General features: G+C 75.9%; 100 protein-coding genes and 3 riboswitches (2 of these 103 running past the window's edge). Of the genes, 36 read left to right on the top strand and 64 right to left on the bottom strand.

Annotation, left to right across the window (positions count from 1 at the left end):
- The 7 genes from mraY to mraZ all read right to left on the bottom strand — a co-directional run.
- On the bottom strand, window positions 1-541 hold the 5' portion of the coding sequence (gene mraY, locus D459_RS0101370; protein WP_051065295.1) for a phospho-N-acetylmuramoyl-pentapeptide-transferase. The gene continues 464 nt to the left of window position 1, outside the view; 541 of the gene's 1,005 nt are visible here — the first part of the coding sequence; its start codon is at window positions 539-541; its stop codon lies beyond the left edge, outside the window.
- Window positions 542-591: 50 nt separating this feature from the next.
- On the bottom strand, window positions 592-2,028 hold the full coding sequence (locus tag D459_RS0101365; protein ID WP_026119957.1) for a UDP-N-acetylmuramoyl-tripeptide--D-alanyl-D-alanine ligase: 1,437 nt from the start codon (window positions 2,026-2,028) through the stop codon (window positions 592-594).
- A gap of 816 nt (window positions 2,029-2,844) precedes the next feature.
- Entirely contained in the window at window positions 2,845-4,515 is a 1,671-nt protein-coding gene (locus D459_RS0101360) for a UDP-N-acetylmuramoyl-L-alanyl-D-glutamate--2,6-diaminopimelate ligase (RefSeq protein WP_017591190.1), read from the bottom strand.
- A 102-nt stretch (window positions 4,516-4,617) separates the two neighbouring features.
- Window positions 4,618-6,549 carry a peptidoglycan D,D-transpeptidase FtsI family protein gene (locus tag D459_RS0101355; RefSeq protein WP_017591189.1) on the bottom strand — a complete coding sequence of 644 codons (1,932 nt, stop codon included), beginning with the start codon at window positions 6,547-6,549 and terminating at the stop codon, window positions 4,618-4,620.
- Between the two features lie 82 nt (window positions 6,550-6,631).
- Window positions 6,632-7,066 carry a hypothetical protein gene (locus D459_RS0101350; protein ID WP_017591188.1) on the bottom strand — a complete coding sequence of 145 codons (435 nt, stop codon included), beginning with the start codon at window positions 7,064-7,066 and terminating at the stop codon, window positions 6,632-6,634.
- Window positions 7,067-7,101: 35 nt separating this feature from the next.
- Complete coding sequence (gene rsmH, locus D459_RS0101345; RefSeq protein ID WP_020380014.1) at window positions 7,102-8,088, bottom strand: 16S rRNA (cytosine(1402)-N(4))-methyltransferase RsmH; 987 nt, start codon at window positions 8,086-8,088, stop codon at window positions 7,102-7,104.
- A gap of 216 nt (window positions 8,089-8,304) precedes the next feature.
- The gene (gene mraZ, locus D459_RS0101340) at window positions 8,305-8,736 is read right to left on the bottom strand and encodes a division/cell wall cluster transcriptional repressor MraZ (RefSeq protein ID WP_017591186.1); all 432 of its coding nucleotides are present in this window, start codon (window positions 8,734-8,736) and stop codon (window positions 8,305-8,307) included.
- Between the two features lie 373 nt (window positions 8,737-9,109).
- On the opposite strand from mraZ, the gene D459_RS0101335 reads away from it, so the two are divergent.
- The 3 genes from D459_RS0101335 to D459_RS0101325 all read left to right on the top strand — a co-directional run bounded on the left by D459_RS0101335 (window position 9,110) and on the right by D459_RS0101325 (window position 13,702).
- The gene (locus D459_RS0101335) at window positions 9,110-10,102 is read left to right on the top strand and encodes an AAA family ATPase (RefSeq protein ID WP_017591185.1); all 993 of its coding nucleotides are present in this window, start codon (window positions 9,110-9,112) and stop codon (window positions 10,100-10,102) included.
- Window positions 10,103-10,178: 76 nt separating this feature from the next.
- Window positions 10,179-11,366 (top strand): DUF58 domain-containing protein, encoded by a 1,188-nt coding sequence (locus tag D459_RS0101330; protein ID WP_017591184.1) that lies wholly within the window; start codon window positions 10,179-10,181, stop codon window positions 11,364-11,366.
- Window positions 11,363-13,702, top strand: coding sequence for a transglutaminase family protein (locus D459_RS0101325; protein ID WP_017591183.1), 2,340 nt, complete (start codon window positions 11,363-11,365; stop codon window positions 13,700-13,702). The genes D459_RS0101330 and D459_RS0101325 overlap by 4 nt, the downstream gene beginning before the upstream one ends.
- A 217-nt stretch (window positions 13,703-13,919) precedes the next feature.
- Here the strand turns inward: D459_RS0101325 and D459_RS0101320 are convergent, their stop codons facing one another.
- The 10 genes from D459_RS0101320 to D459_RS0101275 all read right to left on the bottom strand — a co-directional run bounded on the left by D459_RS0101320 (window position 13,920) and on the right by D459_RS0101275 (window position 22,778).
- On the bottom strand, window positions 13,920-14,300 hold the full coding sequence (locus tag D459_RS0101320) for a DUF3040 domain-containing protein (protein WP_040708763.1): 381 nt from the start codon (window positions 14,298-14,300) through the stop codon (window positions 13,920-13,922).
- A 335-nt stretch (window positions 14,301-14,635) separates the two neighbouring features.
- Complete coding sequence (locus tag D459_RS0101315; protein WP_017591181.1) at window positions 14,636-15,961, bottom strand: DNA polymerase IV; 1,326 nt, start codon at window positions 15,959-15,961, stop codon at window positions 14,636-14,638.
- A gap of 80 nt (window positions 15,962-16,041) precedes the next feature.
- On the bottom strand, window positions 16,042-16,833 hold the full coding sequence (locus tag D459_RS0101310; protein WP_017591180.1) for a methyltransferase domain-containing protein: 792 nt from the start codon (window positions 16,831-16,833) through the stop codon (window positions 16,042-16,044).
- 209 nt (window positions 16,834-17,042) lie between these two features.
- On the bottom strand, window positions 17,043-17,456 hold the full coding sequence (nusB, locus tag D459_RS0101305; protein WP_020380012.1) for a transcription antitermination factor NusB: 414 nt from the start codon (window positions 17,454-17,456) through the stop codon (window positions 17,043-17,045).
- 40 nt (window positions 17,457-17,496) lie between these two features.
- A complete protein-coding gene (efp, locus tag D459_RS0101300; protein ID WP_017591178.1) occupies window positions 17,497-18,060 on the bottom strand; it encodes an elongation factor P in 564 nt (187 codons plus the stop codon).
- A 188-nt stretch (window positions 18,061-18,248) separates the two neighbouring features.
- The gene (aroB, locus tag D459_RS0101295) at window positions 18,249-19,334 is read right to left on the bottom strand and encodes a 3-dehydroquinate synthase (protein WP_017591177.1); all 1,086 of its coding nucleotides are present in this window, start codon (window positions 19,332-19,334) and stop codon (window positions 18,249-18,251) included.
- On the bottom strand, window positions 19,331-19,855 hold the full coding sequence (locus D459_RS0101290; protein WP_017591176.1) for a shikimate kinase: 525 nt from the start codon (window positions 19,853-19,855) through the stop codon (window positions 19,331-19,333). Before D459_RS0101290 ends, aroB begins: the two co-directional genes overlap by 4 nt.
- A 47-nt stretch (window positions 19,856-19,902) precedes the next feature.
- Window positions 19,903-21,081 (bottom strand): chorismate synthase, encoded by a 1,179-nt coding sequence (gene aroC, locus D459_RS0101285; RefSeq protein ID WP_017591175.1) that lies wholly within the window; start codon window positions 21,079-21,081, stop codon window positions 19,903-19,905.
- A 62-nt stretch (window positions 21,082-21,143) separates the two neighbouring features.
- Window positions 21,144-21,971 (bottom strand): prepilin peptidase, encoded by an 828-nt coding sequence (locus D459_RS0101280; protein WP_017591174.1) that lies wholly within the window; start codon window positions 21,969-21,971, stop codon window positions 21,144-21,146.
- Between the two features lie 102 nt (window positions 21,972-22,073).
- Entirely contained in the window at window positions 22,074-22,778 is a 705-nt protein-coding gene (locus D459_RS0101275; RefSeq protein WP_017591173.1) for an SseB family protein, read from the bottom strand.
- Window positions 22,779-23,127: 349 nt separating this feature from the next.
- Here D459_RS0101275 and D459_RS0101270 point away from each other — a divergent pair, with 349 nt between their 5' ends.
- From D459_RS0101270 to D459_RS0101260, 3 genes are all read left to right on the top strand, one after another.
- Window positions 23,128-23,682, top strand: a complete 555-nt coding sequence (locus D459_RS0101270; protein ID WP_017591172.1) for a YceI family protein — start codon at window positions 23,128-23,130, stop codon at window positions 23,680-23,682.
- Window positions 23,683-23,995: 313 nt separating this feature from the next.
- Window positions 23,996-24,265, top strand: coding sequence for a DUF2470 domain-containing protein (locus D459_RS0101265; RefSeq protein ID WP_051065294.1), 270 nt, complete (start codon window positions 23,996-23,998; stop codon window positions 24,263-24,265).
- Window positions 24,266-24,460: 195 nt separating this feature from the next.
- A complete protein-coding gene (locus D459_RS0101260) occupies window positions 24,461-27,118 on the top strand; it encodes a protein kinase domain-containing protein (RefSeq protein ID WP_026119954.1) in 2,658 nt (885 codons plus the stop codon).
- 820 nt (window positions 27,119-27,938) lie between these two features.
- On the opposite strand, the gene D459_RS30355 is transcribed toward D459_RS0101260, so the two are convergent.
- The 14 genes from D459_RS30355 to fmt all read right to left on the bottom strand — a co-directional run bounded on the left by D459_RS30355 (window position 27,939) and on the right by fmt (window position 42,196).
- Entirely contained in the window at window positions 27,939-28,577 is a 639-nt protein-coding gene (locus D459_RS30355; RefSeq protein WP_017591170.1) for a nucleotidyltransferase family protein, read from the bottom strand.
- A 167-nt stretch (window positions 28,578-28,744) separates the two neighbouring features.
- Window positions 28,745-29,887 (bottom strand): XdhC family protein, encoded by a 1,143-nt coding sequence (locus tag D459_RS0101250; RefSeq protein ID WP_017591169.1) that lies wholly within the window; start codon window positions 29,885-29,887, stop codon window positions 28,745-28,747.
- Entirely contained in the window at window positions 29,880-31,031 is a 1,152-nt protein-coding gene (locus D459_RS0101245) for a vWA domain-containing protein (protein ID WP_017591168.1), read from the bottom strand. The genes D459_RS0101250 and D459_RS0101245 overlap by 8 nt, the downstream gene beginning before the upstream one ends.
- A 61-nt stretch (window positions 31,032-31,092) precedes the next feature.
- Entirely contained in the window at window positions 31,093-32,139 is a 1,047-nt protein-coding gene (locus D459_RS30350; RefSeq protein ID WP_017591167.1) for an AAA family ATPase, read from the bottom strand.
- Window positions 32,140-32,587: 448 nt separating this feature from the next.
- Complete coding sequence (locus D459_RS37285; protein WP_017591166.1) at window positions 32,588-32,710, bottom strand: hypothetical protein; 123 nt, start codon at window positions 32,708-32,710, stop codon at window positions 32,588-32,590.
- A gap of 76 nt (window positions 32,711-32,786) precedes the next feature.
- A complete protein-coding gene (locus D459_RS0101230; protein WP_081620394.1) occupies window positions 32,787-33,281 on the bottom strand; it encodes a PH domain-containing protein in 495 nt (164 codons plus the stop codon).
- 42 nt (window positions 33,282-33,323) lie between these two features.
- Window positions 33,324-33,824, bottom strand: coding sequence for a 6,7-dimethyl-8-ribityllumazine synthase (ribH, locus tag D459_RS0101225; protein WP_017591164.1), 501 nt, complete (start codon window positions 33,822-33,824; stop codon window positions 33,324-33,326).
- A gap of 61 nt (window positions 33,825-33,885) precedes the next feature.
- Window positions 33,886-35,184: a bifunctional 3,4-dihydroxy-2-butanone-4-phosphate synthase/GTP cyclohydrolase II gene (locus D459_RS0101220; RefSeq protein WP_017591163.1), complete on the bottom strand. Its 1,299-nt coding sequence runs from the start codon at window positions 35,182-35,184 to the stop codon at window positions 33,886-33,888.
- A gap of 62 nt (window positions 35,185-35,246) precedes the next feature.
- The gene (pnuC, locus tag D459_RS0101215) at window positions 35,247-35,912 is read right to left on the bottom strand and encodes a nicotinamide riboside transporter PnuC (protein WP_017591162.1); all 666 of its coding nucleotides are present in this window, start codon (window positions 35,910-35,912) and stop codon (window positions 35,247-35,249) included.
- Window positions 35,912-36,553, bottom strand: a complete 642-nt coding sequence (locus tag D459_RS0101210) for a riboflavin synthase (protein ID WP_017591161.1) — start codon at window positions 36,551-36,553, stop codon at window positions 35,912-35,914. Before D459_RS0101210 ends, pnuC begins: the two co-directional genes overlap by 1 nt.
- A gap of 123 nt (window positions 36,554-36,676) precedes the next feature.
- A riboswitch (FMN riboswitch) is annotated at window positions 36,677-36,807 on the bottom strand.
- A gap of 177 nt (window positions 36,808-36,984) precedes the next feature.
- Window positions 36,985-37,974 carry a phosphatase PAP2 family protein gene (locus D459_RS0101205; RefSeq protein ID WP_017591160.1) on the bottom strand — a complete coding sequence of 330 codons (990 nt, stop codon included), beginning with the start codon at window positions 37,972-37,974 and terminating at the stop codon, window positions 36,985-36,987.
- Window positions 37,975-38,366: 392 nt separating this feature from the next.
- Complete coding sequence (gene rpe / locus D459_RS0101200) at window positions 38,367-39,035, bottom strand: ribulose-phosphate 3-epimerase (protein ID WP_017591159.1); 669 nt, start codon at window positions 39,033-39,035, stop codon at window positions 38,367-38,369.
- A gap of 136 nt (window positions 39,036-39,171) precedes the next feature.
- On the bottom strand, window positions 39,172-40,629 hold the full coding sequence (locus tag D459_RS0101195) for an RsmB/NOP family class I SAM-dependent RNA methyltransferase (protein WP_017591158.1): 1,458 nt from the start codon (window positions 40,627-40,629) through the stop codon (window positions 39,172-39,174).
- A 628-nt stretch (window positions 40,630-41,257) separates the two neighbouring features.
- Complete coding sequence (gene fmt / locus D459_RS0101190) at window positions 41,258-42,196, bottom strand: methionyl-tRNA formyltransferase (protein WP_017591157.1); 939 nt, start codon at window positions 42,194-42,196, stop codon at window positions 41,258-41,260.
- Window positions 42,197-42,423: 227 nt separating this feature from the next.
- Between fmt and D459_RS0101185 the strand changes: the two genes are divergently transcribed.
- Together D459_RS0101185 and D459_RS0101180 are read left to right on the top strand one after the other, a co-directional pair.
- A complete protein-coding gene (locus D459_RS0101185) occupies window positions 42,424-45,075 on the top strand; it encodes a primosomal protein N' family DNA-binding protein (RefSeq protein ID WP_017591156.1) in 2,652 nt (883 codons plus the stop codon).
- Window positions 45,076-45,250: 175 nt separating this feature from the next.
- Entirely contained in the window at window positions 45,251-46,039 is a 789-nt protein-coding gene (locus D459_RS0101180; protein WP_017591155.1) for a nucleotidyltransferase domain-containing protein, read from the top strand.
- Window positions 46,040-46,292: 253 nt separating this feature from the next.
- Here the strand turns inward: D459_RS0101180 and D459_RS0101175 are convergent, their stop codons facing one another.
- The 3 genes from D459_RS0101175 to D459_RS0101165 form a co-directional block, all read right to left on the bottom strand.
- Entirely contained in the window at window positions 46,293-46,544 is a 252-nt protein-coding gene (locus tag D459_RS0101175; protein WP_040708825.1) for a FitA-like ribbon-helix-helix domain-containing protein, read from the bottom strand.
- A gap of 81 nt (window positions 46,545-46,625) precedes the next feature.
- Window positions 46,626-47,369 (bottom strand): SAM-dependent methyltransferase, encoded by a 744-nt coding sequence (locus D459_RS0101170; protein ID WP_026119951.1) that lies wholly within the window; start codon window positions 47,367-47,369, stop codon window positions 46,626-46,628.
- 529 nt (window positions 47,370-47,898) lie between these two features.
- The gene (locus tag D459_RS0101165; RefSeq protein WP_017591152.1) at window positions 47,899-49,215 is read right to left on the bottom strand and encodes an aminotransferase class V-fold PLP-dependent enzyme; all 1,317 of its coding nucleotides are present in this window, start codon (window positions 49,213-49,215) and stop codon (window positions 47,899-47,901) included.
- Between the two features lie 91 nt (window positions 49,216-49,306).
- A riboswitch (SAM riboswitch) is annotated at window positions 49,307-49,435 on the bottom strand.
- Between the two features lie 381 nt (window positions 49,436-49,816).
- On the opposite strand from D459_RS0101165, the gene D459_RS0101160 reads away from it, so the two are divergent.
- From D459_RS0101160 to D459_RS0101140, 5 genes are all read left to right on the top strand, one after another.
- Window positions 49,817-50,197, top strand: a complete 381-nt coding sequence (locus D459_RS0101160) for a DUF3870 domain-containing protein (protein WP_017591151.1) — start codon at window positions 49,817-49,819, stop codon at window positions 50,195-50,197.
- A 17-nt stretch (window positions 50,198-50,214) separates the two neighbouring features.
- The gene (locus D459_RS0101155; protein WP_020380010.1) at window positions 50,215-51,510 is read left to right on the top strand and encodes a CaiB/BaiF CoA transferase family protein; all 1,296 of its coding nucleotides are present in this window, start codon (window positions 50,215-50,217) and stop codon (window positions 51,508-51,510) included.
- Between the two features lie 88 nt (window positions 51,511-51,598).
- A complete protein-coding gene (locus tag D459_RS0101150) occupies window positions 51,599-52,789 on the top strand; it encodes an acyl-CoA dehydrogenase family protein (protein WP_017591149.1) in 1,191 nt (396 codons plus the stop codon).
- A gap of 66 nt (window positions 52,790-52,855) precedes the next feature.
- Complete coding sequence (locus tag D459_RS0101145; protein WP_017591148.1) at window positions 52,856-53,320, top strand: nitroreductase/quinone reductase family protein; 465 nt, start codon at window positions 52,856-52,858, stop codon at window positions 53,318-53,320.
- A gap of 237 nt (window positions 53,321-53,557) precedes the next feature.
- Complete coding sequence (locus tag D459_RS0101140; protein ID WP_017591147.1) at window positions 53,558-54,820, top strand: DUF418 domain-containing protein; 1,263 nt, start codon at window positions 53,558-53,560, stop codon at window positions 54,818-54,820.
- Window positions 54,821-55,037: 217 nt separating this feature from the next.
- On the opposite strand, the gene metK is transcribed toward D459_RS0101140, so the two are convergent.
- The 13 genes from metK to pyrR all read right to left on the bottom strand — a co-directional run bounded on the left by metK (window position 55,038) and on the right by pyrR (window position 70,467).
- The gene (metK, locus tag D459_RS0101135; protein ID WP_017591146.1) at window positions 55,038-56,231 is read right to left on the bottom strand and encodes a methionine adenosyltransferase; all 1,194 of its coding nucleotides are present in this window, start codon (window positions 56,229-56,231) and stop codon (window positions 55,038-55,040) included.
- A gap of 363 nt (window positions 56,232-56,594) precedes the next feature.
- Window positions 56,595-57,785: a bifunctional phosphopantothenoylcysteine decarboxylase/phosphopantothenate--cysteine ligase CoaBC gene (gene coaBC / locus D459_RS0101130; RefSeq protein ID WP_017591145.1), complete on the bottom strand. Its 1,191-nt coding sequence runs from the start codon at window positions 57,783-57,785 to the stop codon at window positions 56,595-56,597.
- A 122-nt stretch (window positions 57,786-57,907) separates the two neighbouring features.
- Complete coding sequence (rpoZ, locus tag D459_RS0101125; RefSeq protein ID WP_017591144.1) at window positions 57,908-58,174, bottom strand: DNA-directed RNA polymerase subunit omega; 267 nt, start codon at window positions 58,172-58,174, stop codon at window positions 57,908-57,910.
- Window positions 58,175-58,337: 163 nt separating this feature from the next.
- Entirely contained in the window at window positions 58,338-58,943 is a 606-nt protein-coding gene (gmk, locus tag D459_RS0101120) for a guanylate kinase (protein WP_026119949.1), read from the bottom strand.
- Window positions 58,944-59,257: 314 nt separating this feature from the next.
- On the bottom strand, window positions 59,258-59,578 hold the full coding sequence (mihF, locus tag D459_RS0101115) for an integration host factor, actinobacterial type (RefSeq protein WP_017591142.1): 321 nt from the start codon (window positions 59,576-59,578) through the stop codon (window positions 59,258-59,260).
- Window positions 59,579-59,989: 411 nt separating this feature from the next.
- On the bottom strand, window positions 59,990-60,694 hold the full coding sequence (gene pyrF / locus D459_RS0101110; protein WP_017591141.1) for an orotidine-5'-phosphate decarboxylase: 705 nt from the start codon (window positions 60,692-60,694) through the stop codon (window positions 59,990-59,992).
- A 301-nt stretch (window positions 60,695-60,995) separates the two neighbouring features.
- Complete coding sequence (locus D459_RS0101105) at window positions 60,996-61,961, bottom strand: dihydroorotate dehydrogenase (RefSeq protein WP_017591140.1); 966 nt, start codon at window positions 61,959-61,961, stop codon at window positions 60,996-60,998.
- A 41-nt stretch (window positions 61,962-62,002) separates the two neighbouring features.
- Window positions 62,003-62,905, bottom strand: a complete 903-nt coding sequence (locus D459_RS0101100) for a dihydroorotate dehydrogenase electron transfer subunit (protein ID WP_026119948.1) — start codon at window positions 62,903-62,905, stop codon at window positions 62,003-62,005.
- A 96-nt stretch (window positions 62,906-63,001) separates the two neighbouring features.
- On the bottom strand, window positions 63,002-66,304 hold the full coding sequence (gene carB, locus D459_RS0101095) for a carbamoyl-phosphate synthase large subunit (protein WP_026119947.1): 3,303 nt from the start codon (window positions 66,302-66,304) through the stop codon (window positions 63,002-63,004).
- An 8-nt stretch (window positions 66,305-66,312) separates the two neighbouring features.
- The gene (gene carA / locus D459_RS0101090) at window positions 66,313-67,494 is read right to left on the bottom strand and encodes a glutamine-hydrolyzing carbamoyl-phosphate synthase small subunit (RefSeq protein WP_017591137.1); all 1,182 of its coding nucleotides are present in this window, start codon (window positions 67,492-67,494) and stop codon (window positions 66,313-66,315) included.
- Window positions 67,491-68,810: a dihydroorotase gene (locus D459_RS0101085; protein ID WP_017591136.1), complete on the bottom strand. Its 1,320-nt coding sequence runs from the start codon at window positions 68,808-68,810 to the stop codon at window positions 67,491-67,493. The genes carA and D459_RS0101085 overlap by 4 nt, the downstream gene beginning before the upstream one ends.
- Window positions 68,811-68,920: 110 nt before the next feature.
- On the bottom strand, window positions 68,921-69,850 hold the full coding sequence (locus D459_RS0101080; RefSeq protein ID WP_017591135.1) for an aspartate carbamoyltransferase catalytic subunit: 930 nt from the start codon (window positions 69,848-69,850) through the stop codon (window positions 68,921-68,923).
- Window positions 69,847-70,467 (bottom strand): bifunctional pyr operon transcriptional regulator/uracil phosphoribosyltransferase PyrR, encoded by a 621-nt coding sequence (pyrR, locus tag D459_RS30345; RefSeq protein ID WP_081620399.1) that lies wholly within the window; start codon window positions 70,465-70,467, stop codon window positions 69,847-69,849. The genes D459_RS0101080 and pyrR overlap by 4 nt, the downstream gene beginning before the upstream one ends.
- A gap of 574 nt (window positions 70,468-71,041) precedes the next feature.
- On the opposite strand from pyrR, the gene bldD reads away from it, so the two are divergent.
- Both bldD and D459_RS0101065 read left to right on the top strand, forming a co-directional pair.
- Window positions 71,042-71,536, top strand: a complete 495-nt coding sequence (bldD, locus tag D459_RS0101070) for a transcriptional regulator BldD (RefSeq protein ID WP_017591133.1) — start codon at window positions 71,042-71,044, stop codon at window positions 71,534-71,536.
- 526 nt (window positions 71,537-72,062) lie between these two features.
- Window positions 72,063-72,668, top strand: coding sequence for a GNAT family N-acetyltransferase (locus D459_RS0101065; RefSeq protein ID WP_017591132.1), 606 nt, complete (start codon window positions 72,063-72,065; stop codon window positions 72,666-72,668).
- Here the strand turns inward: D459_RS0101065 and metF are convergent.
- A complete protein-coding gene (metF, locus tag D459_RS0101060; RefSeq protein ID WP_017591131.1) occupies window positions 72,589-73,539 on the bottom strand; it encodes a methylenetetrahydrofolate reductase [NAD(P)H] in 951 nt (316 codons plus the stop codon). The genes D459_RS0101065 and metF overlap by 80 nt on opposite strands.
- A 99-nt stretch (window positions 73,540-73,638) precedes the next feature.
- On the opposite strand from metF, the gene D459_RS0101055 reads away from it, so the two are divergent.
- From D459_RS0101055 to D459_RS0101045, 3 genes are all read left to right on the top strand, one after another.
- Window positions 73,639-74,709 carry a polyprenyl synthetase family protein gene (locus D459_RS0101055; protein WP_026119946.1) on the top strand — a complete coding sequence of 357 codons (1,071 nt, stop codon included), beginning with the start codon at window positions 73,639-73,641 and terminating at the stop codon, window positions 74,707-74,709.
- A 262-nt stretch (window positions 74,710-74,971) separates the two neighbouring features.
- Window positions 74,972-76,234 carry a DUF418 domain-containing protein gene (locus D459_RS0101050; protein WP_026119945.1) on the top strand — a complete coding sequence of 421 codons (1,263 nt, stop codon included), beginning with the start codon at window positions 74,972-74,974 and terminating at the stop codon, window positions 76,232-76,234.
- Window positions 76,235-76,281: 47 nt separating this feature from the next.
- On the top strand, window positions 76,282-77,166 hold the full coding sequence (locus D459_RS0101045) for an SDR family oxidoreductase (protein WP_026119944.1): 885 nt from the start codon (window positions 76,282-76,284) through the stop codon (window positions 77,164-77,166).
- Window positions 77,167-77,208: 42 nt separating this feature from the next.
- Here D459_RS0101045 and D459_RS0101040 read toward each other — a convergent pair whose 3' ends face one another.
- The 3 genes from D459_RS0101040 to D459_RS0101030 all read right to left on the bottom strand — a co-directional run bounded on the left by D459_RS0101040 (window position 77,209) and on the right by D459_RS0101030 (window position 80,088).
- Window positions 77,209-78,834 carry a long-chain fatty acid--CoA ligase gene (locus D459_RS0101040; RefSeq protein WP_017591127.1) on the bottom strand — a complete coding sequence of 542 codons (1,626 nt, stop codon included), beginning with the start codon at window positions 78,832-78,834 and terminating at the stop codon, window positions 77,209-77,211.
- Between the two features lie 202 nt (window positions 78,835-79,036).
- Window positions 79,037-79,699, bottom strand: a complete 663-nt coding sequence (gene thiE / locus D459_RS0101035) for a thiamine phosphate synthase (protein WP_017591126.1) — start codon at window positions 79,697-79,699, stop codon at window positions 79,037-79,039.
- The gene (locus D459_RS0101030) at window positions 79,696-80,088 is read right to left on the bottom strand and encodes an ArsR/SmtB family transcription factor (protein WP_017591125.1); all 393 of its coding nucleotides are present in this window, start codon (window positions 80,086-80,088) and stop codon (window positions 79,696-79,698) included. Before D459_RS0101030 ends, thiE begins: the two co-directional genes overlap by 4 nt.
- A 100-nt stretch (window positions 80,089-80,188) precedes the next feature.
- Here D459_RS0101030 and D459_RS30340 point away from each other — a divergent pair, with 100 nt between their 5' ends.
- Window positions 80,189-81,391, top strand: a complete 1,203-nt coding sequence (locus D459_RS30340; protein ID WP_017591124.1) for an MFS transporter — start codon at window positions 80,189-80,191, stop codon at window positions 81,389-81,391.
- 90 nt (window positions 81,392-81,481) lie between these two features.
- Here D459_RS30340 and D459_RS0101020 read toward each other — a convergent pair whose 3' ends face one another.
- A complete protein-coding gene (locus D459_RS0101020) occupies window positions 81,482-81,841 on the bottom strand; it encodes an Rv2175c family DNA-binding protein (protein WP_017591123.1) in 360 nt (119 codons plus the stop codon).
- Window positions 81,842-81,987: 146 nt separating this feature from the next.
- Window positions 81,988-82,099, top strand: a riboswitch (TPP riboswitch).
- Between D459_RS0101020 and thiO the strand changes: the two genes are divergently transcribed.
- The 6 genes from thiO to D459_RS0100990 all read left to right on the top strand — a co-directional run bounded on the left by thiO (window position 82,097) and on the right by D459_RS0100990 (window position 87,774).
- Entirely contained in the window at window positions 82,097-83,281 is a 1,185-nt protein-coding gene (thiO, locus tag D459_RS0101015; protein WP_017591122.1) for a glycine oxidase ThiO, read from the top strand. (Overlaps the previous riboswitch by 3 nt.)
- 23 nt (window positions 83,282-83,304) lie before the next feature.
- Complete coding sequence (thiS, locus tag D459_RS0101010; RefSeq protein ID WP_017591121.1) at window positions 83,305-83,505, top strand: sulfur carrier protein ThiS; 201 nt, start codon at window positions 83,305-83,307, stop codon at window positions 83,503-83,505.
- Window positions 83,506-83,509: 4 nt separating this feature from the next.
- Complete coding sequence (locus D459_RS0101005; RefSeq protein ID WP_017591120.1) at window positions 83,510-84,334, top strand: thiazole synthase; 825 nt, start codon at window positions 83,510-83,512, stop codon at window positions 84,332-84,334.
- An 11-nt stretch (window positions 84,335-84,345) separates the two neighbouring features.
- Window positions 84,346-86,352, top strand: coding sequence for a Stk1 family PASTA domain-containing Ser/Thr kinase (gene pknB, locus D459_RS0101000; RefSeq protein WP_026119942.1), 2,007 nt, complete (start codon window positions 84,346-84,348; stop codon window positions 86,350-86,352).
- Between the two features lie 144 nt (window positions 86,353-86,496).
- Entirely contained in the window at window positions 86,497-87,135 is a 639-nt protein-coding gene (locus D459_RS0100995) for a response regulator (protein WP_026119941.1), read from the top strand.
- 57 nt (window positions 87,136-87,192) lie between these two features.
- A complete protein-coding gene (locus tag D459_RS0100990) occupies window positions 87,193-87,774 on the top strand; it encodes a Uma2 family endonuclease (protein ID WP_241484938.1) in 582 nt (193 codons plus the stop codon).
- Window positions 87,775-87,827: 53 nt separating this feature from the next.
- Here D459_RS0100990 and glpK read toward each other — a convergent pair whose 3' ends face one another.
- Window positions 87,828-89,306: a glycerol kinase GlpK gene (gene glpK, locus D459_RS0100985; RefSeq protein WP_017591116.1), complete on the bottom strand. Its 1,479-nt coding sequence runs from the start codon at window positions 89,304-89,306 to the stop codon at window positions 87,828-87,830.
- 297 nt (window positions 89,307-89,603) lie between these two features.
- Here glpK and D459_RS0100980 point away from each other — a divergent pair, with 297 nt between their 5' ends.
- Together D459_RS0100980 and thiI are read left to right on the top strand one after the other, a co-directional pair.
- Window positions 89,604-90,629, top strand: coding sequence for a 6-phosphofructokinase (locus tag D459_RS0100980; protein ID WP_017591115.1), 1,026 nt, complete (start codon window positions 89,604-89,606; stop codon window positions 90,627-90,629).
- 279 nt (window positions 90,630-90,908) lie between these two features.
- Entirely contained in the window at window positions 90,909-92,189 is a 1,281-nt protein-coding gene (thiI, locus tag D459_RS0100975; RefSeq protein ID WP_017591114.1) for a tRNA uracil 4-sulfurtransferase ThiI, read from the top strand.
- Between the two features lie 75 nt (window positions 92,190-92,264).
- Here the strand turns inward: thiI and aroF are convergent, their stop codons facing one another.
- On the bottom strand, window positions 92,265-93,305 hold the full coding sequence (gene aroF / locus D459_RS0100970; RefSeq protein WP_017591113.1) for a 3-deoxy-7-phosphoheptulonate synthase: 1,041 nt from the start codon (window positions 93,303-93,305) through the stop codon (window positions 92,265-92,267).
- Window positions 93,306-93,613: 308 nt separating this feature from the next.
- On the opposite strand from aroF, the gene D459_RS0100965 reads away from it, so the two are divergent.
- The 7 genes from D459_RS0100965 to D459_RS0100935 all read left to right on the top strand — a co-directional run bounded on the left by D459_RS0100965 (window position 93,614) and on the right by D459_RS0100935 (window position 99,940).
- Window positions 93,614-94,216 carry a molybdopterin-dependent oxidoreductase gene (locus D459_RS0100965; RefSeq protein WP_017591112.1) on the top strand — a complete coding sequence of 201 codons (603 nt, stop codon included), beginning with the start codon at window positions 93,614-93,616 and terminating at the stop codon, window positions 94,214-94,216.
- A 139-nt stretch (window positions 94,217-94,355) separates the two neighbouring features.
- Entirely contained in the window at window positions 94,356-94,904 is a 549-nt protein-coding gene (locus D459_RS0100960) for an RNA polymerase sigma factor (protein ID WP_040708810.1), read from the top strand.
- On the top strand, window positions 94,905-95,825 hold the full coding sequence (locus tag D459_RS0100955) for a cupin domain-containing protein (protein ID WP_017591110.1): 921 nt from the start codon (window positions 94,905-94,907) through the stop codon (window positions 95,823-95,825).
- Between the two features lie 166 nt (window positions 95,826-95,991).
- Window positions 95,992-96,822: an ATP-binding cassette domain-containing protein gene (locus D459_RS0100950; RefSeq protein ID WP_017591109.1), complete on the top strand. Its 831-nt coding sequence runs from the start codon at window positions 95,992-95,994 to the stop codon at window positions 96,820-96,822.
- 748 nt (window positions 96,823-97,570) lie between these two features.
- A complete protein-coding gene (locus D459_RS33425) occupies window positions 97,571-98,374 on the top strand; it encodes an ABC-2 family transporter permease (RefSeq protein WP_017591108.1) in 804 nt (267 codons plus the stop codon).
- The gene (locus tag D459_RS0100940; protein WP_017591107.1) at window positions 98,371-99,222 is read left to right on the top strand and encodes an ABC-2 family transporter permease; all 852 of its coding nucleotides are present in this window, start codon (window positions 98,371-98,373) and stop codon (window positions 99,220-99,222) included. The genes D459_RS33425 and D459_RS0100940 overlap by 4 nt, the downstream gene beginning before the upstream one ends.
- A gap of 1 nt (window position 99,223) precedes the next feature.
- Window positions 99,224-99,940, top strand: coding sequence for an ABC transporter ATP-binding protein (locus tag D459_RS0100935; RefSeq protein WP_017591106.1), 717 nt, complete (start codon window positions 99,224-99,226; stop codon window positions 99,938-99,940).
- Between the two features lie 262 nt (window positions 99,941-100,202).
- On the opposite strand, the gene D459_RS0100930 is transcribed toward D459_RS0100935, so the two are convergent.
- From D459_RS0100930 to D459_RS0100905, 6 genes are all read right to left on the bottom strand, one after another.
- Complete coding sequence (locus tag D459_RS0100930; protein WP_017591105.1) at window positions 100,203-101,069, bottom strand: ATP-binding cassette domain-containing protein; 867 nt, start codon at window positions 101,067-101,069, stop codon at window positions 100,203-100,205.
- Between the two features lie 31 nt (window positions 101,070-101,100).
- Entirely contained in the window at window positions 101,101-101,889 is a 789-nt protein-coding gene (locus tag D459_RS0100925) for a hypothetical protein (protein ID WP_017591104.1), read from the bottom strand.
- The gene (locus D459_RS0100920) at window positions 101,886-102,500 is read right to left on the bottom strand and encodes a hypothetical protein (protein ID WP_152522865.1); all 615 of its coding nucleotides are present in this window, start codon (window positions 102,498-102,500) and stop codon (window positions 101,886-101,888) included. Before D459_RS0100920 ends, D459_RS0100925 begins: the two co-directional genes overlap by 4 nt.
- 76 nt (window positions 102,501-102,576) lie before the next feature.
- A complete protein-coding gene (gene macS, locus D459_RS30330; protein WP_017591102.1) occupies window positions 102,577-103,782 on the bottom strand; it encodes a MacS family sensor histidine kinase in 1,206 nt (401 codons plus the stop codon).
- Window positions 103,783-103,892: 110 nt separating this feature from the next.
- Window positions 103,893-104,699, bottom strand: a complete 807-nt coding sequence (locus tag D459_RS0100910; RefSeq protein WP_017591101.1) for a hypothetical protein — start codon at window positions 104,697-104,699, stop codon at window positions 103,893-103,895.
- Window positions 104,696-105,463: an alpha/beta hydrolase gene (locus D459_RS0100905; RefSeq protein ID WP_017591100.1), complete on the bottom strand. Its 768-nt coding sequence runs from the start codon at window positions 105,461-105,463 to the stop codon at window positions 104,696-104,698. Before D459_RS0100905 ends, D459_RS0100910 begins: the two co-directional genes overlap by 4 nt.
- Window positions 105,464-105,711: 248 nt before the next feature.
- Between D459_RS0100905 and D459_RS0100900 the strand changes: the two genes are divergently transcribed.
- On the top strand, window positions 105,712-106,533 hold the full coding sequence (locus D459_RS0100900) for a lysophospholipid acyltransferase family protein (RefSeq protein WP_020380005.1): 822 nt from the start codon (window positions 105,712-105,714) through the stop codon (window positions 106,531-106,533).
- A 1,339-nt stretch (window positions 106,534-107,872) separates the two neighbouring features.
- Here the strand turns inward: D459_RS0100900 and D459_RS0100895 are convergent.
- The 3 genes from D459_RS0100895 to D459_RS0100885 all read right to left on the bottom strand — a co-directional run bounded on the left by D459_RS0100895 (window position 107,873) and on the right by D459_RS0100885 (window position 110,961).
- Window positions 107,873-108,577 carry an endonuclease/exonuclease/phosphatase family protein gene (locus D459_RS0100895; protein WP_017591098.1) on the bottom strand — a complete coding sequence of 235 codons (705 nt, stop codon included), beginning with the start codon at window positions 108,575-108,577 and terminating at the stop codon, window positions 107,873-107,875.
- A gap of 564 nt (window positions 108,578-109,141) precedes the next feature.
- The gene (locus D459_RS0100890) at window positions 109,142-110,092 is read right to left on the bottom strand and encodes an ROK family glucokinase (protein WP_017591097.1); all 951 of its coding nucleotides are present in this window, start codon (window positions 110,090-110,092) and stop codon (window positions 109,142-109,144) included.
- A 392-nt stretch (window positions 110,093-110,484) separates the two neighbouring features.
- Window positions 110,485-110,961 (bottom strand): hypothetical protein, encoded by a 477-nt coding sequence (locus D459_RS0100885; protein WP_017591096.1) that lies wholly within the window; start codon window positions 110,959-110,961, stop codon window positions 110,485-110,487.
- A gap of 311 nt (window positions 110,962-111,272) precedes the next feature.
- Here D459_RS0100885 and D459_RS0100880 point away from each other — a divergent pair, with 311 nt between their 5' ends.
- Window positions 111,273-113,075 carry an AMP-dependent synthetase/ligase gene (locus D459_RS0100880; protein WP_017591095.1) on the top strand — a complete coding sequence of 601 codons (1,803 nt, stop codon included), beginning with the start codon at window positions 111,273-111,275 and terminating at the stop codon, window positions 113,073-113,075.
- A gap of 93 nt (window positions 113,076-113,168) precedes the next feature.
- Here the strand turns inward: D459_RS0100880 and D459_RS0100875 are convergent, their stop codons facing one another.
- Window positions 113,169-113,212, bottom strand: partial view of a glycosyltransferase family 4 protein gene (locus D459_RS0100875; protein ID WP_017591094.1) — the 3' end only. The gene runs 1,105 nt beyond the window's last position; only the last 44 of its 1,149 coding nucleotides appear in the window; its start codon lies off the right edge, out of view — the gene reads right to left on this strand; it ends in the stop codon at window positions 113,169-113,171.

Genomic DNA, 113,212 nt, shown 5'->3' with positions numbered 1-113,212 from the left:
TGACGTAGGAGACCAGGGTCAGGATGGTCGCGCCGGTGGCCAGGCCGTCCAGGCCGTCGGTGAGGTTCACCGCGTTGGAGAACCCGACGATCAGGAAGAGCGCCCAGAGCACGAAGACGCCCAGCATCAGCGGGGGGCCGAAGTCGCGCAGGAAGGACAGCTGGGGGGAGGCGGGCGTGTAGCCGTAGCCGTTGGGGAACATCGTCACGCCGACGGCGAAGCCGACGCCCACGATGGTCTGGCCGAGCATCTTGGCGCCGGAGCGCAGGCCCAGGCTGCGGCGCTTGTAGATCTTGATGAAGTCGTCCAGGAAGCCGACGCAGCCCATCCCGACGAACAGGAAGATCACCAGCAGGCCGGAGACGGTCGGCTTGGACATCATCGCCAGGTGCGAGCCGAAGTAGCCGAGCACCGCGCCCAGGATGATGACGATGCCGCCCATGGTGGGCGTGCCCTGCTTGGTCTTGTGGCCCTCGGGGCCGTCGTCCCGGATCTCCTGGCCGAATTTGAACCTGTAGAGGATCCGGATCAGGCTCGGCATGATGAGCAGCGAGACGATGAGGGAGATGCCCGCCGCGATGAGGATGTTGCTCACTGGGCCTCCCCCTGCTCCGCCCGCGGCTCGGCTGCGGAGAGCCCTTCGGCGACCTGCTCCAGCCCGGCCACGCGCGATCCCTTCAGCAAGACGACGTCCTTGGGCCGCAGGCGCTCGGTGAGCGCGGCCACGGCCGCGGCGGCGTCGGGGACCGCAGTGGTGTCCCCGCGCCGGCCTTCGGCGGCCGCCGCCCCTTCGGCGATGGGGGCGGCCTCCGCTCCGACCACGATCAGCCCGTCGACGCCGGCCTCGGCGGCCAGCCGGCCGATCCGCTCGTGCTCCTCGCGCGAGCGCTCGCCCAGCTCCGCCATGTGCCCGAGCACCGCGAAGGACCGCCGGCCCTCGGCGATCGCGCCGAGGGTGCGCAGCGCCGCCGCCATGGACTCGGGGTTGGCGTTGTAGGCGTCGTTGATCAGGGTGGTCCCGTCGGCCAGCTCGGTGACCTCCATCCGCCACCGGCTCACCGGGCCGGCCTCGGCCAGCGCGGCGGCGATGTCCCGGGCGCCCATGCCGAACTCGGCGGCGACCGCGGCGACCGCGAGCGCGTTGTGCACCTGGTGCTCGCCGACCACGGCGAGGCGGACCGAGGCGGTCTCCCCGCCGACGGCGAGGGTGAACTCGGCCCGGCCGGCGGCGTCCAGCCGGACGCCCGCGGCGCGCACGTCGGCGCCGGGGCCGGTGCCGAAGGTGACCACCCGGGCGCGGGTCCGGCCGGCCATCGCGGCCACCGCGGGGTCGTCGGCGTTGAGCACCGCGACGCCGCCCCGCTCCGCGTCGGGCAGCGCCTCGACCAGCTCGCCCTTGGCCTGGGCGATGGCCTCCCTGCCGCCGAACTCGCCCATGTGCGCGCTGCCCACGTTGAGCACCGCGCCGATCCGCGGGGGCGCGATCCGGCACAGGTGGGCGATGTGGCCGATGCCGCGCGCGGCGGTCTCCAGCACCACGAAGCGGGTCCGCTCGTCGGCGCGGAGCACGGTCAGCGGGTGGCCGATCTCGTTGTTGAACGAGCCGGCCGGGGCGACCGTGGGGCCGAGCCGGTCCAGCACCTGGGCGAGCATGTCCTTGGTGGTGGTCTTGCCGGACGAGCCGGTGATGCCGACGATGTCGGCGCCGGCGGCCGAGATGCGCTCGGCGACCTCGCGCGCGAGGCGGCCGAGGGCGGCCACGACCTCATCGTCGCCGCCGTCGACCAGCAGCGCGGGCGCGTCGACCGGGCGCGACCCCAGGACGGCTGCGGCCCCCGCCTCGACGGCGGCGGCGGCGAAGTCATGGCCGTCGGCCCGCTCGCCGCTCAGCGCGACGAAGAGGGAGCCGGGACCGGCGCCCCGGGAGTCGACGACGACCGGCCCGGCCACGACGTCGGTCGGGCGCGCGGATCCGCTCATCCGTGTTCGGGTGATCTCAGCGATCCGATCGAGCGTCAGCGCGATCAAATCCACTCCTCATGTCGGGCCCGGTCCTGGGCGCTTCCGGCGCCTCGATCGGGGTTTCGGACGGGCGCGGCCCATGCCTCCGGTGACGACTCCGCGTCCGATGGCGCCACGGCGTCCGGGGGACGCCGCCGCATCGGCGCACCTCGGCGTCGGGGACGTCTCAACGTCCGGATACGGGGATCACGCCGGGCTCGTCGACCGCGAGGCGGCATCGGCACGCCACGGGACCGGGCAGCGATTGCCGGACCTACCTTAGAACATGTTGGGGCACCGCGGACGCGTCCCGGTCGGCGTGGACCGCTGCGGCCGCCGGCCGCCGCGCCCGCTTTCCGGGCCCGTTCCGGCCTGCTCCGATCCCGCGGTGCCGCGGCCGCGCCCGCGGCGGGCGGCCCGGCCGGGCCGCTCCGGCCCCTCCCGCCTGTGCCCATCGCTCCCCCGCCCTGCGCACGCGCCTCCGACACGACCAGGACACACCCGGTCGGGCCGAGGTGCGGCGCAACACGCCGCACGGGCCCCTTCCCGGCGGCCGGCTCCGCCGGCCGGGCCCGGGCCGCGGCGCCCGCCGCCCGGGTCAGCGCTCCCCGGCCCCCGCCCGCCGGGCCGCCCCACCCGCGCCTTCTGCCCATTTCGTAATGGATTAGATGCAAAAGGTGGCCGCCCGCCCGGCCCCTCCCCGGGGGTTCCGGTCGGCAAAGGGCGGCGGGACTTCAGGAGCCGGGACCGGAGCGTTCTCCTCTCCGCCGCCTCCGCGCCACCGGACGGCCGCCGGGGCCCGCGGGGCCGGGCCCCGGGAGCCGGGGGCGGTGTCAGGCGGCGTCAGGCGCCGTCTTCGGCGGGGTCGGCTGCGGGCCCGTCCTCGGGCTCGGCGGCGGGCCGGGCCGCGGGGTCGGGGACGCCCAGGCGGCGGCGGATCGACTCGGCGAGCACCTCGCGGTCGTCGAACGGCAGCACCTCGCCGAGGACGTACTGGCCGCGCTCGTGCCCCTTGCCCGCGACGACCAGGACGTCGTCCGGGCCGGCCCGGCGGACCGCCAGGTCGATCGCCTCGGCCCGGTCCGGCTCCACGGTGATCCGGGCGCGCTCCTCCCGGGGCACCTTGGCGACGCCCTCCAGCATGCTGCCGAGGATGGCGACCGGGTCCTCGCTGCGCGGGTTGTCGTCGGTGAGGACGACCGCGTCGGCGAGGCGCGCGGCGGCCTCGCCCATCAGCGGGCGCTTGCCCCGGTCCCGGTCGCCGCCGCAGCCCACCACGATGGTGAGCCGGCCGCGGGCGACCTCGCGCAGCGAGGCGAGCACCGCCTCGATCGCGCCGGGCTTGTGCGAGTAGTCGACCAGCGCGGTGAACTCCTGGCCGGCCTCCACCCGCTCCATCCGGCCCGGCACGCCGGGGGCGGCGGCCACGCCCTCGATCGCGGTGTGCAGGTGCACGCCGGCCTCGATCAGGCCGACGATCGCCGCCATCGCGTTGGAGACGTTGAACGGGCCGGGCAGCCCCACCGAGGCGTCCGCCTCGACGCCGCCCGGGCCGACCACCCGGAACGTGCTGCCCCGGGGGCCCAGCACGATGTCCTCCGCGCGCCACTCGGCCTCCGGGTCGCCCTCCGCCGAGAAGGTGGTGACCGGGACCTCGCCGCGGTCCTCGATCATGTCGACGAGCGCCCGGCCGAACCGGTCGTCCCGGTTGACCACGGCGACCTTGGCGTACTCCGGGGTGAACAGCCGGGCCTTGGTCTCGAAGTAGTCCCGCAGGTCGGAGTGGAAGTCCAGGTGGTCCTGGGAGAGGTTGGTGAAGATCGCCACGTCGTAGGTGGTCCCGCCGACCCGGCCCAGGGCCAGGGCGTGGCTGGAGACCTCCATCGCGGCCGAGGTCACGCCCTGCTCGCCCATCGCCGCGAACAGGCCGTGCAGGTCGGTGGCCTCGGGCGTGGTGAGGGAGGAGTCGACGCGCTCGTCGCCGACCCGCATCTCCACGGTGCCGATCAGCCCGGTCTTCTCGCCCGCGGCGCGCAGGCCCGACTCGACCAGGTAGCTCACCGTGGTCTTGCCGCTGGTGCCGGTGGTGCCGATGAGCAGCAGCCGGTCGGCGGGGTGCCCGTACACCCAGGCCGCGACCTCGCCCAGGCGGGCGCGCGGGTCGGCGAGGGTGACGACCGGCAGCCGGGTCGCGGCGGCGCGGTCGTAGCCGGTGGGGTCGGTGAGGATCGCGGCGGCCCCGGCCTCGGCGGCCTGGGCGGCGAAGTCGGCCCCGTGCACGCGGGTGCCGGGCAGGGCGGCGTAGAGGTCGCCCGGCCGGATCGCGCGGGAGTCGTGGGTGACCCCGGTGATCACCGCGGCCTCGGGGTCGGCGGGCGCCTCGGGCTCGGCCCCGCGCCCGCCGGGCAGCGGGTCAGCGCCGGGGCCGTCGTCGACGCACGTGACGAGCGCCTCCGGGCCGAGGAACCGGGCCAGCTCGCCGAGCTGGCGGAGAAGTCTGTGGTCAGGTCGCATCACGGGTGGCACGTCGAGAGGCTATCGGCTGAGCGGAGCCCGAGGTTAATCCGCGGACCGGGGCGTGTCCCACATTCTCCGGGACCCGCCCCGGCGGTCCGCTCAGTCGTCCTCGAACAGCCGGATCTTGGGCGCCTCGGTCTCCGTCGGCGGGATCTTCAGCGTCTTCAGGCCGAACGACATCACGTCGGTGAAGAGCGGGCCCGCCGCCTGGCCGCCGTAGTACTCCTTCTTCGGGTCGTGCAGCACGACCTGGACGATCAGCTCGGGGTCGTCGGCCGGGGCGAACCCGACGAAGGTGGAGATGTAGCCGCCGGTCTTGTAGCTCCCGGTCTCCGGGTCGACCCGGTTGGCGGTGCCGGTCTTGCCCGCCACCCGGTACCCATCGATCCGGGCCTGCTGCGCGGTGCCCTGGTCGCCGGTGACGGCCTCCAGCATCAGCGCCACCTCCTCGGCGGTCTTCTCGCTGACCACCCGGCGCTCCTTGGGCGCGTCGGAGGGGTCCAGCTCCCCGTCGCCGTCGACCGTCCCGGCGACCAGCGTCGGCTCGACCCGGACCCCGCCGTTGGCGATGGTGGCGTAGACGCTGGCCATCTGCATGGCGGTGACCGACAGGCCCTGGCCGAAGGAGATCGAGGCGAGCTGGGTGCCCCACCAGTCGTCGGGGTGGCGGAGCACGCCGGACTCCTCCCCCGGCAGGGCCAGCCCGGTGGGCTTGCCGAAGCCGAAGGCGGAGAGGTAGTCGTAGAGGCCCTGCGCGCCGAGCTGCTGTCCGACCTTGATGGTGCCCACGTTGCTGGACTGGGCCATGATGCCGTTGAGCGTCATCCGCTCGGTGTCGTGCACGTGGGAGTCCTTGAAGGTGCGGTCCTGCACCTGCATCGAGTAGGGCACGGTGTAGACCGTCTCCGGGGTGGTGACGCCCTCCTCCAGGGCCCCGGCGGCGGTGATCACCTTGTTGGTGCTGCCGGGTTCGAACACGTCCGCCACCGCGCCGTTCTTCCGCTGCTCGCCGCTGGTGGACTCGATGTCGTCGGGGTCGTAGGTGGGGTAGTCGGCCATCGCCACGATCTCCCCGTTCGGGCGCATCGCGATGACGCTGCCGCCTTCGGCCTCCAGCTCCTCCGCGCGCTCGGCGAGGGCCTGCTGGGCGTACCACTGGACGTCGGCGTCCAGGGTCAGCCGCACGTCCTGGCCGGGCACCGGCTCCCGGGAGTAGCCGCCGGCCATCGGGATCTGCTGGCCGTTGGCGCCGGTCTCCACCTGCTGCTTGCCGGGCTTGCCCGCCAGGGTGTCGTCCATGACGGCCTCCAGCCCCTCCAGGCCGGCGCCGTCGGCGCCGACGAAGCCGACCAGGTCGGCGGCGCCGGTCTCGTCCGGGTAGACGCGCTTGTAGCCCTTCTCCGCGCCGACGCCCTGCAGCCCGAGCTCGGCCAGGTCGTCCCACTCCTCCGGGGAGACGTTCCGCTTCACCACCTGGTAGCGGGACGGCTCGGCCTGGACCTTGGCCCGCACGTCCTTGGGGTCGAGGGTGAACCGGGAGGCCAGCTCTGCGACGACCTTCTCGCTCTCCTCGTCGTCGATCTCGACCGGGTCGACGAAGACGGTGCGCACCTCCACCGACATCGCGAAGGCCCGCCCGGAGGCGTCGGTGATGGAGCCCCGGGTGGTGGGGATGTCGATGGTGGCCATCCGCAGGTCCGCCGCCTCCTCGGCGTAGGTCGCGGCGTTGAACCCCTGGATGTGCACGAGCCGGCCGGCGAACAGCACCAGCACCGCCGACATCAGCGCCAGGGCGATCTTGATCCTGCGCTGCGGGTCGACCCGGCGGAAGCGCCGGCGGAGCAGCGGGGACGGCGGGGGCGGTGCGGGGCGGCGGGGCCTGGCGCCGCCGCTCCCGGCCGGCGGCCGGGGGCGCGGGGTCCGGTCCCCGTCCCGGGCGGGGCGGCGGGGGCGGTCCGGGCGGCCGCCGCGGGCGGGCCCCCGCGCCGGGCGCCGCGGCTCCTTGGAACGCCCGTCACGCGACGCGCTCAACCGCGGACCTCCGTTCCGCCCCCTCCGCCTGCGGGGCCGCCTTCCTCACCTCTGCCACGTCCCTTCCGTCCGGTGCCGCGCCTCACTCGCCGCCCCCGCCGCTGACCCGGCCCTCATCCATGTGCAGGAACTCCGGGGCCTCCCCGGGCTCCATGCCCATCTCCTCGGCCTCGCGCGCGATGCGCTCCGGCGCCTCCAGCCGGACCACCTCCTCCTCGAGCCGCTCCTGCTCGTGGCCGAGCTCGGTGTTCTCCGACTGCAGCCGGGAGATGGCGAAGGAGTCCTCCAGCAGCACGGTGCGCAGCGCCAGCAGGCTGATCAGGGCGCCCGCCAGCAGCCCGAGCACCAGCAGCACGAACGGCATCCGCGGCGGCCGGGACGCGGGGGCCGCGGGGCGCCGCGCCCGCGCGGTGCGGGGAGCCGTCCTCGGCGGGGCGGCGGGCCGGGTCCGGGGGGCCGTCCTGCGGCCGGTGCGGGTGCCGCCTCCGCGGGAGGAGCCCTCGGTCTCGGTGGTCATTTCCTGCCCTCCCTACTCCCTCGGTCGGCCCCGCCTCAGTGCCGGCGGATCCGCTCCGCGGCCCTCAGCCGGGCCGATGCGGCCCGCGGGTTCCGCTCGTTCTCCTCTTCGGTGGGCGCCTCCGCGCCGCGGGTCAGCAGCCGCAGCTCTGGCTCGCTGCCCGGCAGCGGGACCGGCAGCCCCGGCGGGGTGCGGTCGGCGGCCAGCTCCGCGAGGGCCCGCTTGGTCATCCGGTCCTCGAGGGAGTGGTAGGAGAGCACCGCGATGCGGCCGCCGACGGCGAGCCGGTCGATCGCGGCCGGCAGGGTGCGCTCCAGGATGCCGAGTTCGGCGTTGACCTCGATGCGCAGCGCCTGGAAGGTGCGCTTGGCCGGGTTGCCCCCGGTGCGCCGGGTGGCCGCCGGGATCGCCTCGCGGACCAGTTCGGCCAGGCGCCGGGTGGAGTCGATCCGGCCGGCCGCGCGCTCGCGGACCAGGGCCTGGGCGATGCGCGAGGCGAACCGCTCCTCGCCGTACACGCGCAGGATCCGGGTGAGCTCCCCGGCGGAGTAGTCGTTGACGACGTCGGCCGCGGTCAGCTCCTGGGTGCGGTCCATCCGCATGTCCAGCGGCGCGTCGTAGGAGTAGGCGAAGCCGCGTTCGGCCTCGTCCAGCTGCGGCGAGGAGACCCCCAGGTCCAGCAGGACCCCGCGGACCTCGCCGATGCCGAGCCCGTCCAGCACCCGCGGGAGCGCGTCGTACTCGGCGTGCGCGAACTCGGTGCGGTCGGCGAACGGCGCCAGCCGGGCCCGGCTGCGCCGCAGCGCGCTGGTGTCCCGGTCGATGCCGACCAGTCTCAGCCCGGGGAGCGCGGTGAGCATCGCCTCCGCGTGCCCGCCCAGGCCCAGCGTGCCGTCCACGAGAACGGCGCCCGGCTCCTGCAGCGCGGGCGCGAGCAGCTCGACGATCCGGTCGAGCATCACCGGAACGTGCTCGGCGCGGTCGTCCGCCCCCGGGTCCGCGCCGATCCCGGTGTCCCCCATCAGCACACTGCCCTCTCTCTCCTGTTTATCCCCTCCGGGACGGCGCCCCCTGCGCCGGTCCCGCTCTCCCCGGGCCCAGGGCCCGGAGAGGCCTCCAGACGCGGTGCCGCCCGGCGCCGGGGAAGTCGCGCCGGCCGGTGTCCCCATCCGCGTCTGAAGGCCGTGTCCCGTGCCGTCCCCGTCGGCGGCCCCGGGCCTTCCCGGGGGCGCGCCCCGTCAGGACGCCCCCGGCAGCACCTCCTCGGACAGCTCCGCGAACACCTGCTCCTGCTCGGACTCGTACTGCGCCCAGGCCGCGGCGTCCCAGATCTCCAGGCGGGTGTCGGCGCCGATCACCACGCAGTCCCGCTCCAGCCCGGCGTAGGAGCGCAGCGCCGGGGGGAGGGTGATGCGACCCTGCTTGTCGGGGACCTCGTCGGAGGCCCCGGCGAACAGTACCCGGCTGTAGTCGCGCACGGCCTTCGCGGTGACCGGGGCCGAGCGGAGGTTCTCGGTGACGCGCCGGAACTCCTCCAGCGGGAAGACGTAGAGGCAGCGCTCCTGCCCCTTGGTGACCACCAGTCCCCCGGAGAGCTCGTCGCGGTACTTGGCGGGCAGGAAGAGCCGCCCCTTGGCGTCGAGCCGCGGCGAATGGGTGCCGAGGAACATCGGCCCCACCTCCCCCGGTCTCGCCGCCGCGACCTCTTCCTCCACAATGCCCCACTGTACTCCACTCTCCCCCACCGTCAACAGAATCGCGTGTTCCACGAAACCGCCACGGCAGGCGAATTCGCAGGTCAGAAGGGGTGATGTGGAGCGGGCCGGGGTGGCGGCGCGTCCCGGGCGCGGCGCCGCCGGGCGCGGCGGAGGGCCCGGGGCCCGGCGCGGGGAGGCCGACGGGGCCGGCGCCCGCCCGGCATGGATTGCGCCGTTTAGGTTTGCTTTCCCTCCTTTTCCTTCTAGCCTCGGTTCCGCGGAGGCCGCCCGGCCCCGCGGAGCACCGGCCGCGGACCTTCGGGAGACCACGGGAATGAGGGGACACGTGTCACTCGGCACCCATCACGACGGCGCCCCCCGGCCGGGGGGTGAGAGCGCCGACCCGGTCCTCGGCCACGCCTTCCGGATCCGCAAGGCGATCGAGACGGTCATCGAGGGCAAGCCCGAGATCGTGCGGATGGCGCTGACCGTCCTGCTCGCCGAGGGCCACCTGCTGATCGAGGACGTCCCCGGCGTCGGCAAGACCATGCTGGCCAAGGCGCTGGGCCGGGCCGTGGACGGCACGGTGCAGCGCATCCAGTTCACCCCGGACCTGCTGCCCGGCGACATCACCGGGGTCAGCGTCTACCACCAGGAGCGGCACGCCTTCGAGTTCAGCCCCGGCCCGGTGTTCGCCAACATCGTGCTGGGCGACGAGATCAACCGCGCCTCGCCCAAGACCCAGTCGGCCCTCCTGGAGTGCATGGAGGAGATGCAGGTCAGCGTGGACGGCACCGCCCGCCCGCTGGCGCCGCCGTTCATGGTGGTCGCCACCCAGAACCCGGGCGACATGGAGGGCACCTACCCGCTGCCCGAGGCCCAGCGGGACCGCTTCATGGCGCGGATCTCGGTCGGCTACCCCGCCCCGCAGGCCGAGCTGGACATGATCGACATGCACAGCGCCGCCTCCCCGCTGGACCGGCTGGCCCCGGTCGCCGGGGTGGCCGACGTTCGGGCGATGGCCGAGTACGTGCGCACCGTGCACGTGGCGCCGGGCGTCCGCCGCTACGTGGTGGACCTGGTCACCGCCACCCGCACCTCGCCCCTGCTCCGCCTGGGCGCCTCCCCCCGCGCCACCCTGCACCTGGTCCGCGCCGCGCGCGCCTACGCCGCCCTGGAGGGGCGCGGCTACGTCGTCCCCGACGACGTGCAGGCGCTCGCCGTCCCGGTGCTCGCGCACCGGCTGCTGCTCGCCCCCGAGGCCCGGATGGAGCAGCACACCGCCGAGCAGGTCGTCGCCGACCTGGTGGCCCGGCTGCCGATCCCGGCCCCGCGGTGACCCCGGCCCCGGGCGGGCGCCGGCGGCACCGCCCCGAAACGAGGTGAGACCGCTGAGAGCATTCACCCCCCGGGGCGTGGGCCTGCTGTTCGCCGGGGCGACCGTGCTGGCCGGCGGGCTGTTCGTCGGCGAGCGCGACCTGGTCGCGCTGGGCGTGCTGCTGCTCGCGCTCCCGCTGCTGTCCGGGCTGACCCTGCTCGGCGCCTTCCGCGGCATCGGGCACGGCCGCGCGCTCCGCCCCGCCCGCGCCCCGGTCGGCTCCGAGGCCGAGGTGGCGGTGCGGATCGCCAACACCGGCGCGCTCCGCCCGCTGGGCGGGGTGCTCGCCGAGGACCTGCTGCCGCCGGCGCTGGGCGAGCCGCCCCGGTTCCGGATCGGGCTGCTCGCCCCCGGCCGCGACCGCGACCTGGCCTACCGGGTCCGCGTCTCGGCGCGCGGCCTGTACCAGGTCGGACCGGTCCGGGTCACCCTGGGCGACCCGCTCGGCTGCTTCCGGGCGGTCCGCGACCTCGGCGCGCCCGCCGTGCTGATGGCGACGCCGGAGGTGCTGCCGCTGGGCGGCGGCGGATCCCCCGCGGGCGCCGCCGAGCCGGGCGGCAGCCCCGCCCGGGCGATGGCCGCCTCCGGGGAGGACGACCCGGTGCCCCGGCCCTACCGCTCCGGCGACGAGCTGCGCCGGGTGCACTGGCGCAGCACCGCCCGCCACGGCGAGCTGATGGTCCGCCGCGAGGAGGCCCGGCACGACGGCGGCGCGGCGGTCCTGGTGGACCTGCGCGCCGCCGCGCACACCGGGTCCGGCCCGGAGTCCACCCTGGAGACCGCGGTCAGCGCGGCCGCCTCGGTCGCGGTGCACCTGTCCGGCCAGGGCCGCCGGGTGCGGCTGCTCACCGACGGCGGGGAGCCGGGCGTCCCCGCCGCCGGCCCCGCCGGGGTGGTGGAGGCGCTGGCGCTGGCGCCCGCCTCGGCCCGCTCCGGGCTGGCCGCGGGCGCCGAACCGCTGCGCACCGCCGGCTCCGGGCCGGTGGTCGCGGTCCTGGGCGCCCTCGGCCCCGCCGACCTGGAGGCGCTCTCCTCCGCGGCGCGCGGCGCCGCCGGGCCGCGCACCGCGGTGCTCTGCACCGACCGGCCGGCCGGCGCCGAGGGCGCGGCGGCCGCGCTCACCGCGGCCGGCTGGCACGTGCTGGTGATCGGCCGCCCCTCCGACCTGCCCGCCGCCTGGGGGACACCGGCGCGCGGCGCACCGGCCCCGGGAGGCCCGCGATGACGTCCCGACTCCGCTCCGCGGTACTGGCCCTGGCCTCGGCCGGGGCGGTGCTGTGCGGGCTGCCCCTGCTGGCCCCGCTGGTGTCCGGGGGCGACTGGTGGGCCGCCTCGGCCGCCGTGCTGGCCGGGATGGCTCTGGTCGGCGCCGGGCTGCGGCTCCTGCCCCGGGGCGCGGCGCTGCTCGTCCCGCCGGCGCAGCTGCTCACCGCGCTGGTGCTGGCCACCGCCGTGTTCGCGCCGCAGACCGCGGCGGCGGGGCTGCTGCCCACCCCGGCGTCCCTGGACGAGCTGGGCCGGCTCCTTTCGGAAGGGCGCCGGGAGATCGCCGCGAACCCGCCCCCGGTGGCCGACGGCGCGGCGATCGCCCTGGTCATCGCGGCGGGCGCGGCCGCCGCCGGGCTGGTCGGCGACGTGCTGTCGGTGACCGCCCGCACCCCGGCGCTGACCGGCGTCCCGCTCTTCGCGATGCTGCTGATCCCGCTGGCCGTGGACGACCAGGGGGTCGGGACCGGGGCGTTCGCCCTGGCCGCCTGCGGCTACCTGGCGCTGCTCGCGGTGGACGGCTGGGTGCGCGGTTCGGGGTGGGCGCCGCACGCCGGCGCGGCGGCCTCCCGCGCGCTCGGCGCACTGCGGCACGGGCTGCTCTCCGCCGGGGTCGCCGCCGCCGCGCTCGCCCTGGCCCTGCTGGTGCCGGTGGCCCTGCCCAACCTGGCGTCCGGCTCGGTCTACCAGATGGCCGGGCCGCCGGGACTGGACCGGACGGTGACCACCTCGCACCCGCTGGTCTCGCTCCGCCACGACCTCGGCTCCCGCTCCGACGCCGTCGTCCTGGAGTACACCACCGACGCCTCCTCCCCCGCCTACCTGCGCACCTTCGTGCTGGACGCGTTCGACGGCACCGACTGGACCATGTCGCCGGTCCGGCTGGACGACGGCGACGTGCTGGACGGGGAGGCGCTCCCGCCGGTGCCCGGGCTGATCGGCGGCGACCACGAGCGGGTCGGCTACGACATCACCCTCATGCGGGACCTCCAGGAGACCGCGTTCCTCCCGCTGCCCTACCCGACCCGGGAGCTCGACCTCGACGGGGAGTGGTACGCCGACCCCGACAGCCTGATGGTCTTCGGCACCTCGGTGCAGGATCCCACCCCCGAGTACCGGGTGACCGGCCTGGACCTGCGGCCGGATCCGGCCCGGCTCACCGGTTCCGGGGCGGGCTCGCCGGACGAGCGGTTCCTGGTGGTGCCCTCCGGGGTGGACGACCGGGTGGCGCGGCTGGCCCGGTCGATCACCGAGGACGCCGACGACCGGCTGGCCCGGGCGGTGGCCCTGCAGGACTGGTTCACCGGCGAGGGCGGCTTCCGGTACGACCTGAGCCCGCCGGCCCTCCCGGAGGGCGCCGACCCGCTGGCGCACTTCCTCTTCGACTCCCGGGTGGGCTACTGCGAGCAGTTCGCCGCGTCGATGGCGCTGATGGCGCGCCAGCTCGGCATCCCCGCCCGGGTGGCGGTGGGCTACACCTCCGGCACCCGGACCGCCGACGGGCGCTGGCAGGTCCGCGAGTCCGACGCGCACGCCTGGCCGGAGCTGTACTTCCCGGGCCAGGGCTGGCTGCGCTTCGAACCCACCCCGGGCGACGGGCAGGGCACCGCGTCCGTTCCGGAGTACGCCTCCGGCGCCCCCTCCGCCCCGTCGGAGCCGGAGGCCGAGGAGTCCCCCTCCGCCGCCCCCGAGGAGAGCGAGGCCGCCGAGGAGGAGGACGGGGCCGCCTCGCCGGACCGGGAGGACACCGCCGCCCCCGGCCGGGAGGCGCCCGACTCCGGCGGGGCCGCTCCAGGGGACGGCGGCGGGCCGTGGGTCGCGGTGGCTCTGGCCGCGGCGGCGGCCGCGGTGCTGGTGCTGCTGCCCGCGCTGCTGCGCGCGGTGCGGCGCCGGGCCCGGGCGGTTCGGGCCGGAGCCGCCGCTCCGGCCGCCGCCGCGGAGGCCGCCTGGGCCGAGGTCCGCGACCTCTGCCTCGACCTGGGCCTGGGCTGGAGCGAGGCGGAGAGCCCGCGCGCCGCGGCGCTGCGCGTCGCCGCGGCCGCCGCACTGGACGAGGGCTCCGCGGAGGCGCTGGACCGGCTCGCCCGCGCCGAGGAGACGGCCCGCTATGCGCCGGAGCCGGCCGTCGGGCCGTCCCTCCCCGCGGACCTGCGCGCCCTCTCGGTGGCCCTGCGCCGCTCGGTGCCCCCGGCGGCCCGGGCCCGCGCCGCCCTGCTGCCCCGATCCCTGCTGCGCCTCCCGGCCCGGCCGGCCGCGTCCCCCGGCTCTCCCCGCCTCTCCCCGGAGGGCGGCTAGCTCTCCGATGATCTTGACGTTGCGGGGGTATCGGAGCGCTCCGATACCCCCGCAACGTCAAGATCATCGCCCTGGGGCCGGGGCCGCGGTATCGGGGAGGCAATGGGAAAGGCAGCGCGCCCGCCGTCGCTGCGGCGGGCGCGCTGCCTCGTCGTCCGTGTAACCGCCTCCGGTGCCGCTCGGCCCGGCCGGGCCGGGTGCTCGGCGGCGCCGGATGTCAGCCGTCGCCCTCCTGGCGGCGGCGCCAGCGCTCCTCGAAGCGGTGCATCATGCCGGGCTTCTCCTTGCGTGCGGGCTTGGCGCCCTTGGCGGGGGCGGCCTGGCCGCCGGCGCCCTTGCGCCATCCGGAGAGTCCGAGCAGGGCGCAGGCGAGCATGATGATGAATCCGAGTGCGCCGACCACCGGCTGCTGGAGGATCATTCCGCCCATGAGGACGCAGATGCCCACCACGAAACCGATGGACGCCTTGATGATCCACCGCTTGTAGTGGACCGTCGGGTTCGTCTGGCGAACGGTGTTCGCGAACTTCGGATCCTCGGCATACAGCGCCTGCTCGATCTGGTCGAGCATGCGCTGCTCGTGTTCAGAGAGCGGCACGGCGCCTCCCAATGACAGTCCCCGATTGGGGTGACGGGTACTGAACGACGGTCTGTTGGTCAGTGATATGCCCAGAATACGGCGACTTAGCGCCTACTGGAAAGTAGAGATACGCCCGCGACCGTCCCACACCGGCCACATTACCCTCACCGGCTAACCTCAACACCGCTACGCGAACCCCGCTTCCACCCTTGCGACCAACGGTTTCTCCACCGCCCCGTCCTCCGGGGTGCGTCCATTCTTACCCCGGTCCCCGGGGGCGGTCGCCCGCCCCCCGGGCAGCGGTGCGCACACCGCCGCATACACCCGCTCCAACGCCCGGGGGAAGGTAAAAGTTACCGCCGGCGGCCGTCATTCCGGTCACCTTCCGGTCGCTCCCCTGCGCTCCGGCCGGAATCGGCCGCGGGGCCGGCGAGGCTGGCCGGCCTGATGGCGCCCGCGCCGAACCGCCGGGCCACCGCGTCCATCGCCAGCTCGGCCTCGCGCCAGCCGCTCTCCGGCTCGTCCAGGGTCGGCTGCCGGTGCACCTGGTCGGCGCCGGCCAGGCCCTCCACCCGCACCCCCACCAGGCGCAGCGGCTCGCCCTCCAGGCCGGAGGCGGCGTACAGGGCGCGGGCCGCCGAGCCGATCTCCCGGGCCAGGTCGGTGGGGTCGGACAGGGTGCGCGAGCGGGTGACGGTGGAGAAGTCGGCCCGGCGCAGCTTGACCACCACGGTCCGGCCGGCCTGCCCGGAGGCGCGCAGCCGGCGGGCGGTCTGCGCGGCCAGCCGGAGCAGCTCCCGGCGGATCTCCCCCGGGTCGGCGACGTCGGCCGGGAAGGTCTCCTCCGCGCCGATGCTCTTGTCCGGGGAGCCGGGCACCACCGGGCGCGGGTCGCGGCCCCGGGACAGCTCGGCGAGCCGGTCGCCGAGGGCCCGGCCCAGCTCGGAGCGGAGCGCCTCGCGCGGGGCGCGGGCCACGTCGCCCACGGTGCGCAGGCCCAGCCGGGCCAGGGCGCCCTCGGTCTTCTCGCCCACGCCCCACAGGGCGCCCACCGGCATCGGGTCGAGGAAGGGGCGCACCCGGGCGGTCGGCACCAGCAGCAGCCCGTCGGGCTTGCACCGGGTGGAGGCGAGCTTGGCGGTGAACTTGGTCGCGGCCACCCCCACCGAGCAGGTGAGGCGCTGCTCGGTGCGGACCCGCTCGCGGATCAGCTCGGCTATGCGGACCGGGCCGCCCAGCCGCCGCCGGGCCCCCGAGACGTCCAGGAACGCCTCGTCCAGGGAGACCGGCTCCACCTCGGGGGTGATCGACCGGAAGATGTCCATCACCGCCTCGGAGGCGCGCCGGTAGGCGGGGCCGTCGGGCGGGAGGACCACGGCGTCCGGGCAGAGCCGCAGCGCCCGCGCCATCGGCATGGCCGAGTGCACCCCGTAGGAGCGGGCCAGGTAGTCGGCGGAGGAGACCACGCCGCGCGGCCCGGTGCCGCCGACGATGACCGGCCGGCCCCGCGCCTCCGGCCGGGCCAGCAGCTCCACGCTGGCGAAGAAGGCGTCCATGTCGATGTGGAGGACGGTGCAGTCGGCCTCGTCCTGCGGCCCCGCATCGCTCAGCGGCCGGATGCCGTCGGCACCGACCATCCCGCGCAGCGCCTCACCGCGTTCCAGCTGGCGTCGGCTCATGGCTCCCCGTCCGGGTCATCGATGGGGGCGTCCCCGCCCCAAGGCGTTGCTCACGGGGAAGAGCGGTCCGGCGCGGGCGGTCAGCCCTCCGGGCGGAAGGCGACCACGTGCAGCTGGGTGGCGATCCCGGCGAGCTCCGGCCGGCGGGCCGCCTCGCGCTCCAGCGCGGCCAGGGCCCCCTCGTCCTCATGGCCCGCATCGTAGCGGCCGGGGAGCAGGTCGGCGAAGACGCTGACGCCGCGCACCCGCGGGGCGACCAGGCCCGCACGGGCGGCGAGGCCGGTGAGGCCCTCGGCGGTGAACCGGCGCGGCATCGGGTCGCCCTCGCCCCACCGGCCGTCCGGGTCGTCCAGGATCCGGTGGGCCTCGGCGACGCCGCCCGCCAGCACCCGGTGCAGGGCGGCGGCGAAGGCGTTGGCGGCCAGCACGCTCACCGCTCCGCCGGGGCGCAGCACGCCCGCCACGTCGGCGAGGGCGGAGACCGGGTCGTCCACGTACTCCAGCACGTTGTGCAGCAGGACCAGGTGGGCCTCGGCCTCGGGGAGCAGGGCGCGCAGGTCGAGGGTGTCGCCCTGGTAGGCGCGGACCCGCACGCCCGCCTCGGCGGCGCGGCGCTCCAGCGCGGCCAGCGAGTCGGGGCTGGGCTCGACGACGGTGACCTCGTGGCCGAGGGCGGCCAGCGGGACCGCGGCGCCGCCGGTGCCGCCGCCGGCGTCGACGATGCGCAGCGGGCCCTCGCCCGCGCCGGACAGGGAGGCCAGTAGCCCGCGGAGCTCCTCCCAGACCGCGGCGCTGCGCGCCGCCCGGGGCCCGGGGTCCGCTGCGGTGCCGGCCGGGGCTCCCCCGGCGGTGCCGACGCCCTTGTCGCTCACGAAGTTCCCTTCCTAGCGCCCGCGGGCGCCCCGGTGCGGCGGGCCGCTCGGCCCGGGGCCGGTGCGCGGCGCCTGCGCGAGCGCGTTTCCGCCTGTCCGGGGCGGTCTCCGGCGGCGCCAACATATCAGAGGCCGGTCCGCGGGCGGGGGCGGTTCGGCGCCCCGCCCGGCCCCGGGGGCCGCGCGCGGTGCGCGGGCCCCGGGCCGGGTCAGAGGGACAGCTCCGCCTTGTTCTCCATCAGCCGGGAGAGCAGCCCGTTGATGAAGGTCGGCGACTCCTCGGTGGAGAGCTCCTTGGCCACGGCCACCGCCTCGGCGATGGCCACGCCGTCCGGGATCTCCTCGTCCCACAGCAGCTCGTAGGCGCCCATCCGGAGGATGTTGCGGTCCACGACCGGCATCCGCTCCAGGGTCCACCCGATCGCGTAGGTGTTGAGCAGGTCGTCGATCCGCTCCTGGTGCTCGTCCACGGAGGCGGCCAGGTGCTCGGTGAACTCGTTGATCGGCGGCTCGGCCTGGGCGCGGCGCCGCTCGATCACCGAGCCCACCGGGGCCCCGCGCAGCTCCGCCTCGTAGAGCACCTCGATGGCGCGTCTGCGCGCCTTGCGTCGTGCCCCGCTCACCGCTGCGCTCCTCGCTCGCCCCGCCGGAGATCGTCCGCCATCAGTTGACGCGGCCGAGGTAGTCGCCGGTGCGGGTGTCGACCTTGACCCGCTCGCCGGTGGTGATGAACAGCGGGACCTGGATGACCGCGCCGGTCTCCAGGGTGGCGGGCTTGGTGCCGCCGGTGGAGCGGTCGCCCTGGACGCCCGGGTCGGTCTGGGAGATCTCCAGCTCGACCGCGGCGGGCAGCTCGATGTAGAGCGGGTTGCCGTCGTGCACCGCGACCGTGACCATCGCGCTCTCCAGCAGGTAGTCGGAGTTGCCTCCGACGACCTCGGCCGGGACGTTGAGCTGGTCGTAGGTGTCGGTGTCCATGAAGACGAAGGAGTCGCCGTCGTGGTACAGGTACTGCATCTCGCGGCGGTCGACGTTGGCCACCTCGACCTTGACGCCGGCGTTGAAGGTCTTGTCGACGACCTTGCCGGAGGTGACGTTCTTCAGCTTGGTGCGGACGAACGCGCCGCCCTTGCCGGGCTTGACGTGCTGGAACTCGAGGACGCTCCAGAGCGCGCCGCCGTCGAGCTTCAGGGTCATGCCGTTCTTCAGGTCGTTCGTCGTGGCCACGTCGGTCGTCTCTCCATGGGTCGAGAAAAGGTCTGCGGGGACCGGCGCACCGGCGGAGGACCACCGGTGCGGGCGGCCCGTTCCGCGGCGGGTGCCGGCGTGCGCGCGGCATCGGCACCGGTCCGCACACCGAAGTCTAGTGGCTCCGCCGGGTGCCGATGTTCACCCCCGGGTCGCGGAGCGCCCGGTCAGTCGGCGGCCACCGCCCGGTAGGCCGCGTCGAGGAGCTCCGCGGAGGGGCCGGAGAGGACCGAGGGGCGGGCTGTGCCGTCGAGGACGATGAAGCGCAGCACCGACCCGCGGGCCTTCTTGTCCACCCGCATCGCGTCGCGCAGGCCGGGCCAGGCCCCGGCGGCGTAGCCGGTGGGCAGGCCGACCGAGGAGAGGATCTCCCGGTGCCGCCGCACCAGGGCGGCGTCGATCCGGCCGTCCAGGCGGGCCAGCTCCGCGGCGAAGACCATCCCGATGGAGACGGCGTAGCCGTGCCGGAACCGGTAGTTCTCCGCGCGCTCGATGGCGTGGCCCAGGGTGTGCCCGTAGTTGAGGATCTCCCGGCGGCCGCTCTCCTTGAGGTCGGAGGAGACCACCTCGGCCTTGACCGCCACGGCCCGCTCGATCAGCTCGCGGGTGTGCTTCCCCTCGGGGCGGACCGCCCCCTCCGGGTCGGCCTCGACCAGGTCCAGGATGGCCGGGTCGGCGATGAACCCGGCCTTGATCACCTCGGCGAGCCCGCCGATGTAGTCGGCGGCGGGCACCCCGGGCAGGGTCGCCAGGTCGCACAGCACCCCGGCCGGCGGGTGGAAGGCGCCGACCAGGTTCTTGCCCTCCGCGGTGTTGATGCCGGTCTTGCCGCCGACCGCGGCGTCCACCATCGCCAGCAGCGTGGTGGGCACCAGCACCGCGCGCACCCCGCGCAGCCAGGTGGCGGCGACGAACCCGGCCAGGTCGGTGGCGGCGCCGCCGCCCACGCCGACCACCGCGTCGCTGCGGGTGAAGGAGGCCTGCCCGAGCCGCGCCCACAGCCCGGCGGCGACCGCGGCGTCCTTGGCCGCCTCGCCGTCGGGCACCGGCAGCGGCAGCACCCGCTTGCCCGCCGCCTCCAGCGCGCCGATCACCGGCCGGGCCAGCTCGCCCAGGGGCTCCGGGTGGATCACCGCGACCCGCTCGGCGCCCTCGCCCACCAGGGCGGGCAGCTCGCCGAAGATCCCGCTGCCGACGACCACGTCGTAGCGGGGCTCGGCGCCGCCGCCCACCCCGATCCTGGTGGTGCTCACGCGCGTCCCCCGTCCCGTTCGGGGAGGAGGGCGACGATCGCGTCGACGACCTCCTCCGGGTGCCGCCCGCTGGTGGGCACCGTGGCGGTGGCCAGCTCCTCGTAGACCGGGAGCCGCTCCTCCAGCAGGCTCTTGAGCCGGGCCCGCGGGTTGCCGGCCAGCAGCGGGCGGGCCTGGTTGAGGCCGACCCGCCGGGCCGCGTCGTCGAAGTCGACCTGGAGGTAGACCACGTGGTGGCGGGCGAGGTCGGCGCGGGTCTCCCGGTTCACGACCGCGCCGCCGCCGACCGCGACCACGCCCGGCCAGCCGGCCAGGGCCTCGGCGACCACCGCGCGCTCCAGGGCGCGGAACGCCTCCTCGCCGTCCTCGACGAAGATGTCGGAGACCGGCTTGCCGGCCCGCGCCTCGATCTCGTCGTCGGTGTCCATCAGCGCGACGCCCAGCCGCTCGGCCAGCGCCCGCCCCACGGTGGACTTGCCCGCGCCGGGCGAGCCGATCAGGACCGTGATCGGTGTGCTCATCGGGTTTCTCCTCCGGCGGCCGCGCCGGGGCGCGGCCGCCGCGCGTCTCAGGTGATGGCCAGCGAGTCCAGGTAGGAGCGGAGGTTGCGGGCGGTCTCGGCCACCGAGTCGCCGCCGAACTTCTCCACCGCGGCCTCGGCGAGCACGAGGGCGACCATCGCCTCGGCGACCACGCCCGCGGCGGGCACCGCGGTGACGTCGCTGCGCTGGTGGTGCGCCTGCGCGGGCTCGCCGGTGGCCACGTCGACGGTGTCCAGCGCGCGCGGCACGGTGGCGATGGGCTTCATCGCGGCGCGCACCCGCAGCGGCTCGCCGGTGGTCATGCCGCCCTCGACGCCGCCGGCGCGGTTGGTGCGCCGCCGGACCCCGTCCGGGCCGGGCTCGATCTCATCGTGCGCCTCCGAGCCGCGGCGGGCCGCGGTGCGGAAGCCGTCGCCGACCTCGACGCCCTTGATCGCCTGGATGCCCATCAGCGCGCCGGCCAGGCGCGCGTCCAGGCGCCGGTCCCAGTGCACGTGGCTGCCGAGGCCGGGCGGCAGGCCGTAGGCGAGGACCTCGACGACGCCGCCCAGGGTGTCGCCGGACTTCTTGGTGTCGTCGACCTCGGCGACCATCCGGGCACTGGCCTCGGGGTCGAGCACGCGCAGCGGGTCGGCGTCGATCCGCTCCAGGTCGTCCGGGCCGGGGAGGGTGCCCTCCGGGACGGAGACGGTGCCCATGGAGACCACGTGGCTGAGGATGCGCACGCCCAGCACCTGCTCGCAGAAGCGGCGGGCGACCTCGCCCACGGCGACCCGGGCGGCGGTCTCCCGGGCGCTGGCGCGCTCCAGGATCGGCCGGGCCTCGGAGTGGCCGTACTTCTGCATGCCGACCAGGTCGGCGTGGCCGGGCCGGGGCCGGGTGAGCGGGGCGTTCCGCGCCGCCTGGGCCAGCTCCTCCTCGGGCACCGGGTCGGGCGACATCACCCGCTCCCACTTGGGCCACTCGGAGTTGCCCACCTCGATGGCGATCGGACCGCCCTGGGTCCGGCCGTGCCGGACGCCGCCGATGACGGTGACGGCGTCCTGTTCGAATTTCATCCGGGCGCCCCGGCCGTACCCGGCGCGTCGGCGGCGCAGCGCGGCGGCGATGTCGTCCGTGGTGACGGACACGCCGGCCGGAAGGCCCTCCAGGATCGCGACCAGGGCCGGGCCGTGGGACTCCCCTGCGGTCAGCCAGCGCAACATGACCATGATCCTCCCATGCCCCGGGGGCGCGGGATACACCGGACCCGGCGCCGGGGCCCGGTTCAGGCCGCCATGAGCAGCGGCAGCGGGTCGCCGAGGACCAGGACCGCCAGGGCCCCGCCGATCATGAACGGGCCCAGCGGGATCTCGGTCTTCCGGTTCGCGCGGCGGAGCAGGATCAGGCCCAGGCCCAGCAGCGCGGAGACGGTGAAGGCCAGCACGGTGGCCGAGACCACACTCCCGATCCCCTGCCAGCCCAGGTAGAGGCCGAGCAGGCCGGAGAGCTTCACGTCGCCCCAGCCCATCCCGGCCGGATGGATGAACCAGAGCGCGAAGTAGAAGGCGTACAGCGCGGCGCCGCCGATCAGCGCGCCGGCCAGCCCGTCCCAGTCCGGCCCGGAGGTCAGCCCGGCCGCGGCGATCAGCGCCGCGGCGGGGAGGTAGGAGCGGAGCACCAGCGGGTTGGGCAGCCGCTTCACCCGGGCGTCGATGACCGCCAGCGGGACCCCGACCGCGGCGAGCAGGAGCAGCGCCGCCAGTGCGACCGGGGAGCCGCCGCCCAGGCCGCCGCCGAAGGCGTGGCCGAGCGCGGCGAACGCCGCCGCGGTCAGCACGGCGGTGGCGGCGGAGGCGGGCACGGTCCGGCCGCAGGACGGGCAGGCGCCGCGGAGCGCGAACCCGCGCACCGCGGGCAGCGGCAGCCCGCGCAGGAACGGGATCTCCGCCGCGCAGTGCGGGCAGGAGGGCGGCGGCGGGCCGGAGTCGTCGTCCGGCTCCGGGTCGTGCGGGCCGAACAGCGCCACGGTGCGGCCGAGCGCCGCCCCTACGGCGGCGCCGAGAGGGGCCAGCGCCAGCGCGAGGACGACGTCGGAGTAGGGGAAGGGGGACATGTCCGGCAACCTACCGGACCGGTCCGCGGCCGATCTCCGCGTTCCGGGCCCTGTGCCCGGCCCGGCGCGGGCCGGGCGGGTGCCGCCCGGCCCGGGGCGGGGTCAGTCCGCGCGGCGGGCGCGGACCACGGCGCTGAGCTCCACGCCGCCGGGGAGGATCGGGGCGAGCTCGGCGGCGAGCCGGTCGGCGACCCGGCGCATGGAGGAGTCGTCGCGCTTGTCCAGCTCCAGGCGGACGCCGATGTCGGCGCGCTCGGAGTCGTGGATGCGGACCCGCTCGATGCCGAACTCGGTGTGGGTGACCCGGTAGATCTTGGCCAGGACCTGGGGGTCGTCCTTGGGGTCGGGGACGCTGCCCTCCTCGGCCAGCACGGTGAGGAAGCGCCCCTGGATCGCGAAGTTGACCGGCCCGGCGACGTCGACGACCACGGCGTCGGCGCCCTCGTCCAGGGCGGCCTGGCAGGCCTCGGCGGCCGGGACCGGCACCGGCCGGGCGTCGGCGCGCCACCGCTTCACCGCCTCCACCGAGGTGAAGGCGAGGACGCCGCGGCGGCCGTCCTTGCCGACCATGACCGGGGTGGCGACCTCGCTCTTCTTGTCGCGCTTGAGGCCGCCGGCGCCCTCCTCCACCTCGGTGGGGACGGCGACCACGGGAATGAGCAGGCGGGACGGGGCGAGGGCGGTGAGGACCTGGCGGTCCCCGACCTCGCCGCGGGCGTACTTCTCCAGGCGGGCGGTGAGTTCGGGGTCGGCCGAGCCGTCGTCGTCGAGGAAGCGCTGAGCACCGGTGATGGTCGGTCTGGTCACGCTTGGCGACTCTACCCACCGGGGCGGGCGGGCAGTGACCGGAACGGGCTTTGCCCCCTTCGGGCGAGTCGGATGTCACCCCGGCGGCAGGGCCCATGGCCGGTGCGTGGCCCTCCCGTTGCCGAGCCCTTGCCCGCCGTTGGGAGCCGCTCCAGCAGAATCGGTACCGACCGGTCACGGCCGCTCCCCGCCCGCTCACGGCCCGGAGCCGTCCCCGGGCGCCGGGGCGCGGCGCGCCGCAGCGGTCCGGCCGGTCCCGGCGCGCGCTCCGCCGCCCTCCGCGCCGCGCGGACGCCCCGGGGAGGGGAATCGGCCGCGCGGAGGATCGCCCGAAACAGGGGGTTGGGAAATGACCGAGACGTCCGGGGCCGGGCTCGCCCAGGGGACCTGGCGGATCGACCCGGCGCACTCGCAGGTCGGCTTCAACGTGCGGCACATGATGATCAGCAGGGTGCGCGGCCGCTTCGACGTGTTCGACGCCGTACTGACCGTCCCGGAGGACCCGATGGCCGCGCAGGTGCGGGCCACCATCGACGCCTCCTCGATCGACACGCACAACCGGCAGCGCGACGACCACATGCGCTCGGCGGACTTCTTCGAGGTGGCCCGGTACCCGGAGTGGACCTTCGCCTCCACCGGGGTGCGGGCCGCCGGGGACGCCTTCCTGCTCGCCGGCGACCTGACCATCAAGGGCACGACCCGGCCGGTCGAGCTGGAGCTGGAGTTCAACGGGACCCGGCGGGACCCCGGCGGGCCGCTGCGGGCCGGGTTCCGCGCCGAGGGGCGGATCGACCGGAAGGACTTCGGGGTCGACATCGAGATGCCGATGGACGGCGGCGGCGTGGTGGTGGGCGACCGGATCAACATCGAGATCGACGCGGAGTTCATCCTCGACCAGGGCTAGACCGCCGACCGGGAAGGGGCGGCCGGCGCCGGAGAGCGCCCGGCCGGCCGCTCCTCCCCGATGATCTCGACGTTGCGGGCCTGTCAACGCGGTCCGATGGACGTCAAGGTCATCGCCGGGGGCGGGCCTCTCCGGGCAGCGGTCGGGGCGGGGCCGCCCCGACCGCTTTCACGACGCGCCGTCATATAGCCTCGGAGGGGCCGCGCCCGCGGCCCCTCCGCGCGTCCACGCCCCGACCGGAAGGCAGGAGCCCGCCGTGCCCAGCGCCCCGAACCCCTTCGGCCCCGACGTCGTGCGCGCGGTGACCGCGCACATGAACGGCGACCACCCCGAGGACACCCTGGTCATCTGCCGCGCCCTGGGCGGCGTCCCGGACGCCTCCGCCGCCCGGATGACCGGGCTGGACGGCGAGGGCGGCGACTTCGCGGCCACGGTCGGCGGCACCGAGAAGGCGGTCCGGATCCCCTGGGGGCGCCCGCTGACCGAGCGCGCCGAGATCCGCCGCGAGGTGGTCCGGCTCTACCGCGAGGCCTGCGCCGAACTCGGCATCGACCCGGACGCCGGGCGCGGCGGGCACGGCTGACCCCGCCGGGACCGCGCCTCCCGGCGCCACCGGTTCCGGACATCACTTAGGGGAAGAATGGGGGTTCCGCCCCACCGCCCGCCGCGCCCGGGCGGACTAGTCTGGAGGGGGCACAAGCCCGTTCCCGTCCGCATTCCCCCGTCCGCGCCGGCCGGCCCGGGCGAAGAACCGCGAACGAAGGACAGCGCTCGCACGATGGCCGATCCGAACCAGTCCGACCCGGTCCGCCCCTCCGACCCGGCGGCGCCGACCACCCGGCTCGACCCGGGGCAGGGCAAGGCGCCGGGGCCGACGCAGCGGATCACCCGGATGCTGCGCCCCCGGGAGGAGGGCGACGCGGAGCCCACCGGCGTGCTCCCGGACCCGCGGCGCACCGCCCGGATCGACCGCACCCGCACCGCGCCGCGCCCGCTGGACGCCACCGCCGTGCACCGCGACCGCACCGGCCCGGCGCCGTGGTGGCGGCGGGCCTGCGGCGCCGTCACCGGGATCCCGGCACGCCTGGTCACCCGGGCCGTGGTGGGTCCCGCCGGCGAACTGGACTACGCCGTCCCGGCCGAGGTCCGCGAGCGCTACACCGTGCTCGGGCACATCGGCTCCGGCGGCGAGGCCGTGGTCTACCTGGCCGAGCCGAAGGACGCCGGGAGCGGGGGCGGAGGCGGCGAGGGCGGCGGGACCCGGCTCGCGCTGAAGGTCTACCGCCCCGGCCACGACATCAACCGGGAGCTGCTGGAGCGGCTGCGCGCCCGCGGCGAGGCCGACCCGCACACCCCGGCGATCCACGGCTACGGGCACGCGCGCAGCGCCTGGGGCGAGGAGGTCGCCTGGGAGGCGCAGGAGTACTTCCCCGACGGGTCGCTGCGGTCCGTGCTCGACCGGGCCCCGCTGCCCGAGGAGGAGGCCCGCGCCGTCCTCGCCGGCGTCGCCGAGTGCCTGCACCACTGGCAGACCGAGCTGCAGCACAACCACACCGACGTCAAACCGGAGAACCTGCTGGTCCGCTCGGCGGACCCGCCGGCCTACGCGCTCACCGACTTCGGCGGCGCGGTGCGGGCCACGATGAGCCGGATCTACGGCCGGCTCGCCATCACCGAGGAGTACGCCGCCCCCGAGGTGGTCGAGGGCCGCCGGGAGGCTCCGGCCGCCTGGTGGTCGCTGGGCGTGATCGTGCACGAGATGGCCGCCGGGAGACGGCCGCCGCGCGGCGAGAACTGGCTGACCGCGCGGAGCGCGGAGATCGACGTCTCCGCCGTCGCCGACGAGCGGTGGCGGCTGCTGGCCCGCGGCCTGCTCGCCCCGGTGCCCGACGAGCGCTGGGGCCACGCCCAGGTGCGGCAGTGGCTGGACGGCGAGACCCCGGTGGTCGCGCGGGCCCGCCGCAACGCCCCGATCGTGTTCGCCGACGCGGTCCACCACGACCCGCCCAGCCTCGCCTTCGACCTGCTGGACCGGTCCGACAAGGGCGAGGTGTGGCTGCGCACGCACTGGTCCTCGCTGCGCACCTGGCTGGACCGCGAGGTCAACGACTACACCTTCGACCGCTCCCTGCTGAGCGCGCTGCAGGACCGCCCGGAGCTGGCGCACACCGCGATCAGCGCGCTCGCCGCGCACTTCATCCCCGGGATGACGCCCCGGTTCCGCGGGCACGACGTCAGCGCCGAGGGGGTGCTGGCGCTGGCCACCGGCGAGCGGTCCCGGCACGCGGTGCTGCGCGAGGCGGTGCGGAGCGGGGCCCTGGAGTACGCCGCCCGGCACTGGTGCGACCACCCCGGCTGCCACGACGACGGCGCCCGCCGCTGCGCCCTGCTGGAGCGGGTGCAGCACGAGGTCCCGCTGGTCATGGCGGAGGCCGAGGCGACGGTGCGGCGGCTCACCGAGGAGGGCGCCGGGGACTTCTCCGGTGTCGGCGGGCACGTGTGGGACGGCGCCTGGGCGCACGCCGCCGAGCTGGTGCTGGACCCCGAGGCGGCGCCGAGGGAGCGCCGGGCGCTGCGCGCCCAGGCGTGGAACCCGGCGCAGCGCGGCCCGGCCCGGCACGCCGAGTGGTGGCGGGCCCAGCGGAGCACGGCGCTGGGCGCCCCGGGGGAGATCGCGACCAACGCCGCGCTGGTCACGGTGGCGCTGCTGATGCCGGTCGCCACCGCCGTCGGCGCGGAGACCCGCCGCCGGGAGATCGCCGAGGGCAGGGACCGGCGCCGCGCCCGCTGGGAGGGCGCCCGGGCCAAGGCCGGGACCGCGCTCACCCAGGTCCGCGAGCGGCTGCCGCACGGCGGCGCGGACTCCCGGGACGGCGCCGGCGACCGGCAGCGGCCGCCGAACGCCCCCTACGACCCGCTGGCCGCCCGGCGGCCGCAGGGCGTCCCGCCGCGCGCCGGCGAGCAGCGCAAGGTGGACCGGGGCATGCGGCAGATCGAGCGCGCGATGAGCGCGGGCCGGTGCCGCCGCTTCGCCTACCCCGCCGCGGTGCTCGGCCTGGTCGACGGCGCGGGCCGGTCGATGCTCCCGCCGGAGGGCTTCTACCCGGAGAGCCCCGCGGTGCTCGGCGCCTACCAGGGGCTGCTCGACTTCCGGGAGAGCCCGGCGGTCTCCGCGGTCGCCGACGCGGCGAGCGGCCTGACCGGCCTGCTGCCCGGCGACGCCGGGTCGCAGTGGTGGCTGCCGGTGCTGCTCGGCGTGGTGCTGATCCTGCTCGGCCGGACCGCCGCCTCCCGCAAGCGCAAGGCCCGCACCCAGCTCGCCGCCTACCGCCTCTCCGTGGCCGGCTCCGTGGCGATGGCGGTCGTGCTCCTCGCCAACGGCCTGCTCACCCTGGGCGCGGGCGTCCTCATCCCGCTGGACGGCCTACTCGGCTGAACCGCGCACCCCACCGGCCCCGGACGGAGACCGGCACCGGAGACGCGGCCGCCCCGCCGCCTCCGTGAACGCCGCATGCCGTTGAGTGAATCCCAGTGTTCCTCTCGCTGGTCTCCTTCCTGCTTCACCGACCGCCGCCGGCTCCGAAGAGCGAGGTCTCACGCGGTCTCCACGAGGCGTTTCTCCTCTCCGGGCGCCTGGAAGCGGCGCCCTCTTCGAGGTGCGCCCGCTTCCAGGCGCTCTGACGGTGAACGCCCTGCATGCGCCGGATCGCCGAACCGCCTGAGGCGATGGCAACGGAGAATCATCGAGAGGTGCCGATGAAATGGTTGTCACCCCACCGGCCGCCCGGCGGGAGACCGCCGGAAAAGAGACCGACGGGGCCGGCCGCGCCGCCCCCTCCCCGCCCCTCCACGTCCATGACCGCGACACCGCCCGGCCGAAGGGCCCGGCCCGCTGCATCCGCCGCCCCCGGCCGGCGGCCTCCGTGGCCGGCCCGCTCCCGGGCACCGGGGAACCGGTTCGGGGCCTCCCCTGCCCCACCGCCGCCCCGGGGAAGCCGCGGCCGATGCTCCAGGGCGTCGAGCCGCCTCCTGCATACGAACGCCTCCGAGGCGGTCGGCGGAGTCCTCCCCGCCTCTCCGGCCCCTGGGAGCGGCGGCGCACGGGCCTCGGCCCGCGAGGCCGAAGGCGGCGGGAAAACCCGGCCTCCGGCCTTCCGCGCTCTGCGCCCGGCCGGGCGGCGGGTCCCGGCGGGCCGCCGCGCCCCCTCCCCGTTCTGCGGAGGCCCCGGGCCGGTCCGCGGACCGGTCGCGGCCGGTCAGGCGGGGCCGGGGTCCTCGTCCTCCGGACGGGCGGCGGGCGCGGCGGCGAGCAGGGCCTCCAGGCGGTACAGGTCCTCGGGGGTGTCGATGTCGTCGGGGGACGCGACGTCGTCGCAGGCCACCTGGGTGACCAGGCCGGGGTGGGCGCGGAGGAAGGGGCGGGCGCCGACGTCGCCCTCGGCCATGGCGTGCACGGCCGGCCAGTGCTCCCGGCGGATCAGCACCGGGTTGCGGGCGCGCCCGGCGTAGGAGGCCGCGACGACCTCGGCCCCGTCCTCGGCGGCGGCGATCAGCCGGCGGACCGCCGCCGCGGTGACCAGCGGCTGGTCGGCGAGGGCCACCACCACCGCGTCGGCGCCGCCGGGCGGCAGCGCGTCCAGTCCGGCCCGCAGCGAGGAGCCCATGCCGCTCGCCCAGTCCGGGTTGCACACCTCCGAGGCGCCCGGGACGGCGGTCTCGGCCGCACCGGTGACCACCAGCACCGGCGCGCACCCGGCCTCGCGCAGCATCCGCGCGCCCCGGTCGGCGAGGCGCTCCCCGGCCAGCTCCACCAGGGCCTTGGGCCGGCCGAGCCGGCTTCCCGCCCCCGCCGCCAGCAGCAGCCCGGCGACCCGCGGGCGTCGGTCCTCGGACATGCCGTCCCCTTCCTCACCGCCGGCCCGTCCGCTACTCCTCCGCCGGCCGCCCAGATCGGCCGTCCGCCGGCCTGGTCGGCCATCGGCCGCCCCTCCCCACCGACCGGCCTTCCTGCCGTCCTGCCCGGCCGTTCGCGGTTCCGGCGGCCGGGCCGGGGGCTCCGGGGTCAGGCGTCCCGGCGGGCCGGGGTGAGCGGGCGGGCCAGTGGTTCGACGTGGATGCGTCCGGTGGTGTCGGTGAGCGGCCGCCCGCTGCCGCCCCACCGGCTCTGGATCAGCTCGGCCGCGATGGAGACCGCGGTCTCCTCCGGGGTGCGGGCGCCCAGGTCCAGGCCGATCGGCGAGCGCAGCCGGGCCAGCCGCTCCGCCGGGACGCCCGCCTCGCGCAGCCGGGCCGCCCGGTCCTCGTGGGTGCGCCTGCTGCCCATCGCGCCGATGTAGCCGGCGCGGGTGCGCAGCGCGACCTCCAGGAGCGGGACGTCGAACTTGGGGTCGTGGGTGAGCACGCAGATCGCGGTCCGCTCGTCGACCTGGTCCTCGATCTCGGCGAGGTAGGCGTGCGGCCACTTGACCACGACCTCCTCGGCGCGCGGGAAGCGGCCGGAGGTGGCGAAGACCGGGCGGGCGTCGCAGACCGTCACCCGGTAGCCCAGGTAGGCGCCGATGTCGGCGACGGCCGCGGCGAAGTCGATCGCGCCGAACACCAGCATCCGCGGCGCGGGCGCGAAGGACTGGACGAACACCTCCAGCTCGTCGCCGCGCCGCTGGCCGTCCGCGCCGTAGTGCAGGGTCCCGGTGCCGCCCTGGGCGAGCATCCCCCGGGCGTCGTCGTCGACCGCCGCGTCCAGCCGGGGCGCGCCCAGCGACCCCTCGGCGCCGTCCGGCCACACCACCCGGCGGGCGCCGAGCGGGCCCGGGCCGCCGGCCACGGTCGCCACCGCGACCGGGCGGTGGCCGTCGACGGCCGCGATGACGTCGCCGAGCTGCGGGTAGCGGCGCGGGTCCACCGGCTCCACCAGGACGTGCAGGGTGCCCCCGCAGGTCAGGCCGACGGCGAAGGCGTCGTCGTCGCTGACGCCATAGGTCTCCCGAACCGGCATCCCGGTCTCGATGACCTGCTGCGCCAGCTCGTAGACGGCGCCCTCGACGCAGCCGCCGGAGACGCTGCCCACCACCTCGCCGGAGGGGGCGACGGCCATCGCCGCACCGGGCTCGCGGGGCGAGCTGCTGTAGGTGTCGACCACGGTGGCCAGGGCGAACGTCTCGCCCTCGGCGTACATCTCCGCGACGGCCGAGCGGATGTCACGCACGTGCTCCTCCTCCTTCGAGGGGGCCGCCGGCGATGGCGGCGGCCAGGTGTTCGAGCGCCTCCAGGCTGTGCCCGGACACGAAGTCGTCGACGTGCGGCAGCGCCGCGGCCATGCCCGCCGCGAGCGGCCGGTAGCCCGGCTGGGCCTTGTGCGGGTTGACCCACACCACCCGGTGCGCGAGCCGGGAGAGCCGGGCGGTGGCGGCGCCGAGCAGGGCGGCGTCGCCGCGCTCCCACCCGTCGGAGGCGATGACCGCCACCGCCCCGCGGGCCATGCCCCGCCCGCCGTGCACGTCCAGGAAGCGCTTGAGCTCGGTGCCGAGCCGGGTGCCGCCGCGCCAGTCCGGGACGGCGGCGCCGGCCGCGCGCAGCGCCCGCCCGGGGTCGGCGGTGCGCAGCTCCCGGGTGATCCGGGTCAGCCGGGTGCCGATGCTGAACACCTCGGTGCCGGCCGGGTGGCCGCGCACCAGGGCGTGCGCGAAGCGCAGCAGGGACTCGGCATAGGGCGACATGGAGCCGCTGACGTCGACCAGCAGCACGACCCGGCGCGGCCGCTCGGCGCGGTCCCGGTACCGGAGCCGGATCGGCTCGCCGTCGGTGCGCGCGGCGGCGGCGAGGGTGCGCCGGGGGTCCAGGGCGCCCCGGGCGGCCGGGGCCCGCCGCCGGGTCCGGCGGCGCGGGCGGCCGGTGCGGATCAGCGAGACGAGCCGGGCGACCTCGGCGCGCTCCGCCGCGGAGAGCTGGCCGATGTCGGCGCGGCGCAGCACCTCGGTGCGGTCGGCGGCGACCGGGTGCAGCGGGCCGTCCGGCCCGGCGGCGGCCTCCTCCCCTCCTTCCGGAGCCCAGGGCGGGGTGCGCGGCGGCCCCGGCGGGGGCCGGCGGCGGCCGCCCGCCGGCCGGGCGCCGCCGAAGTAGGCGGCGAAGCAGGCGTCGTAGGGGGCGAGGTCGTCCGGTCCGGAGCAGAGGGTGAGCCGCCCGGCCCAGTACACGTCGCGGGCCCGGACGGGGTCGACGGCGGTCAGCGCCTCGGCGAAGGCCGCGGTCCGCGCGGTGTCGGCGGGCACGCCGGCGGCGCGCAGCGCGCGGGCGAAGCCGGCGATCGCGGTGGCCGCGCCGCCCGGGCCGAGCACCGGCGCGCCGTTCACCGCCGCCTCCGCCGGGCCGGGCCGGCCGGGGGCGCGGGGCGCGGGCGGCGCGGCGCCCCGGTCATCGCGGCGCCTCCGCCGCGCCGTGCTCCGGCCGCCCGTCGAGCAGGGCGTCCAGCCGGAGGCGGACGGCCTCGTGGTCGTCGCGGTGCTTGAGGACCGCGCCGAGGGTGCGCGCGGCCGCGTCGGGGGTGAGGGCGGGGGCGCCCAGCGCGGCCAGGGCGGCGGTCCAGTCGATGGTCTCCGCGACCCCGGGGGGTTTGAGCAGGTCGACGCCGGTCCGCTCGGGGTCGCGCAGCCGCTGGGCGGCCGCGGCGACCGCGCGCACCAGGTGCTCGGGCGCCTCCGGGCGGCGCCTGCGGATGATCGCGACCTCCCGCTCGAAGGAGGGGTGCGGCATCCAGTGGTAGAGGCAGCGCCGCTTGAGGGCGTCGTGCACCTCTCGGGTGCGGTTGGAGGTGAGGACGGTGAGCGGGGGTACCCGGGCGCGGACGGCGCCCAGCTCCGGGATGGTGATGGCGAAGTCGGAGAGGAACTCCAGCAGGAACGCCTCGAACTCGTCGTCGGCGCGGTCGATCTCGTCGATGAGCAGCACCGCCGGGTGCGCCGGGTCGGCGGCGGCCTCCAGGGCCCGCATCAGGGGGCGGGCCAGCAGGTAGCGGCGGTCGTAGAGGCCGGATTCCAGCTCCTCGGCGGCGATCCGGCCGCCGGGCGCCCCGGCCTCGGGGGCGGCCGCCTGCGCCGCGCGCAGGTGCAGCAGCTGGCGGGGGTGGTCCCAGTCGTAGAGGGCCTGGGAGGCGTCGATTCCCTCGTAGCACTGGAGCCGGATCAGCGGGGAGCCGAGGACCGCGGCGAGCGCCTTGGCCAGCTCGGTCTTGCCCACCCCGGCGTCGCCCTCCAGGAAGAGCGGGCGCCCCATGCGCAGCGCGAGGAAGCAGGCGGTGGCGGCGCCGTCGTCGGCGAGGTAGTCCTGCTCGCCGAGGAGGCCGGCGAGCGCGGCGGGGTCCGCCGGCCCCGGTCCGCCGTCCGGCCCGCCCGGGGGGCCCGCAGAGGCGCCGGCGGGCGCGTCCGCTCCGCGCGGTCGGTCGGGGGCCTCGAATGCGCCCATTCCGTTCCCCTCTCTCGGCCGAGGACTCATGTCCCAGGCTATGTGCCCCGCGCCACACGGCAGAGGCGGCGGCCCGCCGAATCTCCTCCGGACCGCCGCCCGCGTCCCCGTGCTCCCGCGCATCCGGCCGGGCCGCGGCCGCCCGGCCGGTCCGGATCGGGGCGGGCGGTTCCCCGCCGGACGGGGCAGGGGCGTCCGCGGCCGTTCCGGGACGTGTTCCGGGGTCCCGTGCCGACCGGTCGCCCTCCTCCGGGACAGGGGCCGGTCCCCGTTCCGTTCCCGACCGGCCGGGCGGCCGGACGGCCGGCCGTCCGTCGGGGGCTCGGCCGGTGCCGGTCTCGGCGGGGGCGGGGAAAAACGGGACCGGCCCCGCTCTCGGGGAGCGGGGCCGGTCCTCGGGTCGGCTCTTCGGGGTCGGTTGCGGAGCGCCGCGGCCGGTGCGTGCGCCTCAGGTCGGCAGGAACGCGATCAGCGCGATGGCGACGACCGCGGTCCAGAACACGAGGCTCGCCAGGTCGACGGTGCCGCGCCGGGGGCGGGTCTGGCCTTCTCTGCGGGTCCGGACGTCCATACCCGGTGTGACGCGCGGCGCACCCGACCGGTTCGGCCCGCCCGCACCGGGCTTCCCGGAACTCCCCCGGCCCCCGTCAGGCGCCCGGTTCCTGCGCCTCGCCGCGCTGCTCCAGGAGCTCCTTGAAGGCATCCAGGTCGGCGGTGGCCCGGGGCCCGTCGTTGCTCTGGATCCCCATGACCGCCAGGGTGGAGCCGTCGGAGAGGTCCATCGAGGGCCACGGCTCGCCCTCGCGCATCGCGATGTCGACGATCTCCGCCCACTCCAGGACGTGCGTTCGGATGCCGTTGACCACCGTCACGCCGTCCTCCGCGGCGATCAGCCTGGGGCGTCCGAGCAGGTGCAGCACCCCGGCGAACACCAGCCCCATCAGCACCAGGCCCACCCGGTCCTGCAGCCTCCAGTCCGGGGGCAGCATGGCGGCCAGCACCGTCATCGTGGCGATGAGGAGCACGGCCGACCCGTAGGCGACGATCCTGATGTTGCGGGGCCGGTACACCACGGGGAGCCGCGGTCCCGCGCCGGCGGTGTCCTCGCCCACCACGGCCTCTCCACTGCTGCTCGTCGGCATCTTCTCCTGCTTCTCCGCTCTCGGCCGTCTGCTCCTGGGGCGCTAGCGGGCCGCCGCCGCGCGCCGGTCGCCGGCGCGCAGCGCGCGCAGGGCCAGGGCGGAGTCGATCGCGGCCGCGGCCGCCTCCCACCCCTTGTCCTCGATGGCGCCGGGCAGGCCGGCGCGCGCCAGCGCCTGCTCCTGCGTATCACAGGTGAGCACACCGCTCGCCACAGGGGTGGACTCGCGGAGCGCGGCCTCGGTCAGCCCGTGGGTGACCGCCTGGCAGACGTAGTCGAAGTGCGGGGTGCCGCCGCGCACCACCGCGCCCAGCGCCACCACGGCGTCGTGGCCGCGGGCCAGCTCCTGGGCGATGACCGGCAGTTCCACCGCGCCGGCCACGCGCACCACGGTGGGCGGCTCGGTTCCGGCCGCCTCGGCGGCGGCCAGCGCCCGCTCCAGCATGGGTTCGACCACATCGGCGTTCCACCGCGCGGCGGCGATGCCCAGGGTCAGGCCCGGCGCGTCGGGCACCTGGGCGTCGGGGCGTCCGGTGACGCTCATGGCTTCCGTCCTCTTCCTCGTGTTCCGTCCCGGTCCCCCGGAGTGCTCCGGGGGCCGGAGGTCATTCGCCGGCGGAGACCCCGGGCAGGTCGTGGCCCATCCGGTCCCGCTTGGTGCGCAGGTAGCGCAGGTTGTCCGGGGTGACGGCGGCGGGCATCGGGGTCCGCTCCGGGACCGGGACGCCGTTCTCCTCCAGCGCCCGCTCCTTCTCCGGGTTGTTGCTGAGCAGCCGGATCGAGCGCACCCCCAGGTCGGACAGGATCCCGGCGGCCGCGGCGAAGTCGCGGGCGTCGGCGGGCAGGCCCAGCTCCAGGTTGGCGTCGACGGTGTCGGCGCCGGTGTCCTGCAGCCGGTAGGCGCGCAGCTTGTCCATCAGCCCGATGCCGCGGCCCTCGTGCCCGCGCAGGTAGACCAGGACGCCGCGGCCGGCCGCGGCGATCTCGGCCATCGCCGCCTCCAGCTGCTCGCCGCAGTCGCAGCGCAGCGAGCCGAACGCGTCGCCGGTGAGGCACTCCGAGTGCACCCGGACCGGCACCTCCGCGCCGTCGGCGACCTCGCCCATCACCAGGGCGACGTGCTCGGCGCCGTCGGCCCGGCCCAGGTAGCCCACCGCCCGCCAGACGCCGTGCCGGTTGGGCAGCCGGGTCTCCGCGGCGCGCTCCACCTCGCGGGCGCGGGAGGTGCGCGGGGCCTCCGCGGTGCGGGCCGCCCCCTCCGCCTGCTCCAGGTGGGCGACGAGCTGCTCGATGGAGACCAGGCGCAGCCCGTGCTCGTCGGCGAACTCGCGCAGCCGGGGCAGCCGGGCCATGGTGCCGTCGTCGTTGACCACCTCGGCGATCACCCCGGCGGGGCGCCGGCCGGCCAACCGCGCCAGGTCCACCGCGGCCTCGGTGTGGCCGCGGCGGGCCAGCACGCCGCCGGGGCGGGCGCGCAGCGGCAGCACGTGGCCGGGGCGGGCCAGGTCGGCGGCGGTGCTGCGGGCCGAGGCGAGCAGGGTGATGGTGCGGGCCCGGTCCGCCGCGGAGATCCCGGTGGTCACGCCGGTGCGGGCGTCCACCGTGACGGTGTAGGCGGTGCCCATCCGGTCCTCATTGGCGGCGATCATCAGCGGCAGTTCGAGCCGGTCCAGGTCCTCCCCGGTCATCGCGGTGCAGACCACGCCGGAGGTGTACCGGATCATGAAGGCGAGCAGTTCGGGGGTGGCGGCCTCGGCCGCGAAGATCAGGTCCCCCTCGTTCTCCCGGTTCTCGTCGTCGACCACGACGACCGGGCGGCCGGCGGCGATGTCGGCGATCGCGTCGGCGACGGCGTCCAGGCGGACGGGGGCGGGCGCGGGGGCGTCCGGTGCGGCGGTGGTCATCGTTCCTCCGGGTGCGGGGGCCTCTGGTGCGGTGCGGGGCGCCTCGGCGGCGCGGGGCGGGGTCATGTGCGCACCTCCGCCTCGGCCGCGCCGGGTTCGCGGAGCCGGTACTGCCGGACCCAGTCGCGGATGCCGGCCGCGGCGAGCACGAAGAACACGCTGTAGACCAGGCCGCTGACCCACAGGCCGGACATCAGCGCCAGCGGGACGCCGACCAGGTCGACGATGATCCACACGAACCAGAAGTCGATCAGGGCGCGGCTCTGCCCGAACGTGGCGATCGCGCTGCCGACGAAGATGAAGGCGTCCGGCCAGGGCGCCCAGGAGGCCCCGGTGGCCTGGAAGAGCAGCGCCACCGCGACGGTCCCGCCGAGCAGCAGCCCGAGCAGCAGGCCGCGCTCGTGCCCGGTGGCCGGGCGGACCTTCAGGTCGGCGCCGCCCTTGGTGGCCCGCGCCCAGCGGGTCCAGCCGTAGGCGACCAGGCCGATGAACATGAGCTGCTTGAGGGCGTTGCCGGTGAGGTGGGCGTCGATGGAGACGGCGAACAGCAGCACCGCGCCGGTCAGCTGCACCGGCCAGGTCCACATCGACCGGCGGACCGCCAGCGCGACGGTGGCCAGTGCGGCGATGTTGCCCAGCAGGTCGGCCCAGCGGACGTGCTCGCCGAAGAGGGTGAATCCGGCGTAGGCCCATTCCAGCCACCACACGCCGGTGTGCGCGCCGCCCATCAGGCACGCCCCCTTCCGGCGGCGTCGGCGGCGGACGCGGCGCCGGCCGAGGCGATCCGCTCGACGTACTTGGCGATGACGTCGACCTCCAGGTTGACCGTGCCGCCGACCGCGGTGCGGCCCAGCGTGGTCAGCTCCAGGGTGGTGGGGATCAGGCTCACCGTGAAGGCGGCGTCCTCGACCGAGGCGACGGTCAGGCTCACCCCGTCGACCGCGATCGAGCCCTTCTCCGCGACGTAGCGGGCGAGGTGGCCGGGGAGCGAGAAGCGGAGCGTCTCCCAGCGCTGCGCGGGGGTGCGCTCCAGCAGTTCGGCGGTGCCGTCCACGTGGCCCTGGACGATGTGCCCGCCGAGCCGGTCGGAGGCCCTGGCGGCGCGCTCCAGGTTGACCGGGGAGCCGGTGCGCAGCGCGCCGAGCGAGGAGCGGTCCAGCGTCTCCTTCATCACGTCGGCGGTGAACGCGCCGCCGGAGGCCCCGGTGACGGTCAGGCAGACGCCGTTGACCGCGATGGAGTCGCCGTGTGCGGCGTCGGAGGTGACCAGGGGGCCGTGCACGGTGATCCGCGCCGACTCCCCGTGAGCGTCGGAGAAGGGCGTGATCTCGGCGACCTCGCCCAGTTCCTCCACGATTCCGGTGAACATCCGGTTCCGAACCCCTAACCTTGTCAGGCTCCGGGGTTCTCGGCTCGGCGGGCTCACCCGCCGGCTGTAAGAACCGGTACGCCGCCGCCCGCCCTACCGGGCCGAGAGGGGCCGACCGGTCCCACGCGTACTGCCTCCCATCCGGACTTTCACCGTCGGTACCGGAATTCCACCGGTTCAACCGGCCGATGGCTTCGGCCGGGTCGCGGACTGTCACCGCCGGTTCGGATTTTCACCGACCCCGGAGCACGCGTTTCGACTACGTCTTGGTCGAACAGTCTGCCACGCCGGCGCATTCCCGGCGTTCACCGGGGCCCCTGGTGAACCGGCCGGAGGGGGCGGTGCGCGGGGCGGCCGCCGGTGCGCACCGCCCCGCCTCGGAGCCCGGGATCCCCTGCCGCGCCGGGGTTCCCGGGCCCGGGGCGGGCCGCTCAGGGAGTTGCGCCGGCCCGGTCGCCGTCCGGCCGGTCGGCCATCCGCAGCCGCACGAAGAGCTCGGGGGCGCCGAGCGCCGCCCAGAGCGAGATCAGCAGGTAGAGGGCGTACTCGCCGGCGGCGCCGGCGGTGTCGGGCAGGGCCAGGCGAGCCACCGCCAGGATGAGCAGGACGCCGGTGATCCCGGTCACATAGCGGGCGGCGCGGGTGATCAGCGACCCGCTCGCGCTGTACCAGCCGCGCCGGTCCAGCACGGTGAAGCCGGCGACCGCGCCGAGCAGGGCGCCGCCGAGCGCGCCGGTGTGCGCCAGCGCCTCCCCCGCCACGTCCGGCGGCACCGCCCCGGCCCACTCCTCCGGCACCGACCAGCCCGCGCGGAGCACCGCCTGGTAGGCCGCGACCAGCGCGACCGGCACCGCGGACGCGGCCACCGCCAGCGCCGTCTGCACCGGCAGCGACAGCGCCCGCCACCGCCGCAGCAGCGCCTCCTCGTAGCGCAGCGCCGCCCAGAGCAGCAGGGCGCCGAGCGCCAGGCCGAGCGCGATGTCGCTGAAGAAGTGCACGCCGAGGTAGATCCGGGAGAGGCAGACCAGGGCGATCAGCGCCGCGGCGCCGGCCCGCACCGCGCGCCGGGCCGACTGCGCGGCCAGGTAGCCCCAGAAGGTCACGGAGAGCTGGGCGTGGCCGGAGGGGGCGCCGAACGTCGACTCGGTGGACAGCGGCCTGATCCCGGGGTCGTACCAGTACGGCCGGGGCGCGCAGAGCAGCGCCTTGGCGACGGAGTTGACGGTGGCCGACCCGAGCAGCACCAGGGACAGGCGGGCGCCGAGCCCGGCGTGCACGCTCCAGAAGATCAGCGGGAGGAGCGCCACGAACAGCGCCTTCGATCCCAGGGCGGTGACTGCCTGCATGAGGGGCTCCAGCCAGGAGCCCCACCCCTGCACCCACCGGACGGCGCCCGATTCGGCGCCCCACACCACGTCCATCCGCACACTCCGCGCACTCCGGGGCGCCCGGGCGCACACCGGCCCCGCACCGGGCCCCGGGCGGTCCGGTCCCCCGTCCGCCCCGGCCCGATCGGACGCTTGCGCGCTCCTGCGGCCCCTTCCGTTCCGACACCGGCCGACCGTCGCCTGGAGCGCGCCTTCCCGGCCCCCGTTCCCGGGCACCGGTTCCAGACCAAGCGGTTCCCAGGGATCCTAGTCCACGCCGCGGCCCGCGCCCCGAAGGCGCTCCCCGCGCCGCCGCGCACGGGCCGGACCGGCGCTTCCCGGGGCCGGACCCGCGGCGGCCCCGGCGCGGTGGCCGAGACGGTGCAGGCCGGTCAGAGCGCTCTGACCGGCCCGCGGCACCGCGATCGCCGGGGAGGGGCGGCCGGTCAGCCGGCGGCGGCCTTCTCCGCGGCCGCGCGGAGCGACTCCACCGCGGCGGCCGGGTTCTCCGCCCCGTAGACCGCCGAGCCGGCGACGAAGACGTCCGCGCCGGCCTCGGCCGCGCGCTCGATGGTGTCGGCCGCGACGCCGCCGTCGACCTGCACCCACACCGCGGCGTCCCGCCCGCCGACCAGCTCCCGGGCCTTGCGGATCTTGGGCAGCACCAGGTCGATGAACTTCTGCCCGCCGAACCCGGGCTCCACCGTCATCAGCAGCAGCATGTCCACCTCGGGGAGGAGGTCCGCGTAGGACTCCAGCGGGGTGGCCGGGTTCAGCGCGAGCGAGGCCCGCGCCCCCGCCGCGCGGATCGCCCGCAGCGTGCGCACCGGCGCCTTGGCGGCCTCCGCGTGGATCGTCACGCTGCCCGCGCCCGCCTCGGCGTAGGCCGGCGCCCAGCGGTCCGGGTCCTCGATCATCAGGTGGCAGTCCAGCGGCAGCTTCGCCGCCTTGAGCAGCGACTCCACGATCGGCAGGCCGAGGGTCAGGTTGGGCACGAAATGGTTGTCCATGACGTCGACGTGCAGCCAGTCGGCCGCGTTCTCGACGGCCGCCGCTTCGTCTGCCAGGTGCGCGAAGTCGGCGGACAGGATGCTGGGAGAGATCTGGATCGCCACGCCCCAGAGTGTAGATCCTCGCCGGAGGGCTCTCCCCCGTCCCGCCCCGCGCTGACCTCGGCGCCGTCGCCGTCTCGACCGGTGTCGAGGCAGCGGCGGCGCCGAGGGCGACCCGGGAGGGCGGGAGCGGGGCGGGTCAGCCCCGCTTCCGGATCAGGGCCAGGAACATCGCGTCGGTGCCGTGCCGGTGCGGCCAGAACTGCGCGTACATGCCGTCCCGGCCGGCGGCGACGTCGCCGACCTCGGGCAGGTGGTCGGCGGCGCGAAGGAGCTCGGCGTCGGCGCGGGCCGCGAGGACCGGCTCGACGATGCCGGAGGTCTCCGGGAGGTGCGGGGAGCAGGTCACGTAGGCGACGACGCCGCCGGGGCGGGCGGCGTCCAGCGCGCGCTCCAGCAGGGCCGTCTGGAGCGGGGCGAGTTCGCCCGCGGTCTGCGGGGTGCGGCGCCAGCGGGACTCCGGGCGGCGGCGCAGCGCCCCCAGGCCGGTGCAGGGGACGTCGGCGAGCACCCGGTCGAAGGCGCCGTCCCGCCAGGCGGGCCGGGTGGAGTCGGCCACCACCACGCGGGCGGCGTCCCGGACCGACCGCTCGACCGCCGAGGCGACCAGGCCGGCGCGGGCCGGCTGGACCTCCGCGGAGAGCAGCCGGGCGTCGCGCCGCCCGGCCAGCCCGGCCAGCAGCGCCGACTTGCCGCCGGGGCCGGCGCAGGCGTCCAGCCAGCGGGCGTCGGCGCCCTGGGCCCGGACCCGGGCCAGCGCCAGCGCGACCATCTGGCTGGCCTCGTCCTGCACCGCCGCGCGGCGCTGGCGGACCTCGCGCACCAGCGCCGGGTCGCCCTCCGGGAGGTAGGCGGCGTGCGGCGAGTAGCGGGCGGCCTGCGCGCCGCCTTCGACCAGGTCGGCCACGGAGGCCCGGCCCGGCTTGGCCAGCAGGGTGACGCCGGGGCGCTCGTTGTGCGCGGCGAGCAGCGCCTCGGTCTCGGCCAGGCCGCCGGCCAGGTCGTCCCCGAGGGCCGCGGCGAGCGCCTCGACGATCCACCGCGGGTGGCTGTGCACCACGGCGAGGTGGCCGGCGGGGTCGGCGGCCCGGTCCGGGGCGACGATGCCGGTCCAGGCGTCCAGGTCGCGCGCGCCGACCTTGCGCAGCACCGCGTTGGCGAACCGGGCCCGGTGCTGCCCGACGGCGCGGCGGGCCACGTTCACCGTGGCGCTCACCGCGGCGTGCGGCGGGATCTTGGTGGACAGCAGCTGGTGCGCGCCGAGCCGGAGCAGCGGCAGCACCTCGGCGTCGACCGAGGAGAGCGAGCGGTCCACGCAGGCGTCCAGGATCGCGTCGTAGGTGCCCTGGCGGCGCAGGGTGCCGTAGGTCAGCTCGGTGGCCAGGGCGGCGTCCCGCCCGTCCAGGCGGCGGTCCTTGAGCTTGGCGGGGAGCAGCAGGTTGGCGTAGGCGTCGCGCTCCTGCACCGCCCGCAGCACGTCGTAGGCGACCCTGCGGACCGCCGTCCCGGGGGCGGGGGCCGGCCGGCCCGGCTGCCCGCCGCCCTTGCCGGGCCCTCGGCGTCCGGAACGGTACGGGGAGCGGGAGCGGTCGGTCACGTCGGCATCGCCTCGCGTCGGAGAAGGGTGGAGAGGAACGGGTGGGCGGTCGGGCTCTGCCCCGGCGCGCCCGCACGGCGCGCACCGCCTCTTCCGAGGATAGCGCCGGTGGCCCCCGCCCCCGGCGCACCCCGCCGGGCCCCGCGACCGCGGACGCCGCCGCCCCGCTGGAGCCCGGTCGGCGGACCGGCGTCCGGCGCCGGCCCTCCCGGCGCCGGACGGGTGCGCGCCCCGCACTGCGCGGCGGTGCCGCCGCGCAGTGCGCTCCCTCGACCACCGGCGGCGGCCTCGCGCGGCCATGCGCCCCGGCCCGGCCCCGGCGCCGGACGGATGCGCGAAGACGCGCGACGCGGCAGCAGCGCCGTGCCCCTCGCCGCCGGCGGGGAGCCGCCCCGAGGGGTCCGCCTTCGGCGGACGGGGTGCGATGGGCATCGGGGAGGCGGGCGGCCGGTCCGGCCGGCCTGCTGCGGGGAGACCGGAGCGGCTCCGGCCATCGCCGCAGGCGGCCGGGCCCGCAGAGGTCGCCGCTCCCGGTCCGGAGCGGGGGCGGGGACGGCGGCGCGCCGGCTCCCCTTCCGCGGCTCGGCGCTCCCCGGCGGGAGCGCACGGGCCGCGGAAGGGGAGGCGGTCAGCCGCCCAGGCGCTCGTCCGGGCCGGGGCGGACACCGCGGGCCCAGTCGACCGCGCTCATCATCCGCTTGCCCTGGGCCTGGACGTCGCCCAGGCGGACCGGGTGGGTGGCGGTGCCGACCAGGACCTGCTTCTTCTCCACCGCCAGCGCCCCGGCGGCCAGGTCCGGGCCGCCGACCGTGTCGGTCACCGGGGTGACCGGGCCGAGCTTGAGCCGGGCGCCGCGGAAGGTGGTCCAGGCCCCCGGCGCCGGGGTGCAGGCGCGGATGAGCCGGTCGACGCGCATCGCGGGGGCGGTGAAGTCCACCTCCGCGTCCTCCGGGGAGAGCTTCGAGGCGTAGGAGAGGCCGTCGCCGTCCTGCGGGCGGGCCTCCAGGGTGCCCGCCTCGATGCCGTTCAGGACCTCCCGCAGCAGCCCGGCGCCGGAGCGGGAGAGCCGCTCCAGGACGTCGCCGCTGGTGTCGCGGGGGCCGATCGGCTCGCTGAGCGTGCCGTAGACCGGGCCGGAGTCCAGGTCCTCCTCGATCCGGAAGACCGAGGCGCCGGTGACGTCGTCGCCGTGCAGCACCGCGTGCTGGACCGGGGCGGCGCCGCGCCAGGCCGGCAGGAGGGAGAAGTGCAGGTTGACCCAGCCGTACCGGGGGATGTCCAGCGCCTCCCTGCGGAGCAGCGCCCCGTAGGCGACCACCGGGCAGCAGTCCGGGGCGATCTCGCGCAGCCGGTCCAGGAAGGCGGGGTCGCTCGCCTTGGCCGGCTTGAGGACCTCCACCCCCGCCTCCTCGGCGAGCCGGGCGACCGGGCTCGGCGCGACCTTGCGCCCCCGGCCGGCGGTGGCGTCGGGCCGGGTGACGACCGCGGCGACCTCGTGCTCCGATTCCAGCAGGGCCTTGAGGGACGCGACCGCCACCTCCGGTGTCCCCGCGAAGACCAGTTTCATCGGCACCCTCTCCACACGCGCCCCGCCCCGGTCGGCGCGCTCCGAACCCGGGGCGCCGCCCGGCTCTTCGCGCCGGTTCGGCGCCGGGCGGTCCTCTCGGATCGGCCGCCCCCGGGGCCCGGTGTCGTCTGCGGTCTCCTGTCTACCAGCAGGCCGCGCGGTACGCGGTCCGGGCGCGCCCCGCGGCCGGACCGGAAAGGTCGGTGCCCTCTGGTAAACCTGGGCACATGAGTCCGCAGCCCGGCCCCGACGCAGGGGCCCTCTTCGACGTGCCCCCGGCCCCGCCGGGCGGGAACGGCGGGGGCGGCCCGGCGTCCTCCGGTCCCGGGCGGGGCGCCCGGTCCGGCGGCGCCGCGAAGAACGGCGCCGGGAAGAACGGGGCCGGGAAGGGCGCGAAGAAGGGGCCGAAGCGGGGCAGGCGCCCCGCCGCCGAGCTGCCGATCGCCCGGGTCGCGGTGGAGACGCCGCTGCCCCACCTGGACCGGCTCTTCGACTACCGGGTGCCGGAGGAGATGGCCGATGACGCCGTCCCCGGCTGCCGGGTCCGGGTCCCCTTCCACGGCCAGGCGCTGAGCGGCTTCCTCATCGAGCGGGCCGAGAGCAGCGACTACACCGGGACCCTGGCCTACCTCACCGGCGTGGTCTCCGCCGAGCCCGTGCTCACCGCGGAGATCCGCGGTCTGGCCCGCGCGGTCGCCGACCGCTACGCGGGCACGCTCAGCGACGTGCTCCGGCTCGCCGTCCCGCCGCGCCACGCCCGGGTGGAGAAGGAGAAGGCCGAGCGCGAGCGGAAGGAGCGGGAGCGGGCCGAGCAGGAGGCCGTCGGCCCGGCGGAGGACGGAGCCGGGGCCCCGGAGGACGGGGAGCGCACCGGCACCGCCGACCGGGCGGAGGCGCCCGAAGCGGACCGGCCGGGTCCCGAGGAGGGCGCGGCCGGGGAGGGGCCCGCCGAGCCGGGCGGCCCGGCGGAGGCCCCCGCGGTCTTCTCCCGCACGGAGGCCGGCGAAGCCGCCGACGGGCCCGCCCCCGGCGGTCCGGACGCCCCCGGCCCCGCCGAGGAGGGGCCGGACCGGCCCGCAGAGGCCGCCGCCCTCCCGGACGGCGAAGACCTCGCGGGCCCCTCCCCCGCCGAGGACGCCGCCCCGGACAACGCCGCCCCCTCCCCGGCGGAAGCCGGTGCAGGGGAGGGCGAGGCGGCGGAGCAGGACGGGGCGGAGGCCGGCGCGCCGGCGATCTTCTCCGTCGGCGAGGCCGAGGCCTGCGCCCCGCCCCCGCCGCCGGTCCCGCCCGGGCCGTGGCGGGACTACTCCGCCGGCGAGTCGTTCCTGAGGGCGCTGCACGACGGCGCCGCCCCGCGGGCGGTGTGGACCGCGCTGCCCGGCCCGGGCTGGGCGGACGCGATCGCGGTGGCCGCCGGAACCGCGGCGGCGGCCGAGCGGGGCACCGTGGTCGTCGTCCCCGACGGGCGGGACGTGGACACCGTCGACGCCGCGCTCCGGGAGCGCCTGGGCGAAGGGCGGCACGTGGCGCTCACCGCCGAGCTCGGCCCGGCCGAGCGGTACCGCCGCTGGCTGGCCGTGCTGCGCGGCGAGGTCCCGATCGTGGTCGGCACCCGGGCCGCGATGTTCGCCCCGGTGCGCGACCTCGGGCTGGTGGTGCTCTGGGACGACGGCGACGACGTGCACACCGACCCGCACGCCCCCTACCCGAACGCCCGGACCGTGCTCGCCCTGCGCGCGCACCGCGCCGGCGCCGCCGCGCTGATCGGCGGCTTCACCCGGACCACCGAGGGCGCCCGGCTGGTGGAGTCGGGCTGGGCGGGCGCGCTGGCCGGCGACCGGCCGACGGTGCGCCGCCTCGCCCCCCGGATCCGCGCCGCCGGCGACGACCACGAGCTCTCCCGGGACGAGGCGGCCCGCTCCGCGCGGCTGCCCAGCGTCGCCCTGCGCATCGCCCGGGAGGCCGCCGCGCACGGCCCGGTGCTGGTGCAGGTCCCCCGGCGCGGCTACCTGGGTTCGCTGGCCTGCGCGCTGTGCCGGTCCCCGTCGCGCTGCGAGTCCTGCCAGGGGCCGCTGGCGCTGCGCAGCGCGCACGCCATGCCGTACTGCCGGTGGTGCGGCCGGATCGCGGGCGACTGGCAGTGCGGCGACTGCGGGCACCGGCGGCTGCGCGCCGGCGTGGTGGGCGACCGGCGCACCGCGGAGGAGCTCGGCCGCGCCTTCCCGTCGCTGCCGGTGCGCACCTCGGGCCGGGACGAGGTGCTGACCTCGGTGCCGGGGAAGCCCGCGCTGGTGGTGGCGACGCCGGGGGCGGAACCGGCCGCCGAGGGCGGGTACGCCGCGGCGCTGCTGCTGGACGGCTGGGCGCTGCTCGGCCGGGCCGACCTGCGCGCCGCCGAGGAGGCGCTGCGCCGCTGGTTCGGCGCGGCCGCGCTGGTCCGGCCGGCCGGGGACGGCGGGCAGGTGGTGGTCGTGGCCGACGCCCGGGAGCCGGCCGTGCAGTCGCTGATCCGCTGGGACCCCGCCGGGTTCGCCGAGCGGGAGCTGGCCGAGCGGCGCGAGCTGGGGTTCCCGCCGGCGGTGACGATGGCCTCGGTCACCGGCGAGGCGGCGCACGTGCACGAGCTGCTGGACGCGCTCTCCCTGCCGCCCTCGGCGGAGCTGCTCGGCCCGGTGCCGGTGGAGGGCCCGGAGGCGGCCGCCTCGCGCGAGGGCCGGGGCCGCACGCCGTCCGGCCCGCTGGAGCGGGCCCTGCTGCGCGTCCCGCACCGGGACGCCTACGCGCTGACCGCCGCGCTGAAGGCGGCGGCCGCGGGCCGCAGCGCCCGCAAGGACGACAACCTGGCCCAGATCCGCGTCGACCCGCTGCACGTGGTCTGAGCCGCCGTCCCCGCGTTCCCCGTAGCCGATGATCTTGACCGCGGGCGCCGGAAAACCGGTCCGCCACGGTATTCCGCCCGTGGTACGTTGTTCGACTTCCCTCCCGCGGGAAGTCCCCGGTGCGGGGCGCCGCACCACGGACACCGGCCCCGAGGGGCCGGACGGGAGAGACACGATGGACCATTCCGCTCCGGAGTTCGCCGCGGTCGCCGAGCAGGGGACGATCCTCCAGTGCCAGGTGGGGTCGGGCGTGCACGGGATCACCGTGAAGGACCAGGACGACCGGGACGAGATGGGGATCTGCGTCGAGCCGCCGGAGTACGTGGTCGGGCTCCGCCGGTTCGAGCAGTACATCTTCCGGACTCAACCCGAGGGCGTGCGGTCCGGTCCGGGCGACCTCGACCTGACCGTGTACTCGCTGCGCAAGTGGATGCGGCTGGCGCTGGACGGCAACCCGACCGTGCTGCTGCCGCTGTTCGTCCCGGAGGAGGAGATCGTCCGGGAGGAGGAGATCGGCCGCGGGCTGCGCGCCTCCGCCGGGCGGATCCTCTCCCGCAACGTCGGCCGCCGGTTCCTCGGCTACCTGCGCGCCCAGCGGGACAGCATGCTGGGCCGGCGCGGCGGCCGGCACACCAACCGCCCCGAGCTGATCGAGCTGTACGGGTTCGACGTGAAGTTCGCCTACCACATGGTGCGGCTGGGGGTGCAGGGCGCCGAGCTGCTGGAGACCGGCCGGCTCACCCTGCCGATGCCCGAGCCGCGGGCCGAGTGGCTGCGCGAGCTGCGCCGCGGCGAGCACACCATGCAGGAGGCCCTGGACGCCGCGGCCGAGCAGGAGGAGCGGCTCACCCGGCTGCTGGAGACCTCCCCGCTCCCAGAGGAGCCCGACCGGGCCTGGGCCGACGCCTGGCTGGCCGAGGCCTACCAGCGGTCCTGGGCGCGGCGCGGACTGCTTCCGGTCTGACCCTCCGGGCGGGCCGGCGGCCGAACGGACCGCCCGGGTCGGCCGGATCCGCGCGGCAGTACGCGACCGCGGCCCGGGCCGACCGGGCTCCGCCGCACGGCTCTCGGCCGGCGCGACGCAGGCCGCATCGCAGGCGCCGACCGGGTGCCCCGACCGCCGCGTGCGCGGGAGAAGCGGTTCCGACGGCACTGTTCCGACCCCGGGTTCGCCCCTGAGGCGGAGGATGCGCTGCACCGCACGGAGGGCTTGCGCCTCATCCGCCTTCCCCCGGACGCTCCGCCCTGATCAGGTCGGCCGCGTCGGGGGCGTCGGGGCCGGCCCCGCCCCCTGCCGCGAGCTCCCGCTCGATGTCCGCCAGGATCCGGCGGTTGCCGCTGAAGCGCGCCTGCTGCTCCAGTACGCCGAGAAGGTGCGCCTGCAGGGACCTCCCCCGGCACCGGGCCTCCTCCGCCAGGGCATCGCGCACCTGCTCCGGAACGTCTCTGACCGTGACCACGACCGTCATGACCGCAGTCTGCACGCACCATGGCCCCGCGGCCGGTGTTCTCCGGAAATCCGTCCGAGGACCCGTCCGGGAGGAGGGCCGTCACCCTCTGCCGGGGTCCCGGCGGGCCATGCCGCCGGTGATGCCGGTGCCCTCGGTCGCGACCGCGTCGTCCGGGTAGGGCCACCAGGCGATGTCGGCGGTGCCCGGGTCCAGCGGGGTGAACGGGGCGAGCAGCCGGGCGGGGGCCGGCCCCGGTCCGGCGGTGTGCGGGGCGCGCGGGCCGAACGAGGCGATCACGTGGCCGCCCGGGGCCATCTCGCGGTGCAGGGCGCGCAGCAGCGCGTCGACCGCGCCGGGCGCGCGGTGCTGCGGCGCGGTGTCCAGCAGCAGGACCCCGACCGGTTCGCCGAAGTCGACCAGGCCGCTGGCGGCCAGCTCCGCGGCGGCCGCCTCCGGGGTCCGGCCGCGCAGCGAGAGCACCGGGGCGGCGGCCCGGTGCGGGGAGGCCCCGGGGTGCAGGGCGATCCCGCAGGCGGCCTCCACGTAGACGGTGCGCACCGCCGGGGAGCGCTCCCCCAGCACTCCGTGCAGGGCGTCGCAGGTGGGCAGGCCGGAGGAGAAGTCGACGAACTGGCGGATCCCCGCGTCGGCGGCGAGGTAGTGCGCCGCCCGGGCGGCGAAGGCGAGGCGGGCGCGGTCCGCGGGGTCGGCGGCCGGCCTGGGCGGCGCGGCGCCGTCGGCCCCGTCCACGGGCCTGCCGTCGAGGCCGACGACGCGCGGGCGGGGGACGCCGACGGCCATCGGGTCTTCGACGAGGTGCGGTACCGGCCACTCATCAGTCACGATCGCGCTCCCGGGGTCCGTTGCCGACCGATGTTACCTGGTGTGAGCCAGGTCATTCACCCGGGGATAAATTCACCGCTAATAAACGCGGGTTTTCCGCCGGAGTGGAAGGCACCGCTATTTGCCCCCGCCCCGGACGCCCCCTCTCCGGGCCGGTGCCCGCCCGCTTCCACCTGCGCGGACGCCGGAGGCGTGCGGCCGCCCGCGCGGTGTCCGGCGGACGGCCGCCGCACTCTGCGGCGCCGTGTTCCGCCCTCCCCCGGCGGAGTGCGCCGGCCGCCGGACGCGCCATTGATCGCGGTCAGCGGCCCGCACCGGAGAATCAGCGGAAATTGCACCGCTTTGTCGCTCTATTTCCCTGTTTTCGCCCGTTCGCGACGTTGGCGGGAGGTTCTTCGGGACGTTCCGCCCTTCCCTCCCCTGCGCCGCCCCGCGCGGCCGCGCGGGCTTCCGCGGGCACGGGAACGGCCCCGCGGAAGCCCGCGGGGCCGTGCTCCGGGCGGCGGCCGCACGGTGCGGCCGGCCCGCCCTACTCGGCCGGCACCAGGCGGCCGGCGTCGTCCCGGTACTCCAGGGCCGGGCCGTGCTCGGCGATCCGGGCGACCGCGGCGAGCAGCCGGTCCACGTGCTCCTCGGTGGTGCCCAGGCCCAGGCTGGCCCGGACCGCCTGGGCGTGCCCCTCCGGAAGCAGCCGGCGGGTCAGCAGGTGGGCGCAGAACAGGCCGTCCCGGACGCCGATGCCGTACTCCGCGGAGAGCGCCGCGGCCAGCAGCCCCGCGGGCACCCCGTCGACCACGAACGACACGATGCCGACCCGCGGGCGGTCCGGCTCCCACAGCGACAGGTCGTGCACGCCGGGGATCTCGGCGAGCCCGGCGCGCAGCCGGCGCAGCAGCCGCTCCTCCCGCTCGTGCAGCGCCTCCTGGCCGGCCTCGGTGAGGGCGTCGCAGGCGGCGGCGAGGGCGACCGCGCCGAGCACGTTGGGGCTGCCCGCCTCGTGCCGCGCCGGCAGGTCGTTCCAGCGCACGTCGTCCTCGGTGACGCTGCCGGTGGCGCCGCCGCCGGCCAGGTAGGGGGCGGCGTCGCGGAGCCAGTCGGTGCGCCCGACGAGCACGCCCGCGCCGAACGGCGCGTACAGCTTGTGCCCGGAGTAGGCCACGTAGTCGGCGCCGGAGTCGGCCAGGTCGAAGCGGCGGTGCGGGACGTACTGGGCGGCGTCCACCGCGACCCGCGCCCCTTCGGCGTGCGCCGCCTCGACCAGCTCGCGCACCGGCCAGATCTCACCGGTGACGTTGGAGGCGGCGGTCACGCAGAGCAGCTTCGGGCCGTCCGGGGCCCCGCGCAGCGCCGCGCGCGCGTCCTCCACCGCCTGCCCCGGCGAGGCCGGCAGCGGCAGCCGGACCACCCGCGCCGCCCTGCTCCCCGCGTGCTCCCAGGGCAGCAGGTTGGCGTGGTGCTCGGCGGAGGAGACGACCACGGTGCAGCCCTCCGGCAGCGACCGGGCGAGCAGGTTGAGGGCGTCGGTGGTGCCGCGCACGAACACCACGGCGTCGTCGTCGCGGACGCCGGTGAAGCGGGCGACGGCGCGCCGCGCGCGCTCGTAGGCGGCGGTGCTCACCTGGGAGAGGTAGCCGGCGCCGCGGTGCACGCTGGCGTAGAGCGGCAGCGCCTCGTCGAGGGCGCCGCGGACCGCCTCCAGACACGGGGCGCTGGCCGCGTAGTCGAAGTTGGCGTAGTCGGTGCGGGTCCCGTCGGCCAGCGGGATGAGCGCTCCGGCGCCCACCACGGCGGGCGGGGCGGTGCGCGGCTGGGCGGGGCGGGCGGCGGGGGCGGTTGCGGTGGTCATCGCTTCTCCTCTTGAGGTCATCGGGACCCCGGAGAAGGCGCCCCCAGCGGCATCGCTGCGCACAGGGGTGCGTCCGACTCGAACCCGCGGGGGTCCGCGCTTGCCTGACACGGTTACGAAAAAGCGGTCGTGTCTCGACCTGGTCCTCACCCGGGGCACCCCACCGCGGAAGGAGGGTTGCCGGCCAGCTAGCCGGGGCTTGTCGCTGGCGCTCATGACCTGTGCGGGACTATAGCTCACGATGTCCGGTTCCGCGCAAGGAGGGCGGCGCGCGGCGGCGGCCGCCCGCTGCTCCGCCCTCACCGGAAAACCCCTTCCCACCTGGGACGGAGCCGGACCTGTGCGCCGCCTCACAGGATCCGGCGACCGCGGCGTTCGTCTCGGCATCCGAGACGGAGTGTCCGCGCTGCGACCGCCGGCGGCCGGGGACGGCGCCCGGACCGGGCCGCGGCGGCGTTGACAACCGACCACCCGGTTCGGGGATACTCGGAGCGTCTGCCCTCCCGCTGAGGGCGCCCCGCTCTTCCCGGGCCGCCCGGACAGGCGCGAGACTCCAGTCGACGGAGTTCTTCGGCTGCCTGAAAACGGAAGGGTCATCCGCGTGTACCGACACGTTGACATCCGGGGGCTGCTCAGCGACCCCGACACCGTCCTGGTCTCGGGCTACGCCCGGCTGCCCGACGCGGTCGCGAGCCATTCCCAGTACGAGCGCCTCGGCGTGGTGCTCGCCGTGCGCCTGTCCGACGGGGTGGTCGTCGCGGCCGACACCACCCTCCTCACCGACCTGGCCAAGGAGTTCTTCCGCGCCCTGGTCGAAGGGCTCTCCGTCGACGACGACCTCCCCGAGATCGCCGAACGGGTCAGGACCAGGTACGCCGGGCAGTCCGGCGCCGCGCTCACCACCGCGCTCCGCCGCTGCCTGGAGACCTACCGCCAACTCCGAGACGAGCGCGGCGACCGCGACGGCCGCGGCGCCGAGTAGGGAGCGTGCACGCCGCCATGACCGACACCCCGCCCACGGCCGGCGCGGAGCCCGCGCCCCCCTCCCCCGCGCCCGGACCGCTCGCCGGGGTCCGCGTCGCCGACCTGTCCCGGGTCCTGGCCGGGCCCTACGCCACCATGCTCCTCGCCGACATGGGCGCCGAGGTGGTCAAGGTCGAGCACCCCGCGCGCGGCGACGACACCCGCGCCTGGGGGCCGCCGCACGCCGGCGGCGAGGCCGCCTACTACCTGGCCGTCAACCGCGGCAAGCGCAGCCTCGCCGTGGACGTGAAGGACCCCGAGGGCCGGGCCGCCGTGCAGGAGCTGTGCGCCCGCTCCGACGTGGTCGTCCAGAACTTCCGGCCGGGCGTCGCCGAGCGGCTCGGCCTGGGCTTCGAGGCGCTGCGCGAGCGCAACCCGGCCCTGGTCTACTGCTCCATCAGCGGCTTCGGCCCGGAGCACGACCCGGCCGGGCGCCCCGGCTTCGACGTGATCGTGCAGGCCGAGAGCGGCCTGATGGGCGCCACCGGGGACCCCGACGGCCCCGGGTTCAAGGTCGGCGTGGCCATCACCGACGTGCTCACCGGGCTGAACGCCGCGGTGGGGGTGCTCGGGGCGCTGCTGCGCGCCCGCGCCACCGGGCAGGGCGCCCACGTCGAGGCGACCCTGGTCAACTCCGCGCTGTCCGGCCTGGTGAACCTGGCCCAGCAGGCCCTGGTGACCGGCGCCGAACCGCCCCGGATGGGCAACGCCCACTCCACCATCGTGCCCTACCAGGTCTTCCCCACCGCCGACGCGGACCTGGTCGTCGCGGCCGGCAACGACGCGCTCTTCCAGAAGCTGTGCGGCGCCCTGGACCGGCCCGACCTCGCCGCCGACCCGCGGTTCGGCACCAACCCCGACCGGGTCCGGCACCGGGAGGTCCTGGTCGGCGAGCTGACCCGGACGCTGCGCTCCCGCCCCGCCGCCGAGTGGCTCAAGCTGCTGCTGGCCGCGGGCGTCCCGGTGGGCCGGGTGCGCGGCGTGCTGGACGCGATCCGCTCCGCCGGCGCCGCCGGCGACGACGTGACCGTCCGGGTCGACCACCCCACCGCCGGGCCGCTGGACACGGTCCGGGCCGGCTTCCGGCTGCTCGCCGACCCGGAGGGCGCCGGGGCGCCGGCCGGCCCGCCGCTGCCGCCGCCCCTGCTGGGCGAGCACTCGGTGCCGCTCCTGCGCGGGCTCGGGCTGCCCGAGGAGCGCATCTCGGCCCTGATCGACCGGGGCGCCGTGCACCAGGCCGACCCGCCCTCCCCCGCAGCGGAGCGGCCGTGACAGCGGCGCGCCCGCACCCGTCCACCCGTCCCGACGACCGCAGCCGCCTCCCGGCCCCCGCCGGAGGCCGTATCCCGAGGAGTTCCCGATGACCGACCAGCACAGGGCCCCCGCACCCGACCCGGCCGACTTCCTCGCCGTGGACCGCTCGCTCACCGACGAGGAGCGGGACGTCCGCGACGCGGTGCGCGCCTTCGCCGAGGCGGAGCTGGCGCCCAACGTCGCCGAGTGGTTCGAGGCCGGGACCATCCCCGACCCGCGCGGGCTGGCCGAGCGCTTCGGCGGGCTCGGCGTGTTCGGCATGCACCTGGAGGGCTACGGCTGCGCCGGGGCCGGCGCGGTCTCCTACGGCCTGGCCTGCCGCGAACTGGAGGCGGTCGACTCCGGGCTGCGCAGCTTCGTCTCGGTCCAGGGCTCGCTGGCGATGACCGCGATCCACCGGTTCGGCTCCGAGGAGCAGAAGCGGGAGTGGCTGCCGCGGATGGCGGCCGGCGAGGCCATCGGCTGCTTCGGGCTGACCGAGCCCGACTCCGGCAGCGACCCCGGGTCGATGCGCACCCGCGCCCGCCGGGACGGCACCGACTGGGTGCTGGACGGCACCAAGATGTGGATCACCAACGGCTCCGTGGCCGACGTGGCGGTGGTCTGGGCCGCGACCGACGAGGGCGTCCGCGGGTTCCTGGTGCCGGCCGGCACCCCCGGCTTCACCGCCGGCACCATCCACCACAAGCTGTCGCTGCGCGCCTCGATCACCTCCGAGCTGGTCCTGGACGGGGTGCGGCTGCCCGCCGAGGCGCTGCTGCCCGGCTCCAAGGGGCTGGGCTCCCCGCTGTCCTGCCTGAACGAGGCCCGCTTCGGCATCGTGTGGGGCGCGGCGGGGGCCGCGCGCGCCTGCTACACCGCCGCGCTGGACTACGCCGGCACCCGGGAGCAGTTCGGCCGGCCGATCGGCGCCTTCCAGCTCACCCAGCGCAAGCTCGCCGACATGGTGGTCGACGTCAACCAGGCCGGCCTGACCGCGCTGCAGATCGGCCGGCTCAAGGACGACGGCGCCTGCCACCACAACCACGTCAGCTTCGGTAAGTTCGCCAACGTGGCGGCGGCGCAGCGGGTCGCCCGCACCGCCCGCTCGGTGCACGGCGCCAACGGCATCACCCTGGAGTACCCGGTGATCAGGCACATGGTGAACCTGGAGACGGTGGCCACCTACGAGGGCACCGAGGAGATCCACGCGCTGAGCATCGGGCAGGCGGTGACCGGCGTCTCGGCGTTCCGCTGACCCGGGCGTCGCCCGGGCGCCGGCGAACCCAGCACAATGGGGGTGAACCGAGTGAGGGAGTTGTCGATGGGGAACGAACCCAAGGTGTTCCGGGCCGGCAGGCTCCGGCACACCTTCGACGCGCTGGTGGAGCGCCTGGCCAAGTACGGGTGCGTCACATCGGACGTGTGGGTGCTGACCACTCGCGGCCGCACCTCGGGGCTGCTCCGCTCGACCCCGATCAACCTGCTCGAGAACGAGCAGGGCCGGTTCCTCGTCGCGCCTTACGGCGAGGTCGGCTGGGTGCGCAACATCCGCAAGGACGGTTTCGCGACCCTGCGCCAGGGCGGCTGGCTGGAGCTGGTGAGCGTGGTCGAGGTCGGCCCGGACCGCGCCGCGCCGGTGCTCAAGGAGTACCTGCAGCACCCCCGGGTCGCGGTGGTCGGCCCCTATTTCCAGGCCGCGCCGGACTCCCCGGTGGAGTGGTTCCGCGACGAGGCGCACCGGCACCCGGTGTTCGAGATCGTGCGCAGCACCACGGTCCGGATCTGAGTCCGGGCGCGCCGGCGGCGCCTTTCCGGTGAGGGCGGTCCCGATCGGGGCCGCCCTTTCCCGTGCCCGCCGGGCGGACGGACCGCCGCCGGCTACATCCAAAGCACCATCCCCCTTTCCGCAGCGCGCAGGAGGCCCGCGGGGGCGATCCGCGCCATGGTGGAGCCGCCGGGGCCGGAGCGGGGACCCGCCCGGTGCCCGCCGCGCGGCGGGGAGGACCACGGGGACGGAGTCACGATGGACGAGACCGCGACCGGCGCCCGGCGGGGCGGCGCCGGGGCCGCACCGCCGGCCGGAGCCGAGCGGCCCGCACCGCCGGCGGCGCCCGGAGGGCGGGGCGCCGGCCGGCTGCCCCTGCTCGACGTGCTGCGCGGCCTGGCGATCATGGGCACGCTCGGCACCAACATCTGGATCTTCACCTCCCCCGGAGCGGAGATCGGCATGCTCAGCGGGGGCGGCGCGCCCTCGCTCGCCTCGATCCCGGCCGACCCGGTGCCCGCGGTCATCGCCGAGGCGCTGTTCCGGTTCGCCGCCAACGGCACCTCGCTCTCCCTGCTGACCCTGCTGTTCGGCGCGGGGCTGGCGATCCAGTTCCGCTCCGCGTCCAAGCGCGGGGAGCGCTGGCCGGGCCCGTACAAGTGGCGGGCGCTGTTCCTGTTCTTCGAGGGGCTGGTCCACTTCACCCTGGTCTTCGCCTGGGACGTGCTGATGGGCTACGCGGTGACCGCGCTGGTCACCGCCTGGCTGCTGGCCCGCGGGCCCCGGCTGCGCGCCGCCGCGGCCTGGACCGCCGGGGCCCTGCACCTGCTGCTGATGGCGGCGGGCACCGCGCTGCTGCTGGCGGCCGCGGAGGCCGGCGAAGGGCTCCCGGTCGACCCCGGCGTGGTGCGGCTCTACGCCGAGGGGAGCTACCCGGAGCAGATCGCCTTCCGGCTGGAGAACCTGCTGCTGCTGCGGATCGAGCCGGTGCTCACCTTCGGGCTGCTGCTGGTGCTGTTCCTGGCCGGCGCGGCGCTGTTCCGGGCCGGCGCGTTCTCCCCCGGCGCCGAGGGGCGGCGGCTGCGGGTGCGGACGGCCGCCTGGGGGCTGGGCGCCGGGCTGCCGCTGAAGGCCGCCGCCTCGCTCGCCGGAGCCGAGTTCCTGCTGGTCGAGCGGTACGTCGGCGCACCGATCGCGGCGATCGGGCTGGCCGGCCTGGTCGGTCTGGTCTACGACCGGATGCGCCGCACCGGCCCGGTGACCGCAGCGCTGTCCGGCGTGGGCCGCACCGCGCTCAGCGGCTACGTGCTGCAGAACGTGCTGGCCATGCTGGTCTGCTACGGCTTCGGCCTGGGCCTGGCCTCCCGGTTCGCCGGGACCGGGCCGTGGTGGGTGTTCGGGCTGTGGGCGGCGCTCTGCGCCGTGCTGGTCGCCGGGAGCGCGCTCTGGCTGCGCCGGTTCGACACCGGGCCGCTGGAGGCGGTGCAGAAGGCGGTGCTGTCCCGGGTCGGCCGCGGCTGACCCGCGGCGGCAGGCCTCCGCGGCCGGGCGGCCCGCCGCCCGGCCCCGCCGGGGCCCGGAGCGGCCGCCGCCGGCGCGGTGGGGCCGGGGCCGGGGCTCCGGGAGGCGCGGGCCGGCCGCTCCGGCGGCGCGGTCCCGCCGGCGGGACCTTCGGGGACGACGGCGGCGGCCGCCCCCGGGGAGGGGCGGCCGCCGGTGGTCCGGTTCCGCTCGGGCGCTAGGCGCCGACGGCGGCCTTGAGGGCCGCGGCGCGCTCGGTGGACTCCCAGGTGAACTCGGGGAGCTCGCGGCCGAAGTGGCCGTAGGCCGCGGTGCTGGAGTAGATCGGGCGGAGCAGGTCCAGGTCGCGCACGATGGCGGCCGGACGCAGGTCGAAGACCTCCTTGACGGCCTTCTCGATGACGTCCGGGGCGACCTGCTCGGTGCCGAAGGTCTCGATGAAGACGCCGACCGGGTGGGCCTTGCCGATGGCGTAGGCGACCTGGACCTCGGCGCGGTCGGCGAGGCCGGCCGCGACGATGTTCTTGGCCACCCAGCGGGTCGCGTAGGCGGCGGAGCGGTCGACCTTGGACGGGTCCTTGCCGGAGAAGGCGCCGCCGCCGTGCCGGGCGTAGCCGCCGTAGGTGTCGACGATGATCTTGCGGCCGGTCAGGCCCGCGTCGCCCATCGGGCCGCCGATCTCGAACCGGCCGGTGGGGTTGACCAGCAGCCGGTAGTCGTCGGCCTCCAGCCCGTAGGAGGCGACCACCGGGGCGATCACGTGCTCCTTGATGTCCGGGGTGAGGAGCTCGTTCATGTCGATGTCCGGGGCGTGCTGGCTGGAGACGACCACGGTGTCCAGCCGGACCGGGGTGGCCCCGTCGTACTCGACGGTCACCTGGGTCTTGCCGTCCGGACGCAGGTAGGGGACGGTCCCGTCGTGCCGCACCTGGGAGAGGCGCTGGGAGAGCGCGTGCGCGAGCTTGATCGGCAGCGGCATCAGCTCGGGGGTCTCGCGGTTGGCGTAGCCGAACATGAGGCCCTGGTCGCCGGCGCCCTGCCGGTCCAGTGCGTCGTCCTCGCCGTCGACGCGCGCCTCGTAGGCGGTGTCGACGCCCTGGGCGATGTCGGGCGACTGCTGGTCGATGGAGACCGAGACCCCGCAGGAGTCCCCGTCGAAGCCCTTGGCGGAGGAGTCGTACCCGATCTCCAGGATCTTCTTCCGGACGATCGAGGGGATGTCGACGTAGGTCTTGGTGGTGACCTCACCGGCGATGTGCACCTGGCCGGTGGTGATCAGGGTCTCCACGGCGACCCGGCTGGACGGGTCGTCCTTGAGCATCGCGTCGAGGATCGCGTCACTGATCTGGTCGGCCATCTTGTCGGGGTGGCCCTCGGTGACCGACTCGGAGGTGAAAAGGCGACGGGACACGTTGAGTGACTCCTTGCAGCGGCTGCTGGCTGACAGTTGTCTCTGCAGGGCGGTGCCGCGCCGGGGAGGTGGGGGTCCACCGGGCTTTACCGACCCGCGGGGTTGGTTTCCTGCTCCACTGTAGTGGTGCCCTGTCCGTCGCGCCCGGGGCGTGCGGCTCTGTCGGGTCCGCTCCAGCTTTTCGTCCGGCGGCGGTCGCCCGCCGCCGGTCCGCGGAACGCCACTTCAGGCGCTCACGGACCAAGTGTGACGCATGACACATGAAAAGTTCCACAGCCGGAACCGATCATGCCCATGCGCTGGGATTTCCGTAGCGTACAGCGAAACAGGGTCGCCGCACGCGCAACATCGGAGGGGATCTTTTCACACTGGCGGGAGGCGGTCGCGGACGAGGTCCCAGACCCGGTCCGCCAGCGCGCTCTTCGGGCCGTGCGGCACCTCGGCCGAGCCGCCGGCCGAGTCCAGGATCACCGCCTGGTTGTCCTCGGTGCCGAACGCCTTCCCCTCGCCCACCTGGTTGACGACCAGCAGGTCGCAGCCCTTGCGGGCGAGCTTGGCCCGGCCGTTGGCCAGCACGTCGTCGGTCTCCGCGGCGAAGCCGACCACCACCTGCCCGGGGGCCGTCCGCTCGCGGGAGAGCTCGGCGAGGATGTCGGGGTTCTCCACCAGTTCGATCGGCTTGGGGCCGGCGCCGGTCTTCTTGATCTTGCCGGGGGCCTGCTCGGCCGGGCGGAAGTCGGCCACGGCCGCGGCCATCACCACCGCGTCGGCGTCCCGCCGGGCCTCCAGCACGGCGTCGCGCATCTGCACCGCGGACTCGACCCGGACCAGGTCGGCCCCGGCCGGGGCGGTCGGCCCGGTGGCGGCGCTGACCAGGGTGACCCGGGCGCCGCGGGCCAGCGCTGTGGCGGCCAGCGCGTACCCCTGCCGCCCGGAGGAGCGGTTGCCCAGGTAGCGGACCGGGTCGATGGCCTCGCGGGTGCCGCCGGCCGAGACCACCACCCGCCGTCCGGCCAGGTCGGCGGGGAGGCTCCCGCGGCGCAGCACGGCCCGGCCGGCCTCGAACAGGGCCTCGGGGTCGGGCAGCCGGCCCTTGCCGGTGTCGGCGCCGGTGAGCCGTCCCTCCGCGGGCTCCAGCACGATGGCGCCGCGCTCGCGGAGCAGGGCGACGTTGGCCCGGGTCGCGGGGTGCTCCCACATCTCGGTGTGCATGGCGGGGGCGAAGACGACCGGGCAGCGCGCGGTGAGCAGGGTGTTGGTGAGCAGGTCGCCGGCGAGCCCGTGCGCGGCCCGGGCCAGCAGGTCGGCGGTGGCCGGGGCGACGAAGACCAGGTCGGCGCGCTGGCCGATGCGCACGTGCGGGACCTCGTGCACGGCGTCCCAGACACCGGTGGCCACCGGGCGGCCGGAGAGCGCGGCCCAGGTGGGCTCGCCCACGAAGCGCAGCGCCTCGGCGGTGGGCACGACCTGCACGGCGTGCCCGGACTCGGTGAAGCGGCGGAGGAGTTCGCAGACCTTGTACGCGGCGATGCCCGCGCCGACGCCGAGGACCACCTCGGGCGCGGCGCCGTCGTCAGTCGGTGTGTTCACGTTCGGACTCTAGCCGAGGCGGGGGCGGCGGCCGGCGCCGCCCCGGGCAGCGCCCGGGCGCGCACCGCGCCTCCGTCCCTCGGCGCTCAGTTGCCCTCGTAGGGCTCCGCCGTGAGCAGCCCGGACTTGACCTCGCGCAGGGCGATGGACAGGGCCTTCTCCTGGACCTGGGTCTCGACCAGCGGGCCGACGTACTCCAGCAGGCCCTCGCCCAGCTGGGCGTAGTAGGCGTTGATCTGCCGGGCCCGCTTGGAGGCCATGGTGACCAGGCTGTACTTGCTGTCGACGAGCTCGAGGAGGTCGTCGATGGGCGGGTTGGTGATGCCTTCGGCGACGGGCTCGGTGCCTGCCACGTGCGTCCCCCTGGACGGTCGGCGGCCCCCGGATGCGGGGCCTGCGTTGACGGATGGTGCGGTGGCCGCGCTGCGCGGCCTGCGCGGAGCCCGCGGGGCTCGCGGAACCTCCAGGATATCCGCGCTGCGTGTGCCCGGGTCCGGCGCCGGGAGGGCGCCGGGGTCACACCTTCGGCGCGAGGACCAACGCTAGCAGCTCGTCGCGCACGTTCTCGACGGACGTGTTGACCAGCGTCGCGTCGAACTCCTTCTCCGCGGCCAGTTCGACCCGGGCGGCGTCCAGCCTGCGCCGGACCACCTCGGGCGCCTCGGTCCCGCGCCCGGTGAGCCGGCGCACCAGCTCCTCCCAGGAGGGCGGGGCGAGGAAGACGTGGAAGGAGTCGGGCATGCTCTCGCGGACCTGGCGGGCGCCCTGCAGGTCGATCTCGAGCAGGACCGGGACGCCGGCCCGCAGCCGCTGCTCGACCGGGGCGCGGGGGGTGCCGTAGCGGTTGCCCGCGAACTCGGCCCACTCCAGCAGGCTGCCGTCGGCGGCCATCCGCTCGAACTCGTCGGCGTCGACGAAGAAGTACTCCACGCCGTCGGTCTCCCCGGGGCGGGGGGCGCGGGTGGTGACCGAGACCGAGAGCCACACCTCGGGGTGGTGGGCCCGGATCTCCTTGACGACGGTGCTCTTGCCGACCCCGGAGGGGCCGGAGAGGACCGTCAGCCGCCGCTCCGGGGCGCCGGTGTCCTCCGGCCCCGCTGCGGGACGGTCTTCGCGATCGATAGGCACGTGGTGTTCGAACTCTCGGTGCGACGCTGAGGCTGGCTTGGCGCCGGAGGCGCCCGGCTCCGGTGGGTCCGCACGAGGGGACGCTTCCCCGGGCCGGTGATGATTGGTCTTTTATACCACCGCGCCGCGGCCCGGCGGGCCCGTCCGCACGCCCCCTGAGCGGGGTGTGCGGCGGGTCATGCCGGACCGCGGCGCTTCATGCCTCCGCCCCCGGTGCCGCCGGCCGCCGCCGCTGGATGCGGGCGGCCGGGCGGCTCCGGAGCGGCCCCGTCAGCACGGGGCCGCGTCGGGCGGTTGGATCGACCGCCTTACTTGGCGCCGCCGAACTCGCGCTCCAGGGAGGCGCGCTGGTTGGCGCCCAGCCCCCGGACGCGGCGCGACTCGGCGATGTTGAGCCGCTCCATGATCTGCTTGGCGCGGACCTTGCCGACGCCGGGGAGCGACTCGAGCAGGGCCGAGACCTTCATCTTGCCGATGACGTCGTCGGTCTGGCCGTCGGCGAGCACCTCCGACAGGGAGACGCCGCCGTGCTTCAGGCGGTTCTTGACTTCCGCGCGCTCTTTTCTGGCCTTAGCGGCCTTCTCCAGAGCCGCGGCGCGCTGCTCGGGTGTGAGGGGAGGAAGGGCCACGCCGGGTCACCTCGGTTTTCTCTCGTTCGTGGAGGGCGGACGCCTGCGCAAGTTAGTAGGTTCCGACCCCGTTCGGCAACGCAAAGTGGCCCTTCGAGCGCTAATAGAGCGGCAATTCATCCAATTAATCACGCTCTGTCCTCGTGCGATCGCGCTGTGCGGTTGAATTCAGGACTTTTGGCCCTCCGCCCCGCGAGCGCCTCATTCCCGCGAACCGCTCCCCTCCTGGGCCGGAACCGGTCGCGCCCGGTCCGGACCTCCGGGTTTCGGACACCTGAATACGGCGGCACCTTGCGTCCGCAATCGGATACTGTGGGGCACGAGAAGGCCGTGCGGCCGACCCCGGACACGTCCGAGGGCGGGCCCCGCCGTGCCCGCGGGGACCCGCCCTCGTCTCGCCCTCCGGCCGGTTCAGGACCGGCCGGCCGCCTCCGCCCGGCGCAGCGCCGCCGCCAGCGAGGCCGCGGCCGCGCCCGGGTCCGCCGCCCGGGTGATCGGGCGGCCGATGACGAGCAGGTCCGCGCCGGCCGCCAGGGCCTCCTCCGGCGTCGCCACCCGGGCCTGGTCGCCCCGGTCCGCGCCGGCCGGGCGCACGCCCGGCGTGATGAGCTGCACGTCCGGGCCGACCTCGGCGCGGAGCGCGGGCACCTCGTGCGGCGAGCAGACCAGCGCCTGCGCCCCGGCCCCCACCGCGAGCACCGCCAGCCGGCGGGCCGCGTCGGCCGCCGGGCCGCGCATCCCGATGGACTCCAGCGCCGCGTCGTCCAGCGAGGTCAGCACGGTGACCGCGGCGATCCGGGTGTCCGGCGCCGCCTCCACCGCGGCCTTGACCATGTCCGCCCCGCCCGCCGCGTGCACGGTCAGGATGGACGGCTTCAGCCGGGCCACGTTGCGCGCGGCCCCGGCCACCGTGGCCGGGATGTCGTGCAGCTTCAGGTCGAGGAAGACCGAGACGGGGTTGGCCCCGCGCACCGTGCCGATCACCTCGGGGCCGTAGCGCAGGTAGAGCTCCAGCCCGACCTTGACGGTGCTGACGTGCGGGGCGACCGCGGACGCCCAGCGGGCCGCGGTCTCGATCTCGGGTGCGTCGATGGCTACTGCGATGGGCGCGGCCACGGTCCTTCTCCTTCGTGAGCGGTACTGAGCGGGGGTCCCCCGCAGCCGGGCGGCTGCGGGAGGGCGAACCTCACGGGCGGCGCGGCGACCCGGTCCACCGCACCGTGCTGGTTCCCTGCATCGGCCGGTTCATGCACGTCGCGCCCATCGGGGGCACGACGCGCCTCCCCGGCCCTGAAACGGCCCCAGCGGCCCCGGGAGCCGCCGTCGGCACACCTCGGACGCGGAAGCGTGTCCGCGCCGCCACAGGCTGTCTCACGGGGTCCGGCCACCGCCGCCGGGGGCGGGGCGAACCCCGTGCTCAGCCGCGCGGGAGCGGTCCCGCGCCGGCCGCCGCGCCGAGCGGGCGGTGCGCCGCGCCGACCACGTCGCGGACCCGGTCCACGCCGTGCTCGGCGAGCGCCTCCTCCAGCTCCCGGACGATGCGCACGCAGGCCGAGGGGTCGTGGAAGGTCACCGTCCCCACCGCGACCGCCGAGGCGCCCGCGGCCAGGAATTCCAGGACGTCGCCCCCGGTGCGCACCCCGCCGCCGCCGATGATCGGCAGCTCGGGCAGGGCCGCGTGCACCCGGTGCACGCAGCCCACCGCGATCGGGCGGATCGCCGGCCCGGAGACCCCGCCCATGCCGCCGGCCACCGCCGGGCGCAGCGTGCGCGGGTCGATCGCCATCCCGCGCACCGTGTTGATCAGCGACAGGCCGTCCGCGCGGGCCTGCGCGCAGGCCTCGGCCAGCTCCACCGGGTCGGGCACGTCCGCGGCCAGCTTGGCGAAGACCGGGATGTCGGAGCGGGTGTGCGAGCGGACCGCGTGCACCACCCGGGCCGCCTCCCGCGGGTCGTCGGTGAAGTGCCGGCCCTGGTCGGAGGGGTTCGGGCAGGAGAGGTTGACCTCCACGAAGGAGACCCCGGACGCCTCGGAGAGCCGCCGGGCCAGCTCGCCGTACTCCGCCGCCCCGCCGCCGGCCAGCGAGACCCCGACCCGGGCCCCGCGGGAGAGCAGCCAGGGCAGGTCGCGCTGGAGGAAGACCTCGATGCCCGGCCCCTGCAGGCCGGTGGCGCTGAGCATCCCGCTGGGCGTCTCGGCGATCCGCGGCGCCGGGTGGCCGGCCCGCGGCTCCACCGTCACCGACTTGGTGATCAGCGCGCCGATCCCGGCCAGGTCGAAGAACTGGGCCAGCTCCCGGCCGGTCCCGGCGCAGCCCGCCGCGGCGAGCACCGGGTTGGCCAACTCCACGTCCTTGAGCCGGACCCGCAGGTCGGTGCTCATCGAGCCTCCTCGCTCTCCCGTCCCGCCCGGCGGGGGCGGGCTCATCCGGCCTCGCGGTCGGCCGGGTCCACCGCGGCGGTGTCGGCCGCCGGCTTCCAGCCGGGGGCGCCCAGCGCGTCGAAGGGGATGGTGCCGACGTCGTCGAAGCGCACCCGCTCGCCGCGGAAGACCGGGCCGTCCACGCAGGCGCGGACCATCCGGGTGATGCCGTCCTCCCCGGCGACCGGGACCACGCAGGCCATGCAGACCCCGGTGCCGCAGGCCATCGTCTCCTCCACCGCCACCTGGATCGGGATGCCGTGCTCGGCGGCGACCGCGGTGGCCTCGCGCAGCATCGGCATCGGCCCGCAGGCGTAGACCACGTCCGAGCGGGCCTCCTCGATCACCCGGCCCAGCGGCGCGGTGACCGGGCCGCGCACCCCGAAGGAGCCGTCGTCGGTGGTGAAGGTGGCGGTCTCGGCGATGCGGCGGGCGGTGATCGCGCTGAACACCCGGTCCGCCGAGGCGCCGCCGAACACCGCGTCGACCCGGCAGCCGCGGCGGCGCAGCGCGTGCGCCAGCGGGAACAGCGGGGCGCTGCCCGAGCCGCCGCCGACCAGCACGCAGTTGACCGGGTCGCGGGGCAGCGGGAAGGGCCGGCCCAGCGGGCCGACCAGGTCGAGCAGGTCCCGGGAGCGGCGCTCGGCGAGCCAGGCGGTGCCCGCGCCGCGCACCGAGAACAGGAACTCCACGGTGCCGCCGTAGTCCGGTTTGACGTCGTGCACCGCGAACGGCCGGCGCAGCAGCATGCTGGACTGCTCGCCGCCGACCGCGGCCGCGACGAACTGCCCGGCCCGGAAGCGCTCGGCGATCCCCGGGGCGACCACGGTGATGGCGTAGTAGGCGTCCACCCTCCGCACGGTCAGCACCGGGCAGCGCATCTGCAACGGACCGAAGTCGCTCAACCTTGTCGTCCTGCCTCACTGCGACACTGGGGCGGGCGCGGCGGGCCGGCGGGGGAGCCGCTCCCCCGCCGGCCCGCCGCGCCCCTTACCGGGCGGTCAGCGCCGGGCGCCGCGCAGCGACTCGGCGTGCTCCTGGAGGGAGCGGACCCCGATGTCCCCGCGTGCGAGCGCCTCGATGCCCTGCACCGCGGCGGCGAGCCCCTGCACCGTCGTGACGCTGGGGACGCCGCGCACCACCGCGGCGGTGCGGATCTCGTAGCCGTCCAGCCGGGGGCCGGACTGCCCGGCACCGCCGAACGGGGTGTTGACGATGAGGTCCACCGCGCCGTCGTGGATCAGTTGCACGATAGTGGGTTCCCCGTCGGGGCCGGGCCCTTCGCTGTGCTTGCGCACGGCCCGGGCGGGCACCCCGTTGCGCCGCAGCACCCAGGAGGTGCCCTCGGTGGCCAGGATCTCGAAGCCGAGGTCGGCCAGGCGCTTGACCGGGAAGATCATGTGCCGCTTGTCCTGGTTGGCCACCGAAACGAAGACCGTGCCCCGGGTGGGCAGCGGGCCGTAGGCGGCCTGCTGCGACTTGGCGTAGGCCGCGCCGAAGTCGGCGTCCAGGCCCATCACCTCGCCGGTGGAGCGCATCTCCGGGCCGAGCACGGTGTCCACGCCCTCGCCCTGCCGGTCGATGAACCGGTTGAACGGCAGCACCGCCTCCTTGACCGCGACCGGCGCGTCCATCGGCAGGGTCGTGCCGTCCCCGGAGGCCGGGAGGATCCCCTCGGCGCGCAGCTCGGCGATGGAGGCGCCGAGCATCACCCGGGCCGCGGCCTTGGCCAGCGGCACCGCGGTGGCCTTGGAGACGAACGGCACGGTGCGCGAGGCGCGCGGGTTGGCCTCCAGCACGTAGAGCACGCCGGAGGCGAGCGCGTACTGGACGTTGAGCAGGCCGCGCACCCCGGTGCCGCGGGCGATGCCCTCGGTGGAGCGGCGGATCCGCTCGATGTCCTCGCCGCCCAGGGTGATCGAGGGCAGCGCGCAGGCCGAGTCGCCGGAGTGGATGCCGGCCTCCTCGATGTGCTCCATCACGCCGCCGAGGTAGAGCTCCTCGCCGTCGTAGAGCGCGTCCACGTCGATCTCGATCGCGTCGTCGAGGAACCGGTCGATGAGCACCGGGTGGTCCGGGCTGACCTCGGCGTTGCGCTCGATGTAGTCGGCCAGCATGGCCTCGCTGTAGACGATCTCCATGCCGCGGCCGCCCAGCACGTAGGAGGGGCGGACCATCACCGGGTAGCCGATCTCGTCGGCGGCCCGGCGCGCCTCGTCGAAGGAGAACGCGGTGCCGTACTTGGGCGCGGGCAGCCCGGCCCGCTCCAGCACCTCGCCGAAGGCGCCGCGGTCCTCGGCCAGGTCGATCGCCTCGGGGCTGGTGCCGACCACGGGCACCCCGGCCTCCTTGAGGCGGCGCGCCAGGCCCAGCGGGGTCTGCCCGCCCAGCTGCACGACCACGCCGACCACGGTGCCGGTGAGCTGCTCGGCCCGGACGACCTCCAGCACGTCCTCCAGGGTGAGCGGCTCGAAGTAGAGCCGGTCGCTGGTGTCGTAGTCGGTGGAGACCGTCTCCGGGTTGCAGTTGACCATGACGGTCTCGTAGCCCGCCTCGGAGAGCGCGAAGGAGGCGTGCACGCAGCTGTAGTCGAACTCGACGCCCTGGCCGATCCGGTTCGGGCCGGAGCCGAGGATGATCACCTTGGGGCGGGTGCCCTGCGGGACCTCGGTCTCCTCGTCGTAGCTGGAGTACAGGTAGGGCGTCTGCGCGGCGAACTCCGCGGCGCAGGTGTCCACGGTCAGGTAGACCGGGTGCACGTCAAGGGCGCCGCGCAGCTCCCGGACGACCTCCTCGGACTTGCCGGTGATCTCGCCGATCTGCAGGTCGGAGAAGCCCAGCCGCTTGGCGCCGCGGAGCGCCCCGGCGTCCAGCTGCGGGGCGGCGGCCAGGGCGCGGGCGGTCTCCTCCAGCAGCAGCATCTGGTCCAGGAACCAGGGGTCGATGCCGGTGGCCTCGTAGAGCTCGCGCACGGTGGCGCCGGCCCGCAGCGCCTGCTGCACCTGGCGCAGCCGGTACTCGCCCGGGGTGGCCGCGGCGCGGAGCAGCTCCTCCTTGTCGCCCGGCTCGCCGGCCCAGGTCAGGCCGGTGCCCTTCTTCTCCACCGAGCGCATCGCCTTCTGCAGCGCCTCGGGGAAGGAGCGGCCGATGGCCATCGCCTCGCCCACCGACTTCATGGTGGTGGTCAGGCCGGGGTCGGCGCCGGGGAACTTCTCGAAGGCGAACCGCGGGACCTTGACCACCACGTAGTCGAGGCTGGGCTCGAAGCTGGCCGGGGTCTCCCGGGTGATGTCGTTGGGGATCTCGTCCAGGGTGTAGCCGACCGCCAGCTTCGCGGCGATCTTGGCGATCGGGAAGCCGGTGGCCTTGGAGGCCAGCGCGGAGGAGCGGGAGACCCGCGGGTTCATCTCGATGACGATGAGCCGGCCGTCGTCCGGGTTGACCGCGAACTGGATGTTGCAGCCGCCGGTGTCCACGCCGACCGCGCGGATGACCGCGATGCCGACGTCGCGCATCCGCTGGTACTCGCGGTCGGTGAGGGTCATGGCGGGGGCCACGGTCACCGAGTCGCCGGTGTGCACGCCCATCGGGTCGAAGTTCTCGATGGAGCAGACGACGACCACGTTGTCGTTGCCGTCGCGCATCAGCTCCAGCTCGTACTCCTTCCAGCCGAGGATGGACTCCTCCAGGAGGACCTCGGTGGTCGGCGAGAGGGTGAGCCCCTGGCCGGCGATGCGGCGCAGCTCGGCCTCGTCGTGGGCGAAGCCGGAGCCGGAGCCGCCCATGGTGAAGGAGGGCCGGACCACGACCGGGTAGCCCAGGTCGCCGGCGGCGTCCAGGCACTCCTCGATGGTGTGGCAGATCCGGGAGCGGGCGGACTCGCCGCCGATCCGCTCCACGATGCCCTTGAAGGTCTCCCGGTCCTCGCCGGCCTGGATGGCGTCGACGTCGGCGCCGATGAGCTCGACGCCGTACTTCTGCAGCACCCCCGCCTCGTGCAGGGCGATCGCGGTGTTCAGCGCGGTCTGGCCGCCCAGGGTGGGCAGCAGGGCGTCGGGGCGCTCCTTGGCGATGATCTTCTCGACCATCTCCGGGGTGATCGGCTCGACGTAGGTGGCGTCGGCGATCTCCGGGTCGGTCATGATGGTCGCCGGGTTGGAGTTGACCAGGATGACGCGCAGGCCCTCGGCCTTGAGCACGCGGCATGCCTGGGTCCCGGAGTAGTCGAACTCGGCGGCCTGCCCGATCACGATGGGACCGGAGCCGACCACGAGTACGGATGAAAGGTCACTACGGCGCGGCATGGTTCCCTCTACTGATCGTGCCGGTTGGTCTGCGGGGCGCCCGCGGAGGCCCGCTCGGCCTCCATCAGGTCGCAGAACGCGTCGAACAGGTCGGCGGCGTCGTGCGGGCCGGCGGCGGCCTCGGGGTGGTACTGGACGCTGAACGCCGGCCGGTCGAGCAGCCGGAGCCCCTCCACCACCCCGTCGTTGAGGTCGACGTGGCTGACCTCGGCCCGCCCGAACGGGGTGTCGAACGGCCCGTCGGTGGGGGCGTCGACGGCGAAGCCGTGGTTGTGGCTGGTGATGTGGACCCGCTTGGTGTGCACGTCCTGCACCGGCTGGTTCACCCCGCGGTGGCCGAAGCGCAGCTTGAAGGTGCCCAGCCCGAGGGCGCGGCCGAGGATCTGGTTGCCGAAGCAGATGCCGAAGAACGGCTTGCGGGCCTCCAGGACGGCGCGGAGCGCCTCGACGCTGGCGTCCGCGGTGGCCGGGTCGCCGGGGCCGTTGCTGAAGAACACCCCGTCGGTGCCGAGCGCCAGGATCTCCTCGGCGGTGGCCGTGCCGGGCAGCACGGTGACCTCGCAGCCCCGCTCGGCGAGGCGCTGCGGGGTCATCGCCTTGATGCCCAGGTCGACCGCTGCGACGGTGAACCGGACCGGGGTCCCCTCCGGCGGCCGCACGGTGTACGGCTCGGCGGTGGTGACCTCGCCGGACAGGTCGGCGCCGGTCATCTTCGGCGAGGCGGCCACCTTCTCCAGCAGCCGGGCCGGGTCGTGCTCCTCGGTGCTGATCACCGCGCGCATCGCCCCGCGGTCGCGCAGGTGCCGGGTGAGCGCCCGGGTGCCGTCGACGGCGATGCCCACCACGCCCTGGCGGCGCAGCTCCTCGTCCAGGGTGCGCTGGGCGCGCCAGTTGGAGGGGACCCGCGCGGGCTCGCGCACCACGTAGCCGGCCACCCAGATGCGGCCGGACTCGGGGTCGTCGTCGTTGACCCCGGTGTTGCCGATGTGCGGCGCCGTCATGGTGACGATCTGGCGGTGGTAGGAGGGGTCGGTCAGCGTCTCCTGGTAGCCGGTCATGCCGGTGTTGAAGACGATCTCGCCGAAGGTCTCGCCGCGCGCGCCGAAGGAGCGGCCGCGGAAGACGCGCCCGTCCTCCAGCACCAGGGTGGCCGGGACGGCGGTTTCGGCAGCGGTCGGTTGTGCAGTCACTGGATCTTCCCATCGAGGACCGTCGGGACGCCGCGCAGGAACGTGCCGGTGACGCGTCCCGGCAGGCGCATGCCCCGATACGGGCTGTTGGTGCTCTTGGACTCCATCGCCGCGGGGTCGACCACCCGCTCGGCGGAGGCGTCGTAGAGCGCGATGTTGGCGGGCTCCCCTGCGGCCAGCGGCCGGCCGTGGCCGGTGAGGCGGCCGATCCGGGCGGGTGCGGCCGACATCCGGTCGGCGACCGCGGCCCAGTCCAGCAGGCCGGTGTCGACCATGGTGTGCTGGACCACCGAGAGCGCGGTCTCCAGGCCGAGCATGCCCATGGCCGCGTTGGCCCACTCGGTCTCCTTGGCCTCGATCGGGTGCGGGGCGTGGTCGGTGGCCACGCAGTCGATCGTGCCGTCGGCCAGCCCCTCGCGCAGCGCGTGCACGTCGGCGGCGGTGCGCAGCGGCGGGTTGACCTTGTAGATCGGGTCGTACCCCTCCACCAGGTCGTCGGTGAGCAGCAGGTGGTGCGGGGTCACCTCGGCGGTGACGTCGCAGCCGCGCTGCTTGGCCCAGCGGATGATCTCCACCGAGCCCTTGGTGGAGACGTGGCAGACGTGCAGCCGGGAGCCGACGTGCTCGGCGAGCAGGCAGTCCCGGGCGATGACCGCCTCCTCGGCGACCGCGGGCCAGCCGGCCAGGCCGAGCCGGTCGGAGACCTCGCCCTCGTTCATCTGCGCGCCCTGGGTGAGCCGGGGGTCCTGGGCGTGCTGGGCGACGACGCCGTCGAAGGCCTTGACGTACTCCAGCGCGCGCCGCATCAGCAGCGGGTCGGAGACGCACATGCCGTCGTCGGAGAAGACCCGCACCCGGGCCACCGAGTCGGCCATCGCGCCCAGCTCGGCGAGGCGCTCGCCGGCCAGGCCGCGGGTGACCGCGCCGACCGGGCGCACGTCGCAGTGGCCGGAGTCGCGGCCCAGCCGCCACACCTGCTCGACCACGCCGGCGGTGTCGGCGACCGGGTCGGTGTTGGCCATGGCGTGCACCGCGGTGAAGCCGCCCATGGCGGCCGAGCGGCAGCCGCTGGCCACCGTCTCGGCGTCCTCCCGGCCCGGCTCGCGCAGGTGGGTGTGGAGGTCGACCAGGCCCGGCAGGGCGATCATGCCGTCCGCCTGCACGGTCCGGGCCGGTGCGCCGGCCTCGGCCGCGGCCCGCGGTCCGACCGCGGCGATCTCGCCGGCGCGGACCAGGATGTCGGCCGGTTCCCCGCCGAGCGGCCGCGCCCCGCGGATCAGGTACTCCGTGCCGCCGCTCTCGTTCTCATCGGACATGGTCCGCTTTTCCCTTCGTCCTTCGGCCGCCCCGGCGCCGCCGTCCGGCGGCGCCGTGCGGAAGTCTGCTGCGACCGCGCCCCGGCGGCCGCCTCTGCGCCCGTGCCGCGCTAGCGCTGCCCGATGGCCGGCTCGGAGCCGCCCAGGAGCAGGTAGAGCACGGCCATCCGGACGCTGACGCCGTTGGCGACCTGGCGGGTGACGGTGGCGCGCGGGGAGTCGGCGACCTCCGCGGAGATCTCCATCCCGCGGACCATCGGCCCGGGGTGCATCACGATGGCGTCCTCGCCCATCAGCGCGAACCGGTCCCGGTCCAGCCCGTAGCGCCGGCTGTACTCGCGCGCGGTGGGGAAGAACGCCTCGTTCATCCGCTCGGCCTGCACCCGCAGCATCATCACCACGTCGCTCTTGGGCAGCACCTCGTCCAGGTCGTAGGAGACCTGGCAGGGCCAGGTGCCCACGGAGACCGGGACCAGGGTCGGCGGGGCGACCAGGGTGACCTCGGCGCCCAGCGTGTGCAGCAGCAGCACGTTGGACCGGGCGACCCGGCTGTGCAGCACGTCGCCGACGATGGCGACGCGCAGCCCGGCCAGCCTGCCGGTCCGCTCGCGCATGGTGTAGGCGTCCAGCAGCGCCTGGGTGGGGTGCTCGTGGGTGCCGTCGCCGGCGTTGACCACCGAGCCGTCGACCCAGCCGGCCAGCCGGTGCGCCGCGCCGGAGGCGCCGTGCCGGACGACGACGCCGTCGGCGCCCATCGCCTGCAGGGTCAGCGCGGTGTCCTTGAGGCTCTCGCCCTTGGCGACGCTGGAGCCCTTGGCGGAGAAGTTGATGACGTCGGCGGAGAGCCGCTTGGCGGCCAGCTCGAAGGAGGTCCGGGTGCGGGTGGAGTCCTCGTAGAAGAGGTTGACCACGGTGCGCCCGCGCAGGGTGGGCAGCTTCTTCACGGACCGCTCGCCGATCTGGGCGAGCTCGCGCGCGGTGTCCAGGATCAGGACGGCCTCGTCGTGGCCGAGGTCGGCCGTGGAGAGCAGGTGCCTCATCGGTTCTCCTCCTCGCTGCCGGTGCTCTCGCCGCCGGGGCCGGGCCGTCCGGCGGAGCGGCGGAGGGCCTCCGCCGGGGTCCCCGGGCCGCCCGCGGGGCCCAGGAGCACGGCGTCGCGGCCGTCGGTCTCCTCCAGCTGCACGCGGACCGTCTCGCGCAGCGAGGTGGGCAGGTTCTTGCCCACGTAGTCGGCGCGGATGGGCAGCTCGCGATGGCCGCGGTCGACCAGGACGGCCAGCTGCACGGCGCGCGGCCGGCCCAGGTCGTTGAGGGCGTCCAGGGCGGCGCGCACGGTGCGCCCGGAGAACAGCACGTCGTCGACGAGGACGACGACGCGGCCGTCGATCCCCTCCTGGGGGATGTCGGTCCGGCCCAGGGCGCGCGCGGGCGCCAGGTGCAGGTCGTCCCGGTACATGGTGATGTCGAGGGCGCCGCAGGGCACGGTCCGGGACTCCACCCGCTCGATGCGCTCGGCCAGCCGGCGGGCGAGCGGGGCGCCGCGCGAGGGGATGCCCAGCAGGGTGACGTCCTCGGCGCCCTTGGTGCGCTCCAGCACCTCGTGGGCGATCCGGGTCAGCGCGCGCCGGATCTCGGGGCCCTCCAGGACGGCCCTCAGCTCCCCGGCGCCGGTGCCGGGCGGACCCGCGGACGGATCACCTTCCGCACCATTTTGCGCACACAAAGTAATGACCCCCTTCCCTGCCTCACTGAACAGGTCGTTAAAAGGATGTCGATCGGCTCAACGCTACCAGCGGCGCCCCCTCGGACCGCTCACCCCTCCCCGGCAAACATCGCCTTATTGTGACTCTCGTCATATATTGACCCCTTGACAGCAATCGGACACTCAGCGTCCGGTTCGCCGGAAATCATGCGGTCCGCCCGCCGGAGAAATGTGAAACCTTCGACGGTTACGGGCTTCCCGTCCCTTCCGCCGCCTCCCCCGCGGGCGCGACGGCCCGTAATGAGAGACCTCTCACTTACGCACGGTTTGGCCACTGAATCGTCGCGTTTCCGCCCAACGGCTTGACCTGGCGCGGCGACGGCCTTACGGTCACTGTCCGTAACCAAAATGGGCTGGAGCCGCGCCGTGCCCCCCGAAGCGACGCACGGCGCGGGGCCGCGGCGGCCGGGGCTCACCCCGGGCGGCGGCCCCGCACCAGCCACCTCACGGCCGGGGAGCGACGAAGAAGATGCCATCCGAATACGCGAAGTCCCTCGGCGCGCGGCTGCGCGCCATCCGCACCCAGCAGGGGCTCTCCCTGCACGGGGTGGAAGAGAAGTCCCACGGGCGCTGGAAGGCCGTCGTGGTGGGCTCCTACGAGCGCGGTGACCGCGCGGTGACCGTCCAGAAGCTGGCCGAGCTGGCGGACTTCTACGGCGTCCCGATGTCGGAGCTGCTGCCCGGGGGCGCCGCCCCGACGCCGCTGGGGCCGACGCCCAAGCTCGTCATCGACCTGGAGCGGATGCAGCAGCTGCCCCAGGAGAAGGCCGGGCCGCTGGCACGCTACGTGGCCACCATCCAGAGCCAGCGCGGCGACTACAACGGGCGGGTGCTCTCCATCCGCCAGGAGGACCTGCGGTCGCTGGCGGTCATCTACGACCGCTCGCCCGGCGACCTCACCGAGGAGCTGATCAACTGGGGCGTGCTCGACCCTGAGGCCCGCCGCGCCGTGGACGCCTTCTAGCGGCGCTCCGCGCACACCGGCCCGCGGGGTCCGCCTCCGCCCGCTCCCGCCCCGGCTCCCCTGCCCCAGGGGCCGGGCGCCCCGGGAGCGAAGAAGGGGGACCCGCCCGCGCCGGTGCCGCCGCGCGCCCCTGCGGCGCGGCGCGAAGCACCGGGCGGCGCACGGCCCGCCCCCGCCGCGCAAAGGGGGGGCGGCCGGGCAAGAGGCTTCCCCTCCTCCGCCCGACCGCCGGCGTCCGGCCGCCACGGGGGCAGCGCCCGGACACGTGTTCCACACCGCCTCTGGGGCGTCGGAGACCTCCGCCCACTCGGTTCGAACTGGTGTACGAACAAGGCCAAGTTAACCCCACCCCGGCACGCTCCGTCAAGGAGGCCGCGCCGAGGCGGCGCCCCTGCCCGCCGGGGCCGGCGCGCATACCGGACGGGCGCACCGTGCCGGACGGGCGCGGCGCGCGGTGCCGGGGAGGCGCCGCACCGCGCCGCGCCGGCCTCCCGACGACGGCGCCCCCGGGGCGTAGGGTGGCGGCGTGGGCACCGACATCGAGCTGCGGGAGCTGACCGCTCCCTCCTTCGTCCACGCCCTGCCGGCGCTGCTGGAGGTCTACACCGCGGCGATGGACCCGGCGCCCGAGCAGCTCCCCGGCCGGCGCAGCATCATGGAGCAGCACTCCCGCTACCCGCGGTTCCGGTCGGTGCTGGCCCTGGCCCCCGACGGCGGCGCGGCCGGCTTCGCCTACGGGTTCCACGGCCGCTCCGGGCAGTGGTGGCACGACGTGGTCACCGCGGAGCTGAAGCGCACCGACCCCGACGCGCTGCGCCGCTGGTTCACCGACTCCTTCGAGATCGCCGAGGTGCACGTGCACCCCGCCCACCAGGGGCGGGGCGCCGGGCGCGGGCTGCTGGAACTGCTGGCCGAGACCCGACCGGAGCGCACCGCGGTGCTGTCCACCCCGATCGGGCCGACCGTCGCGCGGCGGCTCTACACCTCGTGCGGGTTCGCCGACGTGCTACCGGAGTTCGCCTTCCCCGGCAGCCCGGACCGCCCGTTCGCGATCATGGCCGCGCCGCTGCCGCTACCGGGCGACCGGCGGCGAGCCGCTGGTAGATCTCGCGGGTGGCGGTGGACTGGTTGAAGGTGATGAAGTGGATGCCCGGCGCGCCCTCGTCGAGCAGCCGCTCGCACATCCGGTGCGCCTGGTCCAGGCCGAGCCGCCGGACCGCCTCGGGGTCGTCGGCCACCTTCTCGAACTCCGCGGCCAGGTGGCGCGGGAACGGGGCGCCGGACAGCTGCTCGGAGCGCTCGATCGTGCTGGTCTTCACCACCGGCATGATCTCCGGGATGATCGGCACGTCGCAGCCCTTGGCGGCGACCCGGTCGCGCAGCCGGAGGTACTCGTCGGCGTCGAAGAACATCTGGGTGATGGCGTAGTCGGCGCCGGCCCGGCACTTGCGCACGAAGTACTCGACGTCGGTGTCGACGTCCGCCGAGCGCGGGTGCTTGTAGGGGAAGGCGGCCACGCCCACCGAGAAGTCGCCGCTCTCCTTGATCAGCCTGACCAGCTCGTCGGCGTACTCCAGGCCCTCGGGGTGCTTGACCCACTCGCCCAGCGGGTCGCCGGGCGGGTCGCCGCGGAGCGCGAGCATGTTGCTCACCCCGGCGGCGGCGAACCGGCCGATGAGGTGGCGCAGCTCGCGCACCGAGTGGTTCACCGCGGTCATGTGGGCGACCGGCAGCAGGGTGGTGTCGGTCGCCATCCGCTCGGTGATCTCCACGGTGCGGTCGCGGGTCCCGCCGCCCGCGCCGTAGGTGACCGAGACGAAGGAGGGCCGCAGCGCCTCGATCTCGCGGATGACCTTCCAGAGCCGCTGCTGGCCTTCCGGGGTCTTGGGCGGGAAGAACTCGAAGGAGAATGTCGGTTCGCCGGCTTTGAGCAGGTCTCCGATGCGCTTGGGCCGCGGAGCGGCCTCGAAGGCGGGTCCGGTGCGTGTCGGTGAGCCAAACATGGCCCCCACTCTAAGCCCACCGGTTCGGTGGGCATCGCCCGGAGCCGGGTTCCACGGGGCCGTTATCCGCCTGCTCACACGCCCGATACCCTTCCTCCTATGACGTCCTCGCCTTCCTCCCCCGTCTCCTATGTCCGTCCTGCGGTGGACGCCGCGCTCGACGGCTTCATCCGGGACCACCGCGCCCTGCTGCTGGAGATCGGGGCCGAGCTGGCGCCCGCCGCCGACGCGCTGGAGTCCATGCTCAGCGGGGGCAAGCGGCTCCGCCCCGCGTTCTGCTTCTGGGGCTGGCGCGGCGCCGGCGGCACCGACGTGCCGGAGATCTTCACCGCGGCGGCCTCCCTGGAGCTGCTCCAGGCGTGCGCGCTGGTCCACGACGACGTCATCGACAACAGCGACACCCGGCGCGGCCTGCCCTCCACCCACCGGCGGATCGCCCGGCTGCACCGCGAATCCGGGTGGAGCGGCTCCGCCGAGGAGTTCGGGCAGGGCGCCGCCATCCTCATCGGCGACCTCTGCCTGGCCTGGTCGGACGAGATGTACCAGGGCAGCGGGCTGCCCGCGGAGGCGCTCGCGGCCGGCCGCCGCCCGTTCGACGCGATGCGCACCGAGGTGATGGCCGGCCAGTACCTGGACACCCTGGAGCAGGTGCGCGAGGGGGAGACCGCGGAGGCCGCGCTGCGGGTGATGGACTACAAGTCCGCCAAGTACACCGTGGAGCGCCCGCTGCACCTGGGCGCGGCGCTGGCCGGCCGCTACGACGAGCTGGCCCCGGTCTACACCGCCTACGGCCGCCCGCTGGGCCTGGCCTTCCAGCTCCGCGACGACCTGCTCGGCGTGTTCGGCGACCCGGAGCGGACCGGCAAGCCGGCCGGCGACGACCTGCGCGAGGGCAAGCGCACCGTGCTCGTCGCCGAGACGCTGTCCCGGGCCGGCGCGGCCGACGCCGCGGAGTTCCGCCGCCACCTGGGCGACCCGGAGCTGTCCCCGGAGACCATCGCCTGGATGAGCGGCCTCGCCGAGGACTCCGGCGCGCTCGCCGCCTGCGAGCGCATGATCGACGAGCACGTCGCCCAGGCCACCGAGGCGCTGGAGAGCGACCTGATCGCCTCCGAGGCCCGCTCCGCCCTGGCCGACCTCATCGTCGCCGCCACCGCCCGCAAGTTCTGACTCCGGGCCGGCCCGCCCGGAGCGCGCGGAGGCCGGCGCCGCCCCGTTCCGACCGCGCGGTGCCCGGTGCCCCGGCCGTCCTCGGAGCGCGCGGGACGGCCCGCGCCCGTCGGCGGGGGCCGCTCCTTCTTCCGGAGGAGAGCGGGGCCTCCCCCGGGGGAGGGGCGGGGTTCCCCCTCCGGGCGGATCCCCCGCGGCGGCGGGCCGGGGGATGATCGGGGCGGGGCCGCCGACCGCCGCCGCCCCTGAGGAGGCCGTGCCCATGGACGACACGCACAGGCCGCTGCGCGGCCCGGTGCGCGCCGGAGAGCGGGCGCCCGCGCCCGACCTCGCCCGGGGCGCCATGCTGCTGCTGATCGCGCTCGCCAACACCCCCTTCTACCTGTGGGGCCGGGAGTACGGCTCGGTCGGGTTCCACCCCGCGGACGGCACGGTGGCCGACCGCGTGGTCCAGGCCGTCATCATCACCGGCGTCGACATGCGGGTCTACCCGATGTTCGCGTTCCTGTTCGGCTACGGGATGGTGCAGCTCCTCTCCCGGCAGCGGGCCTCGGGGACCTCCGAGCGGGACGCGCTGGCGCTGCTGCGCCGGCGCAACCTGTGGCTGCTGGCCTTCGGGGCGGTGCACGCGCTGCTGCTGTTCACCGGCGACGTGCTGGGCGCCTACGGGCTCGCCGGGCTGGTACTGGCCTGGCTGTTCATCCGCCGCGCCGACCGCACCCTGCTGGTGTGGGCCGGGCTCGGCGGCGCGCTGCTGGCCGCCATGACGGTGCTGGGCGCGGTCGGCGCCTACTTCGCCGCCGCCGGCGGCGCGCCCGCCCCCGAGGAGACCGGGCCGACCGCCTTCCTGACCGCCAGCGCCAGTGCGGAGGACCCGCTGCAGGCGGCGCTGCTGCGCATCTCCACCTGGCCGGTGATCGTGCTGGGGCAGGGGCTGCTCGGGCTGACCGTCCCGGTGGCGATCCTGCTGGCCTTCTGGGCCGCCCGCCGGCGGGTCCTGGAGGAGCCGTGGAACCACCTCCGGCTGCTCCGCGCCACCGCCGCCGTCGGCATCCCGGCCGGCTGGCTCGGCGGCCTGCCGTACGCCCTGGACCACGTCGGCGTGCTGGACGTGCCGGCGAGCGCCGACTGGGTCTTCGCGCTCACCCAGATGTCCACCGGGCTGCTCTGCGGCCTCGGCTACGTCGCCCTGTTCGGGCTGATCGGCGCCCGGCTGCACGGCCGGGCGCCGGGGCCGGTGGGCGGCGCGGTGGCCGCGGTGGGCAAGCGGTCGCTCACCTGCTACCTCGCCCAGTCGGTGCTGTGCGCGCCGCTGCTGAGCGCCTGGGGACTGGGGCTGGGCGGCGTGCTGGGCAGCGCGGCCATGGCGCTGTTCGCGGCCGGGGTCTGGCTGGCCACGGTCCTGCTCGCGGTGGGGCTGGAGCGGTCCGGCCGGCGCGGGCCCGCGGAGGCGGCGCTGCGCCGGCTCGCCTACCGCCGGCCGGCCGCCGCCGAGCCCGGCCGCTCCTCCGGCGCGACGCGCTGAGCACCCGGTTCGTGCGCCGGCCCCGGGTTCCGGTGACAATGTCGAGCATGGGTGACGATCAGGCAATAACGCACGCCATCGCGGTCACCGGAGCCACCGGTGCGGTCGGGGGCCGGGTGGCCGCGCGGCTGGCCCGGAAGGGCGCCGCGCTGCGGCTCATCGTCCGGGACCTCAACCGGGCCCCGGAGCTGCCGGAGGCGTCCGCCTCGATGGCCGCCTACGAGGACGCGCGCAGCATGGAGCGGGCGCTGCGCGGCGCGCAGACGCTCTTCCTCGTCTCCGCGACGGAGTCGGCCGACCGGGTGGACCGGCACATCGCGGCGGTGGACGCGGCGGTGGCGGCGGGCGTCTCCCGGATCGTCTACCTGTCCTTCCTCAACGCCGGGCCGGCCGCGGTCTTCACCTTCGCCCGGGACCACTTCTTCACCGAGGCGCACATCAGGTCGACCGGTGTGGAGCACACCTTCCTCCGCCCCGGCCTCTACCTGGACCTGCTGCCGCGCTGGGTCGACCCGGCCGGCGTGGTGCGCGGCCCGGCCGGCAGCGGCCGGGTCGCCTGGGTGTCCCGGGACGACATCGCCGACGTCGCCGCGGAGGTGCTGCTCTCCCCCGGGGTGCACGACGGGCGGAGCTACGACCTGACCGGGCCCGAGGCCGTCACCCTGGGCGAGACCGCGCGGCGGCTCTCCCTGCTCACCGGCAAGACCGTCCGCTACGTCCCGGAGACCTGGGAGGAGGCGCTGGCCTCGCGCCGCTCCTCCGGCGCCGAGGAGTGGGAGATCGAGGGGTGGGCCAGCTCCTACGCCGCGATCGCCGCGGGCGAGCTGGACCTGGTCTCCCCCGCCGTCCCCGACATCACCGGCCACCCCGCGCAGACCATCGAGGGCTTCCTCCGCCGCCACCCCAGCGCCCTGTCCCACGTGGACGTCTGACCGCCGCGCCGGACGGTGCTCCCGCCCGGCGCGGCGGGCCGCTCAGTCCCGGGCCTCGACCACCTTCAGGTCCCCTTCCGCGTACCGGGCGCGCAGCGCCTTCTTGTCGTACTTGCCGACGCTGGTCTTGGGCACCTCGTCGATGAAGGCCCACCGCTCGGGCAGCTGCCAGCGGGCCACCCGGCCGGACAGGAAGGCGCGGAGTTCGGCGGCGTCGGCCGAGGCGCCCTCGGCGAGCACGACCGCCGCCAGCGGCCGCTCGTCCCAGCGCGGGTCGGGCACCGCGACGACCGCGGCCTCGGCGACCGCCGGGTGCCCCATGACCTGGTTCTCCAGCGCAACCGAGGAGATCCACTCCCCGCCGGACTTGATCACGTCCTTGGCCCGGTCGGTGAGGCGGAGGAAGCCGTCCGGGCTCAGCGAGCCGACGTCGCCGGTGCGCAGCCAGCCGTCCTCGAACTTGTCCGGCGCCGGGTCCCGGTGGTAGGAGCCGGTGATCCACGGGCCGCGGACCAGGAGCTCGCCGACGCTCTCGCCGTCGTGCGGCACCTCGGCCCCGCCGTCGCCGGCCAGCCGGGCCTGCACCGAGGCGGGCAGCCGCCCCTGGGAGAGCCGGTAGGACCAGCGCTCCTCGCCCTCCGAGGCGGCCGGCGGGTTGGCCACGCTGCCCAGCGGCGAGGTCTCGGTCATGCCCCAGGCGTGCACCACCGGCACTCCGCACAGCTCCTCGAACCGCCGCATCAGCGCCGGCGGGCAGGCGGCCCCGCCGACGACGACGCTGCGCAGCGAGGACGTGTCGCGCGGCGCGGCCTCCAGTTCCTGCAGCAGGCCCTGCCAGATGGTGGGCACCGCGGCGGCCAGCGTCGGCCGCTCGGCCTGGATCATGTCGGCGAGCGCGGCAGGCTGCAGGAAGCGGTCGGTGAGCAGGAGCGAGGCGCCGACCATCAGCGCGGCGTAGGGCAGCCCCCAGGACATGGCGTGGAACATGGGGACCACGGCCAGCGCGGTGTCGGACTGGCGCAGCCCCTTGCCGTCGGTCATGCACACCTGCATGGAGTGCAGCCAGATGGAGCGGTGGCTGTAGGCGACGCCCTTGGGGTCGCCGGTGGTGCCGGAGGTGTAGCACATGGCCGCGGCGTCCCGCTCGTCGCCGGAGGGCCAGTCGAAGGTGTCCGGCCGGCCGGCGATCAGCTCCTCGTAGCGGTGCACCCGGACGCCTTCGGCGGCCAGCCCGCCGGGGTCGCCGCCGGCCACGATCACGTGCCGGACGGTGGTCAGCCGGGGCAGCAGCGGCTCGAACAGCGGCAGCAGGCTTGCGTCGACGATGACCACGCGGTCCTCGGCGTGGTTCGCGATGTAGGCGATCTGCTCGGGGTGGAGCCGGATGTTGAGGGTGTGCAGCACCGCGCGCATCGCGGGCACCGCGAAGTAGGCCTCCAGGTGCTCCTGGTCGTTCCATTGGAAGGTGGCCACCCGCTGGTCGCCGGTGACCCCGAGTTCGCGCAGCGCGTGCGCGAGCCGCGCCGCCCTCCGCCCGACCTCCCGGAAGGTCGCCCGCCGGGGCTCGCCCCCGGTCCAGGTGACGACCTCGGCGTCCCCGTGCACGGTGGTCCCGTAGCGGACCAGGTCTCCGATCGACAGCGGTGCGTCCTGCATGGTGCTGCGCATTCGCGTGTCCCCTCGTCGCCGCCCGGCCTGCGCCGGTGTGATGGGTGCCACCGAAACTAGGAGACGCGCCCGCGAGGGGTGAAGGAGGTCGCCCCGATCGTTACCTAACGGTGTTAGGAGGCGCTTCGGCGCGATGATCTCGGCGCTGCGGCCCTATCAGAGCGCTCTGATAGGGCCGCAGCGCCGAGATCATCGGAGGCGGTCAGGCGCGGGACGCCTCGGCGAGGCGGCGGGAGAACTCGGCCGCGGCGGCCCGGGGGTCGTCGGCCCGGGTGATGGCGCGGACCACCACCACGCGGCGGGCGCCCGCGGCGAGGACCTCGCCGAGGTTGCCGAGGTCGATGCCGCCGATCGCGAACCAGGGGCGGTCGCCGGCGAGCGCGGCGGCGCGGCGGACCAGGTCCAGGCCGGCCGCCGGGCGGCCCGGCTTGGTCGGGGTGGCCCAGGTGGGGCCGGTGCAGAAGTAGTCGACGCCCTCCTCCACCGCGGACGCGGCGGCGGCCTCGGGGGTGTTGTTGGACCGGCCGATCAGCGGCCCGTCGCCGATGATCTCCCGGGCGTGGTGCACCGGCAGGTCGTTCTGGCCCAGGTGCAGCACGTCGGCGCGGGCCGCGCGGGCGACGTCGGCGCGGTCGTTGACCGACAGCAGCGCGCCGTGCCGCTCGCACACCGCGCGCATCACCTCCAGGGCCTCCAGCTCCTGGCGGGCCTCCAGGCCCTTGTCCCGGAGCTGGACGATGTCCACGCCGCCGGCGAGGGCGGCGTCCAGGAACTCCTCGAGGTCGCCCTGCTCGGTCCGGGCGTCGGTGCACAGGTAGAGGCGGGCGCTCCGAAGGCGCTCGCGCAGGCTCTGCGGCTGGCTCATCGGGCCAGATTAGCGGCCTGCCCGCCGCTCCCCTCGGGCCGGGGCGCGCCGGCCCGCTCCAGCTCCTCGGGGAGCGCGGCCAGCACCGCGCCGAGCAGGCCGGGGAAGCGCGCCTCCAGGTCGTCGCGGCGCAGCCGGATCCACCGGTTCCGCCCCACGACCCGGGTGCTGGTCACGCCGGCGTCGCGCAGCACTTTGAAGTGGTGGGAGAGCGTGGACTTGTGCACCTTCACGCTCCACGCCTCGATCCCGCAGCTGCGCTCGGCGTCGGCCTCGGCGCCGTCGGCGGCGAGGTCGGCGAGCAGGCGCAGTCGGACGGGGTCGGCCAGGGCGTCCAGGACGGCGGAGAGCCGCAGCTCGGCGCGGTCCGGTTGGGGAAGTCGGGACATGGGTTCCACCGTCACCCCTGCAGAATGGTTTGACAATCTTCAAACCATCATGCCAGCCTTCAAATCGTTTGACACGCATCCAACGATCCTGGAGTCCGGCATGGCCACCTCTCCGCCCGCCTCCCCCTCCGGCGTCGGCGCCGCCGGTCCCCCGGCGCCGCCGCAGGACTACTCCGCCGCCCGCATCCTGCCGCTGGCCGCCGGCGCGTTCGCGATGGGCACGGCGACCTTCGTCACCTCCGGCGTGCTGCCGGAGATCGCCGAGGGGCTCGGCGTCGGCACCGGCGCCGCCGGGCAGGCGGTGACCGCCTACGCCCTCGCCTACGCCGTGCTCGCCCCGGTGCTGGGCGCGCTCACCGGGCGGATGGACCGGCGCTCCGTGCTCGTCGGCGGGCTGCTGCTGTTCACCGCCGGCAGCGCCGCCGGCGCCCTCGCCCCGTCCTTCGGGGTGCTGATCGCCTCGCGCGCGGTGGCCGCGGCGGGGGCGGCGCTCTACACGCCCAACGCCGCGGTGATGGCCTCGGTGCTCAGCCCGCCCCGGTTCCAGGGCCGGGCGATGGCGGTGGTGCTCGGCGGGATGACCGCGGCCACCGCCCTCGGGGTGCCGCTGGGCACCTGGCTCGGCACCGCGCTGGGCTGGCGCGCCGCACTGTGGATGGTGGTGCTCGCCGCACTGGCCGCGCTGGCCGGGATGGCGCTGCTGCCCGGCGGGGTCCGGCTCCCTTCGGCGGGGCTCGCCGAGCGGCTGCGCGCGCTGGGCCGCCCCCGGCTGCTGGCGGTCACCGCGCAGACCCTGCTCGTCTTCTGGGGCAGCTTCACCGTGTTCGCCTACATCGTCCCGGTGTTCGCCCCGGTCACCGGGGGCGGGGCGGTCGGCGCGGCGCTGCTGTGGGTGTGGGGGCTGGCCTCGGTGGCGGGCAACCTGGCCGCCGGGCGGGCCTCCGACGCCCGCGGGCCGCGCACCGTGATGGCGGTCGCGCTGCCGGTGCTGATCGCGCTCTTCCTGCTGGTCGAACCGGCCGCCGCGACGCTGTCCGGGGCGTTCGTCTGGATGCTGCTCTACGGCGCGTTCGGCTGGCTGGTGGCGGTGCCGCAGCAGCAGCGGGCGGTCGAGGTCGACCCGTCCTCTGCGCCGGTGCTGATCGGGCTGAACAGCTCCGCCCTGTACGGCGGGATGTCGCTGGGCGGGATCACCGGCGGCGCGGCGCTGGCCTGGCTGGAGCCGGCGCAGCTGGGCTACCTGGGCGCCGCCCTGCTCGTTCCCGCGCTGGCGCTGCTCTGGACCGAGCGGCGGCGCGGGTGAGGCCCGGGGCCGGGGCGGAGGCGGTCCGCCCCGGCCCGGAGGCGCCGCGGCCGGGGCCGCGGCGGAGGGCTCGGGGTCAGCGGACCCGGATCACAGGGCCATCGCCTGCGCCCGGCGGCGCACCTCGGTGCCGCGGTTCTGCGCCAGCGCGTCGATCGGCGCCCCGGGCAGCGTCTCGTCCGGGGTGAACAGCCAGTCCAGCGCCTCCTCCTCGGTGAAGCCGCAGTCCGCCAGCACGGTGAGGGTCCCGGGGAGGCCCTTGAGGACGTCGCCGCCGGAGATGAAGGCCGCCGGGATCCGCAGCTCGCCGCCGCGCTTCAGACCGACCAGGCGGTGGTCCCGGATGAACTGCTTGATCCTGTTCGGGGAGACGTTGAGGGCGGCCGCGGCGTCCTTGACGGTCATCCAGTCGCCGACCAGGGCGTCGATGCGGTTGTCGTTCTCGTTCACACCCCCAATGTGCCATATCCGGCCCCTGCCCGGAGGCGCTGCGCGCCGCCGCCCCGCCGTCCGGTGGTCCGACCTCTCCGGCCGCCCGGCCACGGCCGTCGCTAGGATGGGGGCGGATCCGGCCACCGGGTACGGGTCCGCGAAGCGAACGTTCCCGCGGGAGCCGGGTGGGACCCGGCTGAGAGGGGGGCTGTCAGCCCCCGACCGCACGAACCTGATCCGGGTCATGCCGGCGAAGGGAGTGGCATCTCCGCCATGCGTGCAGCAGAGACCCCCGCCCACCGCGGCGGCTACGACGCCGCGGTCGCCGGCGGCGGGCTGATCGGCCTGGCCACCGCCTGGCGCGCCGCCCGGCGCGGGCTGCGGGTCGCCGTCGTCGCCCCGGCCGGCGACCCCGCCGCGGCCTCCGGCGTCGCCGCGGGCATGCTCACCCCGGCCACCGAGGCGATGTTCGGCGAAGAGGAGCTGATGCGCTTCGGCGCCGACTCCCGCGACCGCTACCCCGGCTTCGTCCGCGACGTGCAGGCCGACTCCGGGGAGGACGCCGGCTACCGGGAGCGCGGCACCCTGCAGATCGCCTTCGACACCGACGACCTGTCCCGGCTGACCGAGCTCGGCGAGCTCCAGTCCCGGCTGGGGCTGAAGGCCGAGCGGATCACCTCCCGGGAGTGCCGCCGGCTGGAGCCGATGCTCGCCCCCGGGGTGCGCGGCGGCGTGCACGTCCCCGGCGACCACTCGGTCGACCCGCGCCGGCTGGCCCGCGCCCTGCGCGCGGCCGCGGCGGCGCGCGGGGCGGACTTCGTCGCCGACCGCGCCGCCGAGGTGCTCTGCGAGGGCGGCCGGGTGCGCGGCGTCCGCACCGCCGGCGGCGCGGAGGTCCGCGCCGAGCAGGTGGTGCTGGCCGCCGGGGTGTGGACCCCGTCCATCGGCGGCCTCCCCGACGGGCTGATCCCGCCGGTGCGCCCGGTCAAGGGGCAGCTGCTGCGGCTGCGCACCCCCGCCGGCGAGGAGCCGATCGTCTCCCGCACCGTGCGCGGCCTGGTCAAGGGGACCCCCGTCTACCTGGTGCCGCGCGCCGACGGCGAGATCGTGCTGGGCGCCACCCAGGAGGAGATGGGGGCGGACACCCGGCTCACCGCCGGCGGCGTCTACCAGATCCTGCGCGACGCGCACGAGCTGGTCCCGGGCGTCGGGGAGCTGGAGATCGCCGAGGCCTGCGTCGGGCTGCGCCCCGGGTCGCCGGACAACGAGCCGCTCCTGGGGCCGCTGGGCCCGGCCGGGCTGCACCTGGCCACCGGGCACTTCCGGCACGGGGTGCTGCTCACCCCCGGCACCGCCGACGCGATGGCCGAGGTGCTGGCCGGCGGGGCGCTGCCGGACTTCGCCCGCAGGTTCGCGGCCGCCCGGTTCGAGCCGGCCGGCGTCCGAGGCCGGCACTGATCCGGTACCGAGAGGAGAACGCAGTGGACGTGATCGTCAACGGCGAGCGGCGCACCGTCGCTCCCGGCAGCACCGTCGGCGACGTGGTGCGCTCGCTCACCGGGGCGCGCAGCGGCGTCGCCGCCGCGGTCAACGACGAAGTGGTGCCCAAGGGCGGCTGGGACGACACCCCGGTCGCCGAGAACGACCGGGTGGACGTGCTCACCGCCGTCCAGGGAGGCTGATCCGATGTCCGCCGAGACCACCGAGGCCGCAGGGGCCGCCGGGACCGCGCAGGACCCGCGGCGGGCCGCCGATCCGCTGGTCATCGCCGGGCGCCGGTTCGGCTCCCGGCTGATCACCGGCACCGGCGGCGCGCCGTCGATGAGCGTGCTGGAGGAGGCGCTGATCGCCTCCGGGACCGAGCTGACCACCGTCGCCATGCGCAGGGTCGCCCCCGGCACCCAGGGGTCGGTCTGGGACGTGCTGCAGCGGAACGGGATCGCGCCGCTGCCCAACACCGCCGGGTGCTTCACCGCGGCCGAGGCGGTGCGCACCGCCCGGCTGGGCCGGGAGGCGCTGGAGACCGACTGGGTCAAGCTGGAGGTGGTGGCCGACGAGCGCACCCTGCTGCCCGACCCGGTGGAGCTGCTGGACGCCGCCGAGCGCCTGGTCGACGAGGGCTTCACCGTGCTGCCCTACACCAGCGACGACCCGGTGCTGGCGCGCCGGCTGGAGCAGCTGGGCTGCGCCGCGGTGATGCCGCTGGCCGCGCCGATCGGCTCCGGTCTGGGCATCCGCAACCCGCACAACATCGAGCTGATCGTCGAGCAGGCCTCGGTGCCGGTGATCATCGACGCCGGGATCGGCACCGCCAGCGAGGCGGCGCAGGCCATGGAGCTGGGCTGCGACGCGGTGCTGCTGGCCACCGCGGTCACCCGGGCCCAGGACCCGGTGCTGATGGCGGGGGCGATGCGCGACGCGGTCCGGGCCGGGCGCGCGGCGCGGCTGGCCGGGCGGATCCCGGTGCGCCGGCACGCCCACGCGTCCTCCCCTCCCGCCGAACACCCGTAGACTCCCCTCCCGTGGACTTCACGACTGCCGACCCGCTGATAGGTGCGACGCTCGACCGTCGCTACTCCGTCGAGTCGCGCGTCGCCGGCGGCGGCATGGCAACCGTCTACCTCGCCCACGACCTCCGGCTGGACCGGCCCGTGGCGCTGAAGGTGATGCATCCGTCGCTGGCCACCGACCCGGACTTCGTGCGCCGCTTCATCAACGAGGCGCACTCCGCGGCCCGGCTCTCCCATCCCAACGTGGTGCAGGTCTTCGACCAGGGCCAGGACCAGGGCCATGTCTTCCTGGCCATGGAGTACGTCCCGGGGCGGACGCTGCGCGACATGCTCACCGCCATGGGGCGGCTCGGGGTGCGCGAGGCGCTCCAGGTGATGGCCGCGGTGCTGGGCGCGCTGGGCGCGGCGCACCAGGCCGGCCTGGTGCACCGGGACGTCAAGCCGGAGAACGTGCTGCTCACCGACGACGGCGGGGTGAAGGTCGCCGACTTCGGCCTGGCCCGGGCGGTGGAGTCGTCCGGCCAGGGGCTGACCAAGACCGGCACCGTGATGGGCACCGCCGCCTACCTCGCGCCGGAGCAGATCGAGCGGGGCGTCTCCGACGCGCGCAGCGACGTCTACGCGGCCGGCGTGATGTTCTACGAGCTGCTGACCGGGTCCCAGCCGCACACCGGCGACAGCACCATCGCCGTCGCCTACCAGCACGTCAACGAGGACGTCCCGCGCCCCTCCCGGGTGGTGTCGGGCATCCCGCCCGAGGTGGACCGGCTGGTCACCCGGGCCACCGAGCGCGACCCGCGGTACCGGCCCGGGGACGCCAACCAGTTCCTCTCCGCGGTGCTCCAGGTCAGCGGGGGCTCGGCGGACTCCGGTCCGAACCTGTCCGCGGCCTTCGCCGCCGCCCCGACCGACCCGGGGGCTCCGGCCGGCCCGATCGACCCGACCAACCCGACCGCCCCGGGCGTCCCGCTCCCCGAGCCGGCCGGGGAGAACCGCACCGTCGCGGTCGACCTGCCGCCGGTGCTCGACCCGGACGACGACCCCGACGACGGCTACCCCGACCCGGGCGACCCGTGGTGGCGGGACCGGCGGATGCTCGCCGCCGCCGCGGGCGTGCTGGCGGTGGTGCTGCTCTGCACCGGCTGGTGGGTCTTCTTCGGCCGCTACGCGGAGGTGCCCGACCTGGTCGGCGCCGACCGCGAGGAGGCGGCCCGGCTGCTCTCAGAGGCCGACCTGGGGCTGCGCGTGTCGGAGAAGGAGGTCTACAGCGACGACGCCGCCACCGGCGAGGTCGCCGAGGTCTCCCCGGCGGCCGGGGAGAGCATCCTGCCCGGCGAGACGGTCACCGTCGCGCTCTCCAAGGGCCCGCGCAGCGTCGAGCTGCCCGAGGTGGTGGGCGAGCCGGTGGAGAACGCGCGCAAGGCCCTGGAGGACGAGGGCTTCAGCAACATCGAGGTGGAGGAGGCCGACTCGCGCGAGGCCGAGCCGGGCACCGTGCTCTCCTGCGACCCCGAGCCGGGCTCGGAGGCCGACCGGGAGGGCACCGTGACGCTCACCGTCAGCGCGGGCATCCCGGTCCCCGACGTGACCGGGCAGAAGGCCGGCGAGGCCCGCAAGCAGCTGGAGGACGCCGGGATCGCGGTCGAGGTGGTCCGGGAGTTCAGCGACGACGTGGAGAAGAACACCGTCATCTCCCAGGACCCGGAGGAGGGCGCCCAGGTCGGCCCGGGCGACACGGTGACCCTCACCGTCTCCGACGGCAAGGAGGAGTTCGACGTCCCCGACGTGCGCGGGAAGACCGTCGAGGAGGCCGAGAAGGAGCTCAAGGACCTCGGCCTGAAGGTGAAGGTCACCGTCATCCTCGGCGGGGACCGGGTCACCGACTACAAGCCCAAGGGCAAGGTCCGCAAGGGCGACGAGGTCGAGCTGATCGTGACGCCCTTCGGCGGCGGCGGTGGCGGCGGGAACGGCAACGGGGGCGGCCAGGGGAACGGCCGCGGGGACCGGGGCGACGACTGAGCGGCCGGGCCCCGGGACCCGGCCGCCGGGGCCTGACCGCCGCCGCCCGGCCGCAGTAGGGTGCCGTCCATGGAGCAGACGGACGGTATCGGCGGCCCGGGCGGCGCGCGGCGGGACGCGGACGGCGGCGCGGGGATCCGCGTCATGGTCGTGGACGACCACCCGATGTGGCGCGACGCGGTCGCCCGCGACCTGGCGGAGGCCGGGTTCGAGGTGGTGGCGACCGCCGGCGACGGCGCCAAGGCGGTCCGCGTCGCCCCGGCCGCCCGCCCCACGGTGGTCCTGCTCGACCTGCAGCTGCCGGACACCACCGGGGTGGAGGTGACCCGCCGGCTGCTGGAGGGCGCGGCGCCGCCGCGGGTGCTGATCCTGTCGGCCAGCGGCGAGCACCGCGACGTGCTGGACGCGGTCAAGGCCGGGGCCACCGGCTACCTGGTGAAGTCCGCCGGCCGCGAGGAGCTGCTGGAGGCGGTGCGCAGCGTGCACGCCGGCGAGGCGGTGTTCACCCCCGGCCTGGCCGGCCTGGTGCTCGGCGAGTACCGGCGGCTCGCCGCCTCCCCCGCCCCGGCCGCCGCCGAACCCGCCGCCCCCGAGCTCACCCCGCGCGAGACCGAGGTCCTCCGCCTGGTCGCCAAGGGCCTGGAGTACAAGCGGATCGCCTCCCGCCTGGGCATCGCCCACCGCACGGTCCAGAACCACGTGCAGAACACGCTCACCAAACTCCACCTGCACAACCGCGCCCAGCTGGTCCGCTACGCGATCGAGCGGAAACTGGACGAGTAATCTGGAATCCGTGCGGCACCGGCGCACGGTACGCCAGGATCGAGGGGACGGCACCTCATGGCACGGAGGCACGACATGTCGGCGATCGCCGAACGGCAGGGCCACCGGCTCTTCGAGGCTCTGGACGGATTCGACGCCCCCCCGGGGTACCGGGCCGAGATCCTGGGAGACGAAGGCATCGTGATGTCCCCTACCCCCAGCGGGCTGCACCGGCACAACGTCTGGCGGCTCGATGAACTGCTGCACCCGAACCTGCCGCCCCGCACCCGCACCGAGGGCCGTCTCGAAGTACGGATGTTCGGCATCGGCCGCAGCGTGATCCCCGACCTGTTCGTGGCCCCGGTGGAGGTGCTGGCCACCCCGGAGCACTGGGTCCCCCCCGAAGAGGTCCTGCTGGCGGCCGAGGTGGTCTCGCCCGGTAGCAAAGAGCACGACCGGAGCCGCAAGCTCGGCATCTACCCCGCCGCCGCGATCCCGCTCTACCTGCTGATCGACCCGCTCCGCAGGGCCGCGACGCTGTACACCACCCCGGAGGGTGGCGAGTACCGGGAGTCGGAGACGGTGGCCTTCGGCAAGCCGCTGGACATCCCGGAACCGTTCGGGTTCACCCTGGACACCGGCGCCTTCCGGGCCTGCTGAGAAGCGTGCCGCCCGCCCGGCACCGCGCGGGTGGCGGTGCCGGGCGGGGCGGGTCAGCCGAGTTCGGCCCAGCCCTTGGAGCGTTCGACGGCGGTGCGCCAGCGCTTGTAGTGGGTCTCGTCGCGCTTGCCCGGTTCGAACCTGCGGTCCAGCTTCCAGGTGCGGGAGAGCTCCTCGGTGGAGGACCAGACGCCGGTGCCCAGGCCGGCCAGGAAGGCGGCGCCGAGGGCGGTGGTCTCCTGCACCTCCGGGCGGGCCACGGAGACGCCGAGCTGGTCCGCCTGGATCTGGCAGAGCAGGTCGTTGGCGGAGGCGCCGCCGTCCACCCGCAGCTCGGGCAGGCTGGTGCCGGAGGCGCGGGACATCGACTCGGCGACGTCGCGCACCTCGAAGGCGATCGCGTCCAGGGTGGCCCGGGCCAGGTGGGCGCGGCCGGTGCCGCGGGTGATGCCGAAGATCGCGCCGCGCGCGTAGGGGTCCCAGTCCGGGGCGCCCAGGCCGGTCAGCGCGGGCACGAACACCACGCCGCCGGAGTCGGGCACGCTGGCGGCCAGCGCCTCGGACTGCGGCGCGGTGTCGATCAGGCCCAGGCCGTCGCGGAGCCACTGCACCGCGGCGCCGGTGACGAAGATCGAGCCCTCCAGGGCGTACTCCAGGCGGCCGTCCGGGTGCTGCCACAGCACCGTGCTGAGCAGGCCGTGCTCCGGCGCGATCACCTCGCCGCCGGTGTTGAGCAGAACGAACGAGCCGGTCCCGTAGGTGCACTTGGAGGAGCCGGGCGTGTAGCAGTTCTGGCCGAACATGGCCGCCTGCTGGTCGCCGGCGATGCCGGCGATCGGCAGCCGCAGCCCGAGGAACTCCTCGGGGACCGACTCGCCGACCACGCCGTAGGAGGGCACCACCTCGGGCAGCGCCGACTTCGGCACCCCGAACAGGTCGCACAGCTCCTCGGACCAGCCGCCGGCGCGGATGTCGTAGAGCAGGGTGCGCGAGGCGTTGCTGGCGTCGGTGACGTGCCGGGCGCCGCCGGTGAGCCGGGAGATGATGTAGGAGTCGACCGTGCCGACCGCGGTCTCCCCCTCCTCCACCCCGGCCCAGGCGCGCTGGTCGTTCCGCTTCATCCAGGTGAGCTTGGTGGCGGTGAAGTAGGGGTCGAGGCGGAGCCCGGTGAGCTCGGTGACTCTCTGCTCGTGCCCGGCCTCGCGCAGCTCGGTGCAGATGCCGGCGGTGCGGCGGTCCTGCCAGACGATCGCCCGCCGCGGCGAGGAGCCGCGCCGGCGGTTCCACAGCACCGCGGTCTCCCGCTGGTTGGTGATCCCGATGCAGGTGGGGGCCTCTTCGGTCGCGTCCAGGGCGCTCTGGCACGCGGCCAGGGTGGCCTGCCAGATCTCCTCGGGGACGTGCTCCACCCATCCCGACTCCGGATAGTGCTGGGCGAACTCCTGGTATCCCCGGGCGAGAACGCGGCCGTTCTCGCCGACCACGAGGGCGGTGACGCCGGTGGTTCCGGCGTCGATGGTCAGCACGGACATGTATTGGCCTCCAGTGCTTCGGGCGACTATGGTCTAGACCATGTGGGCGGCGGAAGGGAGTCGTCTCCTCCCTCGCTCCGGCCGTCACCGCTGGGATCTACCCCTCGGCGACGGAGGTGGAACGCACGGCACGGGACGCACCGTGATGCCCGTCACATCAATGCCGTTAGGCTGACGGGAGCGGGCCCCGAGGTCAAGTGTTCTCAACGGCGGCGCGCTCCGCCGCACCGGGTCCGGGCTCGCGCCCGCACCCCGGAACCACACGACCTTCCCATACGACATCGAGGAGTTAGGCGCATGCGAGTCGGGGTGCTGACCGGCGGCGGCGACTGCCCGGGGCTGAACGCCGTGATCCGGGCGGTCGTCCGCAAGGGCATCAATGACTACGGGTACGAGTTCGTCGGCTTCCGGGACGGCTGGCGCGGCCCCCTGGAGGGCGACACCATGCCCCTCGACCGCGCGGCGGTGCGCGGGATCCTGCCCCGCGGCGGGACCATCCTGGGCTCCTCCCGGACCAACCTGATGAAGATCGAGGGCGGTGTCGAGCGGGTCAAGGACAACCTGGCCGGGCTGGGCATCGACGCCCTGGTGGCCATCGGCGGCGAGGACACCCTGGGCGTGGCCGCGCGGCTCACCGAGCGCGGGGTGAACGTCGTCGGCGTCCCCAAGACGATCGACAACGACCTCAACGCCACCGACTACACCTTCGGCTTCGACACCGCGGTGAACATCGCCACCGAGGCGATCGACCGGCTGCACACCACCGCCGAGTCGCACCACCGGGCCCTGGTCGTGGAGGTCATGGGCCGGCACGCCGGCTGGATCGCGCTGCACTCCGGCATGGCGGCCGGCGCCAACGCCATCCTGATCCCGGAGCGCCCGTTCGACATCGACGAGGTCGTCGGCTGGGTGGAGAGCCGGTTCAAGACCCAGTACGCGCCGATCATCGTCGTCGCCGAGGGCGCCCACCCCAAGGACGGCCAGATGGAGCTGGCCACCGGGGAGACCGACTCCTTCGGCCACGTCCGCCTCGGCGGGATCGGCCAGCGGCTGGCCGACGAGATCGAGAAGCGCACCGGCGAGGAGGCCCGCTCGGTGGTCCTGGGCCACGTGCAGCGCGGCGGCACCCCCTCCGCGTTCGACCGGGTGCTCGCCACCCGCCTGGGCGTGCACGCCATCTCCGCGGTGCACGACCGGGACTGGGGCAAGATGGTCGCCCTGCAGGGCACCGACATCGTCCGGGTGGAGCTGGCCGAGGCCACCGACGAGCTCAAGACCGTGCCCACGGAGCGCTACGCCGAGGCCGAGGTCTTCTTCGGCTGACCCGGGCGGTCCCCTCCTCGATCGCGCCCGCCGGGCGCCGGGCCCCGCGCTCCGCGGGGCCTTTCGCACGCCCGGGGGCGCGGCCGAGTGCGCGGCCGAGTGCGCGCCCGGGGGCGCGCGGGGCGCCGCCCCGCGGGGGCGCGCCCGCCCTTCCCGGAAAATGCGTTCCGACCGGTATCGGCGGTGGCCGATACTGGAGGGATCCGGGACCGGCGGCCCCCGTGTGCGAGGCCCGGCCCCTCGACCGCACCACCCGACGCAATATCTGGAGATGCCGCGATGGCAGTCACGTCCGACTCCGCCTCCGACACCGCGACCGTGTCCGCGGGCGCCGCCCCCGGCCCGGCGGCGTCCGAGTCCGGACTGGGCGAACTGTGCGTGCTGATGAAGCTCGGCGAGATCGTCCTCAAAGGCAGCAACCGGAAGCTCTTCGAGCGGCGCCTGCACAACAACATCCGCAACGCCGCCCGCGGGCTGGGCGAGATCCGGCTGACCCAGCGCGGCGCCGGCGTCATCATCCTGCGCATGCCCGGCGCCTCCGACCTGGAGGTCGCCGAGCTCGCCGAGCGGATGCGCAACGTGATGGGCGTCGTCTGGGTGCACCAGGTGCGGCGGGTCGCCAAGGACCTGGACGCGGTCACCGACATCGCGGTGCGCTCGCTGGCCGGCCGCAGCGGCAGCTTCGCGGTGCGGGCCCGCCGCCGCGACAAGCGGTTCCCGATGACCTCCTCGGAGATCGCCGGCGCCATCGGCGCCCGGATCAAGGAGGTGCACGGCCTCCCGGTGAACCTGAAGCGCCCGGACAACACCGTCTTCGTCGAGGTCGACAAGGACGAGGTGTTCGTGTTCAACGACGGCATCCCCGGCCAGGGCGGGCTGCCGGTCGGGATGAGCGGCCGCGGCCTGGTGCTGATGTCCGGCGGCATCGACTCCCCGGTCGCCGCGCACCGGATGATGCGGCGCGGCCTCAAGGTCGACTTCCTGCACTTCTCCGGGATGCCGTTCACCGGCCCGGAGTCGATCTACAAGGCCTACAGCCTGGTCCGCCAGCTGGACCGGTTCCAGGTCGGCTCCCGGCTGTTCGTGATCCCGTTCGGCAAGGCCCAGCAGCAGCTGAAGAGCTCCGGCGTCGAGCGGCTGCAGATCGTCGCGCAGCGCCGGCTGATGCTGAAGACCGCCGAGGCGCTGGCCGACGACCTCAAGGCGCAGGCGCTGATCACCGGGGACGCCCTGGGCCAGGTCTCCAGCCAGACCATGGAGAACCTGACCGCGCTGGACGACGCGGTGGACCTGCCCATCCTGCGGCCGCTGATCGGGATGGACAAGACCGAGATCATGGACCAGGCCCGCCGGATCGGCACCCTGTCCATCTCCGAGCTGCCCGACGAGGACTGCTGCACCCTGCTCACCCCGCGCCAGGTGGAGACCGCCGCCAAGATCCCCGACCTGCGCCAGATCGAGAAGCGGCTGGACGTGGAGGAGGTCGCCGAGCACCTGGTCTCCACCGCGCAGCTGCACAAGCCGAGCTTCCTGGGCGACGCCGCGCCGGCCAAGGTCTGACCCGCGCGGCGCCGCCCCGGGGATCCCGCTCCCCGGGGCGGCGCCGCGGCTCCCCCTCCGGTCCGCCCCGGCGCCTCAGACCGCCAGCGGCTGCGGCGCTGCGCTGAGGGTGCGGCCGAGCAGCGCGGTCAGCGTGGAGGCCATGTCCCGCAGCTCGGGGAGGTCCTCCTCGACCAGCGCCTGCGGGCCGTCGCACAGCGCGGTCTCCGGGCGCGGGTGCACGTCGATGATGACGCCGTCGGCGCCGACCGCCAGCGCGGCCCGGGTCAGCGGCAGGACCAGCTCGCGCTTGCCGCCGGAGTGCGACGGGTCGACGATGACCGGCAGGTGCGAGAGGTTCTGCGCGACCGGCACCGCACTGATGTCCAGGGTGTTGCGGGTGGCCTTCTCGAAGGTGCGGATGCCCCGCTCGCACAGCACGATGTCGAGGTTGCCGCGCTGGGCGATGTACTCCGCGGCCATCAGCCACTCCTCGATGGTGGCGTTCATGCCGCGCTTGAGCAGCACCGGCCGGCCGGACTCGCCGACCGCCTGGAGCAGCGCGAAGTTCTGCATGTTCCGGGTGCCGACCTGGAGCATGTCGGCGTAGCCGGCGACCAGCTCCACGTCGGCGGCGTCCACCACCTCGGTGACGATCGGCAGGCCGGTCTCGTCCCGCACGTCGGAGAGGATCTTCAGGCCCGCCTCGCCCAGGCCCTGGAAGGCGTAGGGGGAGGTGCGCGGCTTGTAGGCGCCGCCGCGGAGCAGCGCCGCGCCGGCCGCCTGCGCCATCCGGGCGGCCTCCAGGGTCTGCTCCGGGGTCTCCACCGCGCAGGGGCCGGCGATGACCGTGTTGTGGCCGCCGCCGATCGGCACGCCGCGCACGCTCACCATCGACCGCTCGGCGTTGTTCTCCCGGCTGACCAGCTTGTACGGGGCGGAGATGCGCAGCACGTCGCTGACCCCGGGCATCGCCCGCAGGTCGAGGGTCTCGAACTGCCGGACATCGCCGACCAGGCCGATGATGGTGCGGCTCACGCCGCGCGTCACGTAGGCCTCACCCCCGGCGGTGGCGACCAGATCGACCAGGCTGTCGATGTTGTCGGAGGTGGCGTCGGGCGCCATCACGATGACCATGATTCGGGTTCCTTCGGCGATCGGGGTGTGTGGAACCGGGCGGTGGAGGCGTCGGTCCGGGACCACGAAAAAGCCCCGGGCCTTCCGGCCCGGGGCTTTTCGAGGTTCGTCCGTCTAGAGCAGCGCTCGGCGGGCGACCGTCCATCCCATGGGCCGGTAGCCATAAAAGCGCCAAAAGCTCTGCTGCATGGCAGCGACTATAGCGCACACCGGCGACGGTTCCATGCGGCGCCGGTCACACCGGGGGCGCGCGGCGCGCCCGCCGGCGGGTGCTGGCAGGATGGCGGGAGGCGGACGGAGGGGACACAGTGCCGGAGAAGCGGCTGCCACCGGGGCAGTACATCCCGCGTGACCACACGCCGGTGCACTACGGCCCGGTGCCCCGGTTCCGCCCGCTGCGCTGGGACTTCCGGGTCTACGGGGCGACCGAGAAAGCCGGGGGCCACCGGTGGGGGTGGGAGGAGTTCTCCGCCCTCCCCCGGACCGAGGTGGTCGCCGACTTCCACTGCGTGACCAGGTTCACCCTGCCGGAGGTGCGGTGGAGCGGCGTCCCCGCCGCCGAGCTGGTCGCGCTGGCGCCCCCCGCGCCGGAGGCCACCCACGTCATGGTCTGGGCCGAGTACGGCTACAGCGCCAACGTCCGGATGGACGACTTCCTGGCCGAGGGCGTGCTGCTGGCCACCCACCGCGACGGCGCCCCGCTCACCCCCGAGCACGGCCACCCGCTCCGCCTGGTCGTCCCGCACCTGTACGGCTGGAAGAGCGTCAAGTGGCTGCGCGCGATCGAGTACCTCACCGGCGACCGCCGCGGCTTCTGGGAGGAACGCGGCTACCACAACATCGCCGACCCCTGGTCCGAGCAGCGCTACTCCTACCAGGAGGAACCGGGCCAGGGCCCGCCGCTGGCCTGACCCGTCCCTCCCCCGGCCGCCCCGGGGCCGCCGCTCCGGCGCCGGACGGGGCGGCGGGGCCGCCGGCGGGGTCCGGGGCCGCTCCCCTCCCGGAGCGGAAGAAGTGAACCTTCCGCGCCCCGCCCGCTACGTACCCGGCGTGGATCCCGACCGCCGAGCGCTGGCCGCCGTCGCCCAGGGCGACGAGGGCGCCCTGCGCGAACTGTACGACCGGCACGCCGGGGCGGTGCTGCGGCTGCTGCGCCGCCTCACCTCGGACGCCGGCACCGCCGAGGAGATCATGCAGGAGAGCTGGCTCGCCGTGTGGCGCTCCGCGGACACCTTCCGCGGCGCCTCCTCGGTGCGCGGCTGGATCCTCGGAGTGGCCCGGCGCAAGGCGCACGACCGGCTGCGCCGGGCCGGGCCGGCCACCGTGGCCCTGGACGGCGAGGAGGCCCCGGACCCGGCCGACGCCGGCGCCGACGTGGAGGCCGAGGTGCTGGCCGCGGCCGGGCACCGGGAGATCCTCACCGCGATCGGCGCGCTCCCCCGCAGGCACCGCGAAGTGGTGCACCTGGCCCTGGTCGAGGAGCTGCCCTACCCGGAGATCGCCGAAGTGCTCGGCATCCCCGTCGGTACCGTGAAGAGCCGCATGTCGAAGGCCCGCGCGCGCCTCGCCGGCGCGCTCCGCCGAGGGCTGGTGAGCTGAATGACCCATCTCGACGAGGAGCAGATCCGGCTGGCCGGCGGGCGCGGGCCCGGCGGTCTGGCGGCCGCCGCCCGCGGCCACCTGGACGGCTGCCCGGAGTGCGCGGCCCGGGTCGCCGGGACCGCCCGGCTCGGCGCGGTGCTGCGCGCGGCCGAGCCGGAGGCCCGCCCGCCCTCCTTCGACGCGCTGATCGCCCCGGCCCTGGCCGCGGAGCGGCCCGTGCGCGGCACCGCGCCGGCCCCCGGGCTCTCCGCGCGGGCGTCGCTGCGGCTGGCCGCCGGGCTGGTGGCGCGGCAGGCCCGGATGGTCCCCCGGCTGCTGTGGCCGCTGTCCGCGGTGGGCTTCGCGGTGCTGCTCGCCGCCGCGCTGAAGGCCCCGTCCGCCGGGCTCGGCGCGCTGTTCCTGGGGCCGGGGGCGACCCTGGTGGTGACGGTGGGCGCGCTGGCCGCGTGCGAGCCGCGGCGCGATCCGCGGATGGAGCCGATGCGCACCATGCGGGTGCCGCCGGTGGCGGTCTGGCTGTCCCGGCTGGCCCTGGTGCTCGGCGCGGACCTGGCGGCGGCCGGCGCGGTCTCGCTGGCGGCCGGGCTGGTGCACGGCGGGCCGGGGGACGCCGCGGTGCTGGCCGCGTCCTGGCTGGGGCCCGCGCTGCTCGGGTCCGCGCTGGCCGTGTTCGGCTCGGTCTGGCGCTCGCCGGCGGTCGGCGCGGCGCTGGGCGCCTCCTCGTGGCTGGCCTCCGCGCTCGCGGCGGCGGCCGGCGCGGGGGCGGGACCTGCGGCCCGGGGACCGCTGGGGCCGCTGGCCGATACGATCGGCCCGGTGTGGTCCACCGGGCCGGTGAGCCTGCTGCTCGCCGCGGCCCTGCTGGCCTGGGCGGCGCGGCTGGTCGCCCGGGAGGACCGCGCCCTTCCGGAGGGCTGAGCCGGGCTCGGCCCCGGAAGGACCGCGCTCTTCCAAGGGGGCGGCCCGGGCTCGCCCCGCGGTGGGAGCGCGCCCTTCCGGAGGGGGCCGGGCCCGGCTCCCCGGGAGGCCGCGCCGCTGCGGCCGGGCCGGGCCGGCCCCGCAGACCTCGCTCGGGAGCCGCCGCATGCACGTCGCGATCAGCGGCCTGGCCCACTCGTTCCGGCGCCGCCGGGTGCTCGACGGCGTCGACGCGGAGTTCGGGCCGGGCGTCTTCGGGCTGCTCGGTCCCAACGGCGCCGGGAAGACCACGCTGATCCGGCTGCTCGCCGGGGTGCTCCGGGTGCGTGCCGGGCGGGTCAGCGCCGGCGGCCTGGACCTGCGCACCCGGGCCGGGCGGCGGGCGCTCCGGCGCGTCCTGGGCTACCTGCCGCAGGACGCCGCGCTCTACCCCGACCTGACGCCGCGGGACTTCCTCGACCACGCCGGCCTGCTCAAGGGGATCGACGACCCGCGGGAGCGCCGCCGCCGCGCCGGCGAGCTGCTGGACCGGCTCGGCCTGGTGTTCGAGGCGGACCGCAGGATCGGCGCGCTGTCCGCGGGGACCCGGCGCCGGGTCGGCATCGCCCAGGCGCTGCTGGGCGACCCGGAGCTGGTGCTGCTGGACGAGCCGACCGCCGGCCTGGACGTGGAGGAGCGGATCCGGCTGCGCGGCCTGCTGTCCGGCCTCGGCGCGGAGCGGACCGTGCTGTTCTCCACCCACCTGCTGGACGACGCCGCGGCGCTCTGCCCGGACGTGGCCGTGCTGGCCGGCGGCCGGACCGCCTACACCGGCCCCGCCGCCGGCCTCGCCGAGATCGCCGCCGACCGGGTCTTCCTGCTCCCCGCCCCCGATGGCGCACCCGACCGGCGGATCGTCACCGACACGCCCCCGCCCGCCGCCCGCCCGACCGCCCCGTCCCTGGAGGACGGCTACGCGGCCCTGATGTCCGACCTCCGGGCGGCACACACCCCCTGACCCCCACCGGGCCCCACCCGATCCCGCCGGCCGGCGCCCCGGATCCGGGGAACGGCCGGAGCCCGGGAGCGGACCGGACCGCCTTCCCTTCGGCCGGGGATTCCGCGTACGGCCTCCGGCCGCACGGCCGCCCGGTGCCCCGCGTCCGAAGGGGGCGGCCGGGCCCCGGGAGCGCCCCACCCCGGCCTCGCCCTCTGGACGCCGTCGGGCGGCCGCCCGCCCCGAGGATCGGATCGCCTTCCCCAGGGCCAGGGAGTCCGCGTACGGCCTCCGGCCGCACGGCGGCGAGGAGGCCGCTGCCCGTGCCGGGCCCGCCTCCGCCCGGTGCCCCCGTCCGCGGTGGGCGGGGAACGGCCCGGAAGGGCGAGGCCCGGCGGGTGGCGGACGCGCCTTGGAGACCGCTGGGCGTGCGGGTGCCTGCCCCGTGGCGAGGGACCGTGCTTTCCGCCGCCCGTCCGCGGCGCCGCCCTCCCCGGAGGGGCAAGGACGCCCCGGCCGGGGTCGCCGCCTCTTCCCCGCGGCAGGCGGGGGAGGCACCGGCCGGCGCCCCGCCGGAGCGGCCGTCCGGCGGCCTGATCGGCCGGTCGCCCGCGTCCCGGCGGCCTCTCCCGCCTCCCCCGCTCCGCGCTCGGCGGCGGGGGCGCCCGGCTTCCGGCGGGAGGAGTGAACCGGGCGCCGGCCGCCCCGCTACGTACCCCGTGCCGCGAGCCGCACCGGCTCCGCGCGGAGTACGAAGGAGCGCCTCCCGATGCCCGTCACCCGAGCCCCCGGCCGGACCCCCGGAACCGCCCGGGACGACCCGTCCGCGGTCCTGATCGCCGCGGACGCGCTGTCCCGGTTCCGCTCCGCCCCGTTCCTCTGGCTCACCCTGCTGCCGCCCGCCCTGCTCGGCGGGGTGCTGGCCGCGACGGTGCTGGCCGAGCCCGCCGCCACCCGCGATGCGGTCTACGGCCGCTGGTTCGGCCTGAGCGTGTACGGCTGGGCGGTCCTCGCGCCGGTCGTCGCCGCGCTGTACGCGGGCGCCGCCCAGCAGACCGACGCCGGCGCCAAGCGGGTGATGTACGGCTACGCGTTCCCCCGGCGCAGGCTGCTCTACGGGACGCTGTGCGCGGTCACCGCGCTGTGGGCCGGCTCCGGCCTGCTGTTCGGCGCGCTCGCCGCGCTGACCGCGGTGCTGCACGGCGCCCCCGGCGACGTCCCGGCCGCCTTCGCAGCCGGGACGCTGCCGGTGGTCGCGGCGCTGCCGATGCTCGTGGTCTGCACGGCCGCGGCCGAGGCGTGGGGCATCGCCGGGGCCGTCTGCGCCGGCACCGCCGGCACGATGTTCGGCGCGCTGCTCGGCGACAAGTCCGTGTGGTGGTTCTTCCCGCCGGCCTGGCCGACCCGGGCGGCCGTCCCGCTCGCCGAGGCGCCGGCGCCCGGCGGGCTCTTCCCGCCGGGGCACCCGATGTCCGACCCCGCCGTGCTGCCGGTGCTGACCGGCATGGCGCTCGCGCTGGCCGCGGCGCTGACCGCCGCCACCGCCCTGTACGTCGACCGGAGGCCGCTGTGACGCGCCCCTCCGCCCCGTCCCCCGCCTCCGAGGAGGAGCAGACCGTGACCGCCGCCACCGCCCGCCCCGGACCGCAGGAACCGGTCCGGGACGACCCGTCGCTCGCCGCCGTCTTCGCCGTGGAGCTCGGCCGGCTCCGCACCGGCCTCCCGTTCTGGCTCACCGTGCTGCTCCCGGTGGTCCTCGTGCTGCCGCTCGGCCTGATCTCGGCGGCCTCCCCGGAGGGGCGGGCCGGCGCGCTCTGGCAGGTGTGGTTCGGCGTCGTCCTGATGTTCTGGGGCACGGTCCAGCCGATGGCCGCGGCGGTGTACGCGGCCGCGTCGGTCCGCGCCGACCGGGGCGCCCGCCGGATCATGTACGGCTACGCCTTCCCCCGGCACCGGCTGCTGCTCGGCAAGTACGCCGCGCTGCTCACCGCCGGCCTGTGCGGCTCCGCGCTGCTGATCCTGCTGCTGTCCGCCGCGGCGGTGCTGCTCGGCTCCCCGGAGGAGGCCGTCCGGGTCGTGCCCGGGGTGCTCGTCCCCTGGCTGGGCGGCGCGGCGACGCTGGCGCTCTGCCTCGCCGTCGCGGAGCGGTGGGGGTTCGCCGCCACCGCGGGGACCGGGGTGGCGGGCATGCTGCTCTCCGCCCTCGCCGGGGACGCGCCGTTCTGGTGGGCGCTGCCCCCGGTGTGGCCGATGCGCGCCGTCGTGCCGCTGGCCGGGGTCGAGGCGAGCGGCGTCCCGCTGCAGCCCGGCGACCCGCTGCACTCGACCGCCGTGCTGCCCGCGGTGGTCGCCCTGTCCGTCCTGGTCGCCGCGGTGCTGCTCGCCGTCGGCGCCCGCCACGTCGACCGCAAGGAGATCTGAGATGCCCACCGCACTGCGCATCAGCGCCCTCGGCAAGCGACTGGGCCGCAACCGGGCCCTGGACGGCGCGGACCTGACCGTGCCCGAGGGCGAGGTGTACGGCCTGCTCGGCCCGAACGGCGCCGGCAAGACGACCCTGATGAAGTCGGTGTCCGGCCTGCTGGTGCCGGATTCGGGGACGATCGAGGTGGCGGGCCGCCCGTTCGGGCGGGACTCGCTGCGCGGCATCGGCTCCCTGGTGGACGGGCCCGGGCTGTGGCCCCGGCTGAACGCCCGGCAGCACCTGCGCGCGCACGCCCGGCTGCGCGGGGTGGACCCGGGGGCGGCCGTCGCCGAGCTGCTCCCCCTGGTGGGCCTGGAGCAGGTGGCCGACCGCCGGGCCGCCGCCTACTCGCTGGGCATGCGCTGGCGGCTGGGCATCGCGATCGCCCTGGTCGGCCGTCCCCGGCTGCTCATCCTGGACGAGCCGACCAACGGCCTCGACCCGATCGGCATGCGGGACGTGCGCGCGCTGCTGCGGCGGCTGGCCGACGCCGGTTCGACCGTGCTGGTCTCCAGCCACCAGCTCGACCAGATCGCCCGCACCTGCGACCGGGTCGGGGTGCTGGTGCGCGGCCGGACCCGCTACGAGGGCCCGCTGGACGGCCTGGCCCGCGGCGGCGACCTGGAGGAGGGGTTCTTCTCCCTGGTCGAGCAGACCTCTCCCGGGGTCCGCTGACCCCGGCCCGGCCGCCGCGGCCCGCCTCCCGCGGCGGCCGGGTCCCCGGGCCGCTTCCCGGTGGCCGGCGGGGCGGCGGCGTTCATCCGGGACGGCCGTACGAGGCGGGCGGCTCCGCGGACACCGCTCCCGCGGCCGCGCCCTGGACGGGCCGCAGGGCAGGGCCCGGACGCCCGGGGCGCGGGCCTTCCGGTCTACGGCGGGCACGGGGAGGCGTCGCCCGGTGCGCCGGGCACCGGCCGGGCGCCGTCTCCTGGACCGGTCAGGGGCGCTCGCCGGCGCGGACCGAGCGGAGCAGGGCGGTGAAGCCCTCCTCCAGGGTGGGGGCGACCGGGCGGGCGCCCGGCGGCGGGGCGTCGGTGACGATGCGCCGCTCGGCGCCGGCCGCACCGACCACCGCCGCGTCGGCGGGGAGGGGTGCGTCCGCCGGGACCTCGAAGGCCCGCCCGGCGGCCGCCTGCGCCAGCTCCCCGGTGCGCCCCTGGAACACCACCCGCCCCCGGTCCAGCACCGCGGCGTGCGGGCAGCTCTGCCCCACATCGTCGAGGATGTGCGTGCTGAGCAGGACCGTGCGGTCCCGCCCCAGGGAGGCCAGCAGCGAGCGGAACCGCATCCGCTCCTCGGGGTCCAGGCCCGCGGTCGGCTCGTCCACGATGATCAGGCGCGGGTCGCCCAGCAGGCTCTGCGCTATGCCGATCCGGCGCCGCATGCCGCCCGAGTACCCTGCGATGCGCCGGCCGCCCTCCTCCTCCAGGCCGACCTGGGCGAGCAGGCCGTCGATCCGGGCGCGGCGCGCGCGCCTGCCCCCGACCCCCTTGAGCAGGGCCAGGTAATCGAGGAACTCCCGGCCGGTCAGGTCCGGGTAGGGGGTGAGCTCCTGGGGCAGGTAGCCGATCATCCGCTTGGCCGCGGTGCGGCCGGCACCGGTGGCGAGATCGTGGCCGCCGACGGCGACCCGGCCGGAGGTGGGCCGCACGGTCCCGGTGAGGACGCGCATCAGGGTGGTCTTCCCGGCGCCGTTGGCGCCGAGCAGGCCGAGCATCCCCCCGTCGATGCGCAGGTCGACGCCGTCCAGCGCCCGGTGCCCGCCCTTGTACACCTTGGTCAGTCCGCTGATCTCGATGTGCACGGTGCTCCCGCCGCCCCTCGTTCTCTCCCGCTCACCGGCGCCCGGCGACGACCAGGCCGGAAAGGACCGTGAACAGCACCGCCATCCCGCCGACGATCGCCAGGTTGGCCAGAGCCCACCCGGTATCGGCCGGCGGGCTCAGCGGGCCGTCCAGGAACCTGTGCGCCAGCACCTCGGGCTGCCCCGCCCAGGCCGCCGCCGGGTAGCCGCCGCTCGGGGAGAGCAGGGTCCCCGTGGGGGTCGGCACCGGGCTCAGCTGCGGTGTGGCGATGGTGCTCCAGAACCAGACCAGCGCGGCGGCCGTCCTCGCCAGGACCGGCGGCATCAGCAGGCCCAGCAGTGCGGCGAACGCGGCGGCGGCCGCCGCCCCCGGCAGCAGGACCACGGAGAAGGCGAACAGGGCCGCCCCGATCGGGGCGGGTCCGCCGTCGGCCAGCGCCCCCATGAGGCCGGCGCCGAGCACGACCAGCAGCGGCGGCAGCAGCGCGACCCCCAGCGGCGCCGCGATCATCGCCGCCGGCCGCACCGCCGCGCCGTACGGCGCGGCCGCGAGCAGCTCCCCCATGCCCGCGCGCGTCCCTTCGGCCAGGCGGTCGGCCAGTGCGACCGCGACTCCGGGCACGCAGATCATCGCGACCACCACCGCGGCGTGCCCCGCGTGCCGGACGCCGTCGTCGATGGAGCCCGGCGGGGCCGCGGACGCCAGCAGCGCCAGAAGCGACAGCGGCGCCATCGCGTACCAGAGGATCCGCCGCCGCACCGCCATCAACGCCTCGTAGCGCAGCGCGCCGAGCGCCCCCTGCGCCGAAAGCACCGTCATCCGTCCCGCCGCCCCTTCTCCATCAGCGCCTCCGTGTCGCCCAGCCGCCGCACGGCGAGGCAGACGAGCAGCGCGGCGCCGGCTCCGGACAGCACCGCCTGCAGGGCGGGCGGCCCGGCGAGCCGGTCCAGGAGGAAGAGCTTCGCCGCCCACACCCCGAGCACCAGGGACGAACCGCCCGCGGCCGACCCCGTGCGGATCGCTCCCCAGGCTCCGGCACCGATCATCAGCAGGATGAAACCGCACGCGCCGAGCACCGCCTCGGCCGGCCCGGCCCGGGGGTGCCCCGCCGCCGCGGCGGCCGCGGCCGCCGCTCCGCCGGCCAGGGCCGCGACGGCCACCGGCGCGAGCCTGCGCAGTACGGTCACCCGGTAGGAGACCGGAAGGGTGAGCTGCAGTTCGAGCGCGTGCTCGCGCCCGACCGCCGCGACCGCGGCCATCCCGGCGGCCAGGGCGACCACCGCGCCGGCCCCCCGCGCCCCGAGCGGCCCCGGGTCGATGCCGGCCCCGGCGGTCGCGGCGGCGATCAGCACCGCGATGCCGGCCGGCGCCGCGATCGCCGCCGGGCCGGCCCGCCCGGCCTCGTACGCCCACACGCCCGGTTCCGCCATGGCGGGTACGTAGCGGCCGCGCCCCGAGCGGTTCACTTTCCCGGTGGTCTTTCCGGCGCCGCACCCGGGGCCGCGCTCAGCCCCGGGCGTCCGGGGAGAGCGGGACGCGCATCTCGATCTCGGTGCCCTCGCCGGGGGCGGTGGTGACCTCGGTCTCGCCGCCGAGGTCGCGGATGCGGCCGAGGACGGACTGGGCGAGGCCGAGGCGTCCCTGGGCCTCCGCCTCGGCGGGGCGGGTGGGCGGCATTCCGGGCCCGTCGTCGCGGACGGTCACGGTGACCGCCTCGCCCTCGTCCTCCAGGAAGAGCCAGGCGCGGGTCTCCGGCGGGCAGTGCCGCTCGACGTTGGCCAGCGCCGCGCCCACCGCGGCGGCGATCTCCGCGACCGCGTCGGCGGGCAGCGGCACCGGGTCGGCCGGGGCGGAGAAGGTGACCCGCGACGACTCGTAGCCGGCCAGCGCGGCGCGCAGGTCGCCGCCGCCGGACGGGGGGCCGCCGCTCCCGCCGGGGCGGATCGGCGACCGGCACCCCTGCTCGGGGGGCGCGGCCCCTTCCGGGCCGGGCGGCCGGGCCGGCGGGCCGCTGCTGATCAGGGTGCGCAGCCGGACCTCCTGCTCGCCGGCGAGCCGGCCGAGTTCGGCCGCCTCGCCGCCGATCTCCGCCCCGCGCCGGCTCACCATCGCCAGTACCTGCAGCACCGAGTCGTGGATGGAGCGGGCCAGCCGCTCCCGCTCGGAGGTGCGGGCCTCGATCGCGACCGCCTCCGCGAGCCGCCGCTCGGCGCGGAGCGCGTAGTGCGCGAGGTAGCCCATCGAGTACCCGGCCAGCAGCAGCAGTACCACGCCGCGCGGTACCGCGGCGGTGATGTCCAGGCCGAGCAGCACCCGGCCGGCGATGTCGACGACGCCGTGCCCCAGGGCGACGCAGAGCGCCCACCGGCGCCCCGCGACCACCGCCGAGGCCAGCGCGGCGGCGGCGAACCAGGTGGTGGTCAGCGGCGGGGCCATCCGCAGGTAGCCCGGTTCCACCACGGCGTAGGTGGCCGCCATGCAGCCGAACGCGACGGCGACGTCGGCCGCGGCCAGCCGCCGCTCGGCGAACCGCCCCCGCCCGTAGGCGTAGGTCGCGAACCCGGTCCAGGCCGCCATCACGGCCAGCACCGCGGCCGCCCCCAGAGGGTGGAGCAGCAGCTCGCGGTGGGTGGTCGCCTGGTAGAGGGCGTAGGCCAGGGAGGCCGCGCGGAACACCGCGATGGCGCGCCACACCGCCGTCTCGAACCCCACCGCCCGCTCGCTCCCCTTCCCCGGTCCCGGCACCGCCCCTGAAGCGTCGGTCCCGGCGCCGCCGCCGTCTCAACGCCGGTCGAGGCGGCGCCGGGATCGACGCGGAGCGGTCAGACGACCGCGCCGTCGTCGGGGCCGTTGTCGCCGGAGGCGCGGTCGCCCATCCGGACGACGAGCACCACGAACCCCGCGATGAACGCGGCCACCGCGCAGAACGCCAGCCAGCCCGGGCGGGCGCCGACCAGCATGGAGGCGAGCAGGACGGCGGGGCCGCCGAACAGGCCGCCCCAGGCCAGGCGGCCGATCATGTCCCCGCGGGGCAGCGGGGGCGGCGGGGGCGGAACGTAGTGGTCGCCCTGGTCCGCGCCGTCCTCCTCGCCGGACCGGGGGGTGCGCTCCCGCTCTTCCGGGCCGTCGTCGGCGGCCTCGTAGTCGGGGGCGAGCAGGTCGCCGCCGGCCGCGGGGCGGCGCTCCGCCGGCCCCTCCTCGCCGGCCGAGACGTTCTCCGCGTCCGGCCAGGCCGGGCGGCCCTCGGGGTCGGACTCGTAGAAGCGGGCGACCAGCTCGGCCCAGACGTCGTCCTCGGCGCCGCCGGCCGCGGGCCCCCCGTCTTCCGCGCCCTCCGCGGCGGGGGCGCCCCCGCCCGGGGCGGACAGGTCGTCGCCGAGCTCGGGCAGTTCGGCGCGGAGCACCCGCTCGGCGGCGTCGCGCTCGGACTCGTCCACGTAGAGGTGGTCGGTCGGGGCGTCGGCTACGTCCGGTGCGGAGTCCAGCGGATCGGATTCCAGGCGCACCGCGTAGGCCGCGATGCCGGAGCGGCCCAGCGCCTCCAGCATGAGGTCGGCCGATGCGGGGGGAAGCAGGATGAGCGGGACGTAGGCGTCCGCGAGCAGCCCGTTCCCGCGGCGATTCGTCATCGCTGTCTTCCTTCCCCGCTTCTGCCGTACTCGCGCACGAACCCGAGGCTTCCCTCGAAGATCACGGCCGCATCGTTGTCCAGGGTGGCGACATGGTAGCTGTTGTCCAGTGAGCGGACGGTCACCTCCGCATTGACCGCCCTACTCGTGAGGATACGCAGACTCTGCGGCCCGATGACATGATCTTCCGGACTTCGGTAGACCAGAACCGGCGCCTGCACCGAGGCCATGCCCCGCCGCGTCGCGCGCCACAGCGCCGGGAGTGTCGCGGCGGCCGCCGTCGGCACCCGGTCGTAGCCGCCCTCCCGCACGCCGGGCCGCTTGATGTCGTCGGTGAGCCCCTTGGTGGACGGCAGCACGTGCTTGAGCAGCGGGGCGGCGAGGAGCAGCGGGGTCTCCAGCGCCAGCGACGGGTTGACCAGCACCGCCCCGGCCACCGCGCCCGGGTGCAGCTGGGCCAGGCGCAGGGCGAGGCAGCCGCCCATGGACATGCCCATCACGAACACCTCGTCGCACCGGTCCCGCAGGTCCAGCAGGGCCGCCTCGACCGCGGCGAGCCACTGCGCGCTTCCGGTGAGGTTCATCTCCTGCCAGCTGGTGCCGTGCCCGGGGAGCAGCGGCAGCTCCACGGTGAGCCCGGCGTCGGCGAGGTGCTCGGCCCACGGCCGCATCGAGTGCGGTGATCCGGTGAACCCGTGGCAGAGCAGCACCCCTGTGGGGCCGCCGGTGCGGCTGAGCGGTTCGGCTCCGGGCAGCAGCGGCATGGGGGACTCCTCGTCTTCGCCGTCTCCGCGCCGGCCCCGGGGCGGAACGCGCCGGGGGCCGGGCCTCGAACTTAACCCGCCGGCCCTCCGCGGGGCACCCCCGGCTCCCCTCCGGGCCCCCGCGCGGGCGCCCGACATTGGTAGTCGGCCCCGAGCAATGCGAAGATGTCCCCGATTGTTCGTGGTAGCGGGAAGGCGAACCGACATCCATGTCCGGAAACCACCCGCGGGTGCGGGGGTGATTCTCGGTGTTCTACTGGGTTGTGAAGGCGATTCTGGGCCCGGTGCTCGCGGTGCTGTGGCAACCGCGCGCCTACGGGGTCGAGAACGTCCCCCGGCAGGGCCCCGCGATCATGGTCAGCAACCACCTGTCCTTCTCGGACCACTTCTTCGGGCCGCTGCCGCTCCCCCGCAAGATCACCTTCCTGGCCAAGGCCGAGTACTTCACCGGCACCGGGGTCAAGGGGCTGGTGAGCAGGCTGTTCTTCAGCGGCGTGGGGCAGATCCCGATCGACCGCTCCGGCGGCAAGGCCAGTGAGGGTGCGCTGCGCACCGGGCTGAAGGTGCTCAAGCAGGGCAAGCTGCTCGGCATCTACCCGGAGGGCACCCGCTCCCCCGACGGCCGGCTCTACCGCGGGCGCACCGGCGTGGCCCGGCTGGCCCTGGAGTCCCGGGCCCCGGTCGTGCCGATGGCGATGATCAACCTGGAGAAGATCATGCCGCCCGGGAAGACCGTGCCCAAGCTCGGCATCCGCCCCAAGGTCGTGTTCGGCGAACCGCTCGACTTCTCCCGCTACTACGGCATGGAGAAGGACCCGCGGGTGCTGCGCGCGGTGACCGACGAGATCATGTACGCGCTGATGGCCCTCTCCGGCCAGGAGTACGTGGACCGCTACGCCCAGTCGGTCAAGCGCGAGCTGGAGGCGGCGGCCAAGGAGGAGCGCAAGGAGCAGCACGCCGACGCCAAGGAGCGCCGCCGCGCCGACCGGGCCAAGCGCAAGGTCGAGCGGAAGGCCCGGCGCCAGGAGAAGCGCGCCGCGAAGAAGGAGCGCGCCGCAGAGAAGGACTGACCCGGCGCTCGCAGACACCGCCCGGCGGCGGCCCCGCACCCCGCGGGGCCGCCGCCGGCGTTTCCGGGCCCCGATCCCCCGCAGACGCCCGGCGAAGGCGGGAACATGACGGAGGCGATCACCCGGGCGCGGCACCCCACGGGGCGAGGGTTAAGGCGGGCGGCGAAGGCAGGCAGGGGCACCGGCCGGTCGGTCAGGCGCGGCACCCCACAGAGCGAAGGCTCAAACCGGCGGCAACGGCGCAGGAAGGGACAAGGCCGGGCGCCCCAGCCGGGTGCGGCACCCCACGGGGTGAAGGTTCAAGCGGGCGGCGAAGGCAGGCAGGGGCACCGGCCGGTCGGTCAGGCGCGGCAGAGCGGGTGGGGGCGGTCGGGGCAGGGTGGGGTGGCGGGGTCGCCTGCCCGTGTCGCCCCGGGCGCCGGGGTCGGCAGCCCTTGAAACCGCTACCCCTTCCCGAGCTGGGCAAATACGCAGGGTGATGATCATAGGAGGCGCCCTGCACACCGCGAGAGCACCTCGATGATTCCTGGGCGCTCATCCCGGCCCGGATCGGCCCCCGAGAGGCCCGAATCCCCCCGGCCGGGCCGGTGAGCGGGGGTTTACACCGCCCGGAAGGCCGGGAAGCAGGGGGCCGGAACCCCGGGAGGGTAGGGGCGGAGTTGAGATGTCTCTTTTGTCCCTTCAGAGGCCCCGCTTTGGCCACTCTGGGTAATCGATGAGGGGGCGGTGGGAGCCTCAGGGCTTACTACTCGCTGGTAGATGTAATCGGGGTGCTGCGGAGGTGCGCAGGGCGCCCCCGCTCCCGCCCGTTCCCCGCCACAAGCCGGGCATATGGGATATGACCCCCTGGCGAGCCCTAGCGGGACGGGCCCGCCCGCCCCTCCGGAGCCCCGCCCCACCGGGAGCACGCGTCGAGCCGGGCCGGTGAACGCGGCGCCCGCCCCTTACCCGCCCTCGCCGCCCGCCTGAACCTCCGCTCCGCGAGACGCCGCACTCGGCTGGAGCGCCCGGCCCCGCCCCCACCTCTGCCGTCGCCGCCAGCCTGAACCTTCACCCCGTGGAGCGCCGCACCCGACCGACCAGCCGGTTCCCCACCACCGCCTTCGCCGCCCGTTTGGACCCCGGCCCCGCGAGGCGCCGCGCCCGGGCGACGCCTGCACTCCGGCCCTACCTTCGCCGTCGCCGCCCGCCTGAACCCCCGCACCGTGAGGCGCCGCGCCCGACCGACCGGCCGGTGCCTCTCCCCGCCCTCGCCGCCTGTTTGAACCCCGACCCCGTGGAGCCCCGTGCCCGAGCGGCACCGGCGGGCCGGAGCGCCGAGGCCGCCGGGAGAGGGCGCTCAGATCCGGAGCAGCGCCAGGACCGGGCGGTGGTCGCTGGCCGCCGCCATGTCCTCGGCGCGCACCAGGCCGGCCGGGACGCCCGCGCCGGCCACCTCGATGGCGGGGTCGGTGAAGACCCCGTCGATCCGGCTGCGCGGGCGCCGCGAGGTGAAGGTGGCGGCCTCACCGAGCGGGGCGGCGGCCGCTGTGTCGGCGAGGCTCCGGGTCAGGAACCGCCAGGCCGCGCCGTCCGGGCCGCAGTTGACGTCTCCGGCCAGCACTGCGGGCGCGTCGTGCCGCAGCGCCGCTTGGTCCAGGTGGCCCAGCGCCTCCCGGGCGTGCTCCAACCGGGCGCGCTCCTCCAGGTCCAGGTGGGTGCAGCCGACCGCGAGGCGGCGGCCGCCGATGTCCAGCACCGCCACCGAGACCGCCCGCAGGTGCAGGCCGGGGCGGCGGCTGAGCCTCCGGTGCCGCGCCTCCAGCACGGCCACCCCGGGGCGGACCAGCACCGCCAGTCCGCCGGGCCGCCGGCTGACCGCGGGCACCAGGCCGGTGTCCCGGGCCAGCCGCCGCCTCCAGTACCGCCAGAGCAGCAGCCGCGGCGCCTCCTGCAGGCAGAGCACGTCCGGGTTGCACGCCCGGACCACCCTGGCCACCGCGGCGGCGGAGTCGCGCAGCGCGCGCACGTTGTAGCTGACCAGCCTCACCTCGGGTACCGGCACACGGTCCGCCTACCCGGTCCGGGAGACCGCCACTCCTCCGCAGGGGGACGGTCGGCGCCGGGGCTCTCCGCCCCGGCCGACCTGCGCCGCGCCTTCGCCGCACGGCCGCCGCGAGGCGGAGCGGCCCCGGAGCACCACCTTCCCGCACCGACCACCGCGAGAGGGCCGGCCCGGGGGCCGAGGAGGCGACCGCGGCGCCCTACCGCCCCTGTCCGAGCCGCGCCCTTCGAGCCCACGGAAGCCCACCCGGCGACCGGGTATCCGGGCCGACCGGGTGACCGAGGCGAAGGCCCCCTGAGTGTCCGCCCCGCGCGGACCGCCGAGAGACGACCCGCCCGAGCACCGCCGACCCCGCGCGGACCGCCCCGTCCTGCGTCGCCCGATGCGCCCAGAGCACACGGAGACCCGCCCAGCGACCGGATGTCCGGGCCGACCGGGCCCCAGGACGGGATCGCCCCGGAGCACCACCCGCACTGACCGCCGTAAGAAGGAGCGGCATGCTTCGAGCATGTGGGGCCCGGGGCGCTCCCGGGGGTCGAGCGGGGCAGGACAGGGCAGGGCGGGTCAGCGCAGGGCGAGGTCGGCGGCGCCGATGATGCCGGCGGCGGAGCCCAGTTCGGCGGCGCGGATCTCGGCCAGTCTGCGGGTGGCGCGGCCGGTGACGCCGCGGGCGTAGGCCTCCCGGACGGGGGCGAGCAGGAGCTCTCCGGCCTCGGAGACGCCGCCGCCGATGACGAAGCACTCCGGGTCGAGGATCGCGGCGAGGTCGGCCAGGCCGGCGCCGACCCAGGCGCCGACCGCCGCGAAGCAGTCGATCGCGCCCTGGTCGCCCTCCCGGGCGGCGCGGGTGATCTCCGGGCCCTCGATCCGCGCGGGGTCGCCGCCGGCCGCCTCCAGCAGCCCGGCGGCCCGGTCCGGGTCGACGGCGGCGAGGTCGCGGGCCTCGGCGACCAGGGCGCTGCCGCTGGCGTACTGCTCCCAGCAGCCCTGGTTGCCGCAGGCGCACCGGCGCCCGAAGGGCACCATCCGGTAGTGGCCGATCTCGCCCGCCGCGCCGAAGCGGCCGCGGCGCAGCTCCCCGTCCATGATGACCGCGCCGCCCACCCCCGTGCCGAGGGTGACGACGACGGCGTCCCGGCAGCCGCGGCCGGCACCGAACCGGACCTCGGCCCAGGCCGCGGCGTTGGCGTCGTTCTCCACCACCACGGGCAGGTCGACCCGGCGCGCGATGCGCTCCCGAACCGGGTCGCCGGCCAGGCCGAGATTGCCGGCCAGCACGATGCGGGAGCGGTGCTCGTCGACGAACCCGGCGGTGCCGACGCCGATCCCGGCGATCTCCTCGCCGCCGCCCTCCTTGCGCAGCTCATCGACGAGTTCGGCGACGGCCTCGGCGAGCCGCTCGCCGTCCCCGCGCGGAGTGGGCCGCTTGGCCTGGCGCAGCACGCGCCCCTCCGGGTCGACGACGCCCGCGGCGATCTTGGTTCCGCCGATGTCGACGCCGATCGTCAACGCCATGGGGGACTCCTCTGCAGGTCCGGACCGAATCAGACGATTGGAGTAAACCAAAGGTCCGGACCAATCCGCGACGCGGCCCCGGGGTCGCGGCCTCGGTGCCGCGACCCCGGGGCCGCCCGGACGGGTTCCGGACCGGTTCCGCCTCGGTTCCGGACCGCCCCGGACCGGTTCCGAGTCGCCCCGGGGCGGTTCCCCGCCGGCTCGGTGTACCCCGCGTCGGTTCCCTGCCAGCCTGGTGCGCTCCGCGTCGGTTCCGATTCGGCCCAGGGCGCTCCACATCGGTCCCGCGCCGGCCCAAGGCGCCCTGCGTCGGTTCCCCGCCGGCCCAGGGGCGCTCCACATCGGTCCCGCGCCGGTTCCCGGTCGCTTCCGGGGCGGTCCCTGCGGCCGGGTCAGTCCTTGCCGCCGGGGCCGACCTCGGGCCGGGGGCGGGCCCCCTGCCCGGCGTCCTCTCCGCGGGCCTCGTTCTCGCGGCGCTGCCGCTCGAACTCGCCTTCCACGATGCGCCAGGTGTCGCCGAGCGCGCCGAACAGCGCGGCCCCGGCGCGGCCCAGGTGGCCGGCGATCTCCGGCGCGGCGGTGCGGACCACGCCGACGAAGCGGTCGAGCGGCGGCTCCTCCGGCTGCGGCTGCTCGGCCCGGATGGCCTCTTCCCACACGTCGCCGGTGCGCGGGGGCGGGGAGGTCGCCGCGGAGACGCCCTTGCGCACCCCCGCCACGATGAGTTTCCGCTGCAAGGCGTCGACCAGGCGGAGTGCGTCGTCGATGATGTCGGCGGAGGCCGTGTTCTCCCGGTTCTCCCGGCTCTCCCGGTCCTCTCCGCTGCGCCGCGCACCCGCGCCGGTGTCGCGCCCGTTCGGCTCTGCCATGGTCTGCTGCCCCTGTTCTTCCGGATCTACCGCCACGTTAACGAGGGCGCGGCCGCCGGGGTGCCCGCAGGGGCCGGAACCGGGGGAAACCCGGAGAAGGTTCAGGGGCGGGCGCGCGGCGCCCCGCGCCGCGCATCAGGCGGGTGCGATGATGGCCGGTGCGGCGACGGCGGGGGCGGGCCCGCCGCTCCCCCGCCGGTCGGATCACTATCGGATACCGAAGGAGAACGGATTCTACCCGCCGGTAGCCTTTGTTGTTACCGTCGTCACGTTCCCTCGTCTGAAGAACCCCGTTCGCCCAGGAGCACCACGTGCGCGAATTCAGCCGGCCCGTCAAAGTCGAGATCTCCCCGGGAGCGCGCCTTCCCGACACCGTCTTCGCGCGTGCCGCGGAGGAGCCGGGCACCGTCGCCCTGCGCCGCCAGGAGTCCGGCCAGTGGCGGGACGTCACCTGCAAGGAGTTCCGCGACGACGTGGTCGCGCTCGCCAAGGCCCTGATCGCCGCCGGCATCGAGCACGGCGACCGGGTGGGGCTGATCGCCCGCACCCGCTACGAGTGGACCGCGATCGACTACGCGATCTGGTCGGTCGGCGCGGTCACCGTCCCGGTCTACGAGACCTCCTCCGCCGAGCAGATCCAGTGGATCCTCGGCGACTCCGGCAGCAGGGCCGTGTTCGTGGAGACCGCCGAGCATGCCGCCCGGGTCGAGGAGGTCCGCCCCGACCTCCCCGGGCTGGAGCACGTGTGGGAGATCGAGAACGGCGGGGTCGCCGAGTTCACCGCGACCGGCGCCGAGGTCGAGGAGTCCGTGGTCGAGGAGCGCCGCACCGCCGGCGGCGTCGACGAGCTCGCCACCCTCATCTACACCTCGGGCACCACCGGCCGCCCCAAGGGCTGCGAGCTGACCCACCGGAACCTGCTGTTCACCATCCTCAACGTGATCCGGGGCCCGCTGGAGGAGGTCTTCACCCTGGAGGGCCGCTCCACCCTGCTCTTCCTCCCGCTCGCGCACTCCTTCGCCCGCGTCATCCAGATCGGCTGCATCGAGTCCAGGACGGTGCTGGGCCACTTCCCCACCACCGGCCCCGAGCTCATCGACACCCTCGCGGTGTACAAGCCGACCTTCCTGCTCGCGGTGCCGCGTGTGTTCGAGAAGGTGTTCAACAAGGCGGAGCAGAAGGCGACGTCGGAGGGGCGCGGCAAGATCTTCGCCGCCGCGGCCGACACCGCCATCGCCTACAGCAGGGCGCTGAGCACCGGCAGCGTCCCGTTCGGGCTCCGGCTCAAGCACGCCCTCTTCGCCAAGCTGGTCTACGGCAAGATCCTGGCCGCGGTCGGCGGGCAGGCCAGCCACGCGGTCTCCGGCGGTTCCGCCCTGGGCGAGCGGCTCGGCCACTTCTTCCGCGGCGTGGGCCTGACCATCATCGAGGGCTACGGCCTCACCGAGACCTCCGCGCCCACCGCGGTGAACACCCCGTCGCTGAACAAGATCGGCACGGTCGGCGCCCCGTTCCCCGGCGTGTCCATCCGGATCGGCGAGGACGGCGAGGTGCTGTGCAAGGGCGACCACGTGATGCGCGGCTACTGGAACAACGAGGCCGCCACCCGGGACGCCTTCGACGAGGACGGCTGGTACCGCACCGGCGACCTGGGCTCCCTCGACGACGACGGCTACCTGAGCATCACCGGCCGCAAGAAGGAGATCATCGTGACCGCGGCGGGCAAGAACGTCGCCCCCGCTGTGATCGAGGACCGGATCCGCGGCCACGCCCTGGTCAGCCAGTGCATGGTGGTGGGCGACAACCGCAAGTTCGTCTCCGCGCTGATCACCGTCGACCCCGAGGCCTTCGAGTTCTGGAAGAAGCAGAACGGCAAGAGCGGCGACGTCCCCTCCATGGTGGACGACCCCGACCTGGTCGCGGCGGTCCAGGAGGCCGTGGACGACGCCAACAAGGCGGTCTCCCGCGCCGAGTCGGTCCGCAAGTTCACCATCCTCCCGGTCGACTTCAGCGAGGAGGGCGGCCAGATGACCGCCTCCCTGAAGGTCAAGCGGCACGTCGTGGCCAAGCAGTTCAGCACCGAGATCGAGAAGATCTACGAAGGGTCCGCCTGACCCCGGCGGGCCCGGCGCCCGCGCGGAAGGCCCCGGCCGACCCTCCCCCGGCGGGAGGGGCCGGCCGGGGCCTTTCCCCGTCCTCCGGGCGGCTCAGGCCCGGAGCAGCTCGTCCAGGCGGTCCGCGGTCCGGTCCC

Origin of the sequence: Nocardiopsis potens DSM 45234, assembly GCF_000341105.1 — a bacterium.
Classification (GTDB): Bacteria; Actinomycetota; Actinomycetes; order Streptosporangiales; family Streptosporangiaceae; genus Nocardiopsis_A; species Nocardiopsis_A potens.
The sequence above is the reverse complement of the archived record's forward strand: the minus strand, read 5'-3'. Positions and strand labels throughout refer to the sequence as shown.

Excerpts from the sequence above, each read along its gene's own strand:
- D459_RS0101360 (WP_017591190.1), bottom strand. The coding sequence starts at position 4,515 with ATGCGACCTGACCACAGACTTCTCCGCCAGCTCGGCGAGCTGGCCCGG.
- D459_RS0101350 (WP_017591188.1), bottom strand. The coding sequence starts at position 7,066 with ATGACCACCGAGACCGAGGGCTCCTCCCGCGGAGGCGGCACCCGCACC.
- rsmH (WP_020380014.1), bottom strand. The coding sequence starts at position 8,088 with ATGGGGGACACCGGGATCGGCGCGGACCCGGGGGCGGACGACCGCGCC.
- mraZ (WP_017591186.1), bottom strand. The coding sequence starts at position 8,736 with ATGTTCCTCGGCACCCATTCGCCGCGGCTCGACGCCAAGGGGCGGCTC.
- D459_RS0101325 (WP_017591183.1), top strand. The coding sequence starts at position 11,363 with ATGACGTCCCGACTCCGCTCCGCGGTACTGGCCCTGGCCTCGGCCGGG.
- D459_RS0101315 (WP_017591181.1), bottom strand. The coding sequence starts at position 15,961 with ATGAGCCGACGCCAGCTGGAACGCGGTGAGGCGCTGCGCGGGATGGTC.
- D459_RS0101290 (WP_017591176.1), bottom strand. The coding sequence starts at position 19,855 with ATGAGCACACCGATCACGGTCCTGATCGGCTCGCCCGGCGCGGGCAAG.
- aroC (WP_017591175.1), bottom strand. The coding sequence starts at position 21,081 with ATGTTGCGCTGGCTGACCGCAGGGGAGTCCCACGGCCCGGCCCTGGTC.
- D459_RS0101280 (WP_017591174.1), bottom strand. The coding sequence starts at position 21,971 with ATGTCCCCCTTCCCCTACTCCGACGTCGTCCTCGCGCTGGCGCTGGCC.
- D459_RS0101270 (WP_017591172.1), top strand. The coding sequence starts at position 23,128 with ATGACCGAGACGTCCGGGGCCGGGCTCGCCCAGGGGACCTGGCGGATC.
- D459_RS0101265 (WP_051065294.1), top strand. The coding sequence starts at position 23,996 with ATGAACGGCGACCACCCCGAGGACACCCTGGTCATCTGCCGCGCCCTG.
- D459_RS0101260 (WP_026119954.1), top strand. The coding sequence starts at position 24,461 with ATGGCCGATCCGAACCAGTCCGACCCGGTCCGCCCCTCCGACCCGGCG.
- D459_RS30355 (WP_017591170.1), bottom strand. The coding sequence starts at position 28,577 with ATGTCCGAGGACCGACGCCCGCGGGTCGCCGGGCTGCTGCTGGCGGCG.
- D459_RS30350 (WP_017591167.1), bottom strand. The coding sequence starts at position 32,139 with ATGGGCGCATTCGAGGCCCCCGACCGACCGCGCGGAGCGGACGCGCCC.
- D459_RS37285 (WP_017591166.1), bottom strand. The coding sequence starts at position 32,710 with ATGGACGTCCGGACCCGCAGAGAAGGCCAGACCCGCCCCCGGCGCGGC.
- D459_RS0101230 (WP_081620394.1), bottom strand. The coding sequence starts at position 33,281 with ATGCCGACGAGCAGCAGTGGAGAGGCCGTGGTGGGCGAGGACACCGCC.
- ribH (WP_017591164.1), bottom strand. The coding sequence starts at position 33,824 with ATGAGCGTCACCGGACGCCCCGACGCCCAGGTGCCCGACGCGCCGGGC.
- D459_RS0101220 (WP_017591163.1), bottom strand. The coding sequence starts at position 35,184 with ATGACCACCGCCGCACCGGACGCCCCCGCGCCCGCCCCCGTCCGCCTG.
- pnuC (WP_017591162.1), bottom strand. The coding sequence starts at position 35,912 with ATGGGCGGCGCGCACACCGGCGTGTGGTGGCTGGAATGGGCCTACGCC.
- D459_RS0101210 (WP_017591161.1), bottom strand. The coding sequence starts at position 36,553 with ATGTTCACCGGAATCGTGGAGGAACTGGGCGAGGTCGCCGAGATCACG.
- D459_RS0101205 (WP_017591160.1), bottom strand. The coding sequence starts at position 37,974 with ATGGACGTGGTGTGGGGCGCCGAATCGGGCGCCGTCCGGTGGGTGCAG.
- fmt (WP_017591157.1), bottom strand. The coding sequence starts at position 42,196 with ATGAAACTGGTCTTCGCGGGGACACCGGAGGTGGCGGTCGCGTCCCTC.
- D459_RS0101185 (WP_017591156.1), top strand. The coding sequence starts at position 42,424 with ATGAGTCCGCAGCCCGGCCCCGACGCAGGGGCCCTCTTCGACGTGCCC.
- D459_RS0101180 (WP_017591155.1), top strand. The coding sequence starts at position 45,251 with ATGGACCATTCCGCTCCGGAGTTCGCCGCGGTCGCCGAGCAGGGGACG.
- D459_RS0101175 (WP_040708825.1), bottom strand. The coding sequence starts at position 46,544 with ATGACGGTCGTGGTCACGGTCAGAGACGTTCCGGAGCAGGTGCGCGAT.
- D459_RS0101165 (WP_017591152.1), bottom strand. The coding sequence starts at position 49,215 with ATGACCACCGCAACCGCCCCCGCCGCCCGCCCCGCCCAGCCGCGCACC.
- D459_RS0101155 (WP_020380010.1), top strand. The coding sequence starts at position 50,215 with ATGACCGACACCCCGCCCACGGCCGGCGCGGAGCCCGCGCCCCCCTCC.
- D459_RS0101150 (WP_017591149.1), top strand. The coding sequence starts at position 51,599 with ATGACCGACCAGCACAGGGCCCCCGCACCCGACCCGGCCGACTTCCTC.
- D459_RS0101145 (WP_017591148.1), top strand. The coding sequence starts at position 52,856 with ATGGGGAACGAACCCAAGGTGTTCCGGGCCGGCAGGCTCCGGCACACC.
- D459_RS0101140 (WP_017591147.1), top strand. The coding sequence starts at position 53,558 with ATGGACGAGACCGCGACCGGCGCCCGGCGGGGCGGCGCCGGGGCCGCA.
- D459_RS0101105 (WP_017591140.1), bottom strand. The coding sequence starts at position 61,961 with ATGAGCACCGACCTGCGGGTCCGGCTCAAGGACGTGGAGTTGGCCAAC.
- carB (WP_026119947.1), bottom strand. The coding sequence starts at position 66,304 with ATGCCGCGCCGTAGTGACCTTTCATCCGTACTCGTGGTCGGCTCCGGT.
- D459_RS0101085 (WP_017591136.1), bottom strand. The coding sequence starts at position 68,810 with ATGTCCGATGAGAACGAGAGCGGCGGCACGGAGTACCTGATCCGCGGG.
- D459_RS0101080 (WP_017591135.1), bottom strand. The coding sequence starts at position 69,850 with ATGAGGCACCTGCTCTCCACGGCCGACCTCGGCCACGACGAGGCCGTC.
- bldD (WP_017591133.1), top strand. The coding sequence starts at position 71,042 with ATGCCATCCGAATACGCGAAGTCCCTCGGCGCGCGGCTGCGCGCCATC.
- metF (WP_017591131.1), bottom strand. The coding sequence starts at position 73,539 with ATGTTTGGCTCACCGACACGCACCGGACCCGCCTTCGAGGCCGCTCCG.
- D459_RS0101055 (WP_026119946.1), top strand. The coding sequence starts at position 73,639 with ATGACGTCCTCGCCTTCCTCCCCCGTCTCCTATGTCCGTCCTGCGGTG.
- D459_RS0101050 (WP_026119945.1), top strand. The coding sequence starts at position 74,972 with ATGGACGACACGCACAGGCCGCTGCGCGGCCCGGTGCGCGCCGGAGAG.
- D459_RS0101045 (WP_026119944.1), top strand. The coding sequence starts at position 76,282 with ATGGGTGACGATCAGGCAATAACGCACGCCATCGCGGTCACCGGAGCC.
- D459_RS0101040 (WP_017591127.1), bottom strand. The coding sequence starts at position 78,834 with ATGCGCAGCACCATGCAGGACGCACCGCTGTCGATCGGAGACCTGGTC.
- thiE (WP_017591126.1), bottom strand. The coding sequence starts at position 79,699 with ATGAGCCAGCCGCAGAGCCTGCGCGAGCGCCTTCGGAGCGCCCGCCTC.
- D459_RS0101030 (WP_017591125.1), bottom strand. The coding sequence starts at position 80,088 with ATGTCCCGACTTCCCCAACCGGACCGCGCCGAGCTGCGGCTCTCCGCC.
- D459_RS30340 (WP_017591124.1), top strand. The coding sequence starts at position 80,189 with ATGGCCACCTCTCCGCCCGCCTCCCCCTCCGGCGTCGGCGCCGCCGGT.
- thiO (WP_017591122.1), top strand. The coding sequence starts at position 82,097 with ATGCGTGCAGCAGAGACCCCCGCCCACCGCGGCGGCTACGACGCCGCG.
- D459_RS0101005 (WP_017591120.1), top strand. The coding sequence starts at position 83,510 with ATGTCCGCCGAGACCACCGAGGCCGCAGGGGCCGCCGGGACCGCGCAG.
- D459_RS0100995 (WP_026119941.1), top strand. The coding sequence starts at position 86,497 with ATGGTCGTGGACGACCACCCGATGTGGCGCGACGCGGTCGCCCGCGAC.
- D459_RS0100990 (WP_241484938.1), top strand. The coding sequence starts at position 87,193 with ATGGCACGGAGGCACGACATGTCGGCGATCGCCGAACGGCAGGGCCAC.
- glpK (WP_017591116.1), bottom strand. The coding sequence starts at position 89,306 with ATGTCCGTGCTGACCATCGACGCCGGAACCACCGGCGTCACCGCCCTC.
- D459_RS0100980 (WP_017591115.1), top strand. The coding sequence starts at position 89,604 with ATGCGAGTCGGGGTGCTGACCGGCGGCGGCGACTGCCCGGGGCTGAAC.
- thiI (WP_017591114.1), top strand. The coding sequence starts at position 90,909 with ATGGCAGTCACGTCCGACTCCGCCTCCGACACCGCGACCGTGTCCGCG.
- aroF (WP_017591113.1), bottom strand. The coding sequence starts at position 93,305 with ATGGTCATCGTGATGGCGCCCGACGCCACCTCCGACAACATCGACAGC.
- D459_RS0100955 (WP_017591110.1), top strand. The coding sequence starts at position 94,905 with ATGACCCATCTCGACGAGGAGCAGATCCGGCTGGCCGGCGGGCGCGGG.
- D459_RS0100950 (WP_017591109.1), top strand. The coding sequence starts at position 95,992 with ATGCACGTCGCGATCAGCGGCCTGGCCCACTCGTTCCGGCGCCGCCGG.
- D459_RS33425 (WP_017591108.1), top strand. The coding sequence starts at position 97,571 with ATGCCCGTCACCCGAGCCCCCGGCCGGACCCCCGGAACCGCCCGGGAC.
- D459_RS0100935 (WP_017591106.1), top strand. The coding sequence starts at position 99,224 with ATGCCCACCGCACTGCGCATCAGCGCCCTCGGCAAGCGACTGGGCCGC.
- D459_RS0100925 (WP_017591104.1), bottom strand. The coding sequence starts at position 101,889 with ATGACGGTGCTTTCGGCGCAGGGGGCGCTCGGCGCGCTGCGCTACGAG.
- D459_RS0100920 (WP_152522865.1), bottom strand. The coding sequence starts at position 102,500 with ATGGCGGAACCGGGCGTGTGGGCGTACGAGGCCGGGCGGGCCGGCCCG.
- D459_RS0100910 (WP_017591101.1), bottom strand. The coding sequence starts at position 104,699 with ATGACGAATCGCCGCGGGAACGGGCTGCTCGCGGACGCCTACGTCCCG.
- D459_RS0100905 (WP_017591100.1), bottom strand. The coding sequence starts at position 105,463 with ATGCCGCTGCTGCCCGGAGCCGAACCGCTCAGCCGCACCGGCGGCCCC.
- D459_RS0100890 (WP_017591097.1), bottom strand. The coding sequence starts at position 110,092 with ATGGCGTTGACGATCGGCGTCGACATCGGCGGAACCAAGATCGCCGCG.
- D459_RS0100885 (WP_017591096.1), bottom strand. The coding sequence starts at position 110,961 with ATGGCAGAGCCGAACGGGCGCGACACCGGCGCGGGTGCGCGGCGCAGC.